This window comes from Desulfolithobacter dissulfuricans (genome assembly GCF_025998535.1).
GTDB classification, from domain to species: Bacteria; Desulfobacterota; Desulfobulbia; order Desulfobulbales; family Desulfobulbaceae; genus Desulfolithobacter; species Desulfolithobacter dissulfuricans.
On record NZ_AP024233.1, the window covers coordinates 1,987,672 to 2,103,014 of the forward strand.

96 protein-coding genes, 1 tRNA gene, 1 other RNA gene and 4 pseudogenes (1 of these 102 running past the window's edge) are annotated in these 115,343 nt (G+C 56.0%); 39 read left to right on the forward strand and 63 right to left on the reverse strand.

The genetic code is table 11. The annotated features are described in order from the left end of the window. Nucleotides 1-987 precede the first annotated feature (987 nt). Entirely contained in the window at nucleotides 988-3,063 is a 2,076-nt protein-coding gene (locus GF1_RS08810; protein WP_267926160.1) for a methyl-accepting chemotaxis protein, read from the forward strand. Nucleotides 3,064-3,155: 92 nt separating this feature from the next. On the opposite strand, the gene GF1_RS08815 is transcribed toward GF1_RS08810, so the two are convergent. From GF1_RS08815 to GF1_RS08845, 7 genes are all read right to left on the reverse strand, one after another. Beyond that, entirely contained in the window at nucleotides 3,156-3,608 is a 453-nt protein-coding gene (locus GF1_RS08815) for a 4Fe-4S dicluster domain-containing protein (protein WP_267926161.1), read from the reverse strand. 82 nt (nucleotides 3,609-3,690) lie between these two features. Beyond that, nucleotides 3,691-4,776, reverse strand: coding sequence for a hydrogenase large subunit (locus tag GF1_RS08820; RefSeq protein WP_267926162.1), 1,086 nt, complete (start codon nucleotides 4,774-4,776; stop codon nucleotides 3,691-3,693). Then, nucleotides 4,769-5,296: an NADH-quinone oxidoreductase subunit C gene (locus tag GF1_RS08825; protein WP_267926163.1), complete on the reverse strand. Its 528-nt coding sequence runs from the start codon at nucleotides 5,294-5,296 to the stop codon at nucleotides 4,769-4,771. The genes GF1_RS08820 and GF1_RS08825 overlap by 8 nt, the downstream gene beginning before the upstream one ends. Then, nucleotides 5,293-5,802, reverse strand: a complete 510-nt coding sequence (locus tag GF1_RS08830; RefSeq protein WP_267926165.1) for a 4Fe-4S dicluster domain-containing protein — start codon at nucleotides 5,800-5,802, stop codon at nucleotides 5,293-5,295. Before GF1_RS08830 ends, GF1_RS08825 begins: the two co-directional genes overlap by 4 nt. A gap of 3 nt (nucleotides 5,803-5,805) precedes the next feature. Then, nucleotides 5,806-6,246: an NADH-quinone oxidoreductase subunit B family protein gene (locus tag GF1_RS08835; RefSeq protein WP_267926166.1), complete on the reverse strand. Its 441-nt coding sequence runs from the start codon at nucleotides 6,244-6,246 to the stop codon at nucleotides 5,806-5,808. 9 nt (nucleotides 6,247-6,255) lie between these two features. Continuing rightward, entirely contained in the window at nucleotides 6,256-7,209 is a 954-nt protein-coding gene (locus GF1_RS08840; protein ID WP_267926167.1) for a respiratory chain complex I subunit 1 family protein, read from the reverse strand. Next, the gene (locus GF1_RS08845; protein ID WP_267926168.1) at nucleotides 7,196-9,577 is read right to left on the reverse strand and encodes a proton-conducting transporter transmembrane domain-containing protein; all 2,382 of its coding nucleotides are present in this window, start codon (nucleotides 9,575-9,577) and stop codon (nucleotides 7,196-7,198) included. Before GF1_RS08845 ends, GF1_RS08840 begins: the two co-directional genes overlap by 14 nt. Before the next feature lie 1,555 nt (nucleotides 9,578-11,132). Between GF1_RS08845 and GF1_RS08850 the strand changes: the two genes are divergently transcribed. The 3 genes from GF1_RS08850 (at nucleotide 11,133) to GF1_RS08860 (ending at nucleotide 13,829) form a co-directional block, all read left to right on the forward strand. Beyond that, nucleotides 11,133-12,020 (forward strand): GAF domain-containing protein, encoded by an 888-nt coding sequence (locus GF1_RS08850; RefSeq protein ID WP_267926169.1) that lies wholly within the window; start codon nucleotides 11,133-11,135, stop codon nucleotides 12,018-12,020. A gap of 77 nt (nucleotides 12,021-12,097) precedes the next feature. Beyond that, nucleotides 12,098-13,165 carry a PAS domain-containing sensor histidine kinase gene (locus tag GF1_RS08855; RefSeq protein WP_267926171.1) on the forward strand — a complete coding sequence of 356 codons (1,068 nt, stop codon included), beginning with the start codon at nucleotides 12,098-12,100 and terminating at the stop codon, nucleotides 13,163-13,165. 16 nt (nucleotides 13,166-13,181) lie between these two features. Then, complete coding sequence (locus tag GF1_RS08860) at nucleotides 13,182-13,829, forward strand: response regulator (protein ID WP_267926172.1); 648 nt, start codon at nucleotides 13,182-13,184, stop codon at nucleotides 13,827-13,829. Between the two features lie 128 nt (nucleotides 13,830-13,957). Here GF1_RS08860 and ndk read toward each other — a convergent pair whose 3' ends face one another. The 7 genes from ndk to tadA form a co-directional block, all read right to left on the reverse strand. Next, complete coding sequence (gene ndk, locus GF1_RS08865; protein WP_267926173.1) at nucleotides 13,958-14,404, reverse strand: nucleoside-diphosphate kinase; 447 nt, start codon at nucleotides 14,402-14,404, stop codon at nucleotides 13,958-13,960. A 270-nt stretch (nucleotides 14,405-14,674) separates the two neighbouring features. Next, nucleotides 14,675-15,280: a recombination mediator RecR gene (gene recR, locus GF1_RS08870; RefSeq protein ID WP_267926174.1), complete on the reverse strand. Its 606-nt coding sequence runs from the start codon at nucleotides 15,278-15,280 to the stop codon at nucleotides 14,675-14,677. Nucleotides 15,281-15,286: 6 nt separating this feature from the next. Continuing rightward, a complete protein-coding gene (locus tag GF1_RS08875) occupies nucleotides 15,287-15,595 on the reverse strand; it encodes a YbaB/EbfC family nucleoid-associated protein (protein ID WP_267926175.1) in 309 nt (102 codons plus the stop codon). 62 nt (nucleotides 15,596-15,657) lie between these two features. Next, nucleotides 15,658-17,517: a DNA polymerase III subunit gamma/tau gene (dnaX, locus tag GF1_RS08880; protein WP_267926176.1), complete on the reverse strand. Its 1,860-nt coding sequence runs from the start codon at nucleotides 17,515-17,517 to the stop codon at nucleotides 15,658-15,660. 113 nt (nucleotides 17,518-17,630) lie between these two features. Next, nucleotides 17,631-17,729, reverse strand: an RNA gene (gene ffs, locus GF1_RS08885) — signal recognition particle sRNA small type. A 98-nt stretch (nucleotides 17,730-17,827) separates the two neighbouring features. Continuing rightward, nucleotides 17,828-17,913: transfer RNA gene (locus tag GF1_RS08890), tRNA-Ser, on the reverse strand. A gap of 114 nt (nucleotides 17,914-18,027) precedes the next feature. Continuing rightward, complete coding sequence (tadA, locus tag GF1_RS08895; RefSeq protein WP_267926177.1) at nucleotides 18,028-18,516, reverse strand: tRNA adenosine(34) deaminase TadA; 489 nt, start codon at nucleotides 18,514-18,516, stop codon at nucleotides 18,028-18,030. A 235-nt stretch (nucleotides 18,517-18,751) separates the two neighbouring features. Here tadA and GF1_RS08900 point away from each other — a divergent pair, with 235 nt between their 5' ends. Beyond that, on the forward strand, nucleotides 18,752-20,134 hold the full coding sequence (locus GF1_RS08900) for a sigma-54-dependent transcriptional regulator (protein WP_267926178.1): 1,383 nt from the start codon (nucleotides 18,752-18,754) through the stop codon (nucleotides 20,132-20,134). Nucleotides 20,135-20,456: 322 nt separating this feature from the next. On the opposite strand, the gene hypB is transcribed toward GF1_RS08900, so the two are convergent. The 15 genes and pseudogenes from hypB to GF1_RS08980 form a co-directional block, all read right to left on the reverse strand. Continuing rightward, nucleotides 20,457-21,167 (reverse strand): hydrogenase nickel incorporation protein HypB, encoded by a 711-nt coding sequence (gene hypB, locus GF1_RS08905; protein ID WP_267926179.1) that lies wholly within the window; start codon nucleotides 21,165-21,167, stop codon nucleotides 20,457-20,459. A gap of 50 nt (nucleotides 21,168-21,217) precedes the next feature. Beyond that, nucleotides 21,218-21,463 carry a hydrogenase maturation nickel metallochaperone HypA/HybF gene (locus GF1_RS08910; RefSeq protein WP_267926180.1) on the reverse strand — a complete coding sequence of 82 codons (246 nt, stop codon included), beginning with the start codon at nucleotides 21,461-21,463 and terminating at the stop codon, nucleotides 21,218-21,220. Then, nucleotides 21,456-21,961, reverse strand: a pseudogene (locus GF1_RS08915) (HyaD/HybD family hydrogenase maturation endopeptidase). Before GF1_RS08915 ends, GF1_RS08910 begins: the two are co-directional and overlap by 8 nt. Before the next feature lie 51 nt (nucleotides 21,962-22,012). Next, complete coding sequence (gene cybH, locus GF1_RS08920) at nucleotides 22,013-22,654, reverse strand: Ni/Fe-hydrogenase, b-type cytochrome subunit (RefSeq protein WP_267926181.1); 642 nt, start codon at nucleotides 22,652-22,654, stop codon at nucleotides 22,013-22,015. Nucleotides 22,655-22,702: 48 nt separating this feature from the next. Then, on the reverse strand, nucleotides 22,703-24,403 hold the full coding sequence (locus tag GF1_RS08925; protein ID WP_267926182.1) for a nickel-dependent hydrogenase large subunit: 1,701 nt from the start codon (nucleotides 24,401-24,403) through the stop codon (nucleotides 22,703-22,705). A gap of 27 nt (nucleotides 24,404-24,430) precedes the next feature. After that, on the reverse strand, nucleotides 24,431-25,519 hold the full coding sequence (locus GF1_RS08930; protein WP_267926183.1) for a hydrogenase small subunit: 1,089 nt from the start codon (nucleotides 25,517-25,519) through the stop codon (nucleotides 24,431-24,433). Nucleotides 25,520-25,729: 210 nt separating this feature from the next. Continuing rightward, nucleotides 25,730-27,964 (reverse strand): SulP family inorganic anion transporter, encoded by a 2,235-nt coding sequence (locus tag GF1_RS08935; protein ID WP_267926184.1) that lies wholly within the window; start codon nucleotides 27,962-27,964, stop codon nucleotides 25,730-25,732. 449 nt (nucleotides 27,965-28,413) lie between these two features. Continuing rightward, nucleotides 28,414-28,668, reverse strand: coding sequence for a hypothetical protein (locus GF1_RS08940; protein WP_267926186.1), 255 nt, complete (start codon nucleotides 28,666-28,668; stop codon nucleotides 28,414-28,416). 91 nt (nucleotides 28,669-28,759) lie between these two features. Beyond that, nucleotides 28,760-30,118 carry an IS5 family transposase gene (locus GF1_RS08945; RefSeq protein WP_267926043.1) on the reverse strand — a complete coding sequence of 453 codons (1,359 nt, stop codon included), beginning with the start codon at nucleotides 30,116-30,118 and terminating at the stop codon, nucleotides 28,760-28,762. Between the two features lie 194 nt (nucleotides 30,119-30,312). Beyond that, a complete protein-coding gene (locus GF1_RS08950) occupies nucleotides 30,313-31,662 on the reverse strand; it encodes a Ni/Fe hydrogenase subunit alpha (RefSeq protein WP_267926188.1) in 1,350 nt (449 codons plus the stop codon). Nucleotides 31,663-31,676: 14 nt separating this feature from the next. After that, nucleotides 31,677-32,606 carry an NADH-quinone oxidoreductase subunit B family protein gene (locus tag GF1_RS08955; RefSeq protein WP_267926189.1) on the reverse strand — a complete coding sequence of 310 codons (930 nt, stop codon included), beginning with the start codon at nucleotides 32,604-32,606 and terminating at the stop codon, nucleotides 31,677-31,679. A 10-nt stretch (nucleotides 32,607-32,616) separates the two neighbouring features. Further along, nucleotides 32,617-33,042 (reverse strand): hydrogenase iron-sulfur subunit, encoded by a 426-nt coding sequence (locus GF1_RS08960; protein WP_267926190.1) that lies wholly within the window; start codon nucleotides 33,040-33,042, stop codon nucleotides 32,617-32,619. Nucleotides 33,043-33,085: 43 nt separating this feature from the next. Further along, complete coding sequence (locus tag GF1_RS08965) at nucleotides 33,086-36,145, reverse strand: FAD-dependent oxidoreductase (RefSeq protein WP_267926191.1); 3,060 nt, start codon at nucleotides 36,143-36,145, stop codon at nucleotides 33,086-33,088. Nucleotides 36,146-36,158: 13 nt separating this feature from the next. Then, nucleotides 36,159-37,637: a 4Fe-4S dicluster domain-containing protein gene (locus GF1_RS16220; RefSeq protein WP_326491543.1), complete on the reverse strand. Its 1,479-nt coding sequence runs from the start codon at nucleotides 37,635-37,637 to the stop codon at nucleotides 36,159-36,161. Then, the gene (locus GF1_RS08980; RefSeq protein ID WP_267926194.1) at nucleotides 37,634-38,155 is read right to left on the reverse strand and encodes a hydrogenase maturation protease; all 522 of its coding nucleotides are present in this window, start codon (nucleotides 38,153-38,155) and stop codon (nucleotides 37,634-37,636) included. Before GF1_RS08980 ends, GF1_RS16220 begins: the two co-directional genes overlap by 4 nt. 148 nt (nucleotides 38,156-38,303) lie before the next feature. Here GF1_RS08980 and GF1_RS08985 point away from each other — a divergent pair, with 148 nt between their 5' ends. The 6 genes from GF1_RS08985 (at nucleotide 38,304) to hypE (ending at nucleotide 45,055) form a co-directional block, all read left to right on the forward strand. Further along, complete coding sequence (locus GF1_RS08985) at nucleotides 38,304-38,813, forward strand: phosphate-starvation-inducible PsiE family protein (RefSeq protein ID WP_267926195.1); 510 nt, start codon at nucleotides 38,304-38,306, stop codon at nucleotides 38,811-38,813. 38 nt (nucleotides 38,814-38,851) lie between these two features. Continuing rightward, nucleotides 38,852-40,249, forward strand: coding sequence for a protoporphyrinogen oxidase (gene hemG, locus GF1_RS08990; RefSeq protein ID WP_267926196.1), 1,398 nt, complete (start codon nucleotides 38,852-38,854; stop codon nucleotides 40,247-40,249). A 27-nt stretch (nucleotides 40,250-40,276) separates the two neighbouring features. Continuing rightward, nucleotides 40,277-42,604: a carbamoyltransferase HypF gene (gene hypF / locus GF1_RS08995; protein WP_267926197.1), complete on the forward strand. Its 2,328-nt coding sequence runs from the start codon at nucleotides 40,277-40,279 to the stop codon at nucleotides 42,602-42,604. A 17-nt stretch (nucleotides 42,605-42,621) separates the two neighbouring features. Continuing rightward, nucleotides 42,622-42,894 carry a HypC/HybG/HupF family hydrogenase formation chaperone gene (locus GF1_RS09000; protein WP_267926198.1) on the forward strand — a complete coding sequence of 91 codons (273 nt, stop codon included), beginning with the start codon at nucleotides 42,622-42,624 and terminating at the stop codon, nucleotides 42,892-42,894. After that, entirely contained in the window at nucleotides 42,891-43,979 is a 1,089-nt protein-coding gene (gene hypD / locus GF1_RS09005; protein WP_267926199.1) for a hydrogenase formation protein HypD, read from the forward strand. The genes GF1_RS09000 and hypD overlap by 4 nt, the downstream gene beginning before the upstream one ends. Before the next feature lie 65 nt (nucleotides 43,980-44,044). Further along, entirely contained in the window at nucleotides 44,045-45,055 is a 1,011-nt protein-coding gene (hypE, locus tag GF1_RS09010) for a hydrogenase expression/formation protein HypE (RefSeq protein WP_267926200.1), read from the forward strand. A 121-nt stretch (nucleotides 45,056-45,176) separates the two neighbouring features. Here hypE and GF1_RS09015 read toward each other — a convergent pair whose 3' ends face one another. Beyond that, nucleotides 45,177-45,605: an FKBP-type peptidyl-prolyl cis-trans isomerase gene (locus GF1_RS09015; RefSeq protein WP_267926201.1), complete on the reverse strand. Its 429-nt coding sequence runs from the start codon at nucleotides 45,603-45,605 to the stop codon at nucleotides 45,177-45,179. Nucleotides 45,606-45,756: 151 nt separating this feature from the next. Beyond that, complete coding sequence (locus GF1_RS09020) at nucleotides 45,757-47,172, reverse strand: beta-barrel assembly-enhancing protease (RefSeq protein ID WP_267926202.1); 1,416 nt, start codon at nucleotides 47,170-47,172, stop codon at nucleotides 45,757-45,759. A 208-nt stretch (nucleotides 47,173-47,380) separates the two neighbouring features. Between GF1_RS09020 and GF1_RS09025 the strand changes: the two genes are divergently transcribed. The 8 genes and pseudogenes from GF1_RS09025 to GF1_RS09060 all read left to right on the forward strand — a co-directional run bounded on the left by GF1_RS09025 (nucleotide 47,381) and on the right by GF1_RS09060 (nucleotide 57,968). Next, nucleotides 47,381-49,009 (forward strand): ABC transporter ATP-binding protein, encoded by a 1,629-nt coding sequence (locus GF1_RS09025; protein WP_267926203.1) that lies wholly within the window; start codon nucleotides 47,381-47,383, stop codon nucleotides 49,007-49,009. Between the two features lie 103 nt (nucleotides 49,010-49,112). Continuing rightward, nucleotides 49,113-50,584 (forward strand): annotated as a pseudogene (uvrC, locus tag GF1_RS09030) (excinuclease ABC subunit UvrC); the annotation flags it as partial. 24 nt (nucleotides 50,585-50,608) lie between these two features. Further along, nucleotides 50,609-50,866 (forward strand): helix-hairpin-helix domain-containing protein, encoded by a 258-nt coding sequence (locus tag GF1_RS09035; protein ID WP_267929130.1) that lies wholly within the window; start codon nucleotides 50,609-50,611, stop codon nucleotides 50,864-50,866. A 216-nt stretch (nucleotides 50,867-51,082) separates the two neighbouring features. Next, nucleotides 51,083-52,771 carry a putative bifunctional diguanylate cyclase/phosphodiesterase gene (locus GF1_RS09040; protein WP_267926204.1) on the forward strand — a complete coding sequence of 563 codons (1,689 nt, stop codon included), beginning with the start codon at nucleotides 51,083-51,085 and terminating at the stop codon, nucleotides 52,769-52,771. A 107-nt stretch (nucleotides 52,772-52,878) separates the two neighbouring features. Further along, the gene (locus tag GF1_RS09045; RefSeq protein WP_267926205.1) at nucleotides 52,879-53,781 is read left to right on the forward strand and encodes a HAMP domain-containing protein; all 903 of its coding nucleotides are present in this window, start codon (nucleotides 52,879-52,881) and stop codon (nucleotides 53,779-53,781) included. After that, nucleotides 53,778-54,932, forward strand: coding sequence for a methyl-accepting chemotaxis protein (locus GF1_RS09050; RefSeq protein ID WP_267926206.1), 1,155 nt, complete (start codon nucleotides 53,778-53,780; stop codon nucleotides 54,930-54,932). The genes GF1_RS09045 and GF1_RS09050 overlap by 4 nt, the downstream gene beginning before the upstream one ends. 107 nt (nucleotides 54,933-55,039) lie before the next feature. After that, complete coding sequence (locus GF1_RS09055) at nucleotides 55,040-57,721, forward strand: ATP-binding protein (protein WP_267926208.1); 2,682 nt, start codon at nucleotides 55,040-55,042, stop codon at nucleotides 57,719-57,721. Between the two features lie 34 nt (nucleotides 57,722-57,755). Next, the gene (locus GF1_RS09060) at nucleotides 57,756-57,968 is read left to right on the forward strand and encodes a (2Fe-2S)-binding protein (RefSeq protein WP_267926209.1); all 213 of its coding nucleotides are present in this window, start codon (nucleotides 57,756-57,758) and stop codon (nucleotides 57,966-57,968) included. Between the two features lie 11 nt (nucleotides 57,969-57,979). Here GF1_RS09060 and GF1_RS09065 read toward each other — a convergent pair whose 3' ends face one another. Further along, nucleotides 57,980-59,092 (reverse strand): glycosyltransferase family 4 protein, encoded by a 1,113-nt coding sequence (locus tag GF1_RS09065; protein ID WP_267926210.1) that lies wholly within the window; start codon nucleotides 59,090-59,092, stop codon nucleotides 57,980-57,982. A gap of 271 nt (nucleotides 59,093-59,363) precedes the next feature. On the opposite strand from GF1_RS09065, the gene GF1_RS09070 reads away from it, so the two are divergent. Together GF1_RS09070 and GF1_RS09075 are read left to right on the forward strand one after the other, a co-directional pair. After that, nucleotides 59,364-60,563 (forward strand): hypothetical protein, encoded by a 1,200-nt coding sequence (locus GF1_RS09070; protein WP_267926211.1) that lies wholly within the window; start codon nucleotides 59,364-59,366, stop codon nucleotides 60,561-60,563. A gap of 260 nt (nucleotides 60,564-60,823) precedes the next feature. Continuing rightward, nucleotides 60,824-62,857 carry a methyl-accepting chemotaxis protein gene (locus GF1_RS09075; protein ID WP_267926212.1) on the forward strand — a complete coding sequence of 678 codons (2,034 nt, stop codon included), beginning with the start codon at nucleotides 60,824-60,826 and terminating at the stop codon, nucleotides 62,855-62,857. Nucleotides 62,858-62,894: 37 nt separating this feature from the next. Here the strand turns inward: GF1_RS09075 and GF1_RS09080 are convergent, their stop codons facing one another. Then, complete coding sequence (locus GF1_RS09080; protein ID WP_267926213.1) at nucleotides 62,895-63,827, reverse strand: hypothetical protein; 933 nt, start codon at nucleotides 63,825-63,827, stop codon at nucleotides 62,895-62,897. A gap of 126 nt (nucleotides 63,828-63,953) precedes the next feature. Here GF1_RS09080 and GF1_RS09085 point away from each other — a divergent pair, with 126 nt between their 5' ends. Continuing rightward, nucleotides 63,954-65,567, forward strand: coding sequence for a phosphoenolpyruvate carboxykinase (locus GF1_RS09085; protein WP_267926214.1), 1,614 nt, complete (start codon nucleotides 63,954-63,956; stop codon nucleotides 65,565-65,567). Nucleotides 65,568-65,850: 283 nt separating this feature from the next. After that, a complete protein-coding gene (locus GF1_RS09090) occupies nucleotides 65,851-67,563 on the forward strand; it encodes an IS1634 family transposase (protein WP_435051694.1) in 1,713 nt (570 codons plus the stop codon). A gap of 21 nt (nucleotides 67,564-67,584) precedes the next feature. Here GF1_RS09090 and pepN read toward each other — a convergent pair. Further along, nucleotides 67,585-70,283, reverse strand: a pseudogene (pepN, locus tag GF1_RS09095) (aminopeptidase N). An 87-nt stretch (nucleotides 70,284-70,370) separates the two neighbouring features. Further along, a complete protein-coding gene (locus GF1_RS09105; RefSeq protein ID WP_267926217.1) occupies nucleotides 70,371-71,279 on the reverse strand; it encodes a cation diffusion facilitator family transporter in 909 nt (302 codons plus the stop codon). A 121-nt stretch (nucleotides 71,280-71,400) separates the two neighbouring features. Here GF1_RS09105 and GF1_RS09110 point away from each other — a divergent pair, with 121 nt between their 5' ends. The 9 genes and pseudogenes from GF1_RS09110 to GF1_RS09150 all read left to right on the forward strand — a co-directional run bounded on the left by GF1_RS09110 (nucleotide 71,401) and on the right by GF1_RS09150 (nucleotide 78,569). Beyond that, nucleotides 71,401-72,432 carry an FAD-dependent monooxygenase gene (locus tag GF1_RS09110; RefSeq protein ID WP_267926218.1) on the forward strand — a complete coding sequence of 344 codons (1,032 nt, stop codon included), beginning with the start codon at nucleotides 71,401-71,403 and terminating at the stop codon, nucleotides 72,430-72,432. 307 nt (nucleotides 72,433-72,739) lie between these two features. Next, a complete protein-coding gene (locus tag GF1_RS09115; RefSeq protein WP_267926219.1) occupies nucleotides 72,740-73,003 on the forward strand; it encodes a hypothetical protein in 264 nt (87 codons plus the stop codon). Nucleotides 73,004-73,159: 156 nt separating this feature from the next. After that, nucleotides 73,160-73,276 (forward strand): annotated as a pseudogene (locus GF1_RS09120) (phosphoenolpyruvate synthase regulatory protein); the annotation flags it as partial. 65 nt (nucleotides 73,277-73,341) lie between these two features. Then, on the forward strand, nucleotides 73,342-73,983 hold the full coding sequence (locus tag GF1_RS09125; RefSeq protein WP_267926220.1) for a kinase/pyrophosphorylase: 642 nt from the start codon (nucleotides 73,342-73,344) through the stop codon (nucleotides 73,981-73,983). Between the two features lie 64 nt (nucleotides 73,984-74,047). Continuing rightward, nucleotides 74,048-74,995 (forward strand): threonine dehydratase, encoded by a 948-nt coding sequence (locus tag GF1_RS09130; protein WP_267926221.1) that lies wholly within the window; start codon nucleotides 74,048-74,050, stop codon nucleotides 74,993-74,995. A 55-nt stretch (nucleotides 74,996-75,050) separates the two neighbouring features. Beyond that, nucleotides 75,051-75,272, forward strand: a complete 222-nt coding sequence (locus tag GF1_RS09135; protein ID WP_267926222.1) for an RND transporter — start codon at nucleotides 75,051-75,053, stop codon at nucleotides 75,270-75,272. Nucleotides 75,273-75,398: 126 nt separating this feature from the next. Then, nucleotides 75,399-77,033, forward strand: coding sequence for a methyl-accepting chemotaxis protein (locus GF1_RS09140; protein WP_267926224.1), 1,635 nt, complete (start codon nucleotides 75,399-75,401; stop codon nucleotides 77,031-77,033). Nucleotides 77,034-77,244: 211 nt separating this feature from the next. Next, the gene (locus GF1_RS09145) at nucleotides 77,245-78,075 is read left to right on the forward strand and encodes an alpha/beta hydrolase (RefSeq protein WP_267926225.1); all 831 of its coding nucleotides are present in this window, start codon (nucleotides 77,245-77,247) and stop codon (nucleotides 78,073-78,075) included. 2 nt (nucleotides 78,076-78,077) lie between these two features. Next, nucleotides 78,078-78,569, forward strand: a complete 492-nt coding sequence (locus GF1_RS09150) for a deoxycytidylate deaminase (RefSeq protein ID WP_267926226.1) — start codon at nucleotides 78,078-78,080, stop codon at nucleotides 78,567-78,569. Nucleotides 78,570-78,647: 78 nt separating this feature from the next. Here GF1_RS09150 and GF1_RS09155 read toward each other — a convergent pair whose 3' ends face one another. Together GF1_RS09155 and GF1_RS09160 are read right to left on the reverse strand one after the other, a co-directional pair. After that, on the reverse strand, nucleotides 78,648-80,213 hold the full coding sequence (locus GF1_RS09155; RefSeq protein WP_267926227.1) for an ArnT family glycosyltransferase: 1,566 nt from the start codon (nucleotides 80,211-80,213) through the stop codon (nucleotides 78,648-78,650). 73 nt (nucleotides 80,214-80,286) lie between these two features. Next, entirely contained in the window at nucleotides 80,287-80,571 is a 285-nt protein-coding gene (locus GF1_RS09160) for a lipid-A-disaccharide synthase N-terminal domain-containing protein (RefSeq protein WP_267926228.1), read from the reverse strand. 496 nt (nucleotides 80,572-81,067) lie between these two features. Between GF1_RS09160 and GF1_RS09165 the strand changes: the two genes are divergently transcribed. Together GF1_RS09165 and GF1_RS16600 are read left to right on the forward strand one after the other, a co-directional pair. Then, on the forward strand, nucleotides 81,068-81,745 hold the full coding sequence (locus tag GF1_RS09165) for a response regulator transcription factor (RefSeq protein ID WP_267926229.1): 678 nt from the start codon (nucleotides 81,068-81,070) through the stop codon (nucleotides 81,743-81,745). Nucleotides 81,746-82,278: 533 nt separating this feature from the next. Continuing rightward, entirely contained in the window at nucleotides 82,279-83,181 is a 903-nt protein-coding gene (locus GF1_RS16600) for a sensor histidine kinase (protein ID WP_435051710.1), read from the forward strand. Here GF1_RS16600 and GF1_RS09175 read toward each other — a convergent pair. From GF1_RS09175 to GF1_RS09210, 8 genes are all read right to left on the reverse strand, one after another. Then, nucleotides 83,161-84,348 carry an MFS transporter gene (locus GF1_RS09175; RefSeq protein ID WP_267926232.1) on the reverse strand — a complete coding sequence of 396 codons (1,188 nt, stop codon included), beginning with the start codon at nucleotides 84,346-84,348 and terminating at the stop codon, nucleotides 83,161-83,163. The genes GF1_RS16600 and GF1_RS09175 overlap by 21 nt on opposite strands. Continuing rightward, on the reverse strand, nucleotides 84,345-86,348 hold the full coding sequence (locus GF1_RS09180) for a bifunctional DedA family/phosphatase PAP2 family protein (protein WP_267926233.1): 2,004 nt from the start codon (nucleotides 86,346-86,348) through the stop codon (nucleotides 84,345-84,347). Before GF1_RS09180 ends, GF1_RS09175 begins: the two co-directional genes overlap by 4 nt. Nucleotides 86,349-86,431: 83 nt before the next feature. Beyond that, on the reverse strand, nucleotides 86,432-87,496 hold the full coding sequence (locus tag GF1_RS09185; protein WP_267926235.1) for a metallophosphoesterase family protein: 1,065 nt from the start codon (nucleotides 87,494-87,496) through the stop codon (nucleotides 86,432-86,434). Between the two features lie 85 nt (nucleotides 87,497-87,581). Beyond that, nucleotides 87,582-88,355, reverse strand: a complete 774-nt coding sequence (locus GF1_RS09190; protein WP_267926236.1) for an EI24 domain-containing protein — start codon at nucleotides 88,353-88,355, stop codon at nucleotides 87,582-87,584. Nucleotides 88,356-88,598: 243 nt separating this feature from the next. Then, the gene (locus GF1_RS09195) at nucleotides 88,599-88,892 is read right to left on the reverse strand and encodes a 2Fe-2S iron-sulfur cluster-binding protein (protein WP_267926238.1); all 294 of its coding nucleotides are present in this window, start codon (nucleotides 88,890-88,892) and stop codon (nucleotides 88,599-88,601) included. A gap of 182 nt (nucleotides 88,893-89,074) precedes the next feature. Further along, nucleotides 89,075-89,686: a DedA family protein gene (locus GF1_RS09200; protein ID WP_267926239.1), complete on the reverse strand. Its 612-nt coding sequence runs from the start codon at nucleotides 89,684-89,686 to the stop codon at nucleotides 89,075-89,077. Between the two features lie 3 nt (nucleotides 89,687-89,689). Beyond that, nucleotides 89,690-91,492, reverse strand: a complete 1,803-nt coding sequence (locus GF1_RS09205) for a glycosyltransferase (RefSeq protein WP_267926240.1) — start codon at nucleotides 91,490-91,492, stop codon at nucleotides 89,690-89,692. 72 nt (nucleotides 91,493-91,564) lie between these two features. After that, nucleotides 91,565-92,179: a DedA family protein gene (locus GF1_RS09210; RefSeq protein ID WP_353740457.1), complete on the reverse strand. Its 615-nt coding sequence runs from the start codon at nucleotides 92,177-92,179 to the stop codon at nucleotides 91,565-91,567. A 251-nt stretch (nucleotides 92,180-92,430) separates the two neighbouring features. On the opposite strand from GF1_RS09210, the gene GF1_RS09215 reads away from it, so the two are divergent. Next, on the forward strand, nucleotides 92,431-93,822 hold the full coding sequence (locus GF1_RS09215; RefSeq protein ID WP_267926018.1) for a transposase: 1,392 nt from the start codon (nucleotides 92,431-92,433) through the stop codon (nucleotides 93,820-93,822). Between the two features lie 287 nt (nucleotides 93,823-94,109). Here the strand turns inward: GF1_RS09215 and GF1_RS09220 are convergent, their stop codons facing one another. Together GF1_RS09220 and GF1_RS09225 are read right to left on the reverse strand one after the other, a co-directional pair. Beyond that, nucleotides 94,110-94,724 (reverse strand): undecaprenyl-diphosphatase, encoded by a 615-nt coding sequence (locus GF1_RS09220; RefSeq protein WP_267926242.1) that lies wholly within the window; start codon nucleotides 94,722-94,724, stop codon nucleotides 94,110-94,112. Nucleotides 94,725-95,026: 302 nt separating this feature from the next. Beyond that, entirely contained in the window at nucleotides 95,027-95,401 is a 375-nt protein-coding gene (locus tag GF1_RS09225) for a PepSY domain-containing protein (protein WP_267926243.1), read from the reverse strand. A gap of 70 nt (nucleotides 95,402-95,471) precedes the next feature. Between GF1_RS09225 and GF1_RS09230 the strand changes: the two genes are divergently transcribed. Continuing rightward, nucleotides 95,472-95,624, forward strand: coding sequence for a hypothetical protein (locus GF1_RS09230; protein ID WP_267926244.1), 153 nt, complete (start codon nucleotides 95,472-95,474; stop codon nucleotides 95,622-95,624). On the opposite strand, the gene istB is transcribed toward GF1_RS09230, so the two are convergent. From istB to GF1_RS09265, 7 genes are all read right to left on the reverse strand, one after another. Further along, complete coding sequence (gene istB, locus GF1_RS09235; protein WP_267926245.1) at nucleotides 95,594-96,334, reverse strand: IS21-like element helper ATPase IstB; 741 nt, start codon at nucleotides 96,332-96,334, stop codon at nucleotides 95,594-95,596. The two genes, GF1_RS09230 and istB, sit on opposite strands and share 31 nt — an antisense overlap. Beyond that, complete coding sequence (gene istA, locus GF1_RS09240) at nucleotides 96,321-97,805, reverse strand: IS21 family transposase (RefSeq protein WP_267926246.1); 1,485 nt, start codon at nucleotides 97,803-97,805, stop codon at nucleotides 96,321-96,323. The genes istB and istA overlap by 14 nt, the downstream gene beginning before the upstream one ends. A 13-nt stretch (nucleotides 97,806-97,818) precedes the next feature. Then, nucleotides 97,819-98,046 carry a hypothetical protein gene (locus GF1_RS09245; protein WP_267926247.1) on the reverse strand — a complete coding sequence of 76 codons (228 nt, stop codon included), beginning with the start codon at nucleotides 98,044-98,046 and terminating at the stop codon, nucleotides 97,819-97,821. A 314-nt stretch (nucleotides 98,047-98,360) separates the two neighbouring features. Further along, the gene (gene ltrA, locus GF1_RS09250) at nucleotides 98,361-99,704 is read right to left on the reverse strand and encodes a group II intron reverse transcriptase/maturase (RefSeq protein WP_267926248.1); all 1,344 of its coding nucleotides are present in this window, start codon (nucleotides 99,702-99,704) and stop codon (nucleotides 98,361-98,363) included. A gap of 826 nt (nucleotides 99,705-100,530) precedes the next feature. Beyond that, complete coding sequence (locus tag GF1_RS09255; protein ID WP_267926249.1) at nucleotides 100,531-101,850, reverse strand: sensor histidine kinase; 1,320 nt, start codon at nucleotides 101,848-101,850, stop codon at nucleotides 100,531-100,533. A 112-nt stretch (nucleotides 101,851-101,962) separates the two neighbouring features. Beyond that, a complete protein-coding gene (locus GF1_RS09260; RefSeq protein WP_267926250.1) occupies nucleotides 101,963-102,643 on the reverse strand; it encodes a response regulator transcription factor in 681 nt (226 codons plus the stop codon). Nucleotides 102,644-102,743: 100 nt separating this feature from the next. Next, complete coding sequence (locus GF1_RS09265; RefSeq protein WP_267926251.1) at nucleotides 102,744-103,637, reverse strand: phosphoribosylaminoimidazolesuccinocarboxamide synthase; 894 nt, start codon at nucleotides 103,635-103,637, stop codon at nucleotides 102,744-102,746. 258 nt (nucleotides 103,638-103,895) lie between these two features. Between GF1_RS09265 and GF1_RS09270 the strand changes: the two genes are divergently transcribed. Both GF1_RS09270 and GF1_RS09275 read left to right on the forward strand, forming a co-directional pair. Continuing rightward, nucleotides 103,896-104,357 (forward strand): Hsp20/alpha crystallin family protein, encoded by a 462-nt coding sequence (locus GF1_RS09270; RefSeq protein WP_267926252.1) that lies wholly within the window; start codon nucleotides 103,896-103,898, stop codon nucleotides 104,355-104,357. Between the two features lie 110 nt (nucleotides 104,358-104,467). Next, complete coding sequence (locus GF1_RS09275; protein WP_267926253.1) at nucleotides 104,468-104,869, forward strand: Hsp20/alpha crystallin family protein; 402 nt, start codon at nucleotides 104,468-104,470, stop codon at nucleotides 104,867-104,869. Between the two features lie 316 nt (nucleotides 104,870-105,185). Here the strand turns inward: GF1_RS09275 and GF1_RS09280 are convergent, their stop codons facing one another. From GF1_RS09280 to GF1_RS09320, 9 genes are all read right to left on the reverse strand, one after another. After that, nucleotides 105,186-105,995, reverse strand: a complete 810-nt coding sequence (locus tag GF1_RS09280) for a DUF3108 domain-containing protein (RefSeq protein ID WP_267926254.1) — start codon at nucleotides 105,993-105,995, stop codon at nucleotides 105,186-105,188. A gap of 10 nt (nucleotides 105,996-106,005) precedes the next feature. Then, nucleotides 106,006-106,863 carry a UbiA-like polyprenyltransferase gene (locus GF1_RS09285; RefSeq protein ID WP_267926255.1) on the reverse strand — a complete coding sequence of 286 codons (858 nt, stop codon included), beginning with the start codon at nucleotides 106,861-106,863 and terminating at the stop codon, nucleotides 106,006-106,008. 102 nt (nucleotides 106,864-106,965) lie between these two features. Beyond that, nucleotides 106,966-107,523, reverse strand: coding sequence for a UbiX family flavin prenyltransferase (locus GF1_RS09290; RefSeq protein WP_267926256.1), 558 nt, complete (start codon nucleotides 107,521-107,523; stop codon nucleotides 106,966-106,968). Nucleotides 107,524-107,561: 38 nt separating this feature from the next. Then, nucleotides 107,562-108,266, reverse strand: a complete 705-nt coding sequence (locus GF1_RS09295; RefSeq protein WP_267926257.1) for a ubiquinone/menaquinone biosynthesis methyltransferase — start codon at nucleotides 108,264-108,266, stop codon at nucleotides 107,562-107,564. A gap of 31 nt (nucleotides 108,267-108,297) precedes the next feature. Then, nucleotides 108,298-109,122, reverse strand: coding sequence for a menaquinone biosynthetic enzyme MqnA/MqnD family protein (locus GF1_RS09300; RefSeq protein ID WP_267926258.1), 825 nt, complete (start codon nucleotides 109,120-109,122; stop codon nucleotides 108,298-108,300). A 3-nt stretch (nucleotides 109,123-109,125) separates the two neighbouring features. After that, the gene (locus GF1_RS09305) at nucleotides 109,126-110,343 is read right to left on the reverse strand and encodes an amidohydrolase family protein (RefSeq protein ID WP_267926259.1); all 1,218 of its coding nucleotides are present in this window, start codon (nucleotides 110,341-110,343) and stop codon (nucleotides 109,126-109,128) included. Nucleotides 110,344-110,444: 101 nt separating this feature from the next. Beyond that, complete coding sequence (mqnC, locus tag GF1_RS09310) at nucleotides 110,445-111,503, reverse strand: cyclic dehypoxanthinyl futalosine synthase (RefSeq protein ID WP_267926260.1); 1,059 nt, start codon at nucleotides 111,501-111,503, stop codon at nucleotides 110,445-110,447. A gap of 5 nt (nucleotides 111,504-111,508) precedes the next feature. Beyond that, a complete protein-coding gene (gene mqnE / locus GF1_RS09315; RefSeq protein WP_267926261.1) occupies nucleotides 111,509-112,603 on the reverse strand; it encodes an aminofutalosine synthase MqnE in 1,095 nt (364 codons plus the stop codon). Between the two features lie 158 nt (nucleotides 112,604-112,761). Beyond that, the gene (locus tag GF1_RS09320) at nucleotides 112,762-114,087 is read right to left on the reverse strand and encodes a sigma-70 family RNA polymerase sigma factor (protein WP_267926262.1); all 1,326 of its coding nucleotides are present in this window, start codon (nucleotides 114,085-114,087) and stop codon (nucleotides 112,762-112,764) included. Nucleotides 114,088-114,310: 223 nt separating this feature from the next. Here GF1_RS09320 and malQ point away from each other — a divergent pair, with 223 nt between their 5' ends. Continuing rightward, nucleotides 114,311-115,343 carry the 5' portion of a 4-alpha-glucanotransferase gene (gene malQ / locus GF1_RS09325; protein WP_267926263.1) on the forward strand. 521 nt of this gene lie beyond the right edge of the window, so only the first 1,033 of its 1,554 coding nucleotides appear in the window; it begins with the start codon at nucleotides 114,311-114,313; its stop codon lies beyond the right edge, outside the window.

Consider the following 115,343-nt stretch of genomic DNA (forward strand, 5'->3'; position numbering starts at 1 on the left):
TCCAGTAAAAGCCAGCCTCGACAAAATTAGGCTTGACCTTAACCGGCTCTTGATGTATCAGAGAGGTTAGCTATATATGCATAATTTGCACATATAGAAGCAGAGACTACCCTGCCACGATCAATTTATTAAAAGTTTATACTGTGCGTGACAGGCAGGTTGTGATGACAAACAGGACAAAATGGTCCACGGCAAAACGACCTTTACCGTACCAGACCGGTTCTCCTGCCGCAGAAGCAGAAGGTAAGAAAAAGTGGGCTGCCGGGAGCTTTAGTGACACATGATAAAAATATAACCGTCTTCTTCCTCTTTATGGTGATCACATCACTCATACCTCTCCTCCGAAACGATTATATACGCCTCCTCCTACCTGGCATTTATCGCGTTAAATGAACTAGAGCTTCCGGCAGCCCTCTTTTGCGCAAAATAAACGGTAACCAGATTGTCAGAAAATAGAAGAGCTCCTCTGTGGTTCGAAATTCCCGGGGACCACGACATTCAATCTCGTTACAGGGAGGAACCCGGCCCCTGGGCAATATAAAGTGGGTGCTTAGCAGTGCCACTGGCACCGAAATCGCCTGGAGAACCGAGCTCATCCAATTCCGATTTTCATAGTCGAAGCCTACGCTCGTCATGCGGTCAAGCCGCATCACTATCTGGTTGTCCCCGGCGTTGCAGGGAATGACGGTTTAGAAAGTCCCAGGTGATACTTCGCCTGTATTCCGTTCCCGGGCAAAGGATGAATTTTTACTTTTTTACACAGTGGCGAGGATGGCCTGGAGCTGGTTGTTTTAAGTCGTTTCCGGCAGAGCAGAATACAACAGCCGCATAATCCGAAGCGCAAATTCTCGCGCCGCTCCTTCAAGTCCCCAGGCCCTTCCCTTTCACTCTTCCAATCTGTGCGAGATGCAAAAGAATTCGGCACAACAGAACCGAACTTCAGAAAATCAAGCCAACAGATAATTCCCTGATTAAGGAGGCTTTGGAGTGTTTAAAAAAATCCGTTTTACCACCAAGCTGTTTGTTGGGATAATCACCGTCCTGGTCATGGTATTGTTGGCGTCAAGTATTGTCAGCATCTACAATGCCCGTAAAGGACTGGAAGAGACTGGTACGGCATCCCTGCGCGCGCTTTCCCTGACCATCAAGCAGACACTTACAATGCAGAACGATCTGACGCAGGACAAACTCAAAACAGATCTTGCTGTTATGGAGAACGTGATGTCCCAATATGGTATTCCCCGGCTTGTAAAAAATAACCAGGTCAGGGAAACCATTGTCAATCAGGTTACAAAGGCAAGGGAAACTGTGTCTTTTCCGGTTCTTCAGTTCGGCAAATCAGTGGTTAACAACAACTTTGAAATCGTGGATGCTGTCAGAGACATGGTCGGCGGCACCGCCACCATTTTCGAAGTACTGCCGGGCAAGCTGCTCCGGGTTTCCACCAATGTAAAAAAACTCGATGGCACCCGTGCCACGGGAACATATATCCCCTCAGACAGCCCCGTGTACCAGACAGTTATGGCCGGGCGCACATTTTATGGCAAGGCGTATGTTGTCAACGCCTGGTATCTGACCGCGTACAAACCACTGCGTGACGAAGAGGGTAATATAGTCAGCGTGGTGTATGTGGGCAGAAAAATATTGACCGACGCGCTTGTGGACTTTCTGCGGGAGGCATCCCGGGAGCTCAGGGCCGGAATCTATGCCTATAACTCCAAGGGAGATATTCTGGTTGATGTAACGAACCAGTTTACAGGAAAGAATATCTTTCCCGGGCCCGGCGGGAAGTTGTTTGAAAACACGAAGAACGGAGTGATCAGGTATCAGGCTCAGGATAACGGCGTCATGAAAATCGCCAGTCTTGGCTATTTTCAACCATGGGACTGGCACATAGGGGTGGAACTGACCGAACAGCAGCTGGCCCGCGGCATTGACAGAAAGCTGGCGATAAATGGTTTTATCATCCTGATCGCCGGTATAGGAGTAAGCGTTATTGTTCTGTGGCTGTTCATCAAGACGATGACCAGGCCACTGCAGGAGCTGGCAGAGCAGGCGGAGGCAGTCCGGCAGGGTAACTTTGATGTAACATTTACCTATGAGGCCAATGATGCCATCGGCACCCTCGGCAAGGCGTTTCTCGAAATGGTGGACAACTTTAAAAATGTTCTTCTCGAGATGGCTACAGGCATCAAGCGTCTCTCTGATTCGTCAGCGGACCTGAACAAAATTTCCGGTGAAATCAACAGTAATACAGCAGAAATAGCCACAACCGTGGACAACGTCGCATCATCTGCCGACAGCATGAGCCAGGCCATCAATATCGTGGCTTCGGCAATGGAACAGACCACGGCCAACGTCAATACCATTTCCACAGCATCCGACGAGTTGAGTTCAACCATCAACGAAATTGCGGAAAACGCGGAAAAGGCAAAGAACGTGGTTGATAATGCCGTTAATAACGCTGCCAGAACCACGGAAAAAGTCAATGCCCTTGGCGATGCGGCCAATGAAATCAATAAAGTGACCGAGGTGATCACGGAAATAGCTGACCAGACCAATCTACTGGCACTCAATGCCACGATTGAAGCGGCCCGGGCCGGAGAGGCCGGCAAGGGATTTGGGGTTGTTGCCAATGAAATCAAGGAGCTGGCCCAACAGACTGCCACAGCAACGGACGAAATCAAAGAAAAAGTAGAGTCAATCCAGAATGTGACAGGGGGAACAATCCAGGAGATCAAGGATATTTCCGAAATTATTTCCAACATCAATGATATTGTCACAACCATTGCCGGAGCGGTAACGGAACAGTCCGTAACCACCCAGGAAATATCCCGCAGTATCAGCGAAGTGGCAGCCGGGGTCGGCGAAGCAACGGAAAGTGTTCACCAGACCTCTGTCGACGCCTCGCAGGTTGCCTCTGATATGGAGACTGTCAACCTGCTTGCAGGCAAGATGACAACTTCCGGCAAGGAGGTTCAGGAGTCCTCCAAGATTCTGCTTGATCTTGCCGACAGGCTGAACAAAATGGTGGCCAGGTATGATGGCCTCGTAAAAAGCTGAAACCTGAACCCTGCAGTTGTCTCTGTATCGAGGGCACTGCGTAAGTACAGAGGCAACAAGGCTGGCGAAGACGTTGCAAGATTCACGATTCCCTACCTGGTTGCCTGACAGACATGGGACGCACTCTGCCGGCCAGCCGTGAATTCTTTCCAGGACACGAGGGAAAGGGCGTTAAATTTGCACCCTGCAATACAGGCCTGGGTCTCTTTACCAAAGCAAAGATCACATTTAATCGCAGTCAGGCGCTTCAGTCCGCTTACCGGGTCTTCAACCTCGCGGATGTCAATCGCTCCCACCGGACAGACCATGGCGCATGTGCCGCATCCGGTGCAATCTTCCTCGTTCACCCTGACAATACCGCCGTCGTCCACCTGGATGACCCCAAGGGGACAGGCGCGGGCACAGGGCGCATCCTCGCAATGCATGCATTGCAAAACAGCCTTTTTTCCGTCTTGCTTGAGCACCTTATTCCGCGCTACAAGCTCGATGCCAGCCGCCCTGGCCTCCTTGGCAGACATACCAAGATGGCTGGTTGCGCATTTCATCTCGCACATCCTGCATCCCTTGCAAAGCTCCACGTCGCAAAGGACAAATCTGTGATCCCCGGTTTCCATAGAGCGCTTCCCCCTATCTTTCCGTGCACGAAATACACGGATCAATACTGTTGAAAATCAGTGCAATATCTGCGGTTTTATTGCCGGGCATCATGACCTTCAACGCCTCCCAGTGCATATAGGTGGGGACGCGCCATTTCATTCTCTCGGGCTTATTGGAACCGTTGGACTTGACGTAGTAAAACAGCTCGCCACGTGGCGCTTCCGACCTGGCGACAGCCTCTCCCCTGGGAATGCGGGGAAGGCCCGGCGTTGTTACCGGCCCGTCGGGCAGTTTCCGGAGGCACTGCTCCACAAGCCGTATGGCCTGAAAAACCTCTTCCAGCCGCACGAGAGTTCTCGCCCGGACATCGCATCCTTCCTGCAGAACCACGCTCCAGTCGAGCTTGTCATAGGCGGCGTAGGGATAAATATCGCGGATATCGTTATTGACACCACTTCCCCGGGCGGTCGGACCGACAACTCCGAGCCTCAACGCATCCTCTTTTGGCAATACACCGACACCTTCTGTTCTGGCCCTGACGATTCTGTGGGTCCGGAAGATGGAAATGAGTTCCCTGAGCGGTTTTTTCAGGCCATTGAGCTTTCTGGTCAGATAGCGAATTTGCTCGTCATCAAGGTCATACTTTACGCCACCAATGGTATTGGCGCTCAGGTCCATCCGGTTACCCCAGATGGTTTCCTTGATATCCTGCAGGACTTCCCTGGTCTCCATGGTCTGGGTCATCAAAGAATGAAATCCGATCAAATGCGCCTGCATGCTCACATTGAAGAGATGGGAAGCCGCTCTTTTCACTTCATCAGCAATGACACGCAGGAACTCGGCCCTGGGGGGTATCCGGATGCCGGCTATTTTTTCCACCGCCATGATATAGGTGAACGGATGATTGTTGGAACAGAGCGAGCATGTACGTTCCGTGATAATCATGTTCTGGAGAAAGTTTCGGCGGAGAACCAGTGCCTCCATGCCCCGGTGGACAAAACCGCTCAGGATATCCACATCCTCGACGGTTTCCCCGTGCAGATGGACCTTGAAATAGACCGGCTCCTCCAGGGCGATATGGACAGGGCCGACCGGCAGCTTGTACACCTCACTCATTTCCGGCTCCTTTGGCTTCATTGATTCGTTCCCAGAGGGTGTTGGTCGCGGCGCCGGCCATGGCATCGGAAAGGGTCATGTACTCCTTGAATATTCCCTGGGCAATGCTTTCATCAAGAATTAACCGTTCCGGATTGGGGTGGTCGACAAGCGTGATATCAAACAGGTCCTGCATCTCCCGCTCTGTCCAGTCCGCGCTTTTCAGATACGGAGTAATGGACGCGACTGTCCCGTCTTCTGTCACCAGCGTGGCGGTCAGCAGCACGCCATCCACGTCAAAATGGTATGCTATCTCGTAGCCTGAATCGATCACATAGGGGCTGACAGTCACAACCCGGCCGCCATGTTTCCTGACCAGGGTTGCCACTGCGGCGATGTCGGACTTGTCGTGCAGCTTGACATACAGATCCTGGTTTCCCGTGGAATCGGCACAGACGGCTTTCTGTTCAAATCCAGAATTGACATACACCTTCAGCTCGGAAAGAAGGGTGGATGCCAGCTCCTTTTTGTTTGTCATCATAGGTACAACCTCTTGAAATTCTCAATTCTTCTGCACTCGGGACAGAGCGATACCAGCTGGCGGAGTTCATCGGTAACCTCTGTATAGGCACGCTGCAAAAGCGGTTCTACCGGAGGCTTTATATTCTGGCCGCACTGCCGGCATGGTGTAAAAAGAACCTCACCTTCCGCTGTGGGCCGATATTTTTCACTCTGGGGCTGTGCCGTATGAAAATCATTTGTATGGGCCACAGCAGATGTGGGGCAGTAATATTCACAGTTACCGCAATGGGTACATGTGCCCAGCCAGAAAGAGAACGATATCCCCTGACCATCCTCTTTTTCCCTGACCCTGATAGCCCCGCCGGGACAGACATATTCGCAGGTGCCGCAGCCGATGCAGAGTTTCTGATCATAGGCGATGATCCCCCGGTACTTTTCCGGAGTAAACGTCTCTCCAAAGGGATAGGGATCGGTTGTCGGTCCGTTAAAAAAGTTCCTGATCGCTATTTTAAAAAATCCGGCCATGGATCACGCCTCTTGCCAGTGGGCAATTTTTTCTTTCCAGATGGAGATCGCCTGCGCCACACCGTCAATAATCGACTGGGGACGAACAGGACACCCGCAGACATTCACGTCAACCTCAACGTACTTATCAAGAGGTCCCCTGATGGAATAACTGTCCCTGAACACCCCGCCACTGATGGGACAGATACCCACCGCGACCACCACCCGGGGTTCGGGAATCTCGTCAAGCAAACGTATCAGATACGCTTCTGATCTTGCGGTGACAGGACCAGTGACAAGGACAATATCGGCATGCTTGGGTGATCCGGTGTACTTGCAGCCCAGCCGTTCGACATCATAACGCGGGATCAGCGCCGTGGTAGCCAGTTCCACGTCACATCCATTGCACGACCCGGTGTTAATCCTGAAAAGCCAGGGTGATTTGATTGCATATTTTGACAGCATTGCGATCTCCTATGAAAACAGGACCAGCCCAAGGCTCAAGAGGGAAAGAGCCGTGGGCACGATCAAGAGAAATTTAAAGGCCTGATCCACCCTGAAACTGGGCAGGGAGGCATGGATCAGCGCAATGACAGCAACAATGCCGGCGGATTTACCCATGTACCAGAGCAGATTCACGACAATACTCTCACCTGCCATTGCCGGCATGAACAAGACCTGGAGTACCGTAATCAGCACCAGCAGTTTCAATGCATGCGTTATTTCAAAAAGCGCCAGCGCCATTCCGCTGTATTCCATGAGATATCCTTTCATGACATCGGCGTCATTTTCCGCGATGTGAAACGGTGGAACCTCGAGCGTGGCAAGCATGAAAATACCAAAGGCGATAAAGGCGGGGATCATTTTGAAATCAGTGACAAATGACCCGTGCAGCACCTGATAGTCAACGATACCCTTGAGGGAAAACAGGGCCCCCTCCCCTGCTCCGGCCTGCAGAGCAACAGTAAAGAGCACAAGAATGAATGTGATCTCATAGGCGAACATCAGAACCACCTCACGGGATACGGAGATCGCCGCATAGGTGGAGCCAGAGGAACTTCCGCCCATGACATGGGATACCGCCGGCAGGGCCATCAGATAAAGCAGTACGATAAGATCGCTGTTTACCCCTGCTCCGTCATGCACTCCGCTGATTGGCAGGATAAAGATGGCAGCCAGCATCCCTGCAAATCCAAATACAGGGGCGATACCGAAAAATATTTTATTGGTGGCATCTGCGGGAACAAGCACTTCTTTGGTCTGGAGCTTGATGATATCAAGCAGGTTCTGATACACGGGCGGCCCCACTCTCCCCTGAAACCGTGCAACAGCTATCCGTTCCAGGCCAAGCAACAGCAATCCGAAAAATACAGCAAAAAGACCGCCGGGAAAAACCAGGAAAGCCAGCACATTACTAACGCTCAACATAGTCACCCTTTATTCCGATTATTGTTTTTGTCAGCCTGACCATGCCCTTGATAACCGCTTTGGAATCCTCGTAGAAATTCACAGAGGCAACATGGGAATCCCCGGGGGTGAGGTCCCGGGCGCCGCAGGCATACACATGCGTTGATCTTGTCTTTATCTTTGTCAGCAAATAAACGAGAGCCACGAGCGCAACGCCGCACAGCAGCATTATCGTGACATACAGCATGTTGATTCCCCCCGCGCCGTGCTGGATCAGGGCCGGGCCAATATCAAGGGGCTGCAGATGGAACTGGGCGAGCATGCTGTTGACAGGTGCCAGCGCGATCCCTGGAAAAATGCCGAGCAGAACACTCAAACCGGCCAGAACCGACATGGGCACCAGCATGTACCAGGACGCCTCTTTGGCATCTTTCACACTGTCCTGGATCTGTCCGAGATAGGCCGAATGCATGAACTTGATAAAAGAGGCAAGGGTCAGGACGCTGCCAAACAGGGAGAGAACAGCGATTCCGATATAGCCCGAATCCATGACAGCATGATAGATCATCCACTTGGAGACAAAACCGCTGAACATCGGCACACCGGAGATTGCGAGCACCCCGATCATGAAGCAGAGAAAGGTGAGAGGCATCTTCCTGGCCAGTCCGCCGAGCTTATCCATTTTGTCCGTGCCGGTGGCGACAAACACCGCACCGGCACATAAAAAGAGAAGATTCTTAAAAAACATGTGATTAACAAAATGCAGCAAGCCTCCGGCGAGCCCCAGGGAGGTCATCAGGGAACATCCCACCACCACATAGCCAAGCTGACTGACGGTATGAAAGATCAAGAGTCGTTTCATGCTGTTGGTCAACATGGCAAAGGAGGCAGCCATGACAATTGTCAGCGCCCCGATCCAGCCACTGACATGTTTGATAAGATCAAGTGGCAGCAGGCTGGTTGCAGTGACTCCCGCAGCACCAATGAAGAAAATTTTAACCATCATGAATGGCCCGCTTTTCAGGACGGTGGACGAGATATAGCCGCTTATCGGCGTAGGAGCGGGTTTTGGGTGCATCTGATAATCAATGCGAAAGGGCAGCTGCGCAGCCTTCATCAGGAAGCCGAGTGTCAGCAGGACAATGGCGATTGCCGTGGTTTCCGTGTAGCGGAAATCTGCCGCCATGGCAGCAAAATCCCACTGACCACTCTCCTTGTACATAATGGCTACGGCAACGGTAAGAAAAGCAGCACCAAGATAGTTGAACGTAAAATATTTGCTTGCCTCCTGAACAGAAAAGGCGTCGTCCTCATGGGCCAGCGCAAGGTACATGATCCAGCCACTCATGATTTCCCAGAAAAAGAACATACTGAACAAGTCTCTGCTCAGACTGACACCGAGCAGCCCGGCCACCATCAGGAGGAAAAAGGTGTAGAACCGGTACTGCTTGTGAGAATGCTCCATATAGCTGACCGAATAGGTGAACTGCAGTGCCCCCATAAACAGGATGAGAAGAGCAAAACCGGTCCCGTACGCGCCGACATGATCGAAGAAGAGGATGGCCATGGCCAGCAGACACACACCTGCTGACAGCAGCCCGGCAACCTTATTGGACCTTTGCCCAAAAAAATAAACAGCCATGGCGCCAAGCATGAGAACAAGGACCGGAAAAGGCCAGCTGACCTGCTGGACAGGGAGTCCGGTGGCCGGAGAGCCCAGGTATCCGGCCAGCGCGGCAAAGGGTGTGACCGCAATCCGGGGCAAAAAACCCCCGATAACAGCAGCTGCAAGGAGGAGATAGGGGGCGATCAATTTGCCTCCTGCTGCTTCCTGCAAGGACCGCCCCTTGTATTTTTCAAGAAAAACGATCCTTACTACCCGGATAAACACCAGAAAGTAGAGAAGCTCACCGGCTGCGAGCAAAACGGAACTGACAATCTTTCCGGAGTCGACAAAGGCATACACCATGAGAACCTTGCTGAAAAAAGCAGAAAACGGCGGGAGACCCATCATGGCGAAAAGTCCGGCCCCAAGGGGTATTGCTGTCCGCGGCAGGGCCCGTCCGATACCGCGCATGTCTGCCAGCCTGTCGCTACCGGCCTTTGCGCGCAGGAGCGCTGATGCAAGGAGCATCATTGTGGTGATCAGCATAAAATTAAAGACATGAAAGAAAAAAGAGGTCAGGGCCAGGGATGAGTTGAGGGTGAGCAATGAGCGGATATCGACAACCAGACCCACAAGAGAATAGAGCAAAACTTTTTTCAACTCCCTGTGAAACAGGGCCTTCACGCCACAGAATATAAATATTATCGTACAGATAACATGTAGTGCCTCTGCAGAATGGCCATGAATCAATGCTGTAGTTTCCCCCAAAGCCGCAGCATCCATATCTCCTCCTTCCGTCGATGTTTAGATTATCGCATGATGATCACCGGCGGCAGCCGGCCTGCCCGGTACCCGGCACAATTGACACACCCTTCTTCCAACGTAGCCTGACAGGCCAGTACGCAGGAAAACAGCCACAGCTCACACACAACCAATGTGCATATTGTGCGTTAACGCACACTAGGCATGATACAACTGACGTCCGCCCTTCCCTTGTCGCCAGTCACACAACCTGCAAAGCCGCTGGCAGGGAAGGAAAAAATAAAAGTTCCAGTTGACTTGACACAATGCTTGATGTATTATTTAAAGATACGCAGACGCACAGTTTGCACATACATAGCACAAAAAACCACCGGTGTCACGGTCAATTTAACAGTAACCTGACAGGTTACGTACCAGATGTGATGGTCAGCAGGACACCTTGACCACACCAGACCGGCTCTACTGCTGAGAAAGAGAAGGAATAAGTGGGCTGCCGGAAGCTTTACTGCGACATGATAGAATCATAACCGTCTCCCTCCTCCTAAGGGGTGATTTCTTGACTTCACTCATGCCTCTCCTCCGAAACGGTTAAATACGCCACTGCTCATCGGGCATTTATCATGTTCTTGCATCAGAGCTTCCGGCAGCCCGCTTATTCAGCTGGATCCACAAAAAATGATGGAGGTAGTGCGGGGAAATCTGTGCCGGGAACTCAAAACCAACAATGAAATACCAGCGCGAGTATCATGGCAAGCCTCGCGACACTTGCCATGCGCTCGTGAACGAGTCTTCATTTGTTGCTTACGCATTGAAGGGTGGGTCAATGCGGCCCATGAGTTCCCGGCACAGATTTCCAGCAAGACCCTCTGTCCCCGAAAAATAGATACGTTCTCCTCCTGTACTGCCGTCACTCTCACCCCCCTTGCATTTCATCCTTCCCAAAGAAGCTGAACCGGTACTTATTCCAATGGAATCACTCCCCGCTTTTCCTTCCTTTTTATTGAAAATCCTGAATAGTCCTGATATCGTTGGTCCTTTACGAGAGGTTCTCTTGCCGAGAACCAGTCCGAGATTCCATGCTTAAGAGGCGAAGAACCGATTATCCCATAGAAAGAAGAATGCGGTCTTTTACTGCATCATGCCTTGCCGTCTTTCTGTTTCTCGGCAGCGTCCAGGCATTTGCCGTTGGGGGTAGCATATCCCAATAAAGACAGAAGTCTTGATGAACGAAGCCATCCCCACGCCGGGTATCTTTTTTTCAACTGTATGTACCACCATCATGAAGGATGATAACGGTAATGCCATCGTCGCCTTTGTCGAGGCCTGGGCCTGAGCCAACCTCTTTCGCTCTGCCTGGATCAGGAACAAAAATCCTTGCGTAACCAGCAGTGGGCAATGGCCGCAAGGAATAAAGCCTAACGGTTTTTGCCATCTTGGCAGATTTGACGTACGCCTTCTGATCGTTTCACCTGCAAAACGCCTGGAATTCCACGGATGCGGACGGAAACGGGCAGTACTTTCTCAAGTCTCCCAGGAGAACAAGGTGCGCCTCGGGCACGCAGTGAGTAACGCAACCATGAATATTTCACAGCAGAAGGGTCTCAACGAACAAACATCGTTGTTTCTCTACACCATCAACAAGGTCGCGGAAAAACTGCTCGCCGGAGGAGAAGAGATTCCCTGGCAACAGGTAACCGACCTTGTCGGGCCGGCCTCCAGTTCCAGCCGCTGTTACATCTTTCTCAACCAGGTGGACGGCGACGGCCGGATCCTCTCCAGCCAGGTGGCCGAATGGTGCGCCGAAGGCATCCCATCCGAGCTCGACAACCCGTTACTGCAGAGCATGGATCTGGCCCGGATGGCTCCCCGGCACTTCCAGATACTGTCCTCCGGCGCCATCGTCTGCGAGCATGTCACCGATATCCAGGGCCCGGAACGGGAAATACTTGAGGCGCAGCAGATCTGTTCCGTTCTCCTCATTCCCATCACCACCACCAAGGAATTTGCCGGATTCATCGGTTTTGATGCCTGTGTCAGCCCACGGCAGTGGACGGACAACGAGATCCAGTACCTGAAAACCGCCGCCAAGCTGCTGGCCCACGCCCTGGAGCGCCACCATGCCGACAGGATGCGGCGCGAGGAGATGAAACGGTTCAACGCGGTCATGGACGCCCTGGATGCGGTGGTCTTTGCTGCCGACATGGAGACCGATGAGCTTGTTTTTCTCAACCGGTATGGGCGCAAGATCATGAAAGAGGGGCAAGGGGGCTCCCACTGGCGCTCCCTGCATGACCACCAGAAAAGCCCCTGCCCCCCTGCACCAACGAGCAGCTGCTCGACAACAATGGTGATCCGGCTGGAACCCATATATGGGAATATCACGATACCGGGAACAACCGCTGGTACCAGTGCCACGACCAGGCCATCAGGTGGCCCGACGGCCGCACCGTCCGGCTGGAGATAGCCACCGACATCACTCCTCTCAAGGAGGCGGAACTGCGGCTGCAGGAGAGCGAAAAGCGTTACCGGCAGTTTTATTCCATGTTCCGGCTCATGGCCGATAACATGCCCGACCTGCTCTGGGCCAAGGACATGGACCGCAGGTTCACCTTTGTCAACAAGGCAATCTGCGAAAAACTGCTCATGGCCAACGATATCGAGGAGCCCATCGGCAAGACCGACATGTTCTTTGCCCTCCGGGAGCGCGATTCCCATAGCGATCAGCCGGACTGGCACACCTTCGGCGAGATCTGCCGGGATTCCGACGGGGTGGTCATGGCCAGCGGCCAGCCCGAACGTTTCGACGAGTTTGGCAACGTGCGCGGGAAGTTCATGTTTCTTGATGTGTACAAGGCCCCGATATGGGACGAGGACGGGACCATGATCGGCACCGTGGGCTGCGGCCGGATCGTCACCCGGGAAAAGGAACTGGAGAAGCAGCAGAAAAAAACCATGCGCCAGCTGCAGGCCTCGCTCGAAGAAAAGGAAACCCTGCTCCGCGAGATACATCACCGGGTAAAAAACAACCTTCAGGCTCTAATCCACCTGATTTCCATGCAGGAATCCATGCTCGAATCCAGCCAGGACGCCCGCCACGCCTTCCAGGAGATCAAGGACCGGATCATGGCCATGGCCCTGATCCACACCCAACTCTATCAGTCGAACAACTTCAACCAGATCGATATCAAAGCCTACACCGAAGAGTTGGCCACCCACCTGCTGCAGCTGTCGCGCAAAGACCCCCCGATCCAGAAGAAAATCCTGATCAAGGAGGTCTTTTTACGGGTGGACACCGCCATTCCCTGCGGCATGATCATCAGCGAGCTGATCTCAAACGTGCTGAAATACGCTTTTCCCGATGGTTATGTCCAGGGCGCGGACGGCCATCTGCCCACGGTCACCATCACCTTCACGGAATCGGAAACCGACTACACCCTGTGCGTCAGCGACAACGGCGTCGGCCTGCCCCAGGGGTTTGACTACGCGAAAAACCAGAGCCTGGGGATGAAATTGATTCATGTCTTGGCCACACACCAGCTTGGCGGTAAAATACGTATAGAGTCCAGAAACGGAACCAGTGCCACGGTAACCTTTCCCAAAAAGCGATAAAGAGGGGCACCTGCCCATGTCCAGAGAAAGAATACTCATTGTCGAGGATGACGGCATCATCGCCCTGCTGCTGCAGGAGATAACGACCCGCTATGGCTACGAGGTCATGGCGATGGTGGCGACCGGCAAGGAAGCGGTGGAGCAGGCGATCACCAGGAAACCGGACCTGATCCTGATGGACATCCACCTGGCCGATGACGTGGACGGCATAGAGGCTGCGGCCAGGATACGGGCCAGCCAGGACATCCCCATCGTCTACCTCACCGCCTATGCCGACGACACCACCCTGGAGCGGGCCAAGATCACCGAGCCCTATGCCTATGTGCTCAAACCGGTGACCGAGAAGGAACTGCACATCGCCATCTGCCTGGCCCTGCACAAGCACCGCTCCGGCTTACAGCAGAGAAAACAGCTGGCCGAGCTCCAGAAATCCATCCCGCCGCTCCAGGTCCGGGAACCTATCCTCCCCATCTGTGCCCGCTGCAAAAAGATCAAGACCGACCAGGACGGCTGGGAAGACGTGGCCACCTTTATCGAAAAGCACTCCCGGACCCGGATCAGCCATGCCATCTGTCCGGACTGCGCCCGCACACTCTACGGGGATGAGCAGTGGTATGATCCGAGACAGGACGACCAGAACCCTGAAAATACAGACGACCGGTAACCACCGGACACGCCTGCCGGCGGGCCGGCCCTGACAAAAAAAGGGACCAAGCGCGGCAGGGGAGAGAGGCCACGTTCGATCCCTTTACACCTCCTGCGCTTAAGCAGGTGGCAAACAAGAGGGAATTTTTATTCAAATATCCATTTATCGGTATTTCTCTCCCAACCGGGAATATCATCACCGAACCAGAGCCCGATCTCGGCGGCAGCGCTTTCCTCACCATCGGAACCGTGGACGATATTACGGCCGATTTCCAGGGAAAAATCAGCCCGGATGGTCCCGGGGGCCGCCTGGGCGGGGTTGGTCGCACCCATGGTGGTCCGGGCTGTGGCAATAGCCCCGGTTCCTTCCAGAACCATGGCCACCACCGGTCCGGAGGTAATGTAGTCGATCAGGTCCCGGTAAAATGGTTTTTCCTTATGGGCCGCATAGTGTTTGGCCGCCAGCTCCTCGGATACGTGCATGAACTTCATGGCCACGATCTTCAGGCCGCGGCGTTCGAAACGGTGGATGATTTCGCCAATCAGACCCCGCTGCACCGCGTCGGGTTTAATCATTACAAAGGTACGTTCCATGGTCAGCTCTCTCCTTTACAAATAAAGAACATGATAACATAACAAAAAATATCGATATATTTTCTAGCCCGCATATTTCACAAACCTCGTCCGATACGCCCTCGCGGGCGGCCCCACCCTACCATATATCCCCTGGCCTGCGCAATCCTCCGAAGGGGATCTGAAGACAAAAAAACAGGGACCCCAAAAAAAAGGATTTCTGATTACCATCAATCTTCAGCATTGAAACCGGTGTCGGTGGCTGAATTTCAGTGGTAATCACAAAAGGATTTACTCACCCATCCGCTGCCGGGTCTCGATGGCCCTGGCCAGGGTGTGCTCATCGGCATACTTGATGTCCATGCCCATGGGAATACCGCAGGCCAGCCGCGTCACGCGGACCGGGGCCTGGTGCAGGATCTCCATGAGATAGGAAGCCGTGGCCTCACCGGGCACCGTGGAGCTGGTGGCGAGCAGGACCTCGTCGATACCGCCCTGGCGGATGCGTTCCAGGAGTTCCCTGATCTTCAGCTCGTCGGGCCCTATACCATCCATGGGCGACAGGACACCATGGAGAATATGGTACAGTCCCCGGAAGGCACCGGTCTTTTCGATGACCATCAGGTCGCCGGGTTCCTCGACCACGCAGACGAGCCTTTCGTTACGGCGCGGGTCACCGCAGATGGCACAGGGATCGGTTTCGGAAAAGGTGAAGCATCTGGAACAGAGCTGGATGGAACCGTGGAGTGCGGCCAGGGACTCGGCCAGGGTACGGGCCTCGGCGGCAGGTCGTCGCAGCAGATAGAGGGCCAGGCGGGTGGCGGTCTTCTGGCCGATGCCGGGCAGCTTCTGAAAATCGGTTATCAGCCTTTCAAGGGCCGGCGGTACAGCCTGCATGACAGCTCAGAACAGGCCGGGAATGCGCATGCCCCCGGTCAGCTTGCTCATCTCATCCTGGCCCAGCTCCTTGGCCTTGCGCAGACCATCGTTGACAGCAGCGGTGATGAGATCCTGCAGCATTTGCGGGTCGTCGGGGTTGATGACCTCCGGCTCGATGGACATTCCAAGCACCTCCCCCTTGCCGTTGACCGTGACCGTCACCATGCCGCCGCCGGCAGTACCGGTCACCGTCCTGGTGGCCAGCTCTTCCTGGATCTGGGCCATTTTTTCCTGAAAATGCCGTGCCTGCTGCATCAGTTCACTGATATCCATTTCCACATCCTCCAAGATATTTTTCCCTGCTACCGTTCTGCCGGCACCCCCATACCCGGAGCTCACACCGAAGCATCCCCTCCGTCCCTGGCGTCGGAATCCAGCGGTTTGCGGAACCGGGGACCGACCCGGATATCGCCTACCTGGCCATTGAAGATCTCCACTGCCGCCAGGACCAGGGGATCGTTGGCCAGGGCCTGACGTTCCTGCTGGGGGCTGATCCCGTTTTCTCCGTCCACTTCACAGTCCCCTTCCGGAACGTGGAAGACCACCCGGAAGGTATCCTGGAAAAAGTCCATGGCAAACTCGGTGAGCAGGGTGATATTTTCCCTGTTTTTCAGCATGGTGCAGTCCACCGAATCGGTGTACTGAATGATCAGCCGATCTTCTTCGAATCGTGCGCCGTCGGCCCGCTGCAGCACCGCAGCCATCCACTGTTTGCGTTCCCGGACATAGCCGATAAAGCTCTCCCAGTGCCGGCGCACATCCTTGCGCCGCCCCCGGTAGCCACTTTCCGGCACAACCCCGGTGTCGTCGGGGACAGGATCCTCTGCAGAAACGGGCCGGGACTGTGCCATTTTGTCTGGCTGGCCCTGGACCGGGACCTTCTTCCCGTGGGCCGGCGGTGGAGAGGTTGGTTCCTGCCGGACAGCCGGAGCAGATGGCGGCGCTGAAGGCGTGGTTTCCGTGTCCGTCCCGGACTGCGTCGACACCTGGCTCACAGGAGGAGTGGCAGCCGGTCTCTCCGGCCGGGGTTCCCTGGCCACCGGTTCCAGCTCCACCCCCTGCAGGGCCTGGTCAAGTCTCTCGAGCAGGGTGGCGACGGAAACCACCTCGGCTGCCTGCACCGCCCTGATAAACGCCATCTCCAGGGCCAGTCGCGGCCGGGCGGCAAAGGTCACCTTTTCAAGGCTCTCAAGGAGCAGATCAAACATGGAAGATACGGTTTCCGCGCTGTGCCGGGCCGCACATTGGCGAAGCTCCTCAAGATCCTCGGCCGGCAGATCGAGCTGGCGCTCGGGCTCCCTGCTGACCCGGCAAATGAGCAGGGCCCGGAACCAGTCGAGCAGATCGTTGATGAATCGCTTGACGTCCATACCATAGGTGTACACCTGGTCGAGACGCTCCAGGGCCGTGGCCAGGTCACCGGCCAGCAGAGCCTGACCCAGCTCACCAATGACCTCATGGCTGACCAGACCGAGTATTTCGACCACATCGTTGGCCAGGACCTCGTCGCCGCAGTACGAAAAAACCTGGTCCAGCAGACTAAGCCCGTCCCGCACCGATCCGCCGGATTCCCGGACGATGAGCCGCATGGCCTGAGGTTCAATCCGTACCCCTTCCTGGTCGGCAAGACGATTGAAATGGGTGGCCAGTTCCCCGTGGCTGACCCGCTGCAGCTCGTAGCGCTGACATCGGGACAAAATGGTCACCGGCACCTTGTGCAGTTCGGTGGTGGCGAACATGAAGTAGACATGCTCCGGCGGTTCCTCCAGGGTCTTCAACAGTGCGTTGAAGGCCTCGGTGGTGAGCATGTGCACCTCATCGATAATGATAATCTTGAAGCGGGAACTCGTCGGCATGAAGCGGATGTTTTCCTTGAGTTCCCGAATTTCCTGAATACCACGGTTGGATGCCCCGTCCACCTCGTGCAGATCCACCGAAGATCCGGACATGATCTCCCGGCAGGAACGGCAGGTGTTGCAGGGTTCGGGCGCTGGGCCCTGTTCGCAGTTGAGAGCTTTGGCCATGATCCTGGCCAGGGTGGTCTTACCGGTTCCGCGTACACCACTGAAGATGAGCGCATGGGCGACCCGGTTCTGGGCCAGCGCGTTCTGCAGGGTCCGGACAACGGAGCGCTGCCCTACAACCTCGGCAAAACGTTGTGGTCTGGATTTTCTGGCAAGGACAAGATAGGACACTGGCAGCTTTCAGAAATCGGATTCAGGTGGAGGAGGTGGGCAACATCCTGTTTTTCTGCAGGCCATACGATACCCCATACAGGGATAAACAGAAACCGGAAAGCTGAAAAAAGGATAGCCGGGCAACCCTGCAACACACAAAGAGATTCACTACCGCTGCTTCCTCCCGGACCTGACGGAGTTCGTGAGTCTTTGTTGCGCAGGACCCGGCTATCACACCTAGGTCTGATATGAAATACAGGCCGACTACCTGTATGAAGTACTATAATTCCCCGGCAGCCAAAAGGCAACCGGAGATGCACAGTATCAATGGCGGAGAGGGTGAGATTCGAACTCACGGTACTTTCGTACACACGCGTTCCAGGCGTGCACCTTAAGCCACTCGGTCACCTCTCCGCTCAAGAGGTGCTGAAACAGAATGAAAAAGAAAGGTGTCTCTCTTTTTCCTCCATGCATTCCTGGGACCCTCTTTTATCCGGTGTTCCATTTTTTGACAACAGAAAAATACCGTTATCGTCGAGAACGGAAAAAATTTTTCAGGAGCTGGCCGCACTCTTTGCCAAGAACTCCACCGGTGATGACAAAACAGTGGTTGAGCAGGCCGTCACTGCCGATCCTGTATTTCGAGACCAGGGCGCCGGCCTTGGGATCATGGGCGCCAAAGACCACCCGCTCCACCCGGGCATGGACCAGGGCCGCCGCACACATGGCGCAAGGCTCCAGGGTGACCACCATTGTGGTCCCGGGCAACCGGTAATTACCAATTTTCTCCGCGGCCTGGCGCAGGGCCCGCATTTCCGCGTGTCCGGACGGATCATGGGCCTGGATACAGTTGTTACCCGCGGCAGCCAGAATGTCTCCCTCCCTGCCAACAAGGACCGCCCCCACCGGGACCTCGCCCATGGCCGCCGCTTCCCCGGCCCGGACGATGGCAAGTCGCATCAGGGCGATATCTTCGCTGCACACCGCTGAATTGTTTTCTGGAAAGCTGGATGCCATCAGACACCATCCGATTTCCCGGTCAGAAACAATCTCTCCGGCCGCCAGATGGCTGGCCAGCAGACCGATATCGGTCCGGAACAAACGGGAAAGCCTCTCAAAATCCCTCTAAACCCGGCATCTTCCATAAAAAACCTCTTTCCAGCCTTTGCTTTTGTCGTCAAAAGGCATATAATTACAAAAAAGATACAGAGATGACATTTTCGAAAGCCACCAGGAGCGCTCCACCATTCCCATGCCCGAAGCGAAATACACGGTATTAGCCTACGAATCCATACCCGAGGCCCGCCAGGCGATAACCACCGCCCTGGAGGACATGGCCGAGATAACCTTTCATACCTCACCGGGATCATTCCAGCAGGAAAGAAAAAAGAGACAGTTCGACCTTATCTTCCTTAACATCGAACCCAGAAACGGAGTCCATACGGACGCCACCTTAAAGCCGCTCCAGGAAACCCTGCAGGATGCAACATACACCCCGATCATTGTCACCTGCAAGCTCGAGAGTGCCGACCTGATCGTCAAGGCGATCAAGGAAGGGGCCTTCGATTTTCTGGCACCCCCCTTTTTTCCGGAAAAGGTGCAGCTGGCCGCGACCCGGGCCATCCGCCAGCGGGAACTGCAAAACGAGATAGATTACCTGCGGCGCAAGCAGGATGTGGTCTATGATTTCGACAAGATCATTGCCGAGAGCCCCTCGTTCAAGAAGGTCATCACCAGTCTGAAAAAATTTGCCGCCACCGATTCCACCATCCTGATCACAGGAGAAACCGGTACCGGAAAGAGCTTTCTCTCCGGCTCCATCCATTACAACAGTCCCCGCCGCCACAAACCCTTTATAAAAATAAACTGTGCCAATATTCCGGAGACACTTCTTGAGAGCGAACTGTTTGGCCACGAGAAAGGGTCGTTCACCGGGGCGGACAAGCAGCGGATCGGCCGGTTCGAACAGGCCAACGGCGGCACCATCTTCCTCGACGAGATCGGCGAGATCTCCATGGACATCCAGAGCAAGCTGCTGCGGGTACTGGAAGAGAAATCCTTTGAACGGGTGGGAGGCAACAAGACCATCAACGTCGATGTCCGGGTAATTGCCGCCACCAACAAAAACCTCAGCGAACAGATCAGTGTGGGGAAATTCAGGGAAGACCTCTACTACAGGATCAATGTCCTGCCGGTCCAGCTGCCCTCCCTGCGGGAACGGCCCCTGTGTATCGAACCGCTGGCCAAAGTCCTCCTGGACAAGGCCTGCCAGTCACTGAAAAAAAAGATCAAAGGTTTTGCCCCCGATGCCCTGGCCCTGATCAAGAGCTACCGTTGGCCGGGCAATATCCGCCAGCTGGCCAATACCATCGAGCGGGCCGTAATCCTCGAAGACAACGACTACATCCATCCCGATGCCATCCAGATTCCGGAGCTGCAGAAAAACAGCCTCAGCCGGGCAATCACCTGCGAGCCCCTGGAGGTGCACGAAAAGGACCTGATCATCAAGGCCCTGGAAGAAAATCTCTGGGTGCAGAAAAATGCCGCCAAACGGCTGGGGATCAGTCCCCGGGCCCTGAACTACAAGATCAACAAATTCGGCATCACCCATCCAAACTGGCGCAAGAACAAATAACTATCCGCCCCCGGAAAGACCTGCACCGGCAACAGGCCCACATGGTATAATGTGCCGGACTATCCCAATCCATGCACGTGGACAATTGGAGCTTCGCTGCAAAACTCGGCTGTGCCACGGCTCATGGCACGGCGAGAGCGCGGCATCAATCTTTGTTCCGGCAGCCCTGCCACGGAGAGCCCGGTGCTTTTCGTCCATGTGCACATGGACGAGTACCGGCACCTTTTTTTTGTCGTTCACCTCTGATCCTGCCCCGAGAATTGATTTTCTGACAGGAAATATACCGGGCGCCAGAATCGCGACACTTTCCTCCTGTCAGTCGTTATCGCCGGGCGGCGACCAGGCCCTCCAGGTGGGCGATCCACTCTGCCATCCCCTGGCCGGTCGGCGCCGCCAGCTCAAAGATCCGCAAATCCGGCTTGAGACGCAGGGCCTCCTGGCGGGCCTCCTCCACGGAGAAATCAAAATAGGGAAGGAGATCTGTCTTGGTGATCACAAAGGTATGGGCCCCTGTGAAGGTGGTCGGGTACTTGGCCGGTTTATCCGATCCTTCGGGAACCGAGACCAGGATGATGCGCTCATGCTCACCCAGGTCAAAGGTCGCCGGACAAACCAGGTTACCCACGTTTTCAATGAAGATCAGATCAAATCCGCCGGAGTCTGCCTGCTTCTCCAGCGCATGCAGCCCCTTGTGAACCAGCGGCGCGTCCAGGTGGCAGGCCCCCCCGGTGGTAAGCTGCACCACCGGCACACCTTTTTTTCGAATCCGGTCCGCATCCCGTTCGGTCTCGATGTCTCCCTCGATCACCCCGATACGGAGCCGGTCCCCCAGTATCATGATGGTATGCTCAAGCAGGGTGGTCTTGCCGGAGCCTGGACTTGAGATCATGTTGATGGCCACAGCGCCCATGGCCTCGATATGGTTTCTGTTCCGGGCAGCCTGCTCCCGGTTTGCCGCCAGCAGGCTCTGATGAACATCGACCACTGTTCCCGTTGCCCCATCGCTGCCATGGCATCCGCATGAATCACACATTTTTTTTCTTTCCTGTACTTGGCTGTTTAACAATCATAACGACCGGTTTGTCACTCCATCTCCACCTGGGTGAGGACCAGATCCGTTCCCTCGCTCCTGGTTATCTCCAGGATGGCATCCCGGGCCGGTTCCCAGTCAGCCTTGAGGGCATCGAAACCAAAAACAAAGGAATCGACAACGATGCCGGCGGAGGAACCGATGGAGACCCGGACCGTGTGGATCCGTTTCGCCCCGTGGGCGGCTGCCAGCTCACCAAGCTGGCTCATCAGCCCCTGGGCCAGGGAAAACTCATGCACGGGCGGCCTGCTCCTTTTCTTCCAGCACCACCCCATGGGAGGCGAGGCACTTGATGAGAATATCCAGAACCTCGTCTATCCTGGGCGCAAGCCTTGGGGACAGGCCAATACCCGTGGACAGATCCTCTGGAACCACAGTGATCATCTCCACCTTTTCCGGCGACCTGCCCCGCAGCTCGCAGAGGGAGAGAATCTCCAGCAGGCCCACCTGGTGGGGTGACATCCTGGTCTGGATATTGCCGGAGCGGACATCCTGATCGGTAAAACGGTGAATGGAGCCCGGCGCACTATCGAGACTGACCGTGTCAATGACATAGAGGACATCCACATCCTCGATAAAGGGGCCAGCATGATGCCGGCCGTGCCACCGTCCAGGACCTGGACGTTCTCCGGGATCTGGTAGAGGTGGTTGAACTTTTCGATGAAGTGCACACCAAAGCCTTCGTCCCGGAGAAGCAGGTTGCCTATGCCCAGGATACCTATTTTCTGAGTCTGCATAAAAAAAGAAGAGGTCCGGAGGCCGCGCTAAGGCTGCCCCCGGACGGGAAATCATGATTTGGATTGCCTGAACTTGTAGCCATTGAATATGGAGGAGATCAGTCCGTCCCTGGCCATCACGTCGTTCCAGACACATAGATAGATATGGATCAGGGCAAAGACCATGAAGTACCAGGTGAGCAGATAATGGATGAACCGGGCCGTCTGCTGCGGACCGAAAAACAGCCCGATCTGCTGCCAGGTGGCGGATTCGGGATAGAGCATGTAGAAACCGGTCAGGACCTGGACAGCGGCGGCCAGAAAAGTCAGGCCATAGGCGCTGCCGGCCAGGGCGTTATGCCCGAGCCGCTCTTCATGGCTGTCGCGCAGATAGCTGTAGATCCCCAGGGTGGCAACAAAATTCTTGATATTGCGGGGGGTAATGGGAAGAAAATCCCAGAGCCGCTCCTGCCGGTTGCCAAAGATCAGCAGATAGAGCCGGGCCAGCACCGCCCCGGTGAAGACAAAGGCGGCGATGAAATGAATGTAGCGCATGGTGGCCACCGGAAAGGTGGAGCCACCTTCGAGCATGGTATTGGTCCATGGAAAATGGATATAAAACCCGGTCACGCTGAGAGCCAAAACAGACAGGGCAAGAGCCCAGTGGTAAAGCCTCAGCAGGATGGACCAGGTATACTTTCTTTCGTACTGCATAACTCCCTCCTGTAAATCAGAGATTGCAGATATTCCCTCCGGCCGGCATCACAGGGCCTTGACCTTGCAGAACTCCCTGCCTTCCGGATCCAGCATGTGTACCGCGCAGGCAATACAGGGATCAAAGGAGTGTACGGTACGAAGGACCTCCAGGGGCATTTCCGGATCAGCCATGGGATTGCCCACCAGCGACGCCTCGTAGGGGCCCGGTTTGCCCTTGTCGTCCCGGGGACCGGCGTTCCAGGTGGAAGGCACCACGCACTGGTAGTTCTTGATCTTGCCGTCCCTGATGACGATCCAGTGCGACAGGGCGCCGCGCGGGGCCTCGTGGAACCCGAAGCCCTGCTGTTCTCCCTTGGGAAAGGTGGGTTTGTTGAAGATTTCCAGGTCCCCACGGCCGATGTTATCCACCAGCAGCTGCCAGTGCTTGAGCGCCAGGTCGGCCAGCATGGCCGCCCGCACCGCCCGGGCAAGATGGCGCCCCGGTGTAGAGTGAAGCACAGAGGCATCCACTTTGGCTCCAGCAAGAGAGCTGACCCTGGACAGGGCATCATCAACATATTTTGTTGTCAGCTCATGCCCCTGGGCATAGCCGACCAGGACCTGGGCCAGTGGCCCGACCTGCATTGGTTCTCCCTGGAAGCGCGGGGCCTTGAGCCAGGTGTACTTTCCATTATCCTGGAACTCTGTGTATTTAGGGACAGTTTCCTCCTCATAGGGATGCTTGGTCCAGTCGCCATCATACCAGGAACGGGCAATACACTCGACCACGTTGTCGCGGAAATAGGGATCGTTGAAACTGGTAAACGATTTGACACTCTTCAGGTCGCCACCCATGATCGTCCCACCAGGGAGATCAAACTTCGTTCCCTTGGTATCTAGTACCATGTCAGGCACAGCCAGATAATTGGTCACCCCGGCACCATACTGGAGCCAATCCTTGTAGAGGGCTCCGACGGCGATAACATCGGGGAGGTAAACATTCTGTATAAAACCACGGACCTCCTCGACCAGCTGTTTCACCCAGTAGAGACGCTCCATGTTGAGGGTGGCCTCATTATCCGGATTGATGGCTGCGGTAACACCGCCGACCGACAGGTTCTGGATGTGCGGATTCTTGCCGGAAATGATGGCCAGGGCCTGATCAGCCTTGCGCTGATAATCAAGGGCTTCGAGGTAATGGGAAACTGCCATCAGGTTTGCTTCCGGCGGCAGGGTCATGGCAGAATGGCCCCAGTAAGCATTGGCAAAGGGGCCAAGCTGACCGGAATCGACTATGGCTTGAACCTTTTCCTTGACCGCCTTGAACCGGTTATAGCTGTTACCGGGCCAGTTGGACAGACTTTCCGCCAGCTGCACGGTTTTCCTGACATCGGCACTGAGCGCCGAAACCACATCGACCCAGTCAAGAGCGGAAAGGACGTAAAAATGGACAATATGATCATGCAGAGCATGTATGGACTGGACCAGGTTCCGGATATACTGGGCATTGATCGGAATTTCCATACCCAGGGCGTTTTCAACCGACCGTACCGAGGCCAGAGCATGTACGGTGGTACAGACACCACATATACGCTGGGTAAAAAGCCAGGCATCCCGGGGATCGCGTCCCTGTAGAATAACCTCAATTCCGCGCCACATCTGGCCGGAAGACCAAGCTTTCTTGATTACGCCGCCATCCACCTCAGCATCAATCCTCAGGTGGCCCTCAATCCTGGTGACAGGATCGACCACAATTCTCTGTGCCATGACTACTCCTCCTTATATGGGCCGCAGTTAGTTCTGCTCGTCGTTCTTTTTTCCCTGAACCAGCTTCCTGCCAACGCCGACAGCGGCATGGATACCCACGGCCGCGGCGGTCACACCAAGGATCTTCTTGCCGGCAGAACCAGCATCTGCCACAATCCCGCCGCCAGCACCGGGAACGGTCACATTGGGCAGCCGCCCGTAGAACGGTCCCATGGTATCCCAGAACCCTGGCTCGGTGCAGCCGACACAGCCGTGCCCCACACTGACGGGCCAGACGCCCACGTCATTGAAGCGGATCGCCGGACAGTTGGAGAAGGTTCCAGGCCCCTTGCAGCCCACTTTGTAGAGGCAGTATCCCTGGCGATGGCCCTCGTCACCGAACTGCTCGGCAAAACGTCCCTCATCGAAATGGGGCCGACGCTCACAGTGATCGTGGATCTTGCGACCATAGGCAAACAGCGGTCGACCGAGCTGGTCGGTACGGGGCAGTTTTTTAAAGGTAAAATAATGCAGGACAGTGCCCAGAAAGGAAACAGGGTTTGGCGGGCAGCCGGGAACATTGATTATCGGGGTACCCTTGAGCAGGTCCTGGACTCCCACCGCGCCGGTGGGGTTGGGATCGGCCGCCTGGATGCCGCCGTAGGAGGCACAGGTACCGATGGCAATCACCGCCGCAGCCCTGGGACCGACATCGGCCAGAATTTCCATGGCCGTCCTGTCGGCGATTTTGCAGTAGATCCCGCCGTCTTTTGTCGGAATGGCGCCTTCCACCACACAGATAAACTTGCCGTCGTGCTTGGTGATGGTATCATGGAGTGATTTTTCCGCCTGGTGCCCGGCGGCCGCCATGACGGTTTCATGGTAATCCAGAGAGATGATATCGAGAATCAGACGGCCGATATCCGGATGCGATGCCCGAAGCAGACTTTCTGTACAACCGGTGCACTCCTGGAAATGGAGCCATACCACCGGCGGACGCGTCGGGGAGGCCGCTGCCTCCACCAGCTTCGGCACCATGGACTCGGAAAGCCCAAGTGCTGTCGCAGCCAGTGTACAGCCCTTGAGAAATCCCCTTCGGCTCACCTTGAAGTTCCGCTCACAGTACTGCTTCGACATGGCACCCTCCTTCCTGATGATGGGTTATCAATACACCTGTGCAAGTTGTGCACTGCACAAGTCGCACAGGTATGCAAAAAAATTTGTATGGGATTACAATAAATTATATACCATATTTTACAGTAATCAATAACAAGCTCAAAAAAAACCGTACTTCTTATAAGTTTTTCTGATGCAGAAAAATAGCGCCCCCTGCAAGGCACCACATTGTTACCTATCAACAAGTACCTTCTTTAATGGACAAGTATCTTCTTCCGATACATCATGCGCCAGGTGCCAGATGATCTCGATGGCACTGGCCAGGGTGGGGAATATATGATCCTCGCCGATTTTCATCAGCAGCCCGGTACGACGCATAGTGTCGATGATATGCTCTTTCAACCCACTGAAATAAACATCATATCCAGCAGATCGCAACCGATCTACGAGAAGCGCCAGGGCTGATTCACCGGATGCATCTATGTCATTTATCCCATTACATTTAAAATGGATAATTTTCAGTTCAGGCATGCTGGCGACAATTTTCAGCACCTCATCTTCAAGATAACTGATATTTGCAAAAAACAGCGGACCGTCAAAACGGATCACCGCGATATGTTTGCACTGCTTGAGACGAAAACGTTGAGCATTCCTGAAATGCCCGTCTTCCCACAGGGACAGTTCGGCAATAACCGGTTTCATCTTGCGATAAAAGAATACTCCGATGGTAAGGGCAACACCGAGCAGGATGCCTTTATCCAGATGAGGAGCAAAAAACAGCGTGGCGACAAAGGTGATGACACTGATAATGCCATCGGATTTCTTTACCATGTAGGCATGCTTGATGTCATGGACATTGAGAAGGCCCACCACCGCCATGATGATAATGGCGGCCAGAACCGACTGGGGCAGATGGTACAGCAGCGGAGTACAGAAAAGCAGCGCAACAACCACGGCCAGACTGGTAAACACCGAGGACATGCCGGTCTGGGCCCCGGCCTGAAAATTCACTGCAGAGCGAGAGAAGGAGCCAGAGACCGGATAGCTCCTGCCAAAGGAACCAACCATGTTTGCCAGTCCCTGCCCTATCAACTCCTGATTGGGATCGAGCCTCCCCCCGGTCCGGGCGGCAATGGCCTTGGCAATGGAGATAGCCTCCATGAACCCGAGGATGGAGATGATAATGGCCGGAACAATCAGCTTCGCAACAACGGCGAGGTCAAATGTCGGCATGGCCAGTTCGGGCAATCCCCTGGGTACCATACCGACGACCTCTCCACCACCTACAAGAAGGATATGTTCGGGATCCAACGGTCTATTACCAACCCTGATCCGCCAGATATTTTTTTCAGCCCACTTTTCCGGGGGAACCGATTCTTTTAATGCATAATGCAGTGACCCGTCCGACACCTGAACGGAAACCAGCTGCATGGAACGCAGCTTCTTTCTGAGAGCCACACCGCGCTCCTTTTCCTCGGCCAGATATTGATCCAGAACACCAGCCATGAGGTGCAGTTCCAGAACCTTTTCCAGCGGAATATGTTCCGCCGACTTCACCCTGGTCCCTTTCTTCAGCTCCTCCAGATTGACATCCCGGCTCGGATGACAGCTGCTGCAGAGTTTTTTTTCCACATCCGGCTCTGCCCTGTCAGCCGCATTCTGCGTGATCATTGTCCGCACCGAGGTGGTCTGGAGAATATTATCCAGGTTGGAATTCATATCCTGGATCAGGGCAGGGAAGCCGGGCACCTTGATATCATCTATCGTAACATGCCTGTTCTTTTCAAATCCGGTAAGCCAGGAAAGCGTCGTGGTGATAACAACAGCAACGAGTACATAGGGCAGGCGGGGGTTCCACTTCTTGAGCCCGACCATCACCACGAGCGCCAGCAAACCCATGAAAAAGGTCGGCCAGTGGATAAAGGCAAAGGCTGCTTCCATTACCCGCCATATGGTCTCAAAATAATGTTCCGCCTTATCAACATGCACGCCGAAAAGCTTGGGAAGCTGGCTGGAAGCGATAATAAGGGCCGCAGCGTTTGTAAATCCCGAAACAACGGGATGGGAAAGCAGGTTGACAACAATACCGAGCCGGAGGACTCCAAGCAGAAACTGAAACAGTCCCACGATAAAGGCGAGAAGAACAGCATAGGCGATATAGGCTTCGCTTCCCGCAATGGCCAGGGGCTCCAGACTGGCGGCTGTCATCATGGAAACCACGGCTACAGGACCGGTTGCCAGCCGGTGGCTGGAGCCAAAAAGTGCGGCTACAAGGGGAGGGAGAAAGGACGCGTACAGGCCGTAGTAGGCAGGCAATCCTGCAAGTTGAGCATAGGCCATGGACTGGGGGATCAGGACTAGAGCGACGGTGACGCCGGCGACAAAATCCATCTTCAGGATGGAGACGCCATAGTCTTTAAACCAGGAAAGAAAGGGAAAAAAGGTGGTTATGGCTGGTTTGGGCATGAATTTTGACCTCGGGTGCTGGATTACGGGATCAAAACATTCCGCAGGAGACCAACCGTGCTTGATGAACAGGCGACTGGGACGAACTGATTCTCGCTGAGTCAGAATCGGCCATCCTTGTCCTTTGAGGTCTCCTGCGGAACACTGATGTTTGCTGCCGCAATGGGCCGGACGCGTTGCCGCAGCGCCTGTCTGCCAGAACCGGCCCAGTAATCAATAACTGAAAAACATTCCGCGGACAGCTTTTTGGCGCAGAGGAAATGGTAGGAGAAGTATCTGAGGGGAGTGTGACCAGCACCTCGTTATCCGTTAATACAGATCGCTGCCCGCGGAACCTCGACATATCGTTTTTCGTTTTTTGTATTTTTATTATTTCGCAGCACTTTCCCGGGGATCTTTCAGACCCCGGTACTGGAAGGCCGGGGTCGGGTCATCCCCAGCGGACAGCCTCATTCCTCCCTGGCCTCAGCCTCATCTCTGATGGTATCAAACCGCTCAGATTGGATGACCTTTTGTCTTTCCAATTCGGCTATTTCATCCATGGAAAGATGTACCAGTCCACAGAGCGGGCAGGTACCGTCCACCTCGTCACCAACGGCCCTGGCCTTGAGCTCGTCAGCCGTAAGATGACCGACATACCCGCAGGCACCACTGGGATTTTCCGCCCTGACCTGACGTCTTTTCTTTTTTTCGTTCTCACTCATGACAACCACCTCTGCTTGTCGTCTGTTTTCACACACCGTCTGTTTTCACACACTGGTGAGTGTATTTAGTCGATCTTGAAAAATCCCATTTTCAGACCGTCAAAAGCCTTGTCACCAAGGGCTGACTCCATGAATGGAGTCGACCCAACCTCTTCAACAGAGACACAAACAAAAAATAAGACAGTTCTTCCCTCAGTTTCCTGAGGAGGATACGGATATTCTGTCCAGCTCCGCAAAGCAGTGCGTTGATTTTATCTCCGAGTATTCCTTTCAGGTAGTTTCGATCCAGCTTGCCATCAGCCTTCATATGGCCAATGACCGGCTCGATAGCACTTCGTCGCTTGAGCTCCTTTTTCATCTGGGGAGTCATCCCGCGCTTTCTGCCGGAGATAAACACCTGGGTGGTGTTCACTCCGTGACCGCGGTAGCCACGATCAACATAACATCGCCTGACCACCTTGCCGGTAAGTTCCTGGACCTGCTCCAGAGCCTTGGCCAAGGTGTGGCCATCGTAGGGGTTGCCATGCTCGGCAAGCATGCCTACAACAAAGTTGTCACGGTTCGTGACCGCCACGCTGACCTTGACCCCGAATTCATACTTTCTATGGGCCTTGCCTTTGGCAATGCATTCAACCTCCGGGGCATGGAGACTGTAGAGCTTGTCCTTGTCTTTTCGTTCCTGAGAGAGCAACCGCTCTGCCATGGCCAGTTCCTCTTTGAAAACAGAACGAAGTTCTTCCCGTTGTTCCAGCTTTCTATTGATGTCACGGTAAACTCGGCCAAGGTAGGTTTTAAGTCGCTTGATCTCACGCCTGGCTCGTTTGATTTGCCGGGCATGCAGGTAGCGTCCAACCTTGAGCAGGGCTTTGGGGCCTAATCGGGCATAACTTTGGCGAAGGGGCAGGTCAAATTTCCTGGCAAGCTTGACCAGCCTTTCACGGCTACGATTGTACAATTTGGCATCTGTGGGATAGGTGACGGCTTTGCGCTGCACCGTCGTATCCACGGATACTCGTTCCAGGCTGGAATCCTTGATGCAGTTGCTTGCAAGACCTGCCTCTATTGTCGCCTTCAAAATGAGCCGAGCACCTTTTTCGCCTATCCGCTTGCGCCAGCGGCTCATGGACGAAGGATCTATGGGCAGATGGTGCTGGAAATAACTTTCGCCACAAAAAAACTGCCAGTAGGGATTTTCCACCCAGCGTCTGACCACCTCTTCATCGGAAAGACCAAAGGCATGACCCAGGTAGGTCAAACCTGCCAGCAATCGAATGGGGATGCCAGGCCTTCCTTTTTTCTCGGAATACAGTGTGCCAAACTCCTTCTCGAAAATTTCCCAGGGGAGCAGTTCCGCCAGCCGGTACAGCTCATGAGTTCGGTCGAGAATATTTTCCAGCCTGCTGCGAAAAAGATCTCCCTGGGGGGTTGAATTGCTCAGTCTTGGACGCATGGAAATCACCAGAAATTGAAGGGTAAAAGTGCAATAACCTGCAATTTATGGTGATATAATTTAGCAAAATTAATTCAAAATTTCAATAAGTTAAGGTTTTTTCAAGGCCGACTATTTAAGGTATTGCCGGAGCTGTCGACCAGAGTTACGGTCAGAGGCATACCGCCATCCAGGCGGTGCGTGGCGCACGACATTCACGGGTCATATGCGCGAACCGCCATTTCGACCTTGTTAAGCAACCCCTCGTCATAAACACCGCCCCTGATAAGACTGGTGGCAGCCTCTTTGACACTCATATTCATGGGGGCGATGTTATGGGTGGTACCGACGATCATATTGGCCTTGACAATGCAACCATCTTCATCGGTGGTATAATCGTGGATAAGAGTCCCGCGGGGAGCTTCCACAGCCCCAACACCCCGGCCGGCCTTTGGTTCTGCCTTGGCCCTGACATTTTTATCCGTAATATCATCCTGCTCAAGCAGTTCAATGGTGCGCTCACAGGCATACACAAGCTCGATCAAACGGGCCCAGTGATAAAGCAGGGTACCCTGGGCAGGCCGACCAAATTTTTCGCGAAACTCCTCCAGCTCCTCCTGGGCACGCGGAGTGGACAACCGCTCCGCCACATTAATACGGGCAAGAGTGTTGGCACGATAGACGCCTTTTGGCGCAGCCAGATCCATGGAAAATCCCTCATCCCAGCATTTGGCATAGGGCATTTTTCCGTATGTCCAGGACTCCACGTGTTCCGCCAGATACTGATCGTACTGATCAACGGGAAAGTCGGTAATGGTGCCATCGGCCTTCATAAGCCGCAGATGCCCGTCATATAACCGTAATGCCCCGGAATCATCGACCGTACCCAGAAAGCCGGTGGTGATGGTACCAAGACTGGCAATGACATCTTCGTATTTGGGGAAGACACTGTTTTTGGCAAAATCCATGGCAAACAAGGCGAAATCAAGCAGTGTCCTGGTGTCTTCCAGGAGACCCTGACGTTCTTCCTCGGTCATGGGTTTGGCAAAACCACCGACCACGCCGGCGATGGGATGAATTGCCTTGCCGGCAAACCGTTCCAGCATCATCTGGCCCAGCTGCCGCATCTTGACGACCTGGGTCGCCAGCTCAGGCGCTTCCTTCACAATCCCGACGACGTTCCGAACCGAGTAATCACTGTCCGGCCCGAGAACAAAATCGGGCGCAGCCAGGAAAAAGAAATGAAGTATCTTGTCATTGATGTGGGCCATAATCTGGCACAGTTCGCGCAGTTTATGACCGGTGGGCGTCGGGGTAACCCCAAAGCACCCATCAACCGCTTTGTTGGAGGCGAGGTGGTGCATCCAGGGACAGATACCGCAGATCCGGTTCACAATGCGTGGAACCTCCTCTGCCGGACGCCCTTCAATGAACTTTTCAAAGCCCCGCAGGGACATAATGTGGAGAAAGGCGTCGCTCACATTACCGTCATCGTCAAGATGAATGGCAATCCGGGCATGCCCTTCAATCCTGGTTACCGGTTGTATATTTATCACGTTACCCATTGATCACCCCTCCGTCATTTTCCGGATTTTTTATTTATCGGCCTGAGCAGACCATGTGCCCCGGAAAAGCGTAATAAAGAGCGCCGGTCAACCACGGACTTAAAATCAATACCATTGCTGGCCAGTGCGTTCATCATATCAAGCATCTGATTTCCATCCCGCCGTACCGGTCCGAAACAGCCCCTGCATGGGACCCGGGCACTGATACAGGATGGGGCACCGCGTCTGGCACAACCAGCAGCGGTAACCGGACCCATGCACATGAACCCCTGCTCGAGCAGACAGCGCATTTCATCAATTGGTTTTTCCGGGTCATAATCAGCATTCTGAACAAAGCGCCTGACCTTGCTCACGTCGCCCTTGCCTTCCCGTCTGGTGGGACAGGTATCACAAACGGACTTACCGGGAATGACGGGATCGCGTCCTTCAATAAGCGCTGTCACAACCTCGGCTATCAGTTGCGGGTTTGGAGGACACCCGGGCAGGATGAGGTCAACTTTTACCTTTTCATCTACCGCATAAACCCGGTCAAGAGGCTTGGGGACAACGTCTGTCGGCACCTGGCACTTGTCTGTTGTCGGGGTTGCATAAGAGTTCTTGATTCCCTCTTCCATGCCCCAGGAATTTATAAGAGCGGGAAGCCCGCCATGGGTGGCACAGGTGCCAAGAGCAATCAGGATCTTGCACTGCTTACGCATGGCTTCAAGCACTTCCAGGTGCTCTTCATTGGCCACACCACCCGAGACAATGCCCACATCAGCTTCCGGAATCTCCAGCTCTTCCCCCTCCCCCATCTGACCATAGTATTTATGGTCCATCAAAACGGGTATATGGACAAAATCGATTTGTCCAAGCAACTCAACCAGGGGTTCACCTATATTGAGTATGGCAATTTCACAACCGGAACAGGAATGCAACCATTCCTCTGCTACGCGTACGCCCATAGTTTCCTCCTTATGCCGCCTGCGAGGCTTCAGAATTTGCGGCAACAGGGCCAAGTTTCTTTATCCGGGCCGTCATCTTGGTAACAGCCTCAACAAACTTGTCCGGCTCGGCAGAGGAACACCAGGCCAACATCAGGCGATCCTTTTCATAGCCGAAATCTTCCATCAGCTCGTGTACCATGTCCACCCGGGACAATGCCTTGACATTACCATCCAGGTAATGACATTCTCCAAGGTGTCAGCCAAGGACCATGACCCCGTCGGCCCCCTTGACAAAGGAGTTCAGGATCAACTCAGGATGCACCATACCTGAACACATGACTCGGATTATCCGGACATTGGGCGGATACTGCATTCTGGCGGTGCCAGCCAGATCTGCGGCGGCATACGAGCACCAGTTACAGCAAAAGGCAATTATCTTCGGTTCAAAGCTCATCGTAACATCTCCATGTAGTTAACAGGTTGCCGGCACATCCGGATCACACCGCAAGAGCCGCCTCAAGCTGACTTTCGAGCTGCTTGAGGGAGAATCCGGCCACAGACACGCCACGTTTGGGACAGGTCCCCTGACACAGGCCGCATCCCTTGCAATGGGCCTTGTTGATGGCAACACGTTTATGGATCTGCCCCTCGTCATCCGTCTCTTCCACAAGGGTAATGGCGTGATAAGGACAGACATCAACGCACAGGGCGCAGCCGTCACAGTTATCCGGATCAACTTCAGCCTTGATACCATCAAGGGTTATTTCATTCCGTGACAGTAAGGTGGCCGCCCTTGCAGAAGCAGCCAGGGCCTGGGCGATGGATTCTTCAACGGGTTTGGGATAATGGGCCATACCGGCGACAAAGAGCCCGTCCGTTGCAAAATCGACAGGCCGCAGTTTGGCATGCGATTCCTGGAAGAAGCCATGGTTATCCAGCGGCACCTTGTACAGCTGGGCCAGTTTTTTCGCCCCTGCGGAAGGAATAATAGCTGCTGCCAGGATGACCATATCCGCATTGATCAGCAGCGGTCTGTGAAGTACATGGTCCCACACTTCCACTACAAGACCATTTTTCCCCCTGGTAACCTTTGGCTTGCCATGCAGTTCGTAATTGATAAAAACAACGCCCAGCTCCCTGGCCTTCTTGTACAGTGTCTCACGCTGACCATACGTCCGCATGTCACGGTACAGAATATAAACCTGGCGGGAGGAATTTTCTTTTTTCAGCTCTATGGCTGCCTGCACCGAGTGGGTACAACAGACCTTTGAGCAGTAGTTACGATCCGACTCGCGCGACCCAACACACTGGATAAAGACAAAGGAATTACTGTTCCTGACATGAATGTCGTTGATCTCACACAGCTTGTCAAACTCAAGAGCAGAGACCACCTCCTTGTGCTCACGGTACCCGTACTCGTCAGGCATCAACCTGCTCGCACCGGTGGTGATGATGGCAACGCCATGGGAAATGGTTTCTTTTAAGCCTATTTTGTTTTTTATGGTGGACCGGAAATTACCGACATACCCTTCGGCCGCAACCACTTCCGTTTCCATGCGCACCGTGATCAGCTCATGGGAAGTAACCTTGTCCACCAGCCTGTGTAACCTGAGCGGAATATGCTCGCCCGACCAGGTATTATGCAGATGCCGTCCATTGCCACCAAGCACTGCGCTCCTTTCAATGAGGTCAACAGGAAAACCCTGATTGGCAAGATTGAGCGCCGCAGCCATACCGGCAATGCCACCGCCGATAACCAGAGCCCGCTGGGTGATGGGAACCGCCACATTCTCAAGTGGCCCCTGCCAGGTAACCTTGGCCACAGCCATTCTGGTCAGGTCTTTGGCCTTTTGTGTTGCCGCAGTCTTGTCCCCGGTGTGGACCCAGGAATTCTGGTTGCGGATATTTGCCATCTCAAAGAGATACTCATTGAGACCGGCAGCCCTGATGGTTTCATGAAACAGCGGTTCGTGGGTCCGGGGCGTACAGGCCGCCACCACGATTCTGTTGAGCTTGTTCTCCTGAATAACCTTGACCATCAGGTCCTGGGTGTCCTGGGAGCAGGTGAAGAGGTTGCGTTCCACGTGGACAACTCCCGGCAGAGTGGCAGCATACTCGGCCAGATCTTCCACATCCACGTATCCGGCAATATTGGATCCACAGTGACAGACAAAAACACCGATGCGCAGTTCTTCACCAAGAATGTCACGTTCAGGCGGAAAAGTTTTTTCCCGGGCCAGCTCAAACCTGGCCGGTGCCAGAGTATCGGCTGCTGCAGCGGCGGCTGCAGAACCCTCCATGACGGACTGGGGAATATCCTTGGGACCGGCAAAGGCGCCGCAGGTGAAGATACCGGCCTTGGACGTGGAAACCGGGGCAAAGTCGGAAACAGCGGCAAAATTATGATGCGTTAGTCTGACACCGGTCTTATCCGCCAGCTCCAGGACATGTTTCGGTGTTTCCAGGCCAACGGAAAGAACCACCAGGTCAAAGTACTCTTCGATCTGCTGTCCCTGTTCATTGACATAATGGAGACGTAGATCGCCTTCCCTGCCCTGGGGCTCCACGCCATTGACCCGACACCGGACGAAACGGACCCCGGCCTCGTTTTTTGCCCGCTGATAGTATTCGTCAAACTCCTTGCCGTGGGTCCGCATATCCATATAAAAGATGGATGTCTGCAGCCCCGGCACATGGTCCTTGGCGATAACAGCCTCTTTGATGGCGTACATGCAGCAGACAGAGGAACAGTAGCCATTACCGCAGAGATTTTCATCCCTGCTGCCAACGCACTGCAGAAAGGCCATCTTGCGCACCGGCTTGCCGTCCGACGGGCGAACCAGGTGCCCCTCGGTGGGACCGGAGGCGGAAAGATACCGCTCCAGCTGCATGGAGGTGATCACGTTGGGATACTGCCCGTATCCAAACACCTCGGTTCCCGATGGATCGAAACACTCAAAGCCAGGTGCCAGGATAACGGAACCCACATCAATCTCGTGGATTTTTTCCGTATCATCGAAATTAATGGCACCGGCAGGGCATACTTTGGCGCAAGCCCCACACCTTCCCGGCTTGTTGAGCCATATACAGGCTTCCGGATCAATCTGATATTTCAGGGGTACCGCCTGCGCATATTTTACATAAATCGCCTTGCGTTTTCCGGTGCCCGCATTGTACTCGTCATCAACTTTTTTCGGACATTTGCTCGCGCACTCCCCGCAGGCAATACACTTGTCCATGTCCACATAGCGGGGATGCTCCTTGAGCGTTACCTTGAAATTTCCTGCCCTGCCGGTAATCTCCGTTACCTCGCAGAGCGTCATCAACTCTATATTTAAGTGCCGACCGCACTCAACCAACTTAGGCGCGATAATTCACATCGAGCAGTCGTTGGTGGGGAAAGTCTTGTCCAGCTGAGCCATGGCTCCGCCAATGGCGCCTGAACGCTCGACCAGGTAGACAAAATACCCTGCATCCGCAAGGTCAAGGGCAGACTGCATTCCTGTAACGCCGCCACCAACCACCATTACCGAACCAATTGTCTTGTTTTTCAGCATTTCAGCTGCCTCCTCATTCGTTTTCATCCATAGTCTGCGTTGCAGGCTCCGGCAGGACAAGAGAATCTGCTACCAGCTCCCACAGATACTTGACCTCGATCCCGAGCTCGTACTCCCTGTTCAGCGATTTCATCAGCTGATCACGACAGTTGTGGCAAGGAGCAATAACCAGTTCGGCTCCGGTCTCCTGAATCTGCCGGGCCTTGATCCGGCCATAATAGACGCGCTCCGCGGCAAAGGGCATTGCCCAGGCACCACCGCCTGCGCCGCAACAGTAGTTCCCGTTCCCCTTAGGTGCCATATCGACAAAATCAGGACAGCAGGCGCGGGTTATGATCCGTCCTTCTTCGAAATAACCGTGACCAAAGGTTTTGAGCGATTTGCGACCGTAATTGCACGGATCGTGGTAGGTTGTAAGCTTTGAATGTATTGCAGGATCAAGGGTGATACGTCCGCTGTTGATATATTCAAGCAACAGATCAAAAACAGAGTAGATCTGAAACTCCTCAAGAGCTTCAGGGTACCATTTCTGCAACCCGGACCGGGTCGCGAAGTAGGCATGGCCTCACTCGGGAAGGAGTAGCGCGGAACATTTAAGTCGTCGCATGTTATCGACAATGCGACCGACAATGGTTTTCATCGCTTCATCGTCCCCGGAGAACAGGCCCCAGTTGACGCCTTCCCAGTTATCGGAGGCAATGGTCCAGGATTCGCCGGCGGCATAGAAAATTTTCCACCACCACTTCATGTCGTCCGGCTCGGCAAAAGGCTCCTTTGAGTTGACCGTAACCAGGAGCCTCGCGCCATACTCGTCCACTGGTGTCTTGAAGCCGGGACACGCTTCCTCAGCCAGTTCCTCACCCAGATCTTCGAGAAGGAAGAGAAAGTCCTCCTTGGGAATACCCAGATTATTACCGCGCTCAAGACAGGTGACCACGCCCTTGTGGATCGGCCCGGGGACCTTGTCCCGCTCGCGCCGGGAACGAATGCGCCGCATAAGCTGCACGATCTGCACATCCATGGGACAGGCTTCCTCGCACTTGGCACACATGGTACATTTCCAGGGCCAGTCAGAGGAGACCAATTCATCTTCCAGGCCAAGAAACGCCATGCGGACAATCTTACGCGGATCCAGCCCATCCACACCGGAAATAGGGCAGGCCGAGGCACATGTACCGCAGGTCAGACAGACGTCAGCCCAGGAAGGATCTTCATAGAGTGTTTTCTGGTTATTATCTAAAGCGAGAGGAGGAGGCGTCGCCTTGGCCGTCATTTTCTGCAAAACCGCCGGATCATAATCCTGGTTAGGGTTAAAGCGCGGCTTGCGGCCGAATTTTTCACAGAGCGCCTGGTAGTCCTCCCACTTCATTATATACCGGCGCCCCGGACCGAGTTCTGCCTTAAGCGATCCGTTTGTTATCCAGTTACGTATGGTATTTCGGTGAACACCGAACTCCTCAGCCAGTTCACTCACCTTGAATTCATAGGTCATGGTAGAGTCACCTCACATTTTTCCGGGCAGCTTTCTGCAATTATCTGTCTCACTTTTTCACTCGCCTCCCTGACAGCCTCTCTCATGGACGAGGAAAGTCCAGGTGCAATTTCTTTTGGAATATGTTCAACCTGAGCAGCAATAATATGAACAACGGTACCCGTGTGTTCAGAAAGTTCTTGCAGCAGATTAACGGTAGGAAACTGGTGAAGAGAAAAATCGTGGATTTTTTGAGCAGGAACAGTATCAGGAGTTATAGTGAACACCTCTCCTGGCTTGCGCCCATGAAAGTCAACAGCGTCCAGGATAATCAGCTGGTACGGCGCAAGCTCGGGCGCAAGGATAAAGTCAAAGAGATATTCCCTGATCCCCGTTCCGACATCCTCGAGAAAAACATGTTTTGGCAGATCATTTCGGGACTGCAATTCAGCTATGACGGCAGGACCGAATCCGTCATCGCCAAGAAGCATGTTGCCACAGCCAAAAACCGCAACTCTCGAACGATCGTTATTGTGCATTTTGTGCCTTCCATGTGCTTTTTAAATTGTACAGCTACCGTTATCTTGTTATTATGAAAATGTCAACGCAAAACAGGCTAAAAAATTAATTTTGTGCTGCGCGTGCGCACAAGTTGCACAATCAAGATTAACCTAGCAAGGTGTTTTTATGGAAATGGAAAAGCAATCTCCACCTGGAAAAAAGGCAACCCTTGATATCTGGCTTCAGTCCGCCTACCTCTCTGTACAGCGTGCTCTTTACGGCCTGGTCACCGTCGCCCTCATTATCGCCGCCGCGCTTGTGCTCTTTGATGCCCTGAGAAGTTTCACCGAACTGCTGCACGTACCTGACACGACGATCGCCCATGTATCACTGGTGGCGGTGGACCGGTTGCTCCTTGCGTTAATGTTTCTGGAAATCATGCACACCATACAGATTATATTTGGAGAAGAGTTTCATCTCGCCTGTGTGGAACCTTTTTTGCTGGTAGGCATCATTGCCTTTATCCGGAGAATGCTGATCATCTCTCTGGAGCTCTCCCATGGAGAAAACGGTGGGCATGAATATTTCCAGGACTTCATGATCGAAACGGTTGTGCTTGGGCTGATGGTTTTCCTGTTCATTTTCGCGGTGGTTCTGCTGCGATGGGACAGAAAAAGAAAAAAAACAGCATCCTGATCACAAAAAAATTCACCCTACATTGATCCTACCAGAACATGAAAAGAACGTATAATACTATTATAGTAGGAGCCGGCCTCAGTGGTCTCAGCCTTGCCTGGTTTCTCCTGCAGCAGAAACCCGATCACCGGATACTGATCGTCGAAAAGCAGAAACAGGTTGGAGGAGCCATACGAACATATCGCAGTAATGGATTTCTTGTTGAGGGAGGACCACATGGCTTGCTCGACAACTGCCAGGCAAGCAGGGACCTGCTCAAGGGGATACGCCTGGAGCCATTAATCCAGAGCGCGCCACTTGATGTATTTTCCAGGTATATATGTCAGCATGGCACGCTGCAACGTATCCCGCAGACCGCAATCACCATTCTCAAGTCGAATATCCTGCCCCTGTCCGCAAAGCTCCGAGTACTGGCAGACCTGTGGAAAAAACCGCTCCCTGGAGAACCGTCGGTGCGTGATTGGGCCGAGTATCGTTTTGGCCGTCACCTTTATCCCTTTGTCGATGCCGCTCTTACAGGTACGTTCTCCGGTGATCCGGACCGAATTAAAATCGACGCCATAATGCCTGGAATCAGAAAACTGGAACGGCAGCATGGTTCGGTTATTCTGGGACTCCTTAAAAAACACTCGGCACGCAATGGACGGGGCGGCAACAAGCTGCCTGCCATGATTAATTTTCCCGAAGGCATGGGGCAGCTCATTGCAGCGCTGATCGCCAACCTTCTCATTCGCTGCGACTTGATTTTTGAACATGAAATCAACTCGTTCCGGCGACACGGAAATCTGTGGGAGATAAATGGCCCCGACGACAACCTATACTGCAACAATCTTGTCCTGGCTCTCCCGACAAATACGTCACTGCAGATCGCTTCCAGAAACAGAGGAATCTCGCCCCCTCCACTCCCCTCCCTGCCCGAGGCAAGGATTGTCAATGTTGCGCTCGGCTATCCAGACGAGGGTCAACTGCCACCAGGTTTTGGCTACCTGGCCCCGGAACAGGAAAAACGATTTGCTCTCGGCGCCCTGTTTTCAAGTAATATGTTTCCTGGAAGGACACCTCCGGGTCATATCCTGCTGGAAGTGCTGATCGGTGGTCGTCGCCATCCCGAACGGCTCGCCCTGGATGACGAAACCCTTGTCAATATGGTACTTCAGGATATCACTCAGCTGCTGCCGCTCTCCCGGGAACCGGTGTTTTGCAAAGTGTTCCGTTCCAGTTCCGGTATCCCCCAGCTTGAAGACGGATACATTCAGCTATTGGAATGGCAGAAACAAGTCATGGTCGACAATCCAGGACTGCACATCTGCGGTTTTGGCTGGGGTGGCATTGGGATAAACGATATGATAACCGAAGCCCGCCATACGGCAGAGACGATTCTTGCAGGCAGTGCTGTTTCGACCTTAAACCATAAACCTGAATCCGTGTATTTCTGATGCACGAGACCACTTCGAACCGACCCCATGGCGACACCTGAAACCAGACACTTGAAAATCAGCGTGCAGGGTATTGTTCAGGGGGTCGGTTTCAGACCGTTTGTCTATAACCTTGCAAAAAAACTTGCGTTAACCGGATCTGTGGCAAACACCGGTCAAGGAGTGGAGATCTTCATATCCGGACCTTGCCGAAAAACGGACAGGTTTCTGGATCTGCTCAAGACAGAGCCTCCGCCCCTGGCCCGTATTTCCGATATACAGGTCTCTGATGCAACGCAATCTCCGCAGGCCGACGACTTTACCATTGTGCCCAGTGCCGACGGATCGACAAAAACCACGCTTATCTCGCCGGATATCGCCACCTGTACCGACTGCATTAACGATATCTTCTCCTCCGGCAACCGCCGCTATCACTACCCCTTCACCAACTGCACCAACTGCGGTCCCAGGATGACCATCATCCGCCACATTCCCTATGACCGGACGAACACCTCCATGGCCTGTTTTCCCATGTGCCCTTCCTGCGATGGGGAATACCATGATCCGACCGACCGCCGCTTTCATGCCCAGCCAAACGCATGTCCCCGATGCGGGCCGGTGCTCAGCTGGCATGACCGCCAGGGCAACAGGCTCTGCCAGGATAATAAAGAAAGCCTGATCCACTGCGCCAGTGCCCTTGCAGAGGGCCATATCGTCGTCATCAAGGGGCTGGGTGGCTTTCACCTGGCCGTGGACGCGGCCTCGGACGAAAGCGTGCGTAAACTGCGGGAGAAAAAAAACCGCTATGGCAAGCCGCTGGCGGTCATGGCCGCAGACCTGGAAAAGGCCGGACAGGTTGTTTTTCTCGGAGAGGAGGAGCGGGAACTGCTCTCTTCCCAGGAACGGCCCATTGTCCTGGCAGTAAAAAAAGAGAACACCCTGTCACCGGAACTGGCCCCAGGGATCCGTGAACTGGGCGTCATGCTCCCCTACACCCCGCTGCATCACCTGCTCTTTACCACTCCAGGCTGCCCGCAGGTCCTGGTCATGACCTCTGCTAACCTCAGCGACGAACCCATCTGCACCGGCAACCGTGAAGCCCTTGCCAGACTGTCCGGAATCGCCGACTTTTTCCTGTTCCACAACCGGGATATCGTCACCAGGGTGGATGACTCGGTAGCCCGCGTGGTTCTGGGCCGGAAACGGATGATCCGCCGCTCCCGCGGCTACGTGCCGGTACCGCTTGCCATTGAGGGAGCCGAACGGGCCATCCTGGGCTGCGGCGCCGAACAGAAGAACACCTTCTGTCTTTCCAGGAATGGCCAGGCCTTTGTCAGCCAGCACATCGGCGACCTCAAAGGACCGGAGAACATGGTCTTTTTCGAGGAATCCATTGAGTATTTCCGCCAGGTCCTGGAGATCTGCCCCACCGAGGTGGCCTGCGACCTCCATGGCGACTACCTTAGCAGCCGCTACGCCGCCACCCTGGGTCTGCCACTTCAACGGATCCAGCATCACCACGCCCACGCCGCGGCCATCATGGCCGAGCATGACCTGGACCGGGGACTGGCGGTCATCTATGATGGTGCCGGCCTGGGCGATGACGCAACGGTATGGGGCGGAGAGATTCTCCACGTGCAGGGCTGCCGATACGAACGACTTGCCCATCTGGCTCACCTGGCCCTGCCCGGCGGGGACCGGGCCACCCGGGAGATATGGCGTATGGGTCTTTCGCTGCTGGCCGGAGCAGGCCTGGACATCACCCGGGACTCCACCCTGCCCGGTTCCCTGGCCGCAATCCCGACCGGGATCCGGCGGACCGTTGCGACGATGATGCAAAAAAAAATCAACACTCCGGCCACTTCCAGTGTCGGCCGGCTGTTCGACGCAGTGGCCTCCCTGCTCGGTATCCGCCAGGATGTCGCCTTTGAAGGCCAGGCCGCCATGGAGTTGGAGACCCTGGCCTGGAGTGGTTGGGAGACCACGGGCCCGGAGACGGCCAGTGGCCGCTACAGCGCCACCATCACAAAAAAGAACAACAGGCTAATGCTTGATTACCGCCCCCTGGTGCACTGGATACTGGAGGATCTTGGCCGGGAGGTTCCAGGGCCAGCCATTGCCCTGTCTTTTCATCTCTGGCTTGTGCGATCCACCCTTGCCCTGCTGGATCACCTTTCCTCCCGCTGCTCCACCTCCACCATTCTCCTTGGCGGCGGCTGCTTTCAGAACGTTCTGTTGCTGGAGATGATGACCACCGGGCTTGAAGAAAACGGATTTCGGGTCTTCAGCGGCGAACAGATACCGGTTAATGATGGCGGAATCGCCCTGGGCCAGGTATTCATAACAGCCATCACCCCTTCAACCATAACTCTTTGACTCAAGGAAAAGTAAAAATGTGTCTTGCCATACCCATGCGGGTTGTTGAAATCAAGGGCGGCACCGACAGCCTGCTGGATCCGCAGATTGCCATTGTCGATGCCGACGGGATCAGAAAAGAGGTCCGACTGGACCTGGTGGACAGGATGCCGGAGACCGGCGACTACCTGATCATCCATGCCGGATTCGCCATCCACTGCCTGGACGCCGAAGAGGCCCGGACCAACCTGGAACTGATGCGGGAGATGGCCGAGGGTCTTGACCAGCTTCCAGACAAGGACAAGCCATGAAATACATAGACGAATACCGCAGCCAGGAACTGGTTCGCTCGCTGACAGAGAGACTCCATGCCAAGATCAGCCGGCCGGTGCGGATCATGGAGGTCTGCGGCACCCACACCATTGCCATATTCCGGCATGGACTGCGCCGGATGCTGCCGGAGCAGATCGAACTCATCTCTGGACCCGGCTGCCCGGTCTGCGTCACCCCGTCGGGAGTGATCGACGCCTTTATCGACCTGGCCGGCAGAAAAGACATCCTCATCACCACCTTTGGCGACATGATCCGGGTCCCGGGAACAACCGGTTCCCTGGCCCAGGCCCGGGCCGCTGGCGCCGATGTCCATATTGTCTACTCACCCATGGACGCCCTGGAGCTGGCCCGGCACAACCCGCACAAGCTGGTCGTCTTTCTGGCCGTGGGATTTGAAACCACCACCCCCACCATTGGTGCCACTGTCCTTGAAGCGGCCCGCAGGAACATGGACAACTTCTGCATCTTCCCAGCCGCCAAGGTCATCCCCCCACCGCTCCGGGCCCTGATGGAGGACCCCAAGCTCCAGGTGGACGGCCTGCTCTGCCCGGGTCACGTCTCGGTTATCCTCGGCTCCAGGGCCTATGGTTTCCTGGTAGAGGAATTCGGTCTGGCCTGCGCGGTGGCCGGCTTCGAGCCCACCGACATCCTCCTGGCCATCACCTCGCTTGTCAACCAGGTGCAAAGCGGCCACCCCACAGTGGACAACTGCTATGGCCGGGCCGTGGCCCCGGAGGGCAACCGGAAGGCGCGGGAGATTGTCGACCAGGTCTTCAAGCCGGTGGACAGCGACTGGCGCGGACTCGGCCCCATCCCGGCAAGCGGCCTTGGCTTGCGTGAAGAGTACGGGGCATTTGACATCACCCGCAGACTGGAGATCCCCATCGTCAACAGTGGTGAACCTCCGGGCTGCCGGTGTGGCGAAATCCTCAAGGGTATCTGCCAGCCGCCGGACTGCCCGCTCTTTGGCCGCGCCTGCTCGCCCGCTTCGCCCATCGGGCCCTGCATGGTGTCCACCGAGGGTACCTGCGCTGCCTGGCACCGCTACGGCACCCTGGACTGAGCAGCCCGACCCGCCTCAGCGGTCTGACCGGGGCAACCAGACAACCATTCTATGGACAGACAAACATGAATACACAGATCGTACTTGACCACGGAAGCGGCGGGCTTGCCAGCCAGGAGCTCATCGGCAGCCTGTTTCTCAGATACCTGACGAATCCCCATCTTCACCAGCTTGAGGATGCCGCGGTCCTGGATGGCCAGGCCGGCCGGCTGGCCTTCTCCACCGACAGCTACGTGGTGGATCCCATCTTCTTTCCGGGCGGCAATATCGGCGAACTTGCCGTCAACGGCACCATCAACGACCTGGCCATGCGCGGGGCAAAGCCCCTGTGCCTCAGTCTGGGCCTGATCATTGAAGAAGGGCTGGCCATGGACACCCTGGAGGAGATCGTCAGGAGTATCGCCAGGGCCTGCGATTATGCCGGTGTGCCGGTGGTGACAGGCGACACCAAGGTGGTACCCCGGGGCAAGGCGGACAAAATCTTCATCAACACCTCCGGGATCGGCGTTATCAGGGACGGCGTCGAGGTATCAGCCACCCAGGCGGTCAAGGACGATGTCATCATTCTCTCCGGTACCCTGGCCGACCACGGCATCACCATCCTCACCAGCCGCGAGGGATTACAGGTGGACGGCAATCTGCAAAGCGATACCCGGCCCCTGCATTTTCTGGTTCAAAATATCCTGGACCAGGCAGCCCACGCCGTACACACCATGCGGGACCCCACCCGGGGCGGCCTGGGGACAACGCTCAGTGAAATTGCCAAGACAACCGGTCTGTGTATGGAAATAGAGGAAAAGGCCATCCCCGTGCAGGGGGAGGTACGGGCGGCCTGCGAGCTCATGGGGCTTGACCCGCTCTATCTGGCCAATGAAGGGAAGTGCGTGGTATTTGCCGCCCCGGAAAAGGCGGAACTGATCCTTGAAACCATGCGCGCCACGCCCGAGGGGAGGGAGAGCGCCATCATCGGCCGGGTGACCGATGTCCATCCCGGCCGGGTGGTTCTGACCACCATTTCCGGCGGGGCCCGGCTGGTGGAACCGCTCACCGGCGAACCACTGCCGAGAATCTGCTGAAACCGACCCGCCGCCCCTGCGACCACGAAATCGTGGCCGCAGAAGCCAGGGGCCCCACTGGTTTCAGGCAATCCAAGCCCTGAGCAACAGTGAGGCGGCGGAAACCACCGCCGGGATGTGTTCAGCCGATGGCAACCAGCTCGATATCAAAGGTCAGATCCTTGCCGGCCAGGGGCGGATTGGCATCGAGAATGATGTGCTCCTCGGTCACCTCGACCACCTCGACCACCACAACCTGTCCGTCAGGACCGCCCATCTGCAGCTGCTGACCAACCTCCGGGTTGATGTCCTCGGGTACCTGTTCCCGGGGCACGGTGATCACCATCTCCTCGTTACGCTGGCCATAGGCCTTGTCCGCCGGGATGGTCACCTTTTTTGATTCTCCCTGGTCCATGCCGAGCACGGCTTCTTCAAAGCCCGGGATCACCTGACCGCTGCCAAGGGTGAACTCCAGCGGATCATGTCCCTGGGAGGAATCGAATACGGTCCCGTCTTCCAGGGTACCGGTGTAGTGAACCTTGACGTTGTCTCCTGTTTTCGCTTCAGCCATTACTGTCTCCAAAAAATAAAGGTGTTTACGATCGTCCCGGACAGGCGGCCACCCGCCCCGGAACATGGTCCGGCCGCCGTCCCTGATGTATATGAGATCAGCAGGGAGGTGACCAGATTCTGTATCTGAAAGACAGCAAGACTTCTTCGAATTACAGGTCTTTCAGCTTTTTAAGACGTTTGAGGATATCCTCTGCCTCCCGGCGCATGGAGACCGGGAGCTTTTCATCACGGGCCGCGTTTTTCAGATACTGCCTGGCCAGCTTCATCCGCCCCCCGTAGAGATAGTACTTGGCCAGGTAAAAACGGCTCTCCGCTTCCCTGCCGGCCTCGGACTCAATCCGTCCCAGCTCGAAATACACCCTGGGATATTCCGGCATCTCCCGGGCCACGGTCAGGTAAAGTTTTCTGGCCTCGTTTTTCTCCCCCTTGCCGGCCAGTGCCCGGGCCAGGACAAAGGCGGCGTACATGTCGGTGGGATCGCGCTTGACCGCCTGATGGAGCAGCTCCAGGGCCCGGTCCACCTGGCCACCCTCCAGGTACATGTCCCCCAGGTCCACCTTGAGAATGGTGCGGTCCGGATAGCGGCGCCGCACCTGTTCGAGCTCGTCGAGTCCCTTTTGTATGTTGAGTTCACGGGCCTCGAGCAGGGCCAGGCCATAGCGGGCCATAATCTTCTCCTGATCACTGCCGGGACCGGTCAGCACCGACTGCAGCATGATCCGCAGCTGGCGTGGGTCCTCGGTCTGGACCAGAATTCGGTACTTGAAGCGCAGAAAGTCGAAATTATCGATTTTCCTGTAGTACTGATGTTTTTTCTGGTTTTCATCCGTTTCGATGAGCGACTGTACATAGCTAAGCCTGGCCTCGGGATCCGGATGGGTCAGAAGGTAGGCCGGTACCTGCCCGGAGCGGTAGCGGGTTATCCGTCGCATGGTTCGCAGCATCTGCTCCATGGCCCGGGGATCGCGGCGGAGCTTGTCCATCCAGGTGAATGCCAGCCGGTCGGCCTCCTCCTCATCCTGGCGGCTGAAATGCAGGCTTAAAGCCTGTCCCGCAGCCAGGGAACCGGTCATCAGCCCCTGGGAGAGCCCGGGGATGCCAAGGGCCATACTGGCGATGGCCAGGGCCGTGGTCGCCGCGCCCACCTTGGCGTCCTTTTCCAGCCGACGGGCGATATGGCGGCTGACCACATGGCCGATTTCATGGGCCATGACACTGACCAGCTCGTTTTCATCATCCATGGTCCTGATGAGGCCGGTGAAAAAAAAGATCAGTCCGGACGGAGCGGCAAAGGCGTTGAACTCGTCACTGGCCACCACGAAAAAATGGTACTTGAAGTACTGCAGACCGGCCACGGTGAGCACATCACGGCCCAACCCATTGATATACTGTGATATATCCGGGTCATCCAGCAGCTTGAACTGGGAGCGCACCGTGTAGAGCAACTTCTCGCCGATCTCCCGCTCCTCGCCAATGGTCATCCCCCGTACAACAGGGGACTGCAGCAGCTGGGCAGAGAGAAAAAGGAAAAGAAACAGACAGGTACAGAAAAAGCGCACAGGCATCGAAAGCTAAGGGTCTACGTTCCGGGAACTCTTATTTTTCCCACCTTACCCGTCATCGGCCCGTCAGGCAATGCAAATCCTTGCCCCGGATTCGGTCTTGAGGTAAAAGATAGGACCAATCATTTTCCCCACCTTACCTGTCATCGGCCCGCCAGGCAATGCAAACCCTTGCCCTGGGTCCGGTCTTGAGGCAAAGATAGGGCCAATCATGAACAACTTACTGACCATCGACAAGCTCTCCCTTTCCTTTCAGGGCACCCAGCCAGAGGGTGGCGAGACCGAGGTCCTCCACGAAATCTGCCTGCAGATAAGACAGGGCGAAACCCATGCCCTGGTTGGTGAATCCGGCTCCGGCAAATCGGTGACGGCCCTGAGCATCCTCCGGCTCCTGGAGGATATCTCCAGGGTCCGCACCTCGGGCAGGATCCTGTTCCATGACCAGGATATCCTCACCATGGATCGGGACACCCTGCGTGAACTGCGCGGCAATCGGATCGCCATGATCTTCCAGGAGCCGATGACCTCGCTCAACCCGGTGTACACCATCGGCAACCAGCTCATCGAACCGCTGATGCTCCACCAGCACATGCAGCGCAACGAGGCAAGGGAGCGGGCCATCGCCCTCCTGAAGCGGACCGGCATTCAGCAGCCCGAGTACAGGATCGACTCCTACCCGCACCAGTTATCCGGCGGCCAGCGCCAGCGGGTCATGATTGCCATGGCCCTGGCCTGCCGCCCCGACCTGCTCATCGCCGACGAACCGACCACCGCCCTGGACGTCACCATCCAGGACCAGATCCTGGAACTGATCAAAGACCTGCAGGAGGAATTCCACATGGCGGTGCTGCTCATCACCCATGACCTGCCCATGGTGCGCAAGATCGCCGACTCGGTCTCGATCATGCACCAGGGACGGATCGTTGAGCAGGGCACCCTGGACAAGATCTTTTCCGCCCCCGAGGATCCCTACACCATCCACCTGCTTGACTCGATGCCCAAGTCCATCCGCGAGCCCCGCGCCGGCGGCAGCCCGCTGGTCACCATGCGCGACGTCCGCTGTGAATTTGTTCTCAGTTCCGGCTGGGATGGGTTCTTTAAACGGAAGAAGACCGTAATCCGGGCCGTGGACGGAGTGGACCTGGAAGTTCGCCAGGGCACGACGCTTGGCATAGTCGGCGAATCCGGTTCGGGCAAGTCGACGCTCGGCATGTGCCTGCTGCGGCTCACCCCCTGTGGCGGGCAGATCTGGTACCATGGGACCGACGAGGACAACATTCTTCTCTCCGGGCTTTCCTCCGGCCAGATGCGCCCCCTGCGCCGGGAACTGCAGGTGGTGTTCCAGGATCCGTTTTCCTCCCTTTCGCCGCGGATGTCGGTGGAGCAGATCATCGCTGAAGGACTCAGCGTCCACAACATCGGCAGGAACCGGGCCGAGAGAAGGAAGATCGTCGAACAGGCTCTCATGGAGGTGGAGCTCGATCCGGACATGGCAGACCGCTTTCCGCACGAGTTTTCCGGCGGCCAGCGCCAGCGGATCGCCATTGCCCGGGCCATTGTCCTCAAACCCAGGCTGCTCATCCTCGACGAGCCCACCAGTGCGCTCGACATGACCATCCAGGCCCAGATCATCGGCCTGCTGGGACGACTTCAGGACCGTTACGGCATGACCTATATCTTCATCACCCATGACCTGCGGGTAGTCCGGGCCCTGGCCGATAATCTGGCGGTCATGCACCGGGGAAAAATCGTCGAGCAGGGTCCGGCCGCCGAGATCTTCCGCAACCCCAAAAAAGAGTACACCAGGACCCTGTTCCGGGCCGCCTTCCATGAAATGTAGCCTGCTGCTGTCCGTATGATAAACATCGTCTAGACCCGTGTCCGACTCGCCCCTCAGCACCGAATTTCTCAAAACCGTCAGCCACGGCCCCGGAGTCTACCAGATGCTTGGCCGCACCGAGGTCCTCTACGTGGGCAAGGCCCGCGACCTTCGCAAACGGCTGGCCCAGTACGCCCATTTTTCCGGCCCGCCCCACTCCAAGACCGCGGTCATGCTCTCCCATGTCCGCAGGGTGGAGACCATCCTCACCACCACGGAAAAAGAGGCCCTGATCCTCGAAGCCTCGCTGATCAAGAAACACCGGCCACGCTACAACGTCATCCTCCGGGATGACAAAAATTATCCCCTGATCAAGGTGACGGTCAAGGAGGAATGGCCCCGGATCGTGGTCACCAGGAAACGGGTCCGGGACGGATCGAAATATTTCGGCCCCTTTTCCTCACCCTCGGCCATGCGTCAGACCCTGAAGCTTCTCTACACCCTCTTTCCCCTGCGCCGCTGCCGAACGGTCCGGTCGCGCAGCCGTCCCTGTCTCAACTTCCAGATGGGACGCTGCCTGGCCCCCTGCACAGACCAGGTGGACCAGGACAGCTACCGCGACATGGTCCGCCAGGTCCTGCTCATACTGGAAGGAAAGAACCAGGAGGTGCTGATCCGGCTGGAGGAGAAAATGCGGGAGGCCGCCGCGGATCTTGCCTTTGAAAAGGCCGCCGTCCTGCGGGACCAGATCCGGGCCCTGAAAAAGACCGTGGAGCGGCAGATGGTGGTGGCAAACCATTTCCTGGACCAGGATGTTTTTGGCCTGGCCCGGCGCGACGCCTCGGTGACCATCGCCATTCTCTTTATCCGGGGCGGAGTGCTTGGCGGCAGCCAGACGTTTTTCCTGGCCGACCCCATGGGCGATGACCAAGCCATCCTGGCCCAGACCATCACCCAGTACTACTCTGCCCGTCGCCAGCCTCCCCGGGAGATCCTCCTGCCGCTTGCCCTGGAAGATGCCCCGATCATCAACGAGTACCTGGCCGAGCTGCGCCAGGGCCCGGTATCCCTGGCCGTTCCCAGGCGGGGCAGACGGATGCAGCTCATGGAGATGGCCCACGCCAATGCCAGGCAGGTCTTTGCCGACAAGAGCAAGAAAAAAAAGGCCTGGGAGACCCTGGCCGCCTCCCTGCAGAAACTGCTCCACCTCAACCGCCGGCCGGAAACCATCTGGTGCGTGGACATATCCAACCTGGGGGGTAAACAGGCGGTGGGTTCGCTGGTCTGTTTTGTCCGGGGTGAAAAACATCCCCCCGGATACCGCCATTTCAAAATCCGCTGCAAGGACGAACCCGACGACTACACCATGATGCACGAGGTCCTTGAACGACGACTTGGCCGGGGCGGGAAGAAGGCGATCTGCCCGACCTCCTGCTGCTCGACGGCGGCAAGGGTCAGCTCAACATAGGTCGCAGGGTTGTCCAGGACCTGGGACTGACGAACCACTTCGACCTGGTGGCCATTGCCAAGGAAAAGGAGGAGGAAGGGGAAAAACTGTTTCTGCCGGGCCGCAAGAACCCGGTCATCCTGCCCCCCCACTCGCCGGCACTGCTCTATCTCATGCGAATCCGGGACGAATCCCATCGCTTCGGCATCACCTTTCATCGCCGGCTGCGCAATGCCCATACCCTCCACTCGGTCCTGGACGAGATACCCGGCATCGGCCCGGCCCGGAAAAAACTGCTCCTGGAAACTTTTGGCAGTTACCGGCGTCTCTGCCAGGCCACGCCGGACGAGTTGGCTGCCCTTCCCGGTATCGGCCCGGTCCTGGCCGCAATCCTGCATTCCCGCCTGCAGGACAACAGGAATACTGAATAAAAACGGCCGTTCTCCTTCCAATACATCCCATATTATGCTAACATATCAGATTTTTTCATGCCAACTATCAGCCTTTTTTTGAAAAACAGACCCGCAATCCAGCTCCTGTATATTCTCTTCGAGCCTGGCCCAGCCGACAGACAAGGAAGCGGTTGATTTCCGGCCGCTGCGGATAACGTTGGCATTCATTTTTAATTAATTTAAGGACGTTATGACTTGAAGTTTCTCTGCACTGCTCTGATATTCATCGGGGTCATCCTGCTGGCCCTGTCGCTTTTCTGCATCAAGAAGATTTGCGATAAAAACGACCGGATCTGTACGGGGTGGAAATTTCTCGCCTTCCTGGTCCTCCTCTTCATCGGCGGTTACATGACCTATGGGTTCATGATGAACGAATCGGCCATGTCGATGGATAATATCATCACCTCGCTTATCCTGTTTGGCGGCGCCATCTTTGTCATCACCGTGGTCCGGCTGTCCAACATCACCATTGATCATATGGACCTGCTGGCCAGGAAGGAACGCCACCGGGCCACCCATGACGAGCTCACAGAGCTGCCCAACCGGACGCTTTTCCAGGAACGGCTCGATTCCACCCTGGCCATGTGCCGGCGCAACCGGGAGCCTCTGGCCATTCTGATGATGGATCTGGTCCGGTTCAAGGAGATCAACGACTCCCTGGGCCATTTCTACGGTGACTATCTTCTCCAGGAAGTGGCCCACCGGCTGAGCAGGGTCTTTCGCCGGGAATCGGATACCCTGGCCCGTCTGGGCGGTGACGAGTTCGGCGTCCTGCTCCGCAGCGGCGAGGAAGAGGCCATCCGGATGTGTCAGCATATCGCCGAGGTCATCGACCAGCCGTTCATGATTGAAGGCCATAACCTGAATGTGGGCATCAGTATCGGCATCGCCATATTCCCGGAACATGGCCAGGACAGTGAAACCCTGATCCAGCATGCCGACATCGCCATGTATGAGGCCAAACGGAACGAGGTGGTCTACTCGGTCTTTGATGCCGAACAGGACCGCTCCACCTGGAACCGGTTGATCATGGTGGGCCAGCTGCGCGATGCGGTCAAGCGCAAGCAGTTTGTCCTCCACTACCAGCCCAAAGTCGCCCTCCAGCAGAAGGAGCCCTGCAGTCTGGAGGCCCTGATCCGCTGGCACCATCCCCAGGGAAAATACATCTACCCCAACGACTTCATTCCGCTGGTGGAACAGGCCGGACTTTCCAAGACACTCACCCTCTGGGTCCTTGGCGAGGCCATGGGGCAGATCAAAAAATGGTCCCGGGAGTCCGTATCGCTCACCGTATCGGTCAACCTCTCCATCAAGAACCTCCACGACCTGGACTTTCCTGCCGCGGTCCGCAAGCTGCTGGACAAATTCGAACTCGACCCCTCCCAGCTCTGCCTGGAACTCACCGAGAGCTCCATGGTCATGGACCAGGAGCGGGTCTTCAAGGTGGTGCACATGCTGCGGGATCTCGGCATCAGGCTGTCCATGGATGATTTCGGTACCGGCTACTCCTCCATAGCCTACCTGCGCAAGTTCCCGGTTCAGGAAATCAAGATAGACAAATCCCTTATCCGGGATATCCTTGACAACGAGGACTCCAAGGCCATTGTCCAGTCAACCATCGATCTGGCCCATTCCATCGACTGCTGCGTGGTGGCCGAAGGGGTGGAAAACGAACAGATTCTCAGACAACTTACCCAGATGGGTTGCGACATGATACAGGGCTTCTATGTCTGCCGCCCCTGCCAGCCGACGAACTGGTCACCTGGCTGCGCCAGACGTCCTGGTGCAAACCGCAATCCTGATGTTTTGCACCCCGCGCCGCCGGTTGTCCGCCCCAGGCCAAGCCGTTTCTTTTTTATTGCAATCCCTCCCGCCACCTCCTAGAATTGACACAACTTGCTATACTTAATCATGGCCATATTCCATGTTCCACTAGCAAAACAACAAAATAGCGAGAGACTAATCGCTACCACAGAGGAGTACTTTCCCGCATGCTCAACAATCTTCGTTTTGTGTACAAACTGCTGGCCTCGTTTTCCGTTGTCATCCTGATCCTGATCGGTGTGGGTTTTATCGGCCATAACGGGATCGGCAAGATCAGTGCCTCCATCGGCGAGATAAACAGAACAACTCCACTCATGACCGCCGCCACCGAGATGCAGCTCTCGGTCAGCCAGGACATGACCATGATCATGGAAATGCTCGCGGCCGAACGGCCTGAGCAGCTGCAGAAGGCCTGGCAGCAGCACCAGGAGCTGGTGTCCCGGTTCGACACCTTTGCCAGGGCCATTTTAAATGGGGCCCAGACTCCTGAAGGGATTATCTACCCGACCAGGGATAAAGAGCTGCAAACCATTGTCAGGCAGGCCCAGGAAATGCACGACACCGCCTTTCAGCCGCTGATCGACCAGATACACCAGATGGTCACCATGCGGCTTTCAGGGCGGGAAATGGACAATGCAAAACTCAGCAGAATCGATGACCGGGCAGATGGTGTCGGCACCCGGATGCTCGAGCTGCTGGGCGGCATTGAAGAGAAAGTGCACGAAAACATCAACAGGGCCCAGGCAAGCGCCCTCAAGGCGGCATCCGTCTCGGATCGGCTTATACTCATCGCCATCCTCCTCGGCGTGGCGGTGGCTTTTGTCTTCAGCCTGATCATGGCCCGCTCCATCACCGGCATGGTGCTGAAAACAGTGGACTTCGCAAAGACCCTGGCCAGCGGTGATTTCAGCGGCCGGCTGGACATTGATCAGAAGGACGAAATCGGCCAGCTGGCCATGGCCCTCAACGAGATGGCCTCCCAGCTGCAGAAGATGTTTGCCGACATCCAGCGGGGGCAGATACCCTGCTCATCGCCTCGGAGGAGCTCAACCGGGTCTCGCAGCAGATGACCGAAGGATCGGACCACACCTCGGAGAAATCAAGCCTGGTCGCCACGGCCGCCGAAGAGATGAGCGCCAACATGAATTCCGTGGCCGCGGCCATTGAGCAGGCCTCAACCAACATCAACATGATCGCCGCCGCCATCGGGGAGATGACCTCCACGGTGGACGAGATCGCCCAGAACGCCGAACGGGCCCAGTCCATCACCGGCAAGGCCGTTTCCCGGGCCGGCAGCACCACCGACAATGTCAACCGACTCGGTGAGGCGGCCCAGCAGATCAACAAGGTCACCGAGGTCATCACCGAGATCTCCGAACAGACCAATCTCCTGGCTCTCAACGCCACCATCGAGGCGGCCCGGGCCGGCGAGGCCGGCAAGGGGTTTGCCGTGGTCGCCAACGAAATCAAGGAACTGGCCAAGCAGACCGCCGAGGCGACCCAGGAGATACGCGGCCGGATCGAAGGCATCCAGCAGACCACCGGCACCACTGTGACGGAGATTGTCGAGATATCCGAGGTCATCAACGAGATCAACGATACGGTTTCCGAGATCGCCCTCTCGGTGGAGGAACAGGCCAGAACAACGAGGGAGATATCCGACAACATTTCCCAGGCCTCGCAGGGCATCCAGGAAGTCAATGAAAACGTCGCCCAGGGCTCCATGGTCGTCGGCGAAATAGCCAGAGACATCCACGAGGTGAAGGTCAACGCCGTCCGCTCGGCCGAGGACAGTGAAGAGGTCAAGAGCAACGTGGACGAACTGGCAAGCCTGGCCGGCGAGATGAAGGAGATGGTGGCCAACTTCAACATCGGTCCGGAGAGATTCGACATCGGCCGGGTCAAGCGGGATCACCTGGCCTGGAAGAGCCGCCTGAATGACATCGTCAAGGGACGGATCCATATGCAGCCCCAGGAGGTCACCACCGAGCACCAGTGCAACTTCGGCAAGTGGCTGGCCAGCCCCGAAAGCCAGCACCTCAAGGACCACCCCGTCTATCCCCGGGTAATAACTGAGCACGAAAAGGTCCACGCCCTGGCCCGCAAGGTCGTCGCCGCGGTCAACCAGGGGCAGCTGGAGGAAACCCGGACGCTTCTCCGGGAGTTCAACACCACCCGGCTCAATCTTTTCCAGGCCCTGGATGAGCTCTACCAGGGATAAGTTTCCACAGGCGCTGCCACCTCCCGTGTTTTCCCCGGGTGGTGGCAGCACCCGGTTCACCACCGGGATACCGTTGGAATCCGGTTACCCATTTCCCATAACACTTCATGAAGACAGTACCCGACGAAACAAAATCCATCAGAAGGCGGATACTCATCCCGGTCGGGGTCGTTTTAATTTCTCTCCTGGTGCTCCTGATGGTCAGCCTTGCCTGGCTCCAGCAGAAACACATCAACACCTCGGTGGACAGGCAGGTTCATGCCGCCCGCAAGCTGTTCAGTTCCTCCATGGCCCATAACGCCCTGCTCATGGACAACCTGCTGCGGATCTACGGCGAGAATCCCGGGATCATCCAGGCCTTCCGCGACCGGGACCGGAACCGGCTGGCCCAGGTGTACAACCACATCTACCGTCAGCTGCGAAACGATGCAGCCATAACCAGCTTTGCCTTCCTGGAAGCGGACGGCAAGGTTTTCTATCGCTCCCATCAACCGGAGAAACATGGCGATTATCTCTATCATTTCAGACTGAAGCCCGAAGCTGCACGGCCCGGAAAGATTTTTTCCAAGGTGGTCGTCGGAGTGCGCGGCAACCTGAAACTCAGGGTTTTCTACCCACTCTACCATGAGGGCAAACTGCTGGGCTACCTGGCCCATGCCAAGGGGATCGACGCCATTACCGGCAACATCAAGCAGGTCCTCGGGGTAGACCTCATCTTCCTGGCCAGGAAAACCATCCTCCAGAACAACCAGATCAGGGAGCGGCTCGGGACGGCCAGAGGTGCGGGATCAGCATACACCTTTTCCGATTACATCTTCCTGGCCTCCACCCTGGACCGGCTGTCCCCCACCATGGTGAAAGCCCTGAACAGGGCCATGGCGAAACGGCCGAACCAGATCTTCACCTTCAAGGCGGACAACCAGGTCTATGCCGGCAAGACCATCCCGCTGATCAATCCAGACGACTCCTATATCTCCGACATTGTCCTGCTCAACGACATCACCGACGAAACCGCCCGCCTTTATCGCCTCACCGGTGTCCTGGCGGCCTTCTCCGTCCTTATGGGTGGCCTGCTGTTTCTCTTTTTCTATCGCCATGCCAGCCGGATACAGGATCGTCTGGTCACGGCCCGGGCAAAGCTCCAGGATGAAATCGAAGAGCGAAAAAAGGTCGAACGCTCCCTCCACGAAGTCAACACTACCCTGGCCCAGCGGATCGATGAACGCACCCGGGCCCTGCAGCAGGCCAACAGGGAACTGCAGGCCTCGACCGCCCGCTTCCAGACAGTGATGGACAGTCTCGACGCCCTGGTTTACGTGGCGGATATGGAGACCTATGAAATCCTCTTCATCAACCGCTACGGAGCCGAAATCTGGGGCGACATTACCGGCAAGATCTGCTGGCAGACCCTGCAGTCGGGCCAGGACGGACCATGTGAATTCTGCACCAACAAGTATCTTCTGAACGAGGACGGGACCCCGGGCCCCACCCATGTATGGGAGCATCAGAACCTGGTCACCGGGGACTGGTTCGAATGCCGTGACCAGGCCATCCACTGGACAGACGGCCGCATCGTGCGGATGGAGATCGCCACCGACATCAACCGTCGCAAACAGGACGAGGAAGAGAAAAAAAGTTTACAGAGCCAGCTCTTCCAGGCCCAGAAGATGGAATCCATCGGTCGGTTCACCGGCGGCATAGCCCATGATTTCAACAATTTCCTCACCCCCGTGGTCGGCTACAGCGAGCTGCTCCTCATGCGGCGCGACCTTGATCCGGCGGTGAAAAAAAGTATCGAGTCTATCCAGTCGGCCGGGCGCAAGGCAAGCCACCTGGTCGAGCAGCTCCTGGCTCTCAGCCGCCGGCAGATTCTCCACATGGAGACCGTCAACCTCAATACGATCCTCCACGACATGACCCGAATCCTCAGCCGGATCATCGGCGAAGACATCTCCATCGAGCTGTGTATCCAGGATGATCTCGGCCCGATCAAGGGTGACACGGGTCAGCTCGAGCAGGTCATCATGAACCTGGCGGTCAATGCCAGGGACGCCCTGCCAGAAGGAGGTAAGTTGATTTTCGAGACCGGGACAGTGGTCCTGGATGAGAATTATACCAGCCGGCATCCGGAAATATCCCCCGGCACCTATACCATGTTCTGTGTCACAGATACCGGCAAAGGCATCCCCCGGGAGGTTCTGGAACGGATCTTCGATCCCTTCTTCACCACCAAGCAACAGGGCAAGGGGACCGGCCTGGGCCTGGCGACGGTCTACGGTATCGTCAAGCAGCACAAGGGTCATATTTTTGTCTACAGCGAACCGGAAATAGGGACCACCTTCAAGATCTATTTCCCCCTGGCCAGTGAGGAAACTGATTCGCCCGGTGTCTCTGTCCAGGAGAAAAAATCCATGCCCGGCGGCCGGGAGACCATCCTGGTGGTCGATGACGAGGAATCGGTCCGTCAACTGCTCGCCGACACCCTCACGCCCATCGGCTATACCATCTTCGAGGCCGCCACCGGTGAAGAGGCCGTGGAGCTGGTGCAGACCAAGGCTCCGGATGTGGATCTTCTGCTCACCGATGTCATCATGCCCGGCATGAACGGCAAGGAACTGGCCTCCAGGCTGCAGGCCGTCTATCCCCACCTCAAGGTGCTGTTCATCTCCGGCTATACCGACAACCTGATCGTCAAGCAGGGGATCCTGGAGCCGGGCATCCAGCTGCTGAGCAAACCGGTCATTCCCTCGGTCCTGACCGCCAGAATCCGGGAAATCATGGACCGGTGACAGGTCCGGCCTCCCAACTCAAATCCCTGCGCCCATGGATCTCGACCAGGACATGATGGCCCGCCTCAAGCCCGGCTGTATCTGCCAGGGTATCCGGCTCCACCGGCTCATCGAGGCCGTGGATACCGGCGCCGACAGTTTCGAGGCCGTGGCCCGGCTCACTGGGATAGGAAACGGTTCCTGCGGCGGACGCCGGTGCCGGAAGAAAGTGGAAGAGCTCCTGGCCAGGCGGAGAGGCGAAAGGTAAACAAAGTCGTATCAGTCCGGCCGGCAGAGCTGCTCCAGGCGGCGGAGCATGAGCTGATAGTTTTTCCGCAGATCATGGCGGACCTTCACATGCTCCCGGGCCGCCCGGCCCATGGTCCGTCGCCTTTCACGATCATCCAGCAGGGTCTGGATATGGGCCCTGAACCGTTGCGGTTCCCGGGCCGCCGAGAGCAGGCCAGTCACACCGTGGCGGACCACGGTGGCAGCACCCCAGTCACCACAGGCCACCACCGGCAGGCCGCAGGCCTGGGCCTCGAGATAGACCATGCCCAGGGACTCCTCGATTCCAGGAAATACAAAGAGATCGGCCGCGGAATAGTACTGGTACAGTGTTGCCCGCTCTACCTTACCGACAAAACAGTACTCCTTCCCAAGCTGGTCCCGGGCCGCCCGTTCCAGCATCTGCCGTTCCTGGCCATCGCCGACAATCAGCAGATGAAACCGCTGTCCCTGTTCCCTCAACAAAGCACAGGCCTCGATCACCTGTAGAATGCCCCTGGTCTTGACCCCAGGCCGGAACATGGCTGCGGTGAGGATCACCGGTGATTGCAGTTGAAGGCGGGAGCAAAGAGACTTCCGGGCCTGGGGATCAAAGGAAAACTCTTCGGGATACAGCCCGGGAGCGATATAGACCACCTTTTCCCTGGGCAGCAGCCTGAGAAGATTTTTCTCATCCACCAACTTGTTAGTAAGGACCAGGGAGGCCGCCTGCAGCACCTTCCGGTTGATAAGAAAACCAGGCAGGGTTTTCAGACTGCGCCTTCTCTTGGTGGAATAGATCCCCTGGAACACTACATACGCAATCCCCAACCGGCGGGCGCACGACATGCCCAGCAGGTCCGGAGCCTTGTAGTAGGAATGATAGGTACACCAGATATCAGGCGGGTTGTGACGGTAGCGGCGCACCACCCTCCTGTATTCGAGCAGCAGGCGCAGCCAGGCCGACGGCTTCCAGTAAAACCAGCGGCAGCGCAGCCTGCTGGCCACCTCCACCTCCTGGCCACTGTCTCTCAAAAAGGAGAGAATTTCCCGGCCGATCACCTGGTCCCCGGAGGGATTGGGGGCGTCGGGCGACTTGAAAGGCATGTAATAGGCAAGGCGCATCAATAATATCTCTTTGTGATTACCACCAATCTTCAGCATTGAAACCGGTGTCGACCTCACTTGTTTCACGGGACGCCATAAACCCGTCCCTGGGGGCTTGACTGTGGCCATCCAGGCCACAGACACCCGTGAAACAAGGGAGGCCGACACCTTCAGGCATCGGTGGCTGAATTTCAGTGGTAATCAAATATCTCTTTGTTCCGGCCAGGCGAAGATTTTGTCCCTTGGCGGTCATCCGCGAGTGTACTACAATACATCGACCATGACGGAGATGCCACGACTCGATATCCTTCTCTATGCCCACGATGGCCGTGGACTGGGCCATGCCAGCCGGACCATCGCCATCGGCATGGCCATCAGGCGCCTCTATCCCAGCCTGCGAGTGGCCCTGGTAACCGGCTGCAGCTTTTCCCGGGAACTTATCGGCAACGTCCCCCTGGACTGGATCAAACTGCCCTCCTACGAGACCAGGGTCATTAATGGCCGATCCCGCGGCATTACCGGCAAAAGCGGCTACAGCGACCAGGAGCTTGGCCGACTGCGGACCAGGATGCTCGAAGATCTCGTCCGCCTCTACCGGCCCAGGATGGTGCTGGTGGATCACCAGCCCCAGGGCAAGCACCGGGAACTGCTCCGGGCCATTGAAACAAGCCAGAAAGACCGAACCAGGTGGGTACTCGGCGTCCGCGGAGTGACCGGGGCCGTACCGCAGACCCGCTCCGACCTGGCGGCGGAGCTCTTTCGCTCCAGCTACCATGGTATACTCTGGTACGGGGACAGCCGCGTACTCGGCACCGACCACCTGGAGCAGCTCCGGCAGCGGTTCGGCACTGAGCCCGTGGAGTGCGGCTATGTGAGCCGCCTGGCCCAGCTTCTCCATTTCCAGGCCGAATCGCCACCAGGGACAGTCCCGACCATGGCCGGGACCATGGCCATCCCATGGCAGGGTGAACAGACCCTCGAACTCCTGGGCCTGCTCCCGGACGTACTACACCGGTTCGGACCCGGTCCGGGCCTGTGGACCATCTTTGTCCCGGACCTGCCCGATCCGCTCTGGCAGCGCCATCTGGACAGTTTGAGAGCCATTGACCACGTCCGGGTAGAACCGGTATCGGCCAGCTACGTCCAGGCCCTTGTCAACTCGCGGACCGCTGTTATCTACGGAGGATACAACAGTGTGGTCGATATCCTCCATACCGGAATACCGGCGGTCGTCCTCCTGAGAGAGATGCGGGATGGTGAGCAACAGCTCCACCTGCGTCTGCTGCGCCACCACGTCGGCGACCAGCTCCGGTTGCTGCCCGAGAAGGACGTCCATCCGGATCAACTTCACACCCTCCTGGAGGCCCAGCTCAGGCGAAAGAGAGCCCCTTCTTCCGACCATATCTGCCTGACCGGCGCCGAAAACAGCGCCCGCTACCTGCACCGGCTCCTTCAGGATGATAAAATCACATTCCGGGCTACCATGTAACTCCTGACGCCCCCGGCCGGTCCGCTGGCAAGGGCCAGGCCCCCAGGGACAGAAAAAAAAGCCGGATCAGGGCTCCCAAAAAATATGACAATTCCAGCACTTTTCCCTAGGGGGCAGAGTTTTCCCAGCACAATCACCGAAAAAACAGGTGCAATTCGGAGCTGGTGGAAAACATATTCCTTTGACTTAGCCCAGGCACGGAACATACAATACTCACAGAGACTCAACCGTACAACCAGTTCCATACCAAGGGGATATTCATGGAAAAAAGCGCGACCGGCCTGATCGCCAGGATTCTCCATCTCGATAGTTTGAGCGTCAGAAAAAAAATCCGGGTACTGACCCGGCTCTTCCTCTTCGTCATCACCGCCATGGTGGCCTACACCTCGTTTACCCTCTACCAGCAGAAAAATGACGGCCTGATTATCAATATTGCCGGCCGCCAGAGGATGCTGACCCAGAAATTCACCAAGGAATTTTTCCTGGCCCTGACCCTGGCCAACGACAATCCGGCCAGGTTCGACACCGGTATGATGGACAAAACCCGGAGGCTGTTCGACCTTTCCCTGACCGCCCTCGCCTCCGGAGGTGAAACCTACAAAGACCTGGGCATGAAGCAGCCGGTCATGCTGCCGGGAACCGGCAACAGCGCCATCCAGAAGCAACTTGCCGAGGTCAGGGATCTGTGGCAGCAGCTCCTGCAGGCCATTGACCAGGTCCAGCCGGGCTCCTACAAGCCCCAGCAGCTTCTGGAGATAAATACCCTGAGCATCCGGGTGCTGGCCAGCATGAACAAGGCAGTCGGCATGCTGGCCGACAGGGCGGATACCAAAGTCCGCTTTCTCTTCATCTCTCTCATTGTCCTCTGGATTATCTCCACCCTGGCCGCGAACAGAATCTCCCGCCTCATAGCCGGGCGCATCATAGACCCACTCAAGCTGATGGTAACGGCCACCAAGCGCATCACCGACGGGGACCTGAAACAGTATCCGGCTCCTCCCTCGCCAAGCGACGAGCTGGGCTTTGTTGCCAGGCAGATCGATGCCATGCGGCGTGCCCTGAGTGACATCATCCACACGGTCCAGCAAAACAGCCGGCAGATGACCCACTCCTCCTATCAGATAGCCAAAATCTCCGGTGAGATTTCAGAGACCAGTGCCAGGGAGCAGCAGAGCTCCGAGCAGGTACTCCATGCCATCGACTCGCTGCTGGAGATTTCCGACACCGTGAGTACCCATGTGGAACAGGCCCGGGAAACGGTCAGCCAGACCCGGGCACAGACCGAGGAGGGAATCACCGCGGTCCACCAGAATATCGAAGAACTCTCCGGCACCGTGGAAAGTGTCAACGCCACGGCCGAGCAAATGAGTGCCCTGGAAAAGGCCACCGGCCAGATCCACAACATTATAGAATCCATACAGAATATCGCCGACCAGACCAACCTTCTCGCCCTCAACGCCACCATCGAGGCCGCCCGGGCCGGAGAGGCGGGCAAGGGGTTTGCCGTGGTTGCCAACGAGATCAAGGAACTGGCCCAACAGACCGCGGAGTCCACCACCGAGATCACCAACCTGATCAACCATCTGACCGGCAGGGTGGCGGATTCGGTCAAATCCATGCAGCAGGTGGTGGAAAAGGTCCATGTCTCCCAGGAAAAATCCCAGGAGACGGTCACCGCCTTTGAGGCCATGACCGAGGGAATAAACATGACCATGGGCAGCACAGAGGAAATTGCCCAATTCAACACCCAGCAGATTGACCAGTTGAACCAGCTCTATGAACGGCTCAATGATCTGTTCGCGGTTCTCTCCGAGAGCACCAAGAAAGCCGATGCCACCGCCCTGGTCGCCGATGACCTGCATTTCATCGCCGAAGAACTCAACAAAATGCTGCATCAGTTTGATACCGACCCGATCCATGAAGCGATAAAAAAGGCGCCGGGTGAGAAAAGAAAACATCCGCGGATCCTGAACAACATCCGGTTGCAGATCAACCAGAACGGCAACGTGGTCGAAGGAATCACCCGCGACCTGAGTATGGAGGGATTCCGGCTCAAGTGCAGGGAACAGCTGGACATGAACCAGAAACAGATCTCGGTAATCGTCTACCTGCCAAGCAGGGAAGCAACCGGGAAAGACAGGACCGTCACGGTCAATGGCCGGTTACTGCACATGGAGCGGGAAAACAATTTCTACCTCTACGGGGTGGAATTCGATGCCAGCGACCCGGAGGTACGAAAGAGCATCAGGGAAGTGTTTACCTTTTTCAACAAACCGTACAGATACGAGGCCTGAGCTGGTTATTCTCCAAGAGATGCCAGGAATGGCCCGTCTACGGTAGCGTTCGCTCCAGGTAGCAGCCGTTTTCCTCTTCTATGCCGGCCTGGCGGATAACCGGTTCATAACGGGCCATGAAGCCTTCATGGTGGTCGATGGACATGGGATGGCACCGGGGCGTAACGACACGGACCTTCACATACTGTTCAGCCACAGCCATTCCACAAACCTTGTCCAGGACATAAGCCCTGGGGTCCATACCCAGTTTCGCAGCCAGCCGGGCATAGTCCCGGCTTCTCTTTTTCTGTCCGGTCAGGACCCGCTGCCCCTGCACCGTGAGGACATAGAGGATCTTCTCCGAGGTATCCAGAAAGAAACAGGCCTTGGCGATAAAGGTGGTATCTGTCCCGTGGGGCTGTGCCTCATCGGAACGGACCAGGTAGCAGCAAATCCCCAGGTAATCCTCCACCGAGCCCTCTTCCATCCGCAGGCAGATACCGTGATCCAGCGCCACCGGTCCGCCATGAACGGCCATGAAACGGGCCCGATCGGCCAGGGTTTCATGGATGATCCGGCCGTTGGCCAGCAGCCGGTCAACCACCTCGTCCAGGGTGGTACAGGCGATACCGTGGAGAAGAAAATGGGGGTAGGGATAACAGGGCAAGGCATCATCCGCCAGCGGTTCGGCAAAACTCTGCATGGCCTCGACAATGGCTCCGGCAAACTCCTCCCTGGTAGTGTTATCCTCCAGGGTCGCAAAGGCATGGGCCAGGAGGAGCATGACCATGTCGATATGTTCACTGAAGCAGAGCCCCTGAAGCACATTCCGCTCAAGAGGCCTGCCTCCGGGGCCGGGTACAGCGTCGGGCACCACCTGGCGGCAGATGGAGTAGAGCGAAGCGTCAAACCGCTCCTGCTCAAACGAATCCGGACTGAGCAGATACTCTTCAATACAGTTGGCAAAGGCCTCTTTTCTGATTTTTGTCATAACCAATCCACACCATTTTCTCAGGGTTTTTAATAATCTTTACTCTCCATAAAAGACGCGATCGGGTACAGTCAGAAGTCGACCATAACAAGAGAGGCCAAGCCAACCATTTCCAGGAGTGAAACCATGAAAGATACAACGCAAAGAGAACACAGCCGGTATGGCCTGGAGCACCATGGTCTGACCAACCTGAACGAGATTTTCTGGACCCTTCCCACCGCCATTCTGTATGAAAAGATCATCACCCGCCACGAAGGCCGCCTCTCCCATCTCGGCCCCATCGTCGTCCGCACCGGCCATCACACCGGCCGCTCGGCCAACGACAAGTTCGTGGTCCAGGAACCGTCCACCCGGGACGAGATCTGGTGGGGTGAAAACAATCATCCCATCTCCGAAGAACAGTTCGATGCCCTGCACCTGCGCATGACCCGACACCTCCAAACCCAGGACATCTTTGTCCAGGACTGCTTTGCCGGGGCCGATCCCAACCACCGGCTGCCGGTCCGGATCATTACCCAATACGGCTGGCACAGCCTCTTTGCCCGCAACATGTTCATCCAGGCAACCCCTGAGGAGCTACAGTACCATGTGCCGGAATTCACGGTCATTGACGCGCCGCGTTTTCATGCCTCGCCAAGTCTTGACGGGACCAATTCCGAGACCTTCATCATCCTCAACTTCAAGAAAAAGCTGATCCTGATCGGTGGTACCAGCTATGCCGGGGAGATCAAGAAATCGATCTTCACGGTCATGAACTACCTGATGCCCAAAAAAGACGTTCTCCCCATGCACTGCTCGGCCAATATCGGCCCGAATGGCCGGACCGCGCTCTTCTTCGGGCTGAGCGGCACCGGCAAAACCACCCTGTCCGCCGACGCATCCCGGACCCTGATCGGCGATGACGAACACGGCTGGGGCGACCGGGGGGTGTTCAACTTCGAAGGCGGCTGTTACGCCAAGCTGATCCGGCTCTCTCCCGAAGCCGAGCCGGAGATCTACTCCACCACCCGGCGATTCGGCACCATCCTGGAAAACGTCGCCCTGGACGCCCGCAGCCGGAGAGTGGATCTGGACGATGACACGCTGACCGAAAACACCCGCGGTTCCTACCACATATCGGCCATCCCCAATGCCAGCCGCACCGGTATGGGAGGACATCCTGCAACGATCATCTTCCTCTCGGCCGATGCCTTCGGAGTCCTGCCCCCCATTGCCCGGCTGACCAGGGAACAGGCCATGTATCATTTCATCTCCGGTTACACGGCCCGGGTGGCCGGTACCGAGCAGGGGGTCACCCAGCCGGCACCGGTCTTCAGCGCCTGTTACGGGGCGCCGTTCATGCCCATGCACCCCATGCGCTACGCCGAACTGCTGGGCAGAAAACTTGATGAGCACAAGACGCAGGTCTGGCTGATCAACACCGGCTGGAGCGGCGGACCATACGGCGTGGGCCAGCGCATTTCCATCAGTCACACCCGGGCCATGGTCAATGCGGCCCTGGATGGTAAACTCGATGAGGTTCCCACGGAAACCGAACCCTTTTTCGGCCTCCATGTTCCTGTCCACTGCCCCGGGGTACCCAACGAGGTGCTCAGGCCCCGCTCCACCTGGCCCAACCCGGCCGATTACGACACTCAGGCCCGTAAACTGGCCGCCATGTTTGCCGAAAACTTCCAGCAGTTCGCAGGACAGACCTCACCGGAGGTCCGCAAGGCCGGCCCCTGCGTGGAAGAGTGCTGACAACGCCACCGGACATCGGTAAAAAAACAGCCGGGAAGCAATTTCGCTTCCCGGCTGATCATGTACCCCTCCCGGACGACTCAGTTTCCTGGCTGCTTCAGACAGGAGTTTATAGGGATTCACCATTTTTAACAAAAAAACTTCAAGAATTCAGCTAGTTGCTTTCACAAAACATGTAAGACCCTACACGCCTCCCAAGATTTCATCCCAAAAAAATATAGAAAAACAAGATAATGGGCGTTTTTCGCTTGCACATGTAAGACCCTACTGATATCTTGTGGATATGGCACACCTGCATAAAAAGATGAAAAAGGGAAGGCCCTACTATTATGTCCGGGAGATCGCGCGGGTCGACGGCAAACCCAAGGTCATCAATCAGATATACCTGGGGTCACCTGAACGTATTCTCGAGATGGCACAGGGCGGCAACAGCATGCCCAAAAAAATCCAGGCGCAAGCCTTTGGTGCACTCTGGCTCGCGAATCTCGTTGAAAAGGAAATAGACCTTGCCGGTCTGATTGACGGGATCGTGGCTGAAGAAAAAGATAATGCGCCATCTGTGGGCGAATATTTTCTCTATGCCGTCTATAACCGGATGATCCAGGCCTGTTCGAAACGGGCAATGCCGGGATGGTATAAGGCCACTGCCATCCAGCATATTCGCCCTGTTCAGATTGACGAGCTCAACTCACAGATGTTCTGGTTCAAATGGAATCAGGTTGGAGAGCGGCAACTGCAGCAGATCGCGAAGGATTTTCTTCGGCGCATCTCCAGGATAGAGTCCTCGTCTTCAGACTGCTTCATGTTTGACACAACCAATTACTACACCTTTATGGCCACAGATACCGAGTCGGTACTGGCCCAGAGGGGGAAAAGCAAGGAAGGGCGCAACTGGTTACGCCAGATAGGCGTTGCTCTTCTTGTCAGTCGGGATAAACGAATCCCGCTCTATTACAGGGAATACGAAGGCAATCGGCACGACTCAAAAATGTTTCTTCAGACCATGGAGGATATGTTCAGGGTCATGCGCGACTCTGCTGGGGAAGATGGTGCCTTGACCGTTGTCTTTGACAAGGGAATGAACAGTGAGGATAATATCGCCGCCATCGATGCCAGGGAAGGTGTCAACTTTATCACCACATATTCAACCCATTATGCTGACCATCTTGTCCATGTCGATCTGGACAGATTCAAGCCTGTTGATACTCGGAAAAACCGGAAACTTGCTCAAAAGGGCAGAGAAGATGACCGGTTGCTGGCCTGGCGGACTCAAGGTGAATACTGGGGGCGGAAGCGCACAGTGGTGGTTACATACAATCCACTGACGGCCGCAAAACAGCGTTACGCCTTTGAAAAAAAGATGCTTCGCCTTCAGGATACCCTGTTTGAATTTCAATCCAGGGTCAACAGGCAGGCCCCGTACTGGCGTAAGCAATCAGTTGTTCTCAAGCGGTACATGGACATCTGCTCGGAGTTGCACATCCCGTCAGACCTGTACAAGGTTGAATTTTATGTTACAGACAAGCGGCTCAGAATGAATTTTCGAAAGAACCATTACCGGATTGGGCGCTATATTGACCGGTTTGGCAAGAATATCATCATTACCAATATAACCGACTGGTCAACCGATGAAATCGTCCAGGCAAGCCTGGACCGCTGGACTGTTGAGGATGCTTTCCGGCTGACAAAAGATGAGTCACAGGTGGCGCTCAGGCCGGTACGTCATTGGACTGACAGCAAGATCAGGTGCCACATCTTCACCTGCATAGCAGCCCTGGCACTCCTGCGCATCATCGAATTAAGGCTCAGGAAGGCAGGTGTTAACATGACAGCCAAGGCAGCTATGCGCCATATGGGCAATTTGCACTCCTGCCTTCTGTGGTTACCCGGAAAAAGGAAAGCCGTACGTATGCTGGAAGAACCGGACGAGGCTCAGGCTGATATTATGCGGGCATTTGGATGGAAAATAGCCGGTGGGGTCTTACAGGAAATATAGATTTATCACTCTGGAATACCGTCATTTTAATGAAAAAGTATGGAGGATTCTATAAACTCCTGTCAGACTCTTTTCCACCATTTCCCGCACATCACGGGACAGCTTAGCCCTTTCAAGCCGTTTGAGCTCACCCTCCATGAGCTGCTGGCGCTCCTGGTCATAACGGCGCCACATGGTCAGCGGGGTCACGAGTCGGGCGGCGATCTGGGGGTTCAGCCGGTCGAGCCGCAGGATCCAGTCGGCGAGGAAGCGATATCCTCTGCCGTCCCGGGCGTGAAACTGGGCCTGGTTTCCCTGGCAGAAAGCCCCGATCAGGGCCCGGACCTTGTTGGGATTTTTCTCGCTGAATGCCGGATGCCGGGTCAACTCCATTACCCGATCCAGGGTCCCGGGCAGGCTGCAGGTGGCCTGGAGCATGAGCCACTTGTCCACCACCAGGGGATCCCCGTGCCACTGACCATAAAAATCATCCAGCAGGGCGTCACCACTGGCCCGATCAGCGTTGACCACCGCCCGCAGCGCCGCCATCACCTCGGTCATGTTATTGGAATTACGAAACTGCTGCACACCCAGGGCCAGCAGTTCACGATCAACACGTCCATGGGAATCCACCACCAGCAGATATTCCAGGCAGCAGTTTCTCAGACTGCGGCGGCCGGCCTCCCGGGCGTTGTACCTGTAGGGCTCGCGGCTCTCCAGATTGAGCCAGGTGGTAAGCAGCTCGTCCTGCAGGGCCCGACTTATAGCGTGGCGGAACCGGAGGCGCACCTGAAACACGGCCTCGGGATCGATTATCTCAAGCTGTTCGCTGATCCAGTTTTCCGTGGGCAGCTGCATGGCCAAGGCCACAAAGGCCTGGTCCGCCTCCCGGTCGCCGAGAATCCGGCCAACGGCCTCCAGCAGCGGTTCGGGCACAGACACCAGTCCATCCGGCCGCCAGGCATGGATCTCCTGGAGCAGGTATTTCATACTGAGCTGCTGGCCGGCATCCCAGCGGTTGAACGGGTCCCGGTCATGGGCCATACGGAAGGCCAGCTCCTCGTCCGTGGTCTGCATACGAACCCGGACCGGGGCGGAAAAATTCCGCAGAATGGAAAGCACCGGCTTTTCATCCAACCCGGTAAAGGAAAAGCGCTGCTCCTCCCGGGACAGGACCAGGATGGCCGTGGTCCCCCGGACCTCCCCTTCTCCGTCCAGGACAAGGTTCATGTCCCGGCCCTGCCCATCGAGCAGGCCCACAGCCAGGGGCATGGTAAAGGGCTTTTTGACCGGCTGCCCGGGAGTGGGCGGGCAGGACTGACGCACGGTCAGCTCAAATATCCGGGCCGCCGGGTCATAGGCCTTTTCCACGTCCAGGACCGGAGTGCCGGCCTGGCTGTACCAGCGTTTAAACTCGGTCAGGTCCCGATCTGCGGCATCGGCCATGGCCTGGACAAAATCATCACAGGTCACTGCCTGGCCGTCATAACGGTCAAAATAGAGATCCATCCCGCGCCGGAACCGCTCGGGGCCAAGAAGGGTATGAAGCATGCGGATGACCTCGGCCCCCTTGTTGTAGACCGTCAGGGTGTAGAAATTGTTGATCTCCTGGTAGGATTCCGGCCGGACCGGATGGGCCATGGGACCACCATCCTCACGGAACTGATAGGAACGGATCACGTTGACGTCCTGGATCCGCTTGACCGGCCGCGATGTCATGTCGGCGGAAAATTCCTGATCGCGGAAAACGGTCAGCCCCTCCTTGAGGCTGAGCTGGAACCAGTCCCGGCAGGTAATGCGGTTACCGGTCCAGTTATGGAAATATTCGTGGGCAATCACCCCTTCGATACCGTCGTAATCACTGTCCGTGGCAGTCTCGGGCCGGGCCAGGACATACTTGGAGTTGAAGATATTGAGCCCCTTGTTTTCCATGGCCCCCATGTTGAAATCGTCCACAGCCACGATCATGTACACATCGAGATCATATTCCCGGCCATACTGCTCCTCGTCCCAGCGCATGGCCTTCTTGAGCGAGGCCATGGCATGGCCGCATTTTTCCCGGTTGCGCTCTTCCACATAGATCCGCAGGATCACCTCGCGGCCGGACATGGTGGTGAAGGAGTCCTCGAGACAGATCAGGCGGCCGGCCACCAGGGCAAAAAGGTAACTGGGCTTGGGAAAGGGATCGTGCCAGGTGGCAAACCGGCGTCCGTCTTCCAACTCGCCCTCGACCACCAGGTTGCCGTTGGAGAGCAGCACCACCTCCTCGCCGGCCCCTTTTCCGCCACCACCGTGGTGGTATAGACCGCCATCACGTCGGGCCGGTCCGGAAAGCATGTGATGCGGCGGAATCCCTCGGCCTCGCACTGGGTGCAGTAGTTGCCCCTGGAGAGATAAAGTCCCTCCAGGGCTGTGTTGGCCGCAGGATTGATCCGGGTCTCCAGTTCCAGTATAAAGGGTTCGTCCGGTACCTGGAATATATGCAGCTTTCCCTGATCGAACCGGTACTGGTCGGCTGAAAGCGGTTCCCGATCGAGTTTAACCCCGACCAGTTCCAGGTGTTCGCCGTCGAGAATACATTGCCGCGAACCGGTAAAGGCCGGGTTGGGCCGCATGGCCAGCCGGGAGCGCACCAGGGTCGAGGCAGGATCAAGCTCCACCCGCAGGTCAACGCTGTCCACCAGGTACGGTGGCGGGGTATAGTCCTTGAGATAAATGGTTTTCTGCGTATTTTCAGTCATATTGTATCAATACCATGGGGTTGTCATAAAGAATTGGTCGCCCGTTGCCTTGGGGTACGGGGCGTCTGAAACAGGGGCATGCCCGACTCAGTCGGTGATGTCCGGTTCAAAAAAGAGCCAGACCACCTGGGAAAAACGGTCTTTAAACATTGCCTCGCATTGGTTGATGTCCCGGACCATTTCCCTGGCAGAGCCACTATCCCGCATCCTGGCCTTGACCGCAACCATAACGTCAGGGCCCAGCTGCAGGGTGAGCAGGTTGTAGACCTCCTCTATCTCCGGCCGCCCGGCAAGGAAGTCGTGCATTTCCCGCCGCACATCGGGCGCCACCCCCTGACCGATGAGGAGATTATGGACCTCGTAACCGATCGCCAGGGCAATACCGACCAGCAGAACCCCGATGGTGATGCTGCCCATGGCATCATAGACCGGGTTGCCGGTGATCATGGTCAGGATCACCGCGACCAGGGCCAGGAAAAGGCCCAGTAGTGCGGCGCTGTCCTCGCCAAAGACGACCAGGAGCTCGCTCTGTCTGGTTTCCCGGAACCAGCGGCTCAGGCTGCGCCCCCGCCGGACCCGGTTGACCTCGCGCATGCAGCCCCACAGCGACACCCCCTCGGCCACCAGCGAAAAAACCAGGACCCCGATGGCGACCAGGGGCGTGGTCACCTCTTCCGGATGGTGCAGTTTGTGGATCCCTTCGTAAATGGAGAAGAGCCCGCCCATTGAAAAGAGAATAACTGCGACGATGAAGGACCAGAAGTACACGGCCTTGCCATGGCCAAGCGGATAGTCCGGCGATGGCGGTTTCCGGGCTGCCCGCAACCCGAGAAGCAGCAGGAGCTGGTTACCGCTGTCGGCCAGGGAGTGCACGGCCTCGGCCATCAGGGCTCCGGAGCCGGTGATCAGGGCTGCAACCAGTTTGGCCCCGAAAATGGCCAGGTTGGCGCCCAGGGCGAAAAATATGGATCTCAGCGAATTGGCACCGTGGGACATGTTTCCATCCTTTTCTATTCCAGTCTCAGTCCTGTCAACCGGTGATTAACGGTTGACAGGACAACTTGGCCTGATAACTATCAACCGTTAATCGCTAATCGTCAACTTTATTTGGCCCCACATGCAGGATCATTACGACACCATAATCATCGGCGCCGGCCCCGGCGGTCTGGCCTGTGCCAGGGAGCTGGCCACTACCGGCTGCAGGGTCCTTGTCCTGGAACAGAAAAAGACCATCGGACCCAAGGTCTGCGCCGGCGGAATCACCTGGGACGGGTTGATCCGGCGGGTCCCGGAGGAGCTCATAGAACGAAGTTTCCGGAAGCAGCTGGTGTTTTCCAACCTGCAGCGGGCCCGGGTCCGGAGCAGGACTCCCATGATTGCCACGGTCAACCGGGAGACCCTGGGGCAGTGGATGGCCAGGGATGCCCGGAATGCCGGGGCGACCATTCTCACCGGGATTCGGGTCGACGCCGTGGGCGACCATGGGATCGAGGCCAGAAAAGATAGTCGCCGCCTCCGATTTCGCTGCGATCACCTGGTGGGGGCGGACGGGGCCACCTCGCTTGTCCGCAGAACCCTGGACCTGCCGCTGGAACGGGTCGGTATCGGCATCAACTACCAGATCCCGGGCCACCACCGGGACATGGAATGGCACCTCAACAGCCACCTGTTTCATTGCGGCTACGGCTGGATATTTCCTCACCTCGAGACCATCTCGGTCGGCGCCTACGTGGTCAGGAACAAGCTGGCCCCATCCCGGCTCAAGGCCGCCCTGATCCAGTGGGCCGCCAGCCGTGGCCTGGATCTGCACTCCCACCAGGCCCGGGCCGCGCTCATCAGTTTTGATTACCGCGGCTTCCAGTTCGACCGTACCTGGCTGGTGGGTGAGGCCGCCGGGTTGACCTCCGGGCTGACCGGAGAGGGGATCTATCCGGCCATCGTCTCCGGTGAGGCGGTGGCCCGGAGAATTATCGACCCGGCCTACCCTGCCGCCGAGATCGCCGCCATTGTCAGGAAACAGCGCCGGCACCAGGCAATCATCCACCTCGCCACCGCTTCCGATACGCTCAATTTTCTTCTTATGGAGCTGTCGATAGCCCTGCTGCGCATGAAACTACTTGATTTTAAGTCCCTGGAGATGGCAGAGTAGATTTTTTATGATACTATTGCCCACCGTCGCCGCGGACCACCAGGCATGGCGGACAACGGTTCTCTGGCAAGATACTCCCTGCAAAAGGTCCACAAGCGCCTCTTAACATGCTGTTGAAAAACGTAGCGAGCGAAGATGAGACAAGGAAAAATGAGGCGAAAAAGCGCAGTGTACATGGAGTACATGAGCATTTTGACGCAGTATCATCAAGCGCAGTAGTTTTTCAACGGACTGTTAATCATCTCTATCCTTTGGACGAAAATACAATTTCTCAAGCTGGCCTTACAATATTTTCGAAAGATACCCCATGAAAAAAAATCGCAATAAGACCATACTCTACAACATCCTTTTTCTTGCGGTCTGCGGAGGAGTTTTTCTCTTTCTCTGGAGCGCTCCGCCTGAAACCACCGCCCATCTGCCCCATGATGAGAACCACGAAAAGTTCATGCAGATGGATAAAAAGGAAGCAGAGAAATACTGCGGCGAGTGTCATGCCAAAGACAAAATCGCCCCGCTGCCCAAGGACCATCCGCCCAAGTACCGTTGTCTTTTCTGTCATAAGCGCAAATAGGGACGGAATACCACTTTTTTCAGAGCACAGATGCCAGGCTTACCCATCCATGCCAGGCGCAGCCCGCGAAAAAACGTCGGATACCACCAGTCCTGCCAATGAGCCGGACAGCCAGACAGCGGAAGGAACGACCATTTAACAGGCCAGGAACCAGACATGTGGCGCGTTAAAGATGTATATTATGTCTCCGACTCGGCGGCCATACTCACCGAGGAACTGGGTCGCTCCCTGCTCTGCCAGTTCCACGAGATAGGATTCAACGAGGAGAAGATCCCGTTTATCCGTAATGTCAAAGACGCCCGCAAGGCCCTGGATCATATCATCGAGCAGTCCGGGGCATGCTGCCGCTGGTCTTCTGCACCATCATGGATGACACGGTCCGCGAGGTCTTCCATGTGCCCGAGGTGGAATTTTTTGATATCTACGGCGGGTTCCTCGACAAGCTGGAACGATGTCTGGAAACCAAGGCCCTGCGGGAGCCGGGCGCCTACCGGCAGATAGACGACCAGGACATGGGCCGCCGGGTGGAGGCCATCCACTACACCCTGGCCCATGACGACGGGACCAGGACCAGGGAATATGATGATGCCGACATCATCCTGCTGGGTGTCTCGCGCAGCGGCAAAACCCCGGTCAGTGTCTACCTGGCCACCCATATGGGACTCAAGGTGGCCAACTTTCCCCTGACCGAAGAACACCTGTCATCCTATCAGCTGCCCGAAGACGTGATCCGGAACCGGAAAAAGGTGGTGGGGCTGAGCACCTCACCCCAGCTCCTGCACCGGGTGCGTGAAAAAAGGTACAGCGGCAGCCGCTACGCCAGCATTGCCACCTGCAGCCGGGAACTGCAGCAGGCGGAACAGATGTACCAGCGCTATGGTATCCCGGTGGTGCACACCGATGGTAAATCCATTGAGGAAATTTCGGTCCAGGTAACGCAGCTGGTGGGTATTTCCCGGAAAAAATGGCGCCGGATATAGCAGGCAACTTCAGCTGTGCTCTATCCCCTTTTTTTCTATAACAAACATCACATACAGTACCACCATGCCCACTCTGCACGATATCCTTAGCGCCCGTCCCCATGTCTACCGGTTTCTCCAGCCCACCCCGCTCCACCACTATCCGACCCTTGGCCGGCTACTGGGAGCCGAGGTGTGGGTGAAACATGAAAATCATCAACCGGTGGGCGCCTTCAAGGTCCGGGGCGGCCTGAATCTGGTCGCCAATCTCAGCGACGGGGAGAGAAGAGGCGGCATCTACACCGCCTCCACCGGAAACCACGGGCAGTCCATAGCCTTTGCCGCCCGGGCCTATGGTCTGCAGGCCACCATTGCGGTTCCCGAAGGAGCTAATCCCTCCAAAGTGGCGGCCATGGAAGGGCTTGGCGCCAGGGTAGTTTTCCATGGCCGGGATTTTGACACTGCCCGGGAATGGATCATGGAGGTTGCCCGGGAAAAGGGTGGCCGTTTCGTCGGCCCGACCGAGGAACTGCTGATCCACGGGGTAGGTACCTATGGTCTGGAAATCATGGAGACATTGCCCGAGGTGGAGGTCATCATCGTCCCGGTGGGGGCTGGCAGCGGTGCCTGCGGCACAGCCATTGCCGCCAAGACCATCAATCCCGGGGTCCAGGTGATCGGTGTCCAGTCGGCCCAGGCCCCGGCCATGCAGAAGAGTTGGACCACCGGCACGCTGACCACCGCGCCGATGAAAACCGTGGCCGAAGGGCTGGCCACCCGGGTTCCCTTTGAAAACACCCAGCGAATCATGCGCGAACTCCTCGATGACTTCATCCTGGTGGACGATTCGGCCATCGAGGAGGCCATCCGGTTGCTGCTGGAGCACACCCATAACCTGGCCGAAGAAGCCGGGGCCGCCTCCCTGGCTGGAGCCCTGCAGCTTGGTGGCAGGGTGGCTGGCAGAAAAATCGTCCTGGTGCTGAGTGGCGGCAACATCTCCCCTGCCCGGCTGGCATCCCTGCTCAACTCATAGATTCCTGGCGCGTCCGGACCGTGCCGGCCGCGCCACAAAAAAGGAGAAAGTCACTATGAAATGGCTTGATCCCATCCCGCTGCCCTTTATTATCATCGCCTGTATTCTCCTCGGGCTGGCTCCTTTTTTTCCTGAACCACATATACTTGAAAAACTGCGCATGCTGCGAGACGGCACCCTCAAACGTCCCCTGGACATATTTGATCTATTTTACCACGGTGTACCCTTCATCCTGCTGACGCTCAAAATCGTTCGTATTCTGCTGCTGAAGAAATAATTTCTTTTATCGGTTGAGAGACGTTATTTATAATTGCTTTGTATTTTCCTTTGTGCCACAATGCATCCTGTTGATCGGCAACTGTACTTTTTCCGCAATAAAATTTGTATCACAGGGTAGCATGGCATGAGCATTAAGAAAAAAATTACACTTCTCTCCGCAGGGCTTATCCTGCTCCTTATCGTCCTTGGTACCCTGCAAATGGGTTCAATAATGAAACTCAACGCGGTCTGGCAGAATTTCCGTAACGAGGCCATGAACCGCCAGATGCTGCTGACCAGGATCAAATCGGAATTTGGCTATGGCGGCTTTATCCACAACTTTAAAAATCATGTCCTGCGCGGGCAGCAGAAATATGTCGATCGTTTCCGCAAAAATGAAGCCGCCATGCTCGACGCCATCCGCCTGTACGAAAACCTTGATCTCTCACCCAAGGAACGCCAGGCTATCCAGGACATCAAGGCCACGGCCATGAAATATATCCGCGCCATCGAAACATCGGTGGCCATGCACAAGCAGGGCAAGCCCCCCGTTGAAATAGACAGAGCGGTGAAGATCAATGACTCGCCCGCCTTTGCCGGCTTCCAGATGATCTCGGACCGGGTCAAGGAACTGGAATACAGGAGCCGGGACGCCATGCAGCAGACCATCCGCTCCCTTTACAGTCTCCTGACCATTGCCGGGGTGCTGCTCCTGCTCTTCTTCGGGCTCTTCTTCAAGATTCTCTTCGGAGTCAGCAGCCGGCTGCAGGCCGTGCACAACTTTGCCGAAAAGGTGGGCCGGGGCGACCTGTCAACGGTCTCCGGGATCCAGGGGAGCGACGAGCTGGGACGTATCGCCGCCAGCCTGGACGCCATGGTCCAGAACCTGCGCAATATCATCGGCAAGATCTCAGGCAATGCCGAGAAACTCAACCGTTCCTCCAAGCACCTCGGCTCCACCTCGGAGGCCATGGATGCCCAGGTTACTCATGTATCGGAAAAATCCAACACCGTGGCTGCGGCAGCCGAGGAGATGAGCGTCAACATGCAAAATGTCGCCGATACCGTGGACCAGGCCTCCACTTCGGTACTGACAGTGGCCGAGGCCCTTGAGGAGCTGACCGACAATATCACCTCCATTGCCCGCCACAGCGACGAGGCCAACGAGATCACCGAACAGGCGGTCAGCCAGTCCCGCGAGGCGTCGGAGAAGGTTAATCTTCTCGGCCAGGCAGCGAAAAAAATCGGTTCGGTCACCGAAAGCATCATCGAAATTTCCGAGCAGACCAACCTCCTGGCTCTTAACGCCACCATCGAGGCGGCCCGGGCCGGGGAAGCAGGCAAGGGTTTTGCCGTCGTGGCCAATGAAATCAAGGAGCTGGCCTCCCAGACCAGTAACGCCTCCATAGACATCAAGGATTCTGTCCAGCTGATCCAGAACTCCACCGAGGATACGGTGCAGCAGATCACCACCATCACCGACATCATCAACCGGATCAACGAAATCGTCCAGCGCATCACCATCTCTGTTGATGAACAGGCCAGCACCACCCGGGAAATCACTGACAATATCAATCAGACCAAGCACGGCATCACCGAGATGAGTGAAAACGTGAGCCAGAGCTCGGTGGTGGCCGGTGAAGTGGCCAGTGATATCGCCGAGGTCAACCAGGCCTCGTCCGAGCTCTCCGGAAGTTCTGAAAATATCCGCAACAACGCCCAGGAACTCACGGTCCTCGCCCGGGAACTGCGCACCCTGATCAGCTCCTTCCAGGTCTAAGGAAAGATCTAGCACCCGCAGCCCGTCCACGGACATTGTCCCCTGAAACGTCCCGCCTCTATCATGGAGACGGGACGTTTTTTTGTTTACCGGGACGGCCTCACATTTGACCAGCACGCCTGATTCGGCTACTATGGCATTCCATCTGATACGGCCTGCATGAAAAATCCAGGCCCTTTACTCCACACCGAAGAACACCCTGGAGCGATCCATGACTGCAAATCCCCTGGACAGTCCGGAAATACAAAATATACTGTTTCATCCCCGGACCTGTGAAAAGACCCCGATCCCGCCCGGAGCCACCGATATTACGGTCAAGATGGATGATGAGGCCACCATTGGCTGTCGGCTCTTCTCTGCCGGGTTGGAGGCACCGACAATTCTGTTCTTCCACGGCAACGGTGAAATCGTGGCCGATTACGACGAGATCGGTCCCCGGTACGTGGAAGCGGGTATGAACTTCCTGATCACCGATTACCGCGGTTATGGCTGGAGCACCGGCACCCCGACGGCCTCCACCCTGCTGGATGACGCCCACACCCTGTACCACTTCCTCCGGGCATGGCTGAAGGACCAAGGCTACACGGACCAGCTCTTCATCATGGGACGCTCCCTTGGTTCGGCCTGCGCCATCGAGCTGGCTTCAAGCTATAACGACGAGATCAAGGGACTGATCATCGATTCGGGCTTTGCCGAAACCCTGCCGCTCGCCAAGAGCCTGGGCCTGGACCTGGAGGCCATGGGTATCAGCGAAGAGGAGACCTTCAACAATGGCGGGAAAATCGAGTCAGTGACCAGGCCGACCTTTATCCTCCACGGCCAGCAGGACGACCTTATTCCCCTGTGGCAGGCCCAGAAGCTGCATGCCAACTGCGGGGCCCGGTCCAAGGAACTGCAGATCGTTCCCGGTGCCGATCACAATTCCCTGATCGCAGTGGGCGGAATCTATTACTTCAATGCCATCAAGACCTTTGTCGAGAAGGTCACCGGCGCTTCGGACTGGCGCCGCCGCAGAAAAGCGTACAAGGAGCAGCAGAGATAGACATGGTCGGCAAACGAACAGATTATCTTTCCTGGGATGAGTATTTCATGGCCGTGGCTCTGCTGTCGGGCCTGCGCTCCAAGGACCCCAACACCCAGGTCGGCGCCTGCGTGGCCAACTCACAGAACAAAATCGTCGGTGTCGGGTATAATGGTTTCCCCTGGGGTTGCTCAGATGATGAGCTGCCCTGGTCCAGGGAAGGCAATTACCTGGACACGAAATACCCTTACGTCTGTCACGCGGAACTCAATGCCGTGCTGAACTCTATTTCCTACGACCTGCGTGACTGCCGCATCTATGTTGCCCTGTTCCCGTGCAACGAGTGCACCAAGGTCATTATCCAGGCCGGCATCCGGGAGATTATCTATCTCTCCGACAAGTATGCCGATACCGACTCGGTCCGGGCTTCCAAGATCATGCTCGACAAATCCAACACCAGCTATCGCCAGTTCACACCCGATCGGGAATCCATCCTGCTGCATTTTTCACAGTAATCCATGAAGGAAGCAGACCAAGTCCGAAAGATTACTCATCGCTCTGACTGGCACAATGTATCAAAGGGCAGACGACAACTAGCGACGACTTTGCACGGAGACATCGAGTGCCAGCAGCTTCTCTCCTTTTTTCCATTGCTGATAAGCACCACTGAATTGGGCTGCTTGGCAGAGAATCAGCCAGCCATGCTTGAACTGCTGTTTCATAGCTCCATCCTGGAAAAGCCAGTGTCCCCTGTCGCTGGTGAATATCAGGCAGAACTGTTCCGGATTCCTGAGAGACCAGGCAACCTGTTCTCTGAGGGTGCGCATCGGTTTGAGAGGTCTGGTCAAGCGGCCTGCGAACTGGAACTGATCAGATAATTCTGCCGGATACACAGCCACCATCCTGCCCTGCTCCTGCACTTTGCTTATTTTCACAGCCAGGGCTGTCTCGTCGTACAGGGTATGCAGAGGTCTATATAACGCCAGATGAAAAAAAATCATCAGCAGGAGTATTCCCCAGGAAATAGATTGAAGATGTTGCCTGGTTCCGGATGGACGAAAGAAAAGAAAACAGATCGCCACAATAACGGGACCGATGCCGATCCAGGGAGGAAGAAACTTGAGCATGACTGCATCCCTGCCCTGCAGAGGTAGCCAGGGAATGACAGACAGGACCAGGCCAAGAATACCGAGCAAAAAGACCATCGGCCACCGGTCACGGAAGAATTGCACGCCCCGGTCTGTTACGCCTCGGGCTGCCAGCAAGGCCACCGGCGGCAGCAGGGGCAGGCTATAATGAAGCTGCTTGCCACTGATAGCAGAGAGCAGAAAAAAGGAGGGCACCACCGCACTCAGGCAGAAACGTACAGATCTATCAAGACTGAGTCGCCTGCACCCTGTCCAGAAAGAGAGACAGAAAAACCAGGGGAAGAGGATGACCGGAAGCAAAACCCCATACCAGTAGAAAGGCCGCTGGTGCGCAAAGGAATGGACCACACGACCGGCTGTCTGGCCAAAGAGGATGGCTTGCCCGTATTCCACTCCACCGGCCCTGGCCGCCGGAAGAGCCCAGCAGAGAGCAAGGACAGTGCCCCCGGTAACAGCGGCAAGAAGCCCGCCGTACCAGCTTAGCCAGAAACGGTTTCCCTCTCTGCTACTCCACCAGGGTGCAAAGAGGGCCGGCGGCAGAACATACACCAGAATTACCGGTCCCTTGGCAAGCAGGCCCAGCCCTGTTGCAAGCCCAAACAAAGCCCAGCCCATGGCTTTCTGCCCCCTCTCCACCCGCACAAGAGCAAGCCAGGCCAGCAGAGAAAAAAAGACGAGGAGCATGTCAAACATGGTGAGTGTTCCATACAGGCTCCAGATGAACATACCCGTGAGAATATAGGGAACGGCGCTCCTGACTTCTTTATTTTCAGGCCATAACATGGCTGCCAGCCGCATGGTTAGAATTATGCCTGCAAAGCCAAAAAGCGGAGCAGTCAGCCGGGCCGACCAGGCATTGACCCCGAAGAGAAACCAGCCCAGGTGAATAAGCCAGAACAGCAACGGTGGCTTGTGACTGTAAGGCAGGCCGTTGATATGGGGGACCAGAAACTGGTTGCTCTGCCACATTTCCCAGGCAACGGAAAGATAGCGGGTTTCATCTATCGGCACCGGCGGCCTGGCAACGAGGGCCGAAGCCAATAAGAGCGCCCAGATGAGAATCCACTGCCAATCGGTATACGACCTACGCCCTGGCATACGCCTTGACCCTTTGATCTTTTTTGATGAAATGAAGATTGCGGAAATAGATGAGCAAACCGGTGGACTGGCCCAGAATAAACACCGGATCCCTCCGGTACACGGCATAGGAGAACAGAATTGCTCCGCCGACGATGCTGAAATACCAGAATGCCAGGGGAATGATACTTTTCTTCTGCCGCTCACTTGCCAGCCACTGCACAAGAAAGCGGCAGGTAAAGCATGCCTGTCCCAGAAAACCGATGACAAGCCAGATTGTTTCCTTATCCATCACGTATGGTCACCTTTATATGAAAGTCTCATCCCACCATCCGGAGAACAACAGCTTTCATGTTTCGTTGTGCAGGCCGTGCGAGCCTGCATGGGTGTTAGTCATTTCCAGTGAGATCGCCCTGATCAAAAAACTCTGCTCAGGGCTGCTCCCATACATCGTCATCAGATCCTGGTCAGCCAGTCGTGAGAAAAGCACCAGGACAGAAAATCAGTCGCCACCTGTCATGCCGTGAGCTTTACCATGGGAAGATGAAGAAATGATGAAGAGAGGAACCGAAAAAAACAGCGGACCATGGGCCTTTCATCATTTCTTCATGAAAGACTGGTATGGTGGCAATCACACAGGAAAAGAGCGCTTTTTCTCTATCTTGACCAGGGAAACAGGAACATGTTGTATTATCTTCCCAGTTCCATTACGAAAAAGTGATTCTTTTCTGCTATGGCTCCACCCTGCCGCCCCGGTGCGTGACAATGGAGTGGTCTCAGGAGAAACCATGCGAATTCTGATAGTTGACGACGAACCGGAACTGCTGGAACAGATCAGGCAGGCCCTTAACCGGCAGCAGTACACAACAGATACGGCCATGGATGGGGAAGAAGCCCTGGACCGTGCCTTCTCCGATCCCTATGACTTGATCATCCTTGATGTCATGTTGCCGAAAAAAGACGGATTCGGGGTACTTCTGGAGTTGCGAAACGAAAAGATAACCACTCCGATACTGATGCTCACCGCCAGAGGAGAGATTGAAGACCGGATCAAGGGACTTGACCTGGGAGCTGACGATTACCTGGCCAAACCCTTTTCCATGGCTGAACTGCTGGCCAGAATTCGTGCCCTGCTCAGGAGAGGGAACGAGCTCGTTACATCGGTACTGGAAACCGGGAATCTCCGCCTGAACACGGCAACCAGGGAAGTTACACTCAATGACCGGCCGCTCAAGCTTACCCCGAAAGAATTTTCTGTTCTGGAATTTCTCCTGTACAACAGAAATCGGGCTGTATCGCGTTTCAGCATGGCCGAACATGTATGGGGCGATGCCTTTGATCCCTTTACCATGTCCAACAACATCGATGTCCACATTAAAAATCTGCGCCGCAAAATCGGGGATACCGGGGGTGAGGTCATCAGGACGGTACGCGGAGTGGGCTATATAATCAGGGATGATGATTAATGAAGATACGTAACCGAATCACCCTGTGGATTACTGCCAGCGGCCTGGTGGCAAGTCTGCTTTTTTCTCTGGTCGTCTCCTACGAAATGATTGAACAGCCCTACGACTTACTTGACGAGGAGCTGGACATCCAGGCCCATACCCTGATCTCAGGCCTTGAACCGCAATCCGGCAAACTGCAAAGAGACCTCACAGAGAACACCATGCTGTCGTCTCTTACCAGGCCATACTGGATCAAGATTTTCAATGAACAACAGGAACTCATCTATGCCTCGGACATGGTGCGCTTTACCGATCTGCCTCTGGACCCAAAACGCTCCAGATATACTGTCAGCACCACCATGCCCGCGAAAACCATCAACCTGGAACAGGATGACAATGACGAGGTGGCGTTCCGGGTTCGAATTTTCACTATTCCTGTTGCAGGCCATTCCTATCTTGTTCAGATAGCCCGGCCGATAGAAAAGCTGGACGAAGAGATTTTCGACCTGCTGATCTCCCTGCTTATCGGATTGGCTTGTTCAGCCGCTGTTATGGTTGGGCTTGGGTATTATGTTTCCGGACGCATCCTGAAACCGATCAGCGCTATTAACAGTCTGGCCCGGGAGATCACCGACAAGACCCTGGACAAACGAATCCCGCTCGGCAAAAACCGTGATGAACTCTATGAGCTGTCTTCTTCCCTGAACCACATGTTTGACCGTCTGCAGTATTCTTTCCAGCACCAGAAAGAATTTCTTGCCAATGCTTCTCACGAGCTGAAAACACCCATTGCCATGCAACGGTTATTTTTTGATGAAGCGCTGCAGCTCAGTGAGCTGCCCGACAATTTCAGAAAACAGCTTGTGCAGCAAAGCAGGATTCTTTGTCGTATGGATCGGCTGGTGAAAAATCTGCTCGACCTGTCAGCGCTGGAGTTACAGGCAGCCTGTGATCCCGAAGAACTTGATTTAGTGGAACTCACCGCCACGGTTTTCACTGAATTTGAAGATATTATCAGGGCAAACAACATAGAACTCTCCCTCGAGCTGCCAGGGAGCGCTTTCATAAGGGCAGACGGTGAAAAAATCAAACGGGTGCTGATCAATCTCATCGATAACGCCATCAAATACAACCATCCCGAAGAAGGCCGGATAGAATGTCGTATCACAACGGAAAACAAGGGAATATGGTTGGAAATATATAATAGCGGTCCCGGCATGCCGGCTGATCAGTTAGAGCGGGTCTTTGATCAGTTTTACCGGGTTGAAAAATCCCGCTCAACCGCTCTTGGCGGCGCAGGTTTGGGATTGACCATCGTGAAACGGATCATTGAAATGCATGGCGGCACCATCACGATGGAAAGTGAGGCCGGGTCCTGGACCCGTGTCCGTGTTTTTTTCCCAACCCTGCAAACAGACAAAAAACGGAGCGATTCAGCGCCGCTGAACGCGTAGCCTCTGCTCTTTCTGCACTGCGACGAGAAGAACGATCGATCCGGCCGCTATGAGTGCGTCCAGCAGAAACGCCTGCGCTGATCCGAAGATCTGCCAGACAGTGCCAAAGAGCAGGGCCCCGGGAAGTGCGGCCAGGCCGACAACCATGTGATAGAGGCCAAAGGCCGTTGCCCGTTCCCGGCTTCGTGCGAAATCGCCGACCAGGGCGCGTTCCGCACCTTCTGTTGACGCAAGCGCGGCAGCATATCCCAGAAACAGCATCCACACGATAATCTGGTTGGTCAGGCCACAGGACCAGGCAAGGGCCAGAAGAAGAACAATACGCAATGACCAGCCGACCAGCAGAACCGCCAGTCTGCCGAAACGATCCGACAGACACCCTGCCGGTCCGGCGACCACGGCCTTGACCGCACTGGCGGCTGCCCATAACAGAGGAACCCAGGCAACCTGCAGGCCCTGATCGCTGGCCCAGAGAACAAGAAAGGCCTCTGGTGCACTGGCCAGGGCAAGCCCGCCGGCAGCAAGGATCATGCCACGCAGACGTTGATCCAGAACAGACCATCGCAGTGGCGGAAGCCGGGTAGGTCTGCCGGCTGCCGGTGTATCCTCCAGGCCAAAATACAGCAGCGCAATAACAAGGATTCCCGGTACGAGAGACCAGAAAAAGACATGTTGCATGCCCATGCCGCTGCGCAGCAGCAACCAGGCACAAAGAGGACCCAGCATGGATCCAGCATTATCCAGGGCCCGATGAAAACCAAAGGCACGACCGCGCCGGGCCGCATCGATTGACCCGGCAATAAGCGCATCCCTCGGAGAAGTCCGCAACCCTTTACCGACCCGGTCCAGAAACCGCAGAACCAGTACCCAGCCCCAACCAAGCGCCAGGCCGATCAGAGGACGGGCCGTGTTGGAGACGGAGTATCCCCCCAGCACCAGACGCTTATGGTTCCAGCCCCTGTCCGCCATCCGGCCGGAATAGAGCTTGAGCAGACTGGCCGTGGCCTCGGCGACACCTTCCACAAGGCCCACCACCGCGGGTCCTGCCCCAAGCGTGGCGGTCAGGAACAGGGGTAACAGAGGCGTGATCATTTCACTGGCCGTGTCATTTAAAAAGGACACAAGCCCGAATATGATCACCGTGCGCGGCAGGAAACCTGTTTTCATGGTTGCCTCTTCACCGCGCTGTAGAGCAGAAGCACCTTGTCTCCCCCGGGTCGCCGGACCAGTTTCCGGCCAAGATCGAGATGCTGTGCCAACACGTCCGGCGAAACATTTTCAACTGTTCGCGGCAGGTTGATAATGTACATGTAGTTTCGCACCGTCATCCGGCTCAGCGTTCCGACCCAGAGCGGTGTTGTATTATCAAGACGTATATCTGCCGGCCATAAACGCAGCACCAGTAAATCATGGGGACTGGTGGAAAGTGCATGTATGAGCAGCAGTTGTTCATGCCGGCCGTCATGCACCTGGGGCAGGATGGGCAAACTGAACGGATCAGGATCGGCAAGCAGCCAGCGCAGGCCTGTCACCACGGTCAGGGGAACAGGTTGCCGCCAATCCCGGGCAAGAAGCATTTTTTTCAGTTTGTCGAGATCCCCTGCATACTGCAGATTAAACACCTGCTCTTTTTCTCCCTCCAGATCCAGCCGGGCCACGGGTAACTGCTGCCAGCCCTCTGTCTGCCACACAGATGTCGGCATGGTGCGCACATCGTGACGCAAGGCATAGCGAAGTTTATTCCTGTTAAATCCACTTGACCAGTGTACGGTGGCAGCCAAAACAAGAACCGTCAGGCAGAGAGCCCACAGTCCCCGGTAGGCACAGGAACGGGTGGGGACATGGTTGAAATAGGCAACCGAGAGCAAAATAAGCCAGGCTGTGCCGAGGCAGAAGCCACCGACCACATCAGAAAGCCAGTGCGCTCCAAGATAGAGGCGTGACGCGCCTATCCCGGTAATCAACACCAGAGCGAAACTCACCGGCAGCCAGCGCCTGTCCGGGCGCAGTTCCCGGCTGCAAAGCAGGGCAAGAAAGCCGAAGATGATCACGCTGATGGTGGCGTGATTACTGGGATAAGCCCAGCGGACCGCACCCTGGTACATATCCACTGGTCGTGGAATGTGGGTAAGAGTTTTCACAGCGGTAACAAGGAAAAATCCTCCCGCCACGGTGATAGCGAGATAAAGCGCCGAATAGCGGTCTTTTCGCCAGAGCAGCCAGACCAGGGCGGCCAGGGTCAGCGATCCAGTGACAGCGGCGTCACCGAGCATGGTTATGGCGACCATGATGGTATCGCCCCAGGGCGTACGCAGGCCCTGGAGCAGGTGATAGACCGATTGATTGACCTGCACCAGAGGATCGCCGGTGACCACATCTTCAGTTATGCCGAAAAAGAGCCAGAGTGAACCGACAAAGACCATGGCCAGCAACACCAGCAGCCGCAACATGGATTGATCCCGGTCAAGGACACCGCCCTTCAGCCAGCGCTGCAACAGGGGCAAACGCTGCAGCAGCACCAGCAGTTTTTTCTCCCAGGCCGGAAAACGGTTCAGAGCAAAACGAAGGAGTCTCCGGGAGAGAAAAAAGACCATCCATCCGCCAACAACACTGACACCGATCAAGATGGCGAGACGTTTGGCCACTTCGCCTGCCAGAGCCAGTGAGGCTCCAAAAGCCATACCTGGCAGCAGATAGGCAGGCGCCCAGCCAAGGGCAGAAAGCACGTTGTAGAAAGTGAAGTGGACCGGATCCATGCCAAGCATTCCGGCAACCAGGGGGATAACGGGCCTGATTGGCCCGATAAAACGGCCAAAAAAGACGGACTTGCCTCCATGGCGGTGAAAAAACGATTCTCCCCTGGCGAGCATATCCTGGTGTTTCGCAAAAATACGTAACGAGCGAATATTGTCTTTATAATAATGACCCAGCCAGTAACTCAGACCGTCGGCGAGCACTGCTCCAAAGACCGCCCAGGCCATGGTTGGCCAGAAGGACAAGGCCCCGGTGGCAATCAGGGCGCCTGCCGTCAGCATTAAAGCCGCACCGGGGACCAGCAGGCCGATGACCGCCAATGATTCGGCAAAGGATGTCAAAAAAATGACCAGCCCGGCCAGATTTGGATGCTTGGCTATCCCTGTGGTGACAGTGGTGAGCAGTTCAGTCATGGTTGCAATTTTTTCTCAGCCCGGATGTATCTGCAAATCGAGTTGTGGGTTGTGAGCTAGCTGAGCTTCAGTGGTCATCAAATTTATTTTTCCGCCCCAGCGGGTCTGCGATGTTTCCGGTGGTAGAGAAACTCCAGCATCCCGTCAACGGCAAGCGTCAGGATAAAAAATCCCATGAGTACATATTTCATATAGATCCTGCCAAAGGTCAAAAGGTAGAGTCCGGCAAGATGCATATATTTTTTCATACCGGAGTAGGTAATATTCCTGTCTATTTTGACCAGCTCGGAGGTAACCTTCTGCTCCCCGACAGTGACCCGGACATAATGATAGAATGTATGCTCCGGGTCCTTGCCCACCAGCTCGGCTCCTGCACCGCCACTGACGATGGTATGCAGCCCGTGGATTGTCTCGTCATACCAGGCATGAATATGCGAGGTAAAAAGTGTGGTAACCCTGTAGCGCAGAAACAGGTCCTCAAGTCGGCGGGCCACATCCGCGTCTTTCAGGGCATGGGCATAGCGGACAAGCGCCCCGGGTTTATCCCTGGGATCCCAGAGCGGCACATGCATGAAGACGAACCGGTATTTGTACCGAAGTCCGTCTTTAAGCTCTTTTTCAAGCCAGGCCTCCTGTTCATCGCCAAGACTCGTCTCATTGCTGTTATCAAGGAGGATAAATTTAGCGTCACCAAGGACAAAGGAATAGTACATCCGCCCGAAGATGTGATAGTACATATCCATGTTATGAAAGGCCACATCATGGTTTCCGGGCAGGGTCAGGTTGGGGATCTGCAGTTCACGACGCTGATCAAGGTATTGACGGAAGGTATCACGGTCCGGATAGAGCACCAGATCGCCGCCGATAATGGCAAACTGTAACGTCTGGTCATTATTGAGCTTGCGGACAACATCGCTGAAGACCGGACTGTTCTTGGCATCAGCGAGAAAGGCAAAGGTGAGGGGTCCTTTCTCATACCGCTGCTCTATCCTCTGCAGGGCCTGAAAATTCAGGTCATGATCTTCAATAGGAAAAAGATCGGCTATTTCAATATATGCCCAGAAACAGAGGATAAGAACAATCAAGAGCAGCCGAAACCAGGTCCGGCGACGAAAATAGATCGTAGTCAGTCGGGTAAGTTTTTCCATAGTATCAAGTTGTAATTGCTGAAATTATAGTCCTGCAGATTGAAGGAATCAGCTGTCTTCTCTGAAGGTGGCTGGCTTTTATGCATCAGGAAAGCTTGATCCCGGGCTGTTCTCCATTCTGTACGGCTATAAAATTCAACGTTGTGTGGATGGTAAACAATGGAAAAAGCAGGGCCATACAGAAGATATTGATCACCGGAATCATGCTGATGAAGGCAGGGAAAATCCCGAGCCGGAAGGAGTGGATGCGGTACGTTCGCACCCAGTCAATTTTCTTTCCCAGGGTCCAGCGATGATTGGAAGCGGGATAATCGATGAACATCAGGGCAGAATAAAAAACATAGATCAGAAAGACCAGAGCCTGACCGACAACCGGGATGCAGTTTACCGCCAGGGCAACCATGGTGACCAGGATACCAATCGCGCCGATCTTGCATCCTTCCCACAGGTCGATGAGTACACCGGCCGGTGTGAATCCGTCCGTTTGCTTAACCTGACGGCCCAGATAGATCTTTTCTGCTGCTCCGCTTAAAAAGACGTATCCGGGCGTGGTAAGGCAGTAGGCGGTCAGAAAGGCGAGATAGAAGGCAGCAATGCGGGTGATAATAAGAAAAAGATATTTGACCACCAGCCAGCCCTTGCCGACCAGCCAGCCCCAGATACCGGTGATATCCGGAGGCTGCTGGAAAAAATGACCGGTCAGACCATCGATGAGGTGTATCGCCTCAAGGTAGCCGATCCAGGTCAACGCCACGGTGATTGCCACGAGCAATATGCTCCATCCCAGAAGACGGAGATGACGAAAAAGAAACCCCATGGAATAGGTCAGGGGAATCCATTGCCTCTTATGGTTAATCACCCTGCTCCTCCTTTTCTCGCTCTCCGGATTGATGTGTCAACGTATCTTCCTCCATATAACGTACGGTTATGGAAACAATTCTTTGTATCCAAATTCTGTATCCATCAGTTAATGGGGCAGAACCTGTTCCGGAACGTGTGCAGGCAATGCCGGAACCAGATCTCTAGCTTGTTTTACAAGGAGTTGTAATCCCCAGAAGCACAGGCATACTGCCGGCTCAAAAAAGGGGCTTCTGCCCGGGACCTATGAGCCAAAATTAATAATTTCTATTGCAACATCTCTTCCAATGTATGTTTGACAGGCCAGCCGCATGTTCTCATCTGCGCCAATCGCCTCAAGTCTTTTCGCTTCCCGAGAGTTTACAGGACTCAAAAACTGCTGCCCTTCCAGGACACGGACTACGCATTTTCCACACATGGCTTTGCCACCGCATACTGTTTCAATCGGAATACCATGTGATTGCAGTGTGACCAGGATGGAGCGAACCATGGTTGTTTCAATGCGCTGTCCAGTGTTCTTAATAAAGATCGATGGCATGTCATTCCTTTATTTTTCAGGTAACAGGAGTTGAGTGCGCGTTGGTACTCCATCATGGGATACCAGTGCGTGGTGTTTAAGGTGCTGAACCACTCAAGTCTCTCCTCCCCTGGCGCCTCAGTGCCTTTGCGCCTTATCGCTTAATTCGGGCTGGGTTTCAGTGGTGATCAAAAATAATACAGTCATGCAGCTGACCGTTTTCTCCTGTACAGCATGACAAAGGCAAAAACAAGGAGCAGAACCGCTGCCACGTACTTCTGCGCCAGATGCATGACTGTTTCGTAATTCCTGCCAAAAAGGTAGCCTACCAGAATAAACTCGCCTATTCCCACAAATACGCCTGGTACATTGAACAGGATGAATCGTTTAAATTCCATCTGAAAGACGCCTGCCAGGGCCGGGGTAATCCAGGAAAAGGGGCCGCTCAAACGGGCCAGAAACACGGACCAGGGGCCATTGCGCCGGAAAAAGGCCTCACCCCTTTTATAATTCTCTTGGGTAAACACCCTTCTCAGCAGAGGTTTTTCACTGAAATGCGCAAAGAACGACTTGCCGTAGCGCCGACCCAGAAAATAGCTGGTGGTGTCACCCAGGATGCCTCCGGTATAAAATAATGCGGCGACAATCCAGATGTTGAGTATGCCCATACCCGCCAGAATGGGGCCGGCCAGAAAGATAATTTCCCCATAAACAAAGAGTGAACAGGGAAACACCGTCTCGATATAGGCACCTGCCAGGAGAACAGCATAGGCAACATGCTGGTGCTGTTCCAGAAAGAGAAGAAAAGATTCCACGTTTCACCTGATGACCAGGTAACTTTTGCCTTTTTTCATAGAGACAGGCTGCATGGCCTGATACCACCAGATGAGCGTCTGTTTGAGGTAACCCTGTTTTTCGAAGCGCCGGGCAGAGGTTGCGGCCTTGTCTGTCTGCAGAAAGAAAAAATCCCCATACCGGCGGGCCTGCCTGATATAATCCAGATCTTCGGCATAACTGAGCTGCTCGTCATAGGCTACCTGCGAAGCCACCTCGGCCCGGACTATCTGCAGCCCATAGGAGGTACGGCTCAGCCGGTGGCCCAGATCGTACAGGCTAAACCAGAACCGTGCCTTGGCAGAAGAGGTATCCGATGGTTTAAGCGCGGTAGTGCCGATCGCCAGGTTATCGGCAGCGTGTTTGCCAAGATACCTGTCCAGCTCACGAAGAAAACCCGGTTCAAGACGGGTATCGGCATCGAGAAAAACAATCCAGTCACTGTCAGGACTGGCCTGGGCAAAACCCGTATTTCTGGCCCGGGAAACGCCTTTTTCACAGGTCAGAACAGATAGATTTTCATGTATTGCCGCATAACTGCTGGCTATCTCCCTGGTGCTGTCAGTGGAGCCGTTTTCCACCACAATGATTTCATAACAGTCTACCGGATAGTCCTGGCTGACAAGGTGGTTCAGGGTTCCTTCCAGGTAGTGTTCCTCATTATGTGCAGGAATTATGAGAGAAAAGCGATTGCCACCGAGATGTTTCTTCACCTCGTCATGGACTATTTCCAGACTTTTTTCCGTTTTCCAGGGAGGGATGAAACGGTCAGTCTGCTGGATTTCTTCCACCATGGCGGGGAGATCAACATGTTTTTGCTCCCTGCCGGTGACATACCACTGTTTTTCACCCAGGAAATCCGCCAGATATTCCTGCTCGGTCTGTTTCGGCGTGGCAAAGAGCACGGCCTGTTTATCCATTTCTGCCAGATCCATGACCGTGGTGTAGCCTGAGCGGGAAACAATCAGCCGGGCCTGATTAAAGAGCGTGTTACGCTGGCTGCCCGTAACCACCGGATAGATGGTGATATTATAGTCGGGCAGACAGGTCACCTCCTCGGTGCTGGTGTCTCCCAGGACAAAGACCTTGGTGCCTGCCAACCTTTTTGCCTGCTCGAGCAGTTTACCGATAAACGACTCCCTCTGATGCTCAAGATACCCGCTGATGATGAAGAGGTAGTCAATCTCTTCTCTGTCCTGTTCACGGGTATAGGCGGAAAGGACACCGATCCAGTTATGTTTCAGTTTATCGGTAACCCTGTTATGGGACAGTCTGCCGGACAGACAGGTTTCCATCTCAGGAAAATCAGGGATGAAAACCATGTCAAACCGGCGCAGATACCTGCTGTTTATCCAGTCAACGATCGGACGGAACAGTCCCAGTCCCCTGGGCATGATGAAAGAAATCTGGTGGGAAATGAGAAAGCTGGGTATCTGGGTCGAACAGATTCCATAGCGGCCATCGGAAATAATGCAGGCATACTGATGCTGCCGCTCTCTGATGAAGTTCCTTTCACGGCGGATAAGGCGGGCGGTGGTGAACAGATCGACAACAAGATAATAAAAATAGGCAAGCCCCGAGCCCCGCTCGAGCTTTGGATAATCCTGCAGTTCAATGAAACTGACGTGGTGCTCCCGAAGTTCCTGCCTGAGGAAACGCAGGCCATTGCCATGGGAAAGCACGCTGACGTGCCAGCCTTTTACGAGAAACGATCTGATAATTGGCAAAGATCTGGTCGCGTGGCCCAGCCCCAGCGAGCTGACAGCAAAGAGAACGTGATTTGGCATTGTTATTTTTTTCGTGTTACCCTCGAGCATTGAGAGCAGACATATAATAAAATTTCCAGCAATCTATGCTCACTATTCTACACGACCGGATTTTCCTGTATTGCACCAAAAAATATAAACCGACACAACCACCAGGCAGATAGCCAGTACTCCGAGCATGATCTGGTGCAGATACCGGCTGATCAGTTCCTGATTGTTACCTATCCAGTATCCGACCATGGCGAGAATGAGTACCCAGATGCCAGCGCCGAGTGCAGTGAAGATGGCAAAGATTGACAGATTCATGCGCGCCAGACCGGCAGGCAGGCTGATATACTGTCGAATGCCGGGTAACAGGCGGCCGACGAAGGTGGATATATGCCCGTGCCGGGAAAAAAAATAATCTGCCTTGTCCAGGTTTTTTTCACTGACGAGAACATAGCGGCCATACTTCTCAAAGAGCGGCCGCCCCCACCTGCTTGCCAACCAATAGTTGAACAGGGCCCCCAGCAGACTGCCGCCAATACCGGCAAAAATGACCAGGCCCAGTGACATCTCTCCCCGCGCTGCCAAATAACCGGCCGGCGGCATAACGACTTCACTGGGAAAAGGAAAAAAGGACGATTCCAGAAACATCAGAATAACGATGCCGGAATATCCCCATTGGCCGACCGTCTGTACAATCCAGTTGATAATATCGTGCAACATGATGTGGCGTGCAGCAATTCCCGGACAAGCCTGAAACGTAGGTATAGCGTGAAATCTTACGACATTTTTCGTAAACTTTTTATCCAATCCAGAGGATCGGACCCAACATGCAAATATCGACGGTGTCATCATAACCTACTGGAATAACGACGATAAAAAACAAGATCCCGGTTATTTTTTTCTTGACAAGGCCTTGAAAGGGCGGTTCGCGTTTTTCTATGTGATTTCAATTAGTTGCATAGGAGAACGCCATGGACCAAATCAAACTCTACAACGTGGAACGTATTGTCAGCCTCATCACGGATCAGACCAAAACGGTGCGAAAGCATTGCAATGCTGATAACTTTATCCGAGTATTGCGCCGATGTTTTCAGGCGATCCCTGATCACCGCCAAGTCAGCAAAACGAGCATCTCCCTCGATGATGCTCTCATGTCAGCATACGCCATGTTCTCCCTCAAGGATCCCTCGTTGCTGGCTTTTGAAAATCGACGTCTCAACGAGGCCGAAAATCTGCGTGCCGTATTCGGTATCGAAAACATCGCCTCCGACACCCAGATGCGGGAAATCCTCGATCCTCTTTCGCCGCGTGAATTCAGATCAGGTTTTACCGCGGTATTCCGCATCCTCCAGCGCGGCAAAGACCTCGAAGCCATGACCTGTCTGGATGGACACTACCTGATCAGCGGTGACGGTACCGGTTTCTACTATTCGACAAAAGTCGGCAATGATTTCTGCCTCAGAAAGAAACAGGAAAACGGTAAACATGCCTACTACCAGCAGATGTATGGAGCAGCCATTGTCCATCCTGACAAACGGGAAGTCATTCCCTTCTGTCCCGAAATGATCAGCAACCAGGACGGCACCAGCAAGCAGGACTGTGAGCGGGCTGCTGCCCAGCGTTTCTGGCGAGAGTTCCGTCGCGAACACCCTCATCTTCCAGTCATCGTCACTGAAGACGCTCTGAGCAGCAATGCACCGCATATACGGGAGCTCAAGGCCTTGAACCTGCGTTTCATTCTTGGTGTCAAACCAGGTGACCATCAGTTTCTGTTCGAGCAGTTCGATGCCTCTGTCGAGACGGGTAAAGTGACGGAATTCAACATGGATGATCCCAGGGATCCAAAGAAATATCATGTCTTCCGCTACGTCAATGGCCTGTCCCTGAACAAGTCCAACCAGGATCTGAAGGTCAACCTGCTCGAGTACTGGCAAGCTGACGACAAGGGCAATGAACTGCGGTTTGCCTGGGTGACCGACCTGGAGATCACCAGGGAGAACGCCTATGAGATCATGCGGGCGGGCCGGGCCCGGTGGCGTATCGAAAATGAGACGTTCAATACCTTGAAGAACCAAGGGTATCATCTGGGACACAACTATGGCCTGGGGGCACAACATCTTTCAATGGTATTCACCACTCTGATGGTGCTGGCGTTTCTGGTTGACCAGGCTCAGCAGCTGGGATGCTGGCTTTTCCGCAAGGCCTGGGAAGAGTCCAGAAGCAAACGTCAGCTCTGGGAGAATGTCCGTAGTCGATTCAGGGAACTTCCTGTAGACTCGATGGAAACACTCTACCGGAGCATTGCTTTTGGCATCAAGGGGTACGTCGTCGAGGTGATCGAACCTGACGATGTGATGACCTGACCCGCCGTCAATCGGTGGGCTATATCAAAGAGCACGACCTGCCGCAAACAGGAGCGGCAAGGTAAGGGTGCAACTATGCTTAATTGTCAGGATATATCCCTTTTTTGGTTAACAACTTGGCGCATGATGGCGTGATCAAAGCGAAATAGCTTTACCGTCCCCCTTGGGTGAACATAAATCTGCGCCTACCATGGCTCAGAATGCCCTTCACCGGGAATAGCTGTGTGGCGTGTATCAGAACTCTGTTTTATCTCGGAACAATCCCGAGAATAACTGCCCCGGAGTAATCATTTCAGCTTCTCCTTAAAATTATTTTTTGTTTTTTTGATGGGCAGCGCGGACTCAATCAGGGAAATTATGCGAATGAGCCGGTCGTACAGTGGTGTCAGAACCTCCCGCAGCAACGCGATCAGGACAGTGCAAAGCAGAGCCACCACCAAAGATCCCATGATGTCAAAGGGGAAATGGAGGCCCGTATAAATACGACCCCAGGATCCGATGACAGCAAGGATAAGAAAGAGAAGCCCCTGTTTCCACCACCCCCGCCGAAACAGAAGCGCAAAAGAAGCTCCGAAAAGAAGAGTGGCGTGATCACTTGGGAACGAGGTTTCCGGTGCATGGGGAATCAATGGCTGGCAGAGATGCAGCATATATGGCCGGGGATGGTAGTAAAACACTGTGATAAGCTGGTTGAGAAGCAGCCCGAGAGTCACCACGGCGGCTCCCTCAAGCAGTACCCGCTTTCCCTGCCGGTCCGTGCTGAACCAGAAGACTGCCATGCAAACGATAACCAGATACGGGGTAATCTCGGCACCGATCACGGAAAGAAAATCCGGGACCGGTCGATTGCCGGCCCCGGCATGCAGCCAGTTAAAGAGTTGAATATTTAATCCGTCATCCATGGGTACGTATCCGTATTGTCTGATTCCAACTGATCCTTTTGCACTGTACGAAAATACTCTACACCATGAACCTTACCAAAAGATTATCCAAACATTATCATTTGGTAATCCTGGCTGATTTTTTCGCTTAACCGAGCCGGCAACAGGCTCCGCCATTGCTGCGGATCCATAACCGGTACCGGCGGCTGCTATGACCTGCTTTGCAATACGCCTCTTTCCGCGCCCCCGGGAAATGACCTGTCCCTGCACTCTCCGGCGGAAAATTATTACCCGCCGGAGAAACAAAGCGTTATTTGCCAGAGTTAATCGCGGTCGTCATCTTCACGCCCCCCGTCCCGGTGTTCGTTATCGTCCTGCTCCCGGTAACCTCCATGGTCATAATCAACAGTATCGGTTTCCATGAGCAGGACCTCTCCGGAACCGGCGTCAATTTTGACATCAATGATGGTCTTTTCCGGTGTCACCACTTCAACGCCATAGACCAGAAATCCGTTTTCATTTTCAAGTTCCATCTTCAACACCTGCCCCTGCACTGTTGCCAGAGCGATATTTTTAGCCTGTTCCATGGTGATCACGGCCAGAGATGGATACTCGGACTCGTCCTGCTGAATTCGGATGGTACCGTTTTGGACCTCGGTATCCGCGTCTCCGGCAATGGAAAAACCGGTATAAAGCATACCTGCTGTCAATAGCCAAAAAAACTGACCCACTACCGGACGACAAAATTGACCCACCCGGACAAAAAAATTGACCCACCCGAGGCCCCTGGCCAAGAGCCTGTCCGGTGCCCGCAAGGAGAGCGGGCTGGGAGAGTTCCAGGTCGAGACCACGGAGGCGATATGCGTTGTCGTGACGCTCCTGCATGGCGGTCACCCTGTCAGCTTCTGGCGCAGCCTGTAGCTCTCGCCGCCGAGCATGAAGACGCGGGAGTGGTGGACCAGGCGGTCGATGATGGGCACCGCCACGTTGTCGTCGTGGAAGAAGTCGCCCCAGGCGGTGAACTCCTTGTTGGTGGTGACGACGATGGAGCGGTACTCGTACAGGCTGTTGACGAGTTGGAAGAGGTTGTAGAGCGCGGTTTTGTTCATGGGCAGGTAGCCGAGCTCGTCGATGATCAGGAGGTCGTTCTTGGCCAGGGCCGTTATCCTGGCCTTGAGCTCGCCCTTGGCCAGGGCCAGGTCGAGCGACTCCACCAGTTCGGCGGCCCGGGTGAAGAGGACCTTGTAGCCGGCCTCGACGGCCTTGTGGCCGATGCCGATGGCCAGGTGGGTCTTGCCCACGCCCGGGGGGCCGATGAAGATCAGGTTCTCGCGGTTGTCGATGAAGGAGAAATCGAGCAGGGCGTTGACCTGGCGCTTGGTGATGGTGGTCTGGTATCTGTAGTCGAACTCCTCCAGCCGCTTGATTGTGGGGAAGCCCGCCGCCTTGCGGTTGCGGAGGATGCGCTTGTGGTTGCGCTGCCGGCGCTCGTGCTCCACCAGCATGTCGGCGAACTCCAGGTATGAGACCTCGTTGGTCTCGGCGGCGGCGAGCAGGTCCGGGAGGCCGGCGGCGATGCTGGTACAGCGCAGGCCGCGGAACTTGGCAACGGTGGTCTCAATGGACGGCATCGCTCACCTCCCCTGTCTCGCAGATAGCGGCGTATGGGCGCAGCATGGCCCTGGTGGCGCTGTCGGCCGCGGCTGCCGGCCGCTCCCGGGGCTCCTGGCCTGTCCGCAGTTCGTCGAGCAGGTCCGGGCGCTTCCGGTACGCCTCCAGGTAGTCCTCGATGCGGGAGGTGGTCAGGCGCGGCTGGTCGAGGAGATGCGCCAGCAGGGGGGCCGGGATCCCGTGGCGGTCCAGCAGGCGGATCAGGCCGGTCAGCTGGTCCTTGTAGATGTCCGGCGCGCCCTTCTTGAGCAGGGCGCTCATGCGGATGCCGTCGTCGCCCAGGCGGCGCTGGATCTCCGCCTCGCAGTCGGCGATCCGCCGGGCCTTGTCCCGGTAGTGGGACTTCTTCTTGATCACCTGGCCCCGGCCGTGACACAGGGCGTGCCGCGTGATCTCCTCGCCGGTCTCCAGGTCCAGGAACACCAGGAAGTCCTGCTCCTCGCGCACCCCCACCGTGGCGCGCTGGTAACGCATGGGCACCGAGTAACGGTTGCTCTTCCAGGAGACGAGCCCGGTCTTGTCCGCCTTGCGGGTCTCCCGGCAGGCGGGGGTGAAGTCGATGCTCGGGGTGAGGTAGGGCCGCATGTGGCGCCGTTCGTCCCGCTCGTAGCGCTGCCGCGGTGACTCGCCAGTGCTGCCGTGCTTTCTGGCGTTGGCCGTGGCGTCGAGCCATTCGGCCATATAGGCTTCCAGGTCGGCCCAGGAGTCGAAATGCTCCCCGGCCAGTCCATTACCCTTTACGTACCGGACCCCGGCTTCCACCTTGCCCTTGCTCTCGGGGTCGTATCCCTCGCAGGCCCGGATCCGGAAACCGGCTACGGTGGCATAGCCATGGAACTGCTCGTTGAGGGTCAGCTCCCGGTAGCGTTCCTTGATCACCACCAGCCTGGTCTGGTCGTAGACGCACTCCTCGGGCCGACCGCCGAAGTACCGAAACGCTGCGTCGTGCATGCGGATGAACGTGCCGGTGTCGATAGGCCGGGGAGAAAGCCCCACGTACATCAGCCTCGAATAGGAGAGGACAAAGACCACGAAGTAGACGGTCGTCGGCTGGCAGGCCACCAGGACTCCCCGCAACTCCCCGGGGTCCACCTGGCATTGGACCCCGGGGACCATGTCCAGAACCGGCTCGTAATAGCGCTCCTGCTTGAGCGTGGAGGTCTGCTTGAGCCGGGCCACGTATCTTCGCACCGTCCGGATCGACACCGGCAGGTCAGGGTGTTTCTCCTTAAGTTTGCGGTGGATCTTCACCGCGCTCAAGCCGGGAAACGACTCCATGAGATGCCGGATGTAGGCCCGGTGGGGATCGAGGAGCTTGCGCCTCTCACGGTTGCTCTGCCGGGCCTGGATCTCCTCTTCGGACATGGCCAGGTACTTCCGGACCGTGTTGCGGGAGATCCCCAGCCGTCGCGCAATGCCACGGATGGACATCCCCGACCCATTGCTATGTAACGCTTTGATTTTGTGTATCATGTTCCACCCCTTCAAGGTTGCCTCCTCCCGGTTTGTATGGTTGGGAAAAGGAGAGAGGATACAGCCAAACGGCTGCCGTTTCAGCCTCGAAATGGGTCAAAATTGTTGGCCTTATGTGGGTCAATATACTTGGCCATTGACAACCTGCCAATGCTGCGCCGACAACACAACCAGCTATTATTTTTTTCTTCATCTTCATGATGTTTACCTCCATAGGGTTTTGTGATTACCACTGAAATTCAGCCTTCGATGGATGAAGGTGTCGGCCTCACTTGTTTCACGGGTGTCTGTGGCCTGGATGGCCACAGTCAAGCCCCCAGGGACGGGTTTATGGCGTCCCGTGAAACGGGTGTAGAGTAGAGCGCTGTCAACAATGATCTTCAACGACTATGCCCTGCCGCACGCGGCTACTACATATCAGAGGAGGTCTCATTGCGGACAGCGCCCCCTCGTCGAACCGGACGTGCGGTTTTACCGCATCCGGCTCTCCGATGATCTCTCGCCTCAAGGCATTCACAGGGAGTTGACGGCTCTTTTATGCAGATAGACCAGCCCCTTAGACATGAGCGCCCTGTACAACGACGCTCCATCAAGGTGCCGGCAGTGCCGGTGACTCCGTGTCCTCATAAAGCGACTGAACCGGGTCTGCACGTACCAGTCAAGCGTCTTGAACGATACCTTCGGGTATCCGAAGGAAAAGTAGTTGCCCCAGCCAATCAGAAATCGATTGACGTGGTCAATTACTTCTTCTACCGGCTTTTGAATCCTGCGAATCGTCAGAGCATGTATCCTTTCTCGCGCCCGTTTCAAGCTCTTGGCAGAAGGGACAATGTTCAGGTACCGGCCCGCTCCGTACAGACTGCGATCAAAGCGGAACGTAAATCCAAGGAAATCAAAACTACTGCCGGGATCTTTCAAGTTAACTATGGTTGTCTTGTTCCGATTCAGGATCAGGTCGAGTTCCCCCAGCGTCTTGTCAACAAAGGCGTGAATGCGAGGTCCGATGTACCGAGCCATGATAACCCAGTCGTCGGCATATCGTACCAGCCTTGCGTTGGCAAAATTGCGGGGACCTTCCGAGCTGTGAAAGCGTTGGTCGAATTCATGGAGAAAGATGTTGGCCAGCAGAGGCGAGATGACTCCACCCTGTGGCGTACCCTTGCGGGAGCGAGTGATCTTGCGACCGCCCTGCCCATCCTCTTCAACGATATCGCTTTTCAACCACATCCTGATCAGCTTCAAAACGGATCGGTCAGCTATTCGACGCTCCAGGCATTGCATCAGTTTGCCATGGTCAATCGTGTCAAAGTAGCTGCTCAGATCCGCATCCAGGACTTCAGTAAATCCCGCCTTGAGCGCCTGCCGAATCGCGGCGAGAGCATCATGGGCCTTAAGGCCCGGGCGGAATCCGTACGAGCAGTCCTCAAAGTCTGCCTCGAAAATCGGCTCCAGGATCAACAGGACCGCCATCTGTACAACCCGATCCTTGACGGTCGGGATACCCAGCGGACGCATCTTTCCATTCGCCTTTGGGATATAGACCCGTTTTACCGGCATGGGCCGGTAGGTCTTACCCTTCAATTCCTGCTGTATTGTTTGCAGCAGGCCTGCTACACCTTCCGAACTCTCCTTGATGGACGCAAGGCTTACTCCATCCACCCCGGCAGCGCCTCGATTGGCGTAAACCCGGTTCCAGGCACTTTGCAGTACATCCAGGCGATACACCCGGTCGTACAGGGCATAGAATCGGAACTCCGGTTCCTGCTTGGCCTTGTGGCCCAGTTTCTTTCGCAAGAGGGAGACTTTCGGGCTCAGGCCGAACTCCTGCCCTGCCCGTTTATCCGTAGTGGGAGACAAACATGTGTACTCCAAGCGGGACTTCCTCCATTGTCAGAAACACGATCAAAGTCCTGCCCCTTCGCTCCACGGGAGTTACCCCGCTTCAACACTACTATGGGCAGGTCCGACTCCCGGCCGGGACCGCACAGAGGGTTATGCATTCCCCTCCAGCGTTTGGACTCGGGCTATCTGCTGCCCTGCCCGTCCCGCCGGGTCTCCCAGGTTCCCTGGCGCTCCCTTGAGTACATGCCATCTCCAAACACCCCGGGCGGCCCAACGCAACGCTCCTGTTGTCTCATCGCGTCAATGACTGGCTTCCCCATGACCTCGGAGGGTCGCCGCCGCCAAATGTGTAACGAGGCCGAATCGAGTTCACAGATGTTACGGCCTATACTCTATCTGACCTTACGGCCTTTTCCGACCCTGCTTGACGATTCGGGTTACCCCTACACGCCGGGTCGGCGATTTCGCGGTGAACAGGCAATTACCGCGGGTGGCATCGCAGCCACCAGGTTCGCCAGAGCTTCGCCTGGCACACGAGGTCGACACCGGTTTCAATGCTGAAGATTGATGGTAATCAGATAGGATTTTGTTAGTAGCCCTGACATGTCAAATGAGCAGGTACAGCACAGTCATCTTTGTGATGTGCTGTTTTACTTACCTGCCAATGTAATCACCCCACATGAAGGCTTGATGAAGATCGGGACAAAAGAAGAAGAAAAGTCTGGCTGGTCCCGCACGGTTCGTGCACGGGAGGGGCAGCCGGGACAGCTGCAGTGGCAAGGAAACGGGCAGGTCAAACGTACATTCAGAGCCGGTTTCGAAAATGGTTATCGCCAATTTTTCAGTTGTTTCGTGGCAGCGTTACCACAAAACAGCTGCCAGCACCGGCCTGACTCCTGACGGTTATTGTACCATGATGGGCCTTGACTATCGTTTTGACCAGGGCCAGACCAAGACCGTTGCCCGGGGTGGAACGGCTGGTGTCTGCACGATAAAAACGGTCAAAAATCCTCTCAAGGTCCCCACTGCTGATACCTGGACCGCTGTCAGAGACAGACAACAGGGCTTTATCGGCCTCTGTTGTGAGAGAAATTGTAATCTTTCCGCCGGCAGGAGTAAATTTAATGGCATTATCGAGCAGGTTTGCCAGCAATCGTTGCAGAGCGTGCAGGTTGCCGGAAACTGTAATGGTTTCCGAGGGTGCATGCAGGATGAGCTGGATACCGTTTTCTTCTGCTGCCGGCTGGTACAGATCCGCTGCAAGACCGACAACTTGAGCAAGATCGATATCATCCATAGGTAGTTCGGTTACCCCGGCATCTATCTCGGCCAGTTCGAGGATGGTGTTGATCTGGCCCACAAGTCGGTCACTTTCTTCAATAACGGTGACCGCCATGTCCTGGTAGGCAACCGTATCCGAATCTCTGGTCAGGGTAGTCTCGGCCACGCCCCGTATGCGGGTAATGGGCAGGCGCAGGTCATGGGCCACATTATTAATGACCATTCTCAGCTCACCGATGAGAGAGGCGATTTGTTCCTGCATGGTGTTGAACATCGCGGCCAGGGCCTCGATCTCCTCGCCCCTGTTACCGCTCTGGATGGGCTGATCTAGATCGCCCCGCGCAATACGGGCAGCGGCCTCGGTCACCTGGCGCACCCCGCCCATGGCTTTTCGCGCGATAAGCCAGGCGCCAATACCGCCGGCACCAAGGATGAGCAGGAAGGCTGTGGAAAAGGTCTCCCGGCAGGTTTCCAGAACCCGATCATTATCATCCAGGGCAAGGCCTGTCTGGAGCAGGAAGCCATCGTCGAGGCGGGCAGTGATGATTTTCACCGAAAACTGACGTCCCGGCAGCTGCAGCCGTTTGAGTTCTTCTCCTGTTTCAGGAACAACCGGAACAAAGGTGTCCAGCCCCTGCCAGCCAGTGAGGTCGGAAGCCGCCACCTGCTTACCGTCCGGATCCAGCAGGCGGTAAAAGACCCTTTCCCTGCCCGTGGCCTCGGCCTCCAGGGCAAACTCTTCCTGCAGGCCTGCCAGGCCCCTGTCTTTTCTGGTCTGGGCAAATTCACGTATCTTGGCATGGAGACGCGCCTCGGTCCGGTCTCTCAAACTGTTGGCTATCTGGGTGTAGACAAGGAGAAAGGCTGCCAGGGACAACACCCGAAAAGCAGGGTATAGCAGAGGGTAAAACGCTGGGTAACCGTGCGGAACATACTAACCAGCGGCAGAAGAAAAAAAGACAGGGAACCGGAGGTATTGCACCACTGAGTGACTACGGCCTGGTTTCATCAAGAACATAGCCCACTCCCCGAACTGTGCGAATCAGCCGGTGGGCAGCATCCTGATCGATCTTATCACGCAGGCGGCAGACACAGGCCTCAACCACATTGGTTTGCGGGTCAAAATCATACCCCCAGACATGTTCAAGAATCATCATCTTGGAAACGACCCTGCCCCGATTATGAAGAAGATACGCAAGGAGAGCAAATTCGCGCTGTTGCAGATTAATTTCCTGACCTGCCCGGCGCACTTTGTGGGCCAGAAGGTCTACCTCAAGATCAGCCACTGCCAGCAGGTTTGTCTCCTGCGCCGGCCTGCTGCGGCGTAAAAGAGCACGAAGACGGGCAACGAGTTCGGCAAAGGAAAACGGTTTGACCAGATAATCATCTCCGCCGGCCTTGAACCCCTTTAGCCGGTCTTCCACAGTCTTACGGGCACTCAGAAAAAGTACAGGCATGGTCGAACCAGAGGCACGCAGCCGTTCCACCACACTGAGCCCGTCGAGACCGGGCAGCATGATGTCAATGACAGCAGCGTCAAATTGCTCCTCCCTGCCCAGATCCATCCCCGTGGACCCGTCTGCGGCATGACGGACAGTAAAGCCCTCGGCCGCAAGACCTGTCACGATAAAGTCCGCAGTGCGGGCATCATCTTCAACGAGTAAGATTTTCATGGAGTCAGCGCATTCGCACCACAGCTTCTGCAGCTCCTGTTTTCCATCCTCCAGCCCCATGCAACCGCAGTGTTGCCGGTAACCACATTGGTCCTGTCAATCAACCGGTAATGCGGGCCAGGGCTTCCTCGTAGCGGGCCCTGGTTTTATCCAGAATTTCCTGGGGCAGGGGCGGAGGCGGAGGCTGTTTGTTCCAGTCAAGCGAAGAAAGATAATCGCGCAGAAACTGTTTATCAAAACTTGGCTGACTCCTGCCCGGTTCGTACTGATCCGCGGGCCAGAACCGGGATGAATCCGGCGTGAGTACCTCGTCGATGAGAATCAGGCTGCCGTTCTCGTCCTGACCCATCTCAAACTTGGTGTCTGCGATGATAATGCCCTTTGTACGGGCATAATCGGCTGCCTTTTCATAGAGCCGGATACTGATATCCGCGACCTTCTGCGCCAGTTCCGGTCCGATGATCTCCTCCATCTGCCGGGTGGAGATATTTTCATCATGCAGTCCCTGCTCGGCCTTGGTGGAAGGAGTGAAAAGCGGCGTCTCAAACTTGTCGGACTCCCGCATACCTTCGGGCAGCTTGAAGCCACAGACCGTGGTGTCCTTCTGATAGGCTTTCCAGAAAGAGCCTGACAGATAGCCGCGGACAATGCATTCAATGGGCAGGACCTTTGTCCGGCGTACCAGCATGGACCGGCCTTCCAGCTGGTCCCGGTACTGGTGGCAGATCTCAGGGTACTCGTCGACCTCGGCGGAAATCAAGTGATTGTCGACGATATCGCCCAGGAGATCGAACCAGAACAGGGAGAGCTGGGTCAGCACCCTGCCCTTGCCCGGAATCGGGTCGTCCATGACCACGTCATAGGCGGAGATGCGGTCGGTGGCGACCATCAGGAGCTTGTCCCCGTGACCGGGGATTTCATACATGTCCCGGACCTTGCCCCGGTGCAACAGATTCAGATTGGAAAAGTCAGTGGTAATAACGGCGTCAGCCATGATGTGCCCCTTGTATTCCTGATAGAGAAGTATCCTGCCACCATCACGGGGTGGTTCCAGGACTGTTTACGCTAACCGGGAGCTATTGTACACGATTCTCGAGTTTGCGAATAGTCAAAAAACTGTTTCCCCTCCCCTTGACAACCCCTTTTTGAGGATTATCGTTTCAGGCGAAAAAGGGTGAAATATCAGCGAGGTAAACACAAAAAAAGACCTCGTATACCCACTGGATTACAACCACTGAAAGGAGGAAGAATCATGGCACTGATACGTTTTGCAGATCAACCGCAGTTCAGGAATCCCTGGGCGGAGTTTGAGCGTATCCGTCAGGGCCTTGATGAAATTTCCCGCAGTTTTTTAAGCGGCGCTGTCAATCGCCCCATAAACCCCACGGTGTATCCGCCGCTCAATATCTTTGAAGATGAGGAACACCTTATCATCAAGGCCGAGCTGCCCGGGTTCAAGGCAGAGGATATCGATATCTCCCTGGAAGGCGATACATTGACCCTGCAGGGTAAACGGGATCTGCGGCCGGAAGAGGAGAAGATCTCCTACCACCGGCGTGAAATCGCCACCGGCAGTTTCAGCCGGGCCATCACCCTGCCGACCAAGATTGACCCGGATTCCATTTCCGCAACGCTGAAAAACGGTATTCTCACTGTGACGCTCAGCAAGGCGCCTGAAGTTCGGCCAAGGAAGATCAGCGTGGTCACCGAATAAGGGAAACACTACTTGATCCGCTTTCATGAGCTGACGCAGTACGGAAAGGAAAAATACAGCCTGGAGCCGGCAGGTTCCCGGTTGATTCTCTGGTATACAGGAGGTACGCCATGGGAGAGAATGAACTGACCATCCAGCAGAAGCAGGAAGTGCAACACGCCGGGGAAACCACCAAACCGGAAAAATACTTTGTCCCGGCAGTGGATATATTTGAGACCGACAAAGATGTCACCGTGATCGCCGAGATGCCGGGAGTCCCCAGAGACGGGGTCGACATCTCGCTGGAGGATGATGTCCTGACCATCAAGGGTACCAAGGAGCCTGAAAACATGGGCAATGTCCGTATCCTGCTGCAAGAGTACGAGACCGGCCACTACCTCCGCCGTTTCACCGTGGCGGAAACCATTGATCAGGATAAAATAGAAGCCTCCATGTCCGACGGCCTCCTGAAGGTCGTCCTGCCCAAAACCGCGCCGGCTCAGCCCCGAAAGATCGAAGTCAAGGTCGGTTAACGGGGTCTGAGATACCGACTGCAGCAGATACAGCGGCCGCTGCCAGTTTCTGGCAGCGGCTTTTTTCTTTTTTTCTGATTACCATCAATCTTTGGCATTGAAACCGATGTCGACCTCACTTGTTTCACGGGACGCCATAAACCCGTCCCTGGGGGCTTGACTGTGGCCATCCAGGCCACAGACACCCGTGAAACAAGTAAGGCCGACATCTTCATCCATCGGTGGCTGAATTTCAGTGGTAATCACATTTTTTTCTTCTTTTTTTATCCCCTGCCCGCGGCCGATGGTGGAGCGGAGCTAAAAAACCGGGTGAAGATCAATCCCCCTCGATCCGCGGGCCCTGCACCACGACCCGGGCCTCGGGGCAGGCAGGATTGGAGTATTCCACCAGGCTGGCGCTCAGCGATCCGATCCGGATCCGGGAACGGATAAAGACCGGAATCCGGCAGACATCGTCGGTGAGCCAGATTACCGTATCTCCTTCCTTGTCATAAAGCCCCTTGAAGGTGAGCCGGGGCAGGAACCTGAGGGTCTGCCTGGGCCCGAAAATGGTCCGGCGCTGCTCACGCCCCTCCAGGACCACCTCCACCGGATTCCTCTTTTTATCGGCAAAGGTGGGCACCACCACCCTGGTTCCGGGGCGAAAGGCCAGAGTCCGGGTGATGACAAAGGCGGAAAACTCGTTGTAGACCGGTCCACTGACCTGGAACTCCTGCACCTTTTCATCGTTGCGACGATAGAGAACCCGACCCTTTTCCTGGTCATAGAGGGTCAACCGCCTGGTCTCCCGGCCGCGGCCCTCCCTCTGAAGAACCTCGTAGCGCTGCGGCAGCCTGTCCGGTCCGCAGACATAGGTAACAAAGCTGTCATCCACTGGATAGAAGAGCCGGAACAGACCGTAATCGCTCACCCGGGCCCGGATGGCAAAGCAGTCCTGTTGCCGTTTATCGGGCTCCGCGGAAATATAGAGATCGCCGATCTTGATGCCGCCGCTCCAGGAGATCTCGTAGTGCATGGACTCCTGGCCGGAAAAGACAATGGCCGCGGTGTCGGGCCGGATCGGCAGCGCCCCGTCTTCGGCCCGGCCAGCGCCCGGCAGCAGCAGCCCCCACAGGAGCAGCAGCAACAGGTATGGCTCAATTGCCAAGCGCAAGGGAAAGCCAGGTGGCGACGAACAGGGTCAGGGCAATGAACCCGTTCATGGAGAAAAAAGAGACCTGGATCCGGGAAAGATCCCGGGGGTTGACCACGATATGCTGGTAAAAAAGCGCGCCGCCTGTGAGGACAATACCGATGTAATAGACCAGCCCCAACCCCATCTGGTAGCCGGTGAGGGTGAACAGGATAAAGGCCAGAACGTGGAAAAAAACCGCCAGCCTGAAGGCCCGCCGGCGGCCGAAAAAGGCCGGCATGGAGTAGAGTCCGGCCTTGCGGTCGAATTCGGCGTCCAGGCAGGCATAGATGGTATCGAAGCCGGCGACCCAGAACAGCACTCCAAGGGACAGGACCCAGGGGTAGCCCTCCAGGGTGGCCCGTACCGCCACCCAGCCGCCCAGCGGTGAAAAGGCCAGCGCCAGCCCCAGCACCACGTGACAGAGCCAGGTAAAACGCTTGGTCAGAGAATAGATCAGGGTCAGGGCCAGGGCAAAGGGCGCGATCATAAAGGCCGTGGTGTTGAGCATGTAGCAGGCAAAGAAGAAGAGCGCCCCCGAAAAGAGCATCATGGCCCACGACTGGCCCAGGGTAACCTCGCCGGCAGGCAGGGCCCGGGCGGCGGTCCTGGGATTGGCCGCGTCAAAATGACGATCAGCGATCCGGTTAAAGGTCATGGCGCAGGTACGGGCCCCGACCATGGCCACCACAACCCAGAAAAAGATCCGGAACCGCGGCACACCGTCCGCTGCCAGAAAGGCCCCGATCAGCGCAAACGGCATGGCGAACACCGTGTGCTTGAACTTGATCATCTCAAGGAGAATTTTTATTTTTTCCAGCATGGATCAACGTCTGGCAGTTTGAATTCATGATTCGGGCAACATGTTGTTCACCCGTTCACAGCAGGACCGGTCCGTCAACGTCCCGCCGCAGAGATCCGACTTTCAGTCCGCACCTTCCCAGCGCGACAGACCGGGTACGGCGATGCCGAGCTGATCGCAGAGCCGGCCGCCGAAATGGAGGGCCATGGCCTGGAAATCATCCGGCTTCTGGTAAAACGAGGGCATGAGCGGGCAGATGGTCGCCCCGGCATCATGGAGTGTCAGCATGTTGCGGATATGGGTGCGGTTCAGCGGGGTTTCCCGGAAACAGAGCAGCAGCGGCCGGCGTTCCTTGAGGGTGACGTCCGCGGCCCGGTGGATGAGGTTTCCCGAATAGCCACCGGCAATGGCTCCCAGGGTGCCGGCGGTACACGGCAGGATCACCATGGCCTGGTAGGGACTGGAGCCGGAGGCCATGGGAGCGGTGAAATCCTTGATCGAATACCAGCGGTCAACCCCGGCAAGCTCTTCCGGCGCCATCCCCTGCTCCAGCTCGAGCACCTTGCGGCCGGCCTCGGAGACAATCCCGTGCACCTCCACGCCCAGCTCCCCGAGAAGCCTGGCAAACTCGACCACGTAGAGCATGCCGGTGGCTCCGGTGATGGCCAGAATAAGTCGCATGTTGCCTCTTCCTGTCATACCCTGTTCCCGGCCCTGCCCTACTTGATCCCGATATAGATGGAGACGATACCAAACGTCAGCGGAATACGGTCCACTTTGGCAAATCCGGCCTGGCGCATCATGGCGAGCAGTTCCTCGGGTTCGTAGAAGGCGGCGATGGACGAGGCCAGGTACTCATAGGCCTCCTTGTCGCCGGATACCATGCCGGCCACGGCAGGCAGCACCTTGTTGAGATAAAAATTATACAAAGGTTTGATCAGCACGTTGGTGGGCCTGGAAAACTCCAGGATCAGCAGCTTGCCGGTGGGGCGCAGGATCCTGTACATCTCACCCAGCCCCTGCTGGGTCCGGGACAGGTTACGGACCCCGAAGGCTACGGTGCAGCCCCAGAAAGTATTGTCCGGGGCCGGTATCTCCTCGCCGTCGCCGCAGACGGGCAAGATCCGCCCGCGTCGGTCATCGTCGGGCAGGGACCGGACACCCTGGCGGAGCATGTCCTCGCAGAAGTCCACCGCCAGAACCTGGCGTTCCCGGGCCTGCCTGGTGAGTTCCAGGGACAGCGGCAGGGTACCGGCACAGAGGTCAAGCACCGGGCCCCGGGGAAACTCCCGCAGCAGCCTGGTGGTCTTCCAGCGCCAGTAGCGGTCCACCTGCATGGAGAGCAGAGAGTTGAGCAGGTCGTATTTACCGCTGATGGCAGCAAATTTGTCCCGGACAAAGACTTTTTTTTCTTCCGGTTTCATATAGTTACAGCTTGAATTTTGAAGTTTGAGCTCATGAAAAAATTTTCAGCGGCAGGGCACCGGGATCCGCCTCGCCCCGGGCGATAAGCAGGGAAAAGAAACGTTTGAGTGCCTCCTGCTTGCTCTCATCCAGGTCATATTCCATGGCCCCAAGATAGCGCGAACAGGCCTCGCAATCCATGGGAATCCGCCGGGCCACCCGCTCGCAGATCTCGGGCAGCCGGACAAGCCCCCGGTCGCGGCAGGTGAGGAAACTGTGATGAATCTCCCGGGCGGTCTGCTCGGACTCCTGCAAGAACGACTCCCGGATGGCGCAGACGGCAAAGACAAAGGGAAGCCCGGTCTGGTTGTTCCAGAACTCGGCCAGGTCGGTCTGGTACGGATAGCGATTTTCCAGCCGCAGCCGCAGGGCCTCGTCACCGATGGCCAGCACCCCGTGAATCCCGGCCTCGTCCCGGCGCGAGCCATAGACCTCTCCCACCGTGTACTCGGGCGTCACACCGATGAACTCTTCAAGGATGATCCGGACCAGGGAGACCGAGGTATCCGACTGGCCGGTGAGCAGCACCAGCTGCCCGCCCAGCTCCCCTGGCGGCACAGTGGAAAACAGAAAGACCGACCCCACCGGCCCGGTGGCGCTGATGGAGAGATCGGCCAGGATCCGGTATCGGTCCGGCCGGGCCGCATACTCAAACGACGACACAAAACCAAGATCCAGCTCGCCGGCGGCCAGCAGCCGGTTGAGGGTGGAGGGCGGCGCCTCGGTGACGATCCAGTCGCTCCGGGGCACCTCTTCTTTCCACACCTCGTAGATGGGTGCGGTGTTTATGTAGTTCACCATGCCGATACGGGCCATCGGTCACATCCAGGTTATCTGTTTTTGCCGGCCATCGGTCAGAAACGGGTAGACCTGATCGCCATCATGCACTTCCCCGGCCGCAATGGCGAGCACCGCGGCTCTGCGGCCCGGCTCCAGGGTTCCATAGTCCTGTTCCAGGCCCAGCGCCCTGGCACCTCCCAGGGTGGCCATGGCGACAATGTTCCTGTCGGATATGGCCGGATGGTCCTGTCGCAGGATATGCATCTCCCGCCAGAGCGACACTTCGGGATTGGAGGTCAGACTGTCCGTGCCCAGGGCCGGCAGCAGACCGGCAGCAAGAAAGTCCGCCACCGGCGCCTTCCCCACCCCGAGAAAGCGGTTAGAACCGGGGCAGAGACAGATCCTGACCTGTTGTCGGGCCATGATTTGAATCGCCTCTTCCCGGACATGCACACAGTGGACGCACAGGGTATCGGAGTCCAGGACACCAAGTTGATCTAAGTACTGCACAGACCCTGCATTGTCAATCCCGGCAGGTTGAAAAGAACCGTCCCAGAAGCCGCGCCGACGCAGAAAATCAGCGATCTCTCCGCGCCCGTGGCAGACCAGCTCCTCTTCCACCGCTGGTTCGGCTACATGGATGGGAAACCGGTGGCCAAGGCGCCGGGCCCGCTCCTTCAGGGCCACGATCAGCTGCCGGTGGGTGGAATAGGGCGCATGGGCCGTGCACATGCGGCTGTCATCCTGCCCGGCCAGCACGGCCAGGCTGCGCTCGGCCGCCGCCCGGCTCAGGCCGAGCAGCTCGAGATAGGACTGGACAACACCGGGAAACCCGGGCTGGATCTCCAAACAGGTATCGGTGTTGCCGATATCGGCAAGAGCAATCACCCCATCCCGGTGCTGGCGGGCCAGGACCTCCCGGGCTGCGGCCGTAACCTGTGACCCTGTGGCGCCGTGACGCTCGCGCTCACGGAGCATCTCTTCGATCCAGCCGGTAAAGGTGGCAGGTCGTTGCTGCCTCCGGGCAAGAAAACCAAGATGGGAAAGCTCCAGGTGGATATGGGCGTTGATCAGGCCGGGAAGGAGAAGGGTATCGGGATGGGTCTGGACCGCTGCCCCGGAAAAACGGGCCTGCATAACCTCAAAGGGTCCGAGGTCGAGGATGATACCTTCCTGCACCACCAGTCCGCCATCCCTGATGACAGGACGGCTGACAGGTACCAGCCAGGAGGCACGGTGAAGAACAGGAGAAGGCATCAGTCAACCAGAAAATGGCTGAACCATACCCGGGACCGGAGAAAAACAAAAAACAAAAAACAGCCCGATCCCTGGATACGGAACGCAGAAGCCCTGCCGTTTCAGACAGGTGTATAATCCATCCGCCGCTGCCTGGGCTCGAACCCGGCATCACGGACCAGCCGCTGGATCTCTTGTTCCGAGAGCCGGAAGTGCACCCCGGCGGCTGCAACCACGTTTTCCTCGATCATGGTGGACCCGAAATCGTTGGCACCAAAGAAAAGCGACAGCTGGGCTATCTTGGGCCCCTGGGTCACCCAGGAGGCCTGGATATTATCGAAATTATCCAGAAATATCCGGCTGAGCGCCAGCATCCTGAGATAGTTGAACCCACTGGTTTTTTCGATCTCCATGGCCTGGGCCAGCGGGGTGTTGTCCGGCTGGAACGGCCAAGGAATAAAGGCCGTGAATCCGCCGGTCCGGTCCTGGAGATCGCGCAGACGCTGGAGGTGCTCCAGCCGCTCTTCCATGGTCTCCACATGGCCAAACATCATGGTGGCCGTGGTCCGCATCCCCAGGTTGTGGGCCTCTTCCATGACCTGGATCCAGCGATCGGCGGAACATTTCCGCGGGGCCAGAGTCTGGCGTACCCGGTCGGAGAGGATCTCCGCCCCGCCGCCTGGCATGGAATCCAGGCCGGCGGCCATGAGCCGCTCGAGCACCTCCCGGGTGGAGAGGCCGGACAACTCGGCAAAATGGCAGATCTCAGGCGGCGAGAAACCGTGGACGTGGATACCGGTCTTCTTCATGAACCGGAGCATCTCCTCGTAATACTCCAGCGGCTTGTCCGGATGGAGCCCGCCCTGGAGGAGGATCTGGGTCCCGCCCAGTGCCATGGTCTCGCGGATCTTCTGCGCAAGCTCCTCAAAGCTCAGCAGAGAGCCGGTTCCGTCCTCGGGCGCCTTGAAAAACGCGCAGAACTTGCAGGCCGAAATACAGATATCGGTGTAGTTGATATTCCGGTCGATCACATAGGTGACCACCGGTTCCGGATGGAGCCGTTTTCTGATGGCATTGGCCATGAAACCAAGCTCGTGGAGACTCGCCTCCCGGGCCAGCGTAAGAAACTCCCTGCCATCGATCCGGTCGCCTTCCACGACCCGCTGCATCAACTCGTTCATGACCCTTAGAATGTCTGGAGAATATTGTAGAGAGTGTCGCGCTCCACCGGTTCCCGACCCGCCTCCCGGATCAGCTTGATCAGGGTGCGATGGCCCAGGGCCTGCTCGGTCTCGGCTCCGGCCATGTGGGTGATGATCTCTTCCTTGACCGTGCCGTCCATGTCATCAGCCCCGAACGACAGGGCCACCTGGGCCAGCTTGGGGCCGATCATGACCCAGTAGGCCTTGATATGGGGAAAGTTGTCGAGCATCAGCCTGGCTACGGCGATGTTTTTCAGGTCATCCACCCCGGTGGTCCGGGAAAGCTGGGACAGCTCGGTGTTTTTGGGATGAAAGGAGAGCGGGATAAAGGCCAGGAATCCACCGGTCTCGTCCTGGGTCCGGCGCAGAGCATCCAGGTGTTCGAGCCGCTCGTCAATGGTCTCGATGTGGCCGTAAAGCATGGTGGCGTTGGTATTGAGGCCGTGACGGTGTGCGGTTCTGGTGACTTCGAGCCAGCCCTCGCCGGAGAGCTTCTTCTCACAGGTAAGCTCCCGAATCCGCGGGGAGAAGACCTCGGCCCCGCCTCCGGGAATGGAGCCGAGCCCGGCCTCCTTCAGTTCCTCCAGGGTGTCGCCCACCGACTTGCCGGCCAGTTCGGCCAGGTGATGGATCTCCACACAGGTAAAAGCCTGGATATGCACGTCCGGACGGATCTCCTTGATACCTCGAAGCAGATCAAGATAATAGGAATACGGCAGGTCCGGATGAATGCCGCCCACCATGTGAATCTCGGTGATCGGTTCCTCCAGCCGCTCCCGAACCTTTTCCTTCACATCCTCCAGGCTCATCTCATAGGCCTGATCATGACCCTTTTCCTTGCCGAAAGCGCAGAACTTACAAAGATTGGTACAGACGTTGGAGTAATTGATGTGCTGATTGTAGATGAAGTAGGCGCGGTTACCGTTCTTGCGTTCGCGGACGATATTGGCAAGATACCCAAGGGCTAGGATATCCGGACATTCGTACAGCCGCCGGCCGTCCTCCAGGGAGAGCCGTTCTTCGTTGCGGACCTTGGCAAGGATATCGCCAAGTCCGGCCTGTTCAATAAATGAGTCCATGAGATAGATACCTGACCTGCATGACTGACCCAGGGTTGCCTGCCCAGCCATAATCACAGAAATGAAAAAACCGTACCGTCCAGACCGGTACGGCCTTCAAGACAAAAAAAAGCGCCTGCCACGACGATCCCGTGACAGGCGCTCCAATCCCTTTCCTCTCAGTCAAGGAAGTAACGCAGTTTCTCCCGGCGGCTGGAATGACGCAGCCGGTTGAGCGCTTTTTTCTCGATCTGGCGGATCCGCTCCCTGGAGACATTGAACCGCTTGCCGATCTCCTCCAGGGTGTACTCGGCCTTTTCACCGATACCGAAGCGCAGACGGATGATCTTTTCCTCCCGCTCGGTCAGGGTGGACAGCACCTCGGTTACCCGGTTGGCCAGTTCCCTGTTCTGGACCGCATCATAGGGTGATTCGGATTCCTGGTTTTCCAGGAAATCGCCCAGAGTGGAGTCATCGTCACCCACCGGGGTCTCAAGGGAGATCGGTTCGCGCGAGGCCTCCAGGATGGCGAGGATCTTGTCCATGGGCAGATCCGTCATCTTGGAGATTTCCTGCGGCGTGGGTTCGCGGCCCAGTTCTTTCAGAAGCGAGTAAAAGGCCTTGAAGAACTGGCTGCGCAACTCGAGAAAATGCACCGGCAGCCGGATGGTTCTGGTCTTGTCCAGGATGGCCCGGGTGATGGCCTGCCGGATCCACCAGGAGGCATAGGTGGAGAACTTGTTGCCTTTCTTGTAGTCAAAGCGGAACACGGCCCGCATCAGGCCCAGGTTGCCTTCCTGGATCAGGTCCGCCAGAGTCAGCCCCTGATGCATGTAGCGTTTGGCAATGGAGACCACCAGCCGCAGGTTGGCGCGAATCATGGCGTCCTTGGCGATCTCGATGGAGCGGTTATAGGCCTCGAGTTTGGCATGCAGCTCAAGCAGCTCCCTCTTTTCCGGGTACTTCTTCACCGCCAGCTTGACGCAGTGACGCATGTAGTTGAGCTGCTGCTTCTTGGGCTTGAGCGAAGGATCCCGCCGTTGCCACAGGTCAATGCGCTCCACCAGCATCTTGATTTCCTGGGTTCCGGAGGTATCCTCGCGGATGGCATTGATTATTGAGCTGAACCCTTCGCGTATGGTCTTGGAGTACTTGGCCTCCTCCTCGGGTGTCAGCAGATCAAACTGCCCCATCTCCCGAAGATAGGTGGTGGTCGTCTCCTCGCTGTCATGTTCTTCACTGTCAGGAAGACTCTCGGCGTCAACCAACGCCTCAGCATCAGGGTCTTTCTTGCCTGTCCATTCTTCACCGGACAGGGTCTTTTTCTTGCCGGATTTTTCCTGGGTAACGATCTCGATATTGTGTTCGCCCAGGAAGTCAAAGATTTCCTCAATGGCGCCGGGATCCTTGATATCCTCGGGAAGCAGCTCATTGAGGTGCTGGAATGTTATACAGCCTTCGCTTTTACCAGCCTCGAGAAGGTCATCCTTGATACTTGCAAGCACCTGCCTTCAACCCCCACACTTGTTATATGTTACGCACCAATACAAACGCAAAAAAGCGCTCTGCGCGCCAATATACCCATAAACTGTTTCAATCTAATACAAAACGTCCAAAAAAGCAAATAAAGATTTCCTAAATCGTAGTGAATCGGGTAAAAATAGAGATAATATCCACACAGATACGCATGATCCCACTATACACGAAACAAGAACACGGGGTAAGCATTTGATACCTTTTCTCAAAAAACGCAGCTCAGGAATCCTGCTCCACATATCCTCCCTGCCCTCGCCCTGCGGTATCGGCGATCTCGGCCCGGGAGCCTGGACCTTTCTGGATTTTCTCTCAGCGGCCGGACAGTCCTTCTGGCAGATCCTGCCGCTGGGACCAACCAGCCCTGTTTTCGGCAACTCGCCCTACATGAGCTCTTCGGCCTTTGCCGGCAACCCGCTCTTCATCAGCCCGGAACTCCTTGCCAAAGAGGGTCTCCTGACCAACACCCAGCTTTCCAGGTGCCCCTCATGCTCTGAATATTTCGTCGCCTTTGACAGCGCTATCCCCTGGAAGAACCAGGTCCTCCAGGAGGCCTGGACCACGTTCCTGCAGCAGGGCCGTCGGGACGAACTCGACGAGATAAGCGAGCGCTATCCCTGGCTCAAAGACCATGCCCTGTTCATGGCCCTGAAGGAGCAGCACAACCAGCTACCGTGGTGGCAGTGGCCCACCCCGCTCAGGAAGCGCGATCCAGTTGCGCTGCAATCAATTCAAACGCAACTGCATCATAGCATAGATTACTTCCGTTTTGAACAATATGTCTTTTTCCGCCAATGGCAAGAGCTGCGACGCCGGGCAGCGAAAAAAAACATCCGCCTCATCGGCGACCTGCCCATCTACGTGGCCCTGGACAGCGTGGACGTCTGGGCCCACCAGGAAATCTTTGACCTGGACCCGAAGACCAGTCTCCCCACCCATGTCGCCGGGGTACCGCCGGACTACTTCAGCCGCACCGGCCAGCTCTGGGGCAACCCGCTCTACCGCTGGAACAGCCGAAAAAAAGAGGTCCGAGCCGCTCTGTACGACTGGTGGACCAGGAGACTTGAGACCATCTTCTCCCAGGTGGACATCATCCGCATCGATCATTTCCGCGGCTTTGACTCCTACTGGTCTGTTCCGGCCCGGGAAAAGACCGCCATCCACGGCAACTGGAAAAAAGGCCCTGGCCTCTCTTTTTTCCGCGAGATGGAAAAACGGCTCGGCCCCC

Bases quoted from the DNA above. Each gene is read 5' to 3' on its own strand.
- GF1_RS09300 (WP_267926258.1), bottom strand. From the start codon at position 109,122: ATGGCCCGTATCGGCATGGTGAACTACATAAACACCGCACCCATCTAC.
- GF1_RS09115 (WP_267926219.1), top strand. From the start codon at position 72,740: ATGAAAAAAAATCGCAATAAGACCATACTCTACAACATCCTTTTTCTT.
- GF1_RS09285 (WP_267926255.1), bottom strand. From the start codon at position 106,863: ATGCTGGAAAAAATAAAAATTCTCCTTGAGATGATCAAGTTCAAGCAC.
- istA (WP_267926246.1), bottom strand. From the start codon at position 97,805: ATGTCCATCCGTGGCATTGCGCGACGGCTGGGGATCTCCCGCAACACG.
- GF1_RS09070 (WP_267926211.1), top strand. From the start codon at position 59,364: ATGCCACGACTCGATATCCTTCTCTATGCCCACGATGGCCGTGGACTG.
- GF1_RS09185 (WP_267926235.1), bottom strand. From the start codon at position 87,496: ATGGAAAAACTTACCCGACTGACTACGATCTATTTTCGTCGCCGGACC.
- GF1_RS09060 (WP_267926209.1), top strand. From the start codon at position 57,756: ATGGATCTCGACCAGGACATGATGGCCCGCCTCAAGCCCGGCTGTATC.
- GF1_RS09000 (WP_267926198.1), top strand. From the start codon at position 42,622: ATGTGTCTTGCCATACCCATGCGGGTTGTTGAAATCAAGGGCGGCACC.
- GF1_RS09025 (WP_267926203.1), top strand. From the start codon at position 47,381: ATGAACAACTTACTGACCATCGACAAGCTCTCCCTTTCCTTTCAGGGC.
- GF1_RS09130 (WP_267926221.1), top strand. From the start codon at position 74,048: ATGCCCACTCTGCACGATATCCTTAGCGCCCGTCCCCATGTCTACCGG.
- GF1_RS09195 (WP_267926238.1), bottom strand. From the start codon at position 88,892: ATGCCATCGATCTTTATTAAGAACACTGGACAGCGCATTGAAACAACC.
- GF1_RS08850 (WP_267926169.1), top strand. From the start codon at position 11,133: ATGAATATTTCACAGCAGAAGGGTCTCAACGAACAAACATCGTTGTTT.
- recR (WP_267926174.1), bottom strand. From the start codon at position 15,280: ATGCAGGCTGTACCGCCGGCCCTTGAAAGGCTGATAACCGATTTTCAG.
- GF1_RS08985 (WP_267926195.1), top strand. From the start codon at position 38,304: ATGGAAATGGAAAAGCAATCTCCACCTGGAAAAAAGGCAACCCTTGAT.
- GF1_RS09140 (WP_267926224.1), top strand. From the start codon at position 75,399: ATGAGCATTAAGAAAAAAATTACACTTCTCTCCGCAGGGCTTATCCTG.
- GF1_RS08845 (WP_267926168.1), bottom strand. From the start codon at position 9,577: ATGGATGCTGCGGCTTTGGGGGAAACTACAGCATTGATTCATGGCCAT.
- GF1_RS09075 (WP_267926212.1), top strand. From the start codon at position 60,824: ATGGAAAAAAGCGCGACCGGCCTGATCGCCAGGATTCTCCATCTCGAT.
- istB (WP_267926245.1), bottom strand. From the start codon at position 96,334: ATGCCGTCCATTGAGACCACCGTTGCCAAGTTCCGCGGCCTGCGCTGT.
- GF1_RS09175 (WP_267926232.1), bottom strand. From the start codon at position 84,348: ATGAAAACAGGTTTCCTGCCGCGCACGGTGATCATATTCGGGCTTGTG.
- GF1_RS09050 (WP_267926206.1), top strand. From the start codon at position 53,778: ATGACCGAAGGATCGGACCACACCTCGGAGAAATCAAGCCTGGTCGCC.
- hypD (WP_267926199.1), top strand. From the start codon at position 42,891: ATGAAATACATAGACGAATACCGCAGCCAGGAACTGGTTCGCTCGCTG.
- GF1_RS08820 (WP_267926162.1), bottom strand. From the start codon at position 4,776: ATGAGTGAGGTGTACAAGCTGCCGGTCGGCCCTGTCCATATCGCCCTG.
- GF1_RS09165 (WP_267926229.1), top strand. From the start codon at position 81,068: ATGCGAATTCTGATAGTTGACGACGAACCGGAACTGCTGGAACAGATC.
- GF1_RS09220 (WP_267926242.1), bottom strand. From the start codon at position 94,724: ATGGATGACGGATTAAATATTCAACTCTTTAACTGGCTGCATGCCGGG.
- hypB (WP_267926179.1), bottom strand. From the start codon at position 21,167: ATGTGTGATTCATGCGGATGCCATGGCAGCGATGGGGCAACGGGAACA.
- hemG (WP_267926196.1), top strand. From the start codon at position 38,852: ATGAAAAGAACGTATAATACTATTATAGTAGGAGCCGGCCTCAGTGGT.
- GF1_RS09105 (WP_267926217.1), bottom strand. From the start codon at position 71,279: ATGTCCCACGGTGCCAATTCGCTGAGATCCATATTTTTCGCCCTGGGC.
- GF1_RS09180 (WP_267926233.1), bottom strand. From the start codon at position 86,348: ATGACTGAACTGCTCACCACTGTCACCACAGGGATAGCCAAGCATCCA.
- GF1_RS09035 (WP_267929130.1), top strand. From the start codon at position 50,609: ATGCGAATCCGGGACGAATCCCATCGCTTCGGCATCACCTTTCATCGC.
- GF1_RS08815 (WP_267926161.1), bottom strand. From the start codon at position 3,608: ATGAAATGCGCAACCAGCCATCTTGGTATGTCTGCCAAGGAGGCCAGG.
- GF1_RS09090 (WP_435051694.1), top strand. From the start codon at position 65,851: ATGGCACACCTGCATAAAAAGATGAAAAAGGGAAGGCCCTACTATTAT.
- GF1_RS08980 (WP_267926194.1), bottom strand. From the start codon at position 38,155: ATGCACAATAACGATCGTTCGAGAGTTGCGGTTTTTGGCTGTGGCAAC.
- GF1_RS08930 (WP_267926183.1), bottom strand. From the start codon at position 25,519: ATGTCGAAGCAGTACTGTGAGCGGAACTTCAAGGTGAGCCGAAGGGGA.
- GF1_RS09015 (WP_267926201.1), bottom strand. From the start codon at position 45,605: ATGGCTGAAGCGAAAACAGGAGACAACGTCAAGGTTCACTACACCGGT.
- GF1_RS08940 (WP_267926186.1), bottom strand. From the start codon at position 28,668: ATGAGTGAGAACGAAAAAAAGAAAAGACGTCAGGTCAGGGCGGAAAAT.
- GF1_RS08855 (WP_267926171.1), top strand. From the start codon at position 12,098: ATGTTCCGGCTCATGGCCGATAACATGCCCGACCTGCTCTGGGCCAAG.
- GF1_RS08825 (WP_267926163.1), bottom strand. From the start codon at position 5,296: ATGATGACAAACAAAAAGGAGCTGGCATCCACCCTTCTTTCCGAGCTG.
- GF1_RS09065 (WP_267926210.1), bottom strand. From the start codon at position 59,092: ATGCGCCTTGCCTATTACATGCCTTTCAAGTCGCCCGACGCCCCCAAT.
- GF1_RS08955 (WP_267926189.1), bottom strand. From the start codon at position 32,606: ATGGGCGTACGCGTAGCAGAGGAATGGTTGCATTCCTGTTCCGGTTGT.
- GF1_RS09055 (WP_267926208.1), top strand. From the start codon at position 55,040: ATGAAGACAGTACCCGACGAAACAAAATCCATCAGAAGGCGGATACTC.
- GF1_RS08925 (WP_267926182.1), bottom strand. From the start codon at position 24,403: ATGGCACAGAGAATTGTGGTCGATCCTGTCACCAGGATTGAGGGCCAC.
- GF1_RS09160 (WP_267926228.1), bottom strand. From the start codon at position 80,571: ATGGATAAGGAAACAATCTGGCTTGTCATCGGTTTTCTGGGACAGGCA.
- GF1_RS08860 (WP_267926172.1), top strand. From the start codon at position 13,182: ATGTCCAGAGAAAGAATACTCATTGTCGAGGATGACGGCATCATCGCC.
- GF1_RS09145 (WP_267926225.1), top strand. From the start codon at position 77,245: ATGACTGCAAATCCCCTGGACAGTCCGGAAATACAAAATATACTGTTT.
- GF1_RS08840 (WP_267926167.1), bottom strand. From the start codon at position 7,209: ATGTTGAGCGTTAGTAATGTGCTGGCTTTCCTGGTTTTTCCCGGCGGT.
- GF1_RS09275 (WP_267926253.1), top strand. From the start codon at position 104,468: ATGGGAGAGAATGAACTGACCATCCAGCAGAAGCAGGAAGTGCAACAC.
- ndk (WP_267926173.1), bottom strand. From the start codon at position 14,404: ATGGAACGTACCTTTGTAATGATTAAACCCGACGCGGTGCAGCGGGGT.
- GF1_RS09080 (WP_267926213.1), bottom strand. From the start codon at position 63,827: ATGACAAAAATCAGAAAAGAGGCCTTTGCCAACTGTATTGAAGAGTAT.
- GF1_RS09295 (WP_267926257.1), bottom strand. From the start codon at position 108,266: ATGAAACCGGAAGAAAAAAAAGTCTTTGTCCGGGACAAATTTGCTGCC.
- GF1_RS09290 (WP_267926256.1), bottom strand. From the start codon at position 107,523: ATGCGACTTATTCTGGCCATCACCGGAGCCACCGGCATGCTCTACGTG.
- GF1_RS09125 (WP_267926220.1), top strand. From the start codon at position 73,342: ATGCTGCCGCTGGTCTTCTGCACCATCATGGATGACACGGTCCGCGAG.
- GF1_RS09265 (WP_267926251.1), bottom strand. From the start codon at position 103,637: ATGGCTGACGCCGTTATTACCACTGACTTTTCCAATCTGAATCTGTTG.
- mqnC (WP_267926260.1), bottom strand. From the start codon at position 111,503: ATGAACGAGTTGATGCAGCGGGTCGTGGAAGGCGACCGGATCGATGGC.
- GF1_RS09225 (WP_267926243.1), bottom strand. From the start codon at position 95,401: ATGCTTTATACCGGTTTTTCCATTGCCGGAGACGCGGATACCGAGGTC.
- GF1_RS09135 (WP_267926222.1), top strand. From the start codon at position 75,051: ATGAAATGGCTTGATCCCATCCCGCTGCCCTTTATTATCATCGCCTGT.
- GF1_RS09215 (WP_267926018.1), top strand. From the start codon at position 92,431: ATGGACCAAATCAAACTCTACAACGTGGAACGTATTGTCAGCCTCATC.
- GF1_RS09270 (WP_267926252.1), top strand. From the start codon at position 103,896: ATGGCACTGATACGTTTTGCAGATCAACCGCAGTTCAGGAATCCCTGG.
- tadA (WP_267926177.1), bottom strand. From the start codon at position 18,516: ATGGCATCCAGCTTTCCAGAAAACAATTCAGCGGTGTGCAGCGAAGAT.
- GF1_RS08950 (WP_267926188.1), bottom strand. From the start codon at position 31,662: ATGGGTAACGTGATAAATATACAACCGGTAACCAGGATTGAAGGGCAT.
- GF1_RS09045 (WP_267926205.1), top strand. From the start codon at position 52,879: ATGCTCAACAATCTTCGTTTTGTGTACAAACTGCTGGCCTCGTTTTCC.
- mqnE (WP_267926261.1), bottom strand. From the start codon at position 112,603: ATGGACTCATTTATTGAACAGGCCGGACTTGGCGATATCCTTGCCAAG.
- GF1_RS09205 (WP_267926240.1), bottom strand. From the start codon at position 91,492: ATGCCAAATCACGTTCTCTTTGCTGTCAGCTCGCTGGGGCTGGGCCAC.
- GF1_RS09110 (WP_267926218.1), top strand. From the start codon at position 71,401: ATGCAGGATCATTACGACACCATAATCATCGGCGCCGGCCCCGGCGGT.
- GF1_RS08900 (WP_267926178.1), top strand. From the start codon at position 18,752: ATGCCCGAAGCGAAATACACGGTATTAGCCTACGAATCCATACCCGAG.
- GF1_RS09210 (WP_353740457.1), bottom strand. From the start codon at position 92,179: ATGTTGCACGATATTATCAACTGGATTGTACAGACGGTCGGCCAATGG.
- hypF (WP_267926197.1), top strand. From the start codon at position 40,277: ATGGCGACACCTGAAACCAGACACTTGAAAATCAGCGTGCAGGGTATT.
- cybH (WP_267926181.1), bottom strand. From the start codon at position 22,654: ATGCAGTACGAAAGAAAGTATACCTGGTCCATCCTGCTGAGGCTTTAC.
- GF1_RS09260 (WP_267926250.1), bottom strand. From the start codon at position 102,643: ATGAAAATCTTACTCGTTGAAGATGATGCCCGCACTGCGGACTTTATC.
- GF1_RS09245 (WP_267926247.1), bottom strand. From the start codon at position 98,046: ATGAAGATGAAGAAAAAAATAATAGCTGGTTGTGTTGTCGGCGCAGCA.
- GF1_RS09305 (WP_267926259.1), bottom strand. From the start codon at position 110,343: ATGCCTTCTCCTGTTCTTCACCGTGCCTCCTGGCTGGTACCTGTCAGC.
- GF1_RS08835 (WP_267926166.1), bottom strand. From the start codon at position 6,246: ATGCTGTCAAAATATGCAATCAAATCACCCTGGCTTTTCAGGATTAAC.
- GF1_RS09150 (WP_267926226.1), top strand. From the start codon at position 78,078: ATGGTCGGCAAACGAACAGATTATCTTTCCTGGGATGAGTATTTCATG.
- GF1_RS09085 (WP_267926214.1), top strand. From the start codon at position 63,954: ATGAAAGATACAACGCAAAGAGAACACAGCCGGTATGGCCTGGAGCAC.
- GF1_RS08945 (WP_267926043.1), bottom strand. From the start codon at position 30,118: ATGCGTCCAAGACTGAGCAATTCAACCCCCCAGGGAGATCTTTTTCGC.
- GF1_RS09020 (WP_267926202.1), bottom strand. From the start codon at position 47,172: ATGCCTGTGCGCTTTTTCTGTACCTGTCTGTTTCTTTTCCTTTTTCTC.
- GF1_RS08935 (WP_267926184.1), bottom strand. From the start codon at position 27,964: ATGCCCAAACCAGCCATAACCACCTTTTTTCCCTTTCTTTCCTGGTTT.
- GF1_RS08875 (WP_267926175.1), bottom strand. From the start codon at position 15,595: ATGGATATCAGTGAACTGATGCAGCAGGCACGGCATTTTCAGGAAAAA.
- GF1_RS08830 (WP_267926165.1), bottom strand. From the start codon at position 5,802: ATGGCCGGATTTTTTAAAATAGCGATCAGGAACTTTTTTAACGGACCG.
- GF1_RS16600 (WP_435051710.1), top strand. From the start codon at position 82,279: ATGGTTGGGCTTGGGTATTATGTTTCCGGACGCATCCTGAAACCGATC.
- hypE (WP_267926200.1), top strand. From the start codon at position 44,045: ATGAATACACAGATCGTACTTGACCACGGAAGCGGCGGGCTTGCCAGC.